The 115,343-nt window shown below is 70.6% G+C and carries 67 protein-coding genes and 2 pseudogenes (2 of these 69 running past the window's edge); 36 read left to right on the top strand and 33 right to left on the bottom strand.

Annotation, left to right across the window (positions count from 1 at the left end; translation table 11 throughout):
* From O7610_RS29840 to O7610_RS29855, 4 genes are all read right to left on the bottom strand, one after another.
* Positions 1–131, bottom strand: the 5' end (the start) of a protein-coding gene (locus O7610_RS29840; RefSeq protein WP_289212353.1) for a RiPP maturation radical SAM C-methyltransferase. It extends 1,783 nt beyond the left edge of the window; only the first 131 of its 1,914 coding nucleotides appear in the window; the start codon lies at positions 129–131; its stop codon lies off the left edge, out of view.
* 96 nt (positions 132–227) lie between these two features.
* Entirely contained in the window at positions 228–386 is a 159-nt protein-coding gene (locus O7610_RS29845) for a hypothetical protein (protein WP_281553645.1), read from the bottom strand.
* 28 nt (positions 387–414) lie between these two features.
* The gene (locus tag O7610_RS29850) at positions 415–2,256 is read right to left on the bottom strand and encodes a prolyl oligopeptidase family serine peptidase (RefSeq protein ID WP_353850405.1); all 1,842 of its coding nucleotides are present in this window, start codon (positions 2,254–2,256) and stop codon (positions 415–417) included.
* Between the two features lie 78 nt (positions 2,257–2,334).
* Positions 2,335–3,465 (bottom strand): LacI family DNA-binding transcriptional regulator, encoded by a 1,131-nt coding sequence (locus tag O7610_RS29855; protein WP_289212355.1) that lies wholly within the window; start codon positions 3,463–3,465, stop codon positions 2,335–2,337.
* A 218-nt stretch (positions 3,466–3,683) separates the two neighbouring features.
* Between O7610_RS29855 and O7610_RS29860 the strand changes: the two are divergent.
* From O7610_RS29860 to O7610_RS29870, 3 genes and pseudogenes are all read left to right on the top strand, one after another.
* Positions 3,684–4,548: pseudogene (locus O7610_RS29860) on the top strand (extracellular catalytic domain type 1 short-chain-length polyhydroxyalkanoate depolymerase); the annotation flags it as partial.
* 55 nt (positions 4,549–4,603) lie between these two features.
* The gene (locus O7610_RS29865; protein WP_289212356.1) at positions 4,604–5,782 is read left to right on the top strand and encodes a Gfo/Idh/MocA family protein; all 1,179 of its coding nucleotides are present in this window, start codon (positions 4,604–4,606) and stop codon (positions 5,780–5,782) included.
* Positions 5,783–5,794: 12 nt separating this feature from the next.
* Entirely contained in the window at positions 5,795–6,883 is a 1,089-nt protein-coding gene (locus O7610_RS29870) for a Gfo/Idh/MocA family protein (protein WP_289212357.1), read from the top strand.
* A gap of 503 nt (positions 6,884–7,386) precedes the next feature.
* Here O7610_RS29870 and O7610_RS29875 read toward each other — a convergent pair.
* A complete protein-coding gene (locus O7610_RS29875; RefSeq protein WP_289212358.1) occupies positions 7,387–9,717 on the bottom strand; it encodes a DUF4573 domain-containing protein in 2,331 nt (776 codons plus the stop codon).
* A 522-nt stretch (positions 9,718–10,239) separates the two neighbouring features.
* Here O7610_RS29875 and O7610_RS29880 point away from each other — a divergent pair.
* On the top strand, positions 10,240–10,827 hold the full coding sequence (locus O7610_RS29880; protein WP_281553650.1) for a tetratricopeptide repeat protein: 588 nt from the start codon (positions 10,240–10,242) through the stop codon (positions 10,825–10,827).
* A 24-nt stretch (positions 10,828–10,851) separates the two neighbouring features.
* On the top strand, positions 10,852–12,099 hold the full coding sequence (locus O7610_RS29885; protein ID WP_281553651.1) for a glycosyltransferase: 1,248 nt from the start codon (positions 10,852–10,854) through the stop codon (positions 12,097–12,099).
* Here the strand turns inward: O7610_RS29885 and O7610_RS29890 are convergent.
* The 3 genes from O7610_RS29890 to O7610_RS29900 are packed head-to-tail and all read right to left on the bottom strand — an operon-like array spanning position 11,994 to position 15,359.
* Positions 11,994–12,812 carry a UvrD-helicase domain-containing protein gene (locus tag O7610_RS29890; RefSeq protein ID WP_281553652.1) on the bottom strand — a complete coding sequence of 273 codons (819 nt, stop codon included), beginning with the start codon at positions 12,810–12,812 and terminating at the stop codon, positions 11,994–11,996. The two genes, O7610_RS29885 and O7610_RS29890, sit on opposite strands and share 106 nt — an antisense overlap.
* 10 nt (positions 12,813–12,822) lie before the next feature.
* Positions 12,823–12,948: a hypothetical protein gene (locus tag O7610_RS29895; protein ID WP_289207429.1), complete on the bottom strand. Its 126-nt coding sequence runs from the start codon at positions 12,946–12,948 to the stop codon at positions 12,823–12,825.
* Positions 12,903–15,359, bottom strand: coding sequence for a GmrSD restriction endonuclease domain-containing protein (locus O7610_RS29900; protein ID WP_289212359.1), 2,457 nt, complete (start codon positions 15,357–15,359; stop codon positions 12,903–12,905). Before O7610_RS29900 ends, O7610_RS29895 begins: the two co-directional genes overlap by 46 nt.
* A 226-nt stretch (positions 15,360–15,585) precedes the next feature.
* Here O7610_RS29900 and O7610_RS29905 point away from each other — a divergent pair, with 226 nt between their 5' ends.
* Together O7610_RS29905 and O7610_RS29910 are read left to right on the top strand one after the other, a co-directional pair.
* On the top strand, positions 15,586–16,797 hold the full coding sequence (locus O7610_RS29905; RefSeq protein WP_289212360.1) for an AAA family ATPase: 1,212 nt from the start codon (positions 15,586–15,588) through the stop codon (positions 16,795–16,797).
* Complete coding sequence (locus O7610_RS29910) at positions 16,794–17,444, top strand: hypothetical protein (RefSeq protein WP_289212361.1); 651 nt, start codon at positions 16,794–16,796, stop codon at positions 17,442–17,444. The genes O7610_RS29905 and O7610_RS29910 overlap by 4 nt, the downstream gene beginning before the upstream one ends.
* Here O7610_RS29910 and O7610_RS29915 read toward each other — a convergent pair.
* Genes O7610_RS29915 through O7610_RS29940 form a run of 6 tightly spaced genes read right to left on the bottom strand, consistent with a single transcriptional unit; the run spans position 17,431 to position 19,518 of the window.
* A complete protein-coding gene (locus tag O7610_RS29915) occupies positions 17,431–18,294 on the bottom strand; it encodes a hypothetical protein (RefSeq protein ID WP_289212362.1) in 864 nt (287 codons plus the stop codon). The genes O7610_RS29910 and O7610_RS29915 overlap by 14 nt on opposite strands.
* 59 nt (positions 18,295–18,353) lie before the next feature.
* Positions 18,354–18,551 (bottom strand): hypothetical protein, encoded by a 198-nt coding sequence (locus O7610_RS29920; RefSeq protein WP_353850307.1) that lies wholly within the window; start codon positions 18,549–18,551, stop codon positions 18,354–18,356.
* Positions 18,551–18,766: a flavin reductase gene (locus tag O7610_RS29925; protein ID WP_289212363.1), complete on the bottom strand. Its 216-nt coding sequence runs from the start codon at positions 18,764–18,766 to the stop codon at positions 18,551–18,553. Before O7610_RS29925 ends, O7610_RS29920 begins: the two co-directional genes overlap by 1 nt.
* Entirely contained in the window at positions 18,763–18,966 is a 204-nt protein-coding gene (locus O7610_RS29930; protein ID WP_289212364.1) for a hypothetical protein, read from the bottom strand. Before O7610_RS29930 ends, O7610_RS29925 begins: the two co-directional genes overlap by 4 nt.
* The gene (locus O7610_RS29935) at positions 18,959–19,201 is read right to left on the bottom strand and encodes a hypothetical protein (RefSeq protein WP_289212365.1); all 243 of its coding nucleotides are present in this window, start codon (positions 19,199–19,201) and stop codon (positions 18,959–18,961) included. The genes O7610_RS29930 and O7610_RS29935 overlap by 8 nt, the downstream gene beginning before the upstream one ends.
* Positions 19,198–19,518, bottom strand: coding sequence for a DivIVA domain-containing protein (locus tag O7610_RS29940; protein WP_289212366.1), 321 nt, complete (start codon positions 19,516–19,518; stop codon positions 19,198–19,200). The genes O7610_RS29935 and O7610_RS29940 overlap by 4 nt, the downstream gene beginning before the upstream one ends.
* A gap of 116 nt (positions 19,519–19,634) precedes the next feature.
* Here O7610_RS29940 and O7610_RS29945 point away from each other — a divergent pair, with 116 nt between their 5' ends.
* Entirely contained in the window at positions 19,635–19,871 is a 237-nt protein-coding gene (locus tag O7610_RS29945) for a GntR family transcriptional regulator (protein ID WP_289213713.1), read from the top strand.
* Between the two features lie 161 nt (positions 19,872–20,032).
* Here the strand turns inward: O7610_RS29945 and O7610_RS29950 are convergent, their stop codons facing one another.
* From O7610_RS29950 to O7610_RS29965, 4 genes are all read right to left on the bottom strand, one after another.
* Entirely contained in the window at positions 20,033–22,321 is a 2,289-nt protein-coding gene (locus O7610_RS29950; protein ID WP_289212367.1) for an NACHT domain-containing protein, read from the bottom strand.
* 79 nt (positions 22,322–22,400) lie between these two features.
* A complete protein-coding gene (locus O7610_RS29955) occupies positions 22,401–26,462 on the bottom strand; it encodes an Eco57I restriction-modification methylase domain-containing protein (protein WP_289212368.1) in 4,062 nt (1,353 codons plus the stop codon).
* Positions 26,463–26,517: 55 nt separating this feature from the next.
* A complete protein-coding gene (locus O7610_RS29960) occupies positions 26,518–29,463 on the bottom strand; it encodes a DEAD/DEAH box helicase (RefSeq protein ID WP_289212369.1) in 2,946 nt (981 codons plus the stop codon).
* A gap of 60 nt (positions 29,464–29,523) precedes the next feature.
* On the bottom strand, positions 29,524–35,778 hold the full coding sequence (locus O7610_RS29965; protein ID WP_289212370.1) for a protein kinase domain-containing protein: 6,255 nt from the start codon (positions 35,776–35,778) through the stop codon (positions 29,524–29,526).
* Between the two features lie 331 nt (positions 35,779–36,109).
* Between O7610_RS29965 and O7610_RS29970 the strand changes: the two genes are divergently transcribed.
* The 6 genes from O7610_RS29970 to O7610_RS29995 all read left to right on the top strand — a co-directional run bounded on the left by O7610_RS29970 (position 36,110) and on the right by O7610_RS29995 (position 42,749).
* On the top strand, positions 36,110–36,475 hold the full coding sequence (locus O7610_RS29970) for a hypothetical protein (protein WP_289212371.1): 366 nt from the start codon (positions 36,110–36,112) through the stop codon (positions 36,473–36,475).
* A gap of 265 nt (positions 36,476–36,740) precedes the next feature.
* Positions 36,741–37,346: a DUF4956 domain-containing protein gene (locus O7610_RS29975; protein ID WP_289212372.1), complete on the top strand. Its 606-nt coding sequence runs from the start codon at positions 36,741–36,743 to the stop codon at positions 37,344–37,346.
* Positions 37,343–38,110: a VTC domain-containing protein gene (locus O7610_RS29980; protein WP_289212373.1), complete on the top strand. Its 768-nt coding sequence runs from the start codon at positions 37,343–37,345 to the stop codon at positions 38,108–38,110. Before O7610_RS29975 ends, O7610_RS29980 begins: the two co-directional genes overlap by 4 nt.
* A gap of 37 nt (positions 38,111–38,147) precedes the next feature.
* On the top strand, positions 38,148–38,771 hold the full coding sequence (locus O7610_RS30950; RefSeq protein ID WP_502959064.1) for a chitobiase/beta-hexosaminidase C-terminal domain-containing protein: 624 nt from the start codon (positions 38,148–38,150) through the stop codon (positions 38,769–38,771).
* A gap of 70 nt (positions 38,772–38,841) precedes the next feature.
* On the top strand, positions 38,842–39,024 hold the full coding sequence (locus O7610_RS29990) for a hypothetical protein (protein WP_289212374.1): 183 nt from the start codon (positions 38,842–38,844) through the stop codon (positions 39,022–39,024).
* 599 nt (positions 39,025–39,623) lie between these two features.
* Entirely contained in the window at positions 39,624–42,749 is a 3,126-nt protein-coding gene (locus tag O7610_RS29995; protein WP_281553662.1) for an AfsR/SARP family transcriptional regulator, read from the top strand.
* Positions 42,750–42,790: 41 nt separating this feature from the next.
* On the opposite strand, the gene O7610_RS30000 is transcribed toward O7610_RS29995, so the two are convergent.
* Positions 42,791–43,900, bottom strand: a complete 1,110-nt coding sequence (locus O7610_RS30000; RefSeq protein ID WP_289212375.1) for a ScyD/ScyE family protein — start codon at positions 43,898–43,900, stop codon at positions 42,791–42,793.
* Positions 43,901–44,428: 528 nt separating this feature from the next.
* On the opposite strand from O7610_RS30000, the gene O7610_RS30005 reads away from it, so the two are divergent.
* The gene (locus O7610_RS30005; protein WP_289212376.1) at positions 44,429–45,484 is read left to right on the top strand and encodes a hypothetical protein; all 1,056 of its coding nucleotides are present in this window, start codon (positions 44,429–44,431) and stop codon (positions 45,482–45,484) included.
* A gap of 69 nt (positions 45,485–45,553) precedes the next feature.
* Positions 45,554–48,376, top strand: a complete 2,823-nt coding sequence (locus O7610_RS30010; protein WP_281567401.1) for an AAA family ATPase — start codon at positions 45,554–45,556, stop codon at positions 48,374–48,376.
* 148 nt (positions 48,377–48,524) lie between these two features.
* Here the strand turns inward: O7610_RS30010 and rfbA are convergent, their stop codons facing one another.
* The 7 genes from rfbA to O7610_RS30045 form a co-directional block, all read right to left on the bottom strand.
* Positions 48,525–49,409 (bottom strand): glucose-1-phosphate thymidylyltransferase RfbA, encoded by an 885-nt coding sequence (gene rfbA / locus O7610_RS30015; protein WP_281553666.1) that lies wholly within the window; start codon positions 49,407–49,409, stop codon positions 48,525–48,527.
* A 30-nt stretch (positions 49,410–49,439) separates the two neighbouring features.
* Positions 49,440–50,660 carry a nucleotide disphospho-sugar-binding domain-containing protein gene (locus O7610_RS30020; protein WP_281553667.1) on the bottom strand — a complete coding sequence of 407 codons (1,221 nt, stop codon included), beginning with the start codon at positions 50,658–50,660 and terminating at the stop codon, positions 49,440–49,442.
* A gap of 2 nt (positions 50,661–50,662) precedes the next feature.
* Entirely contained in the window at positions 50,663–52,090 is a 1,428-nt protein-coding gene (locus O7610_RS30025; protein ID WP_281553668.1) for a glycoside hydrolase family protein, read from the bottom strand.
* Positions 52,087–53,391 carry an activator-dependent family glycosyltransferase gene (locus O7610_RS30030; protein ID WP_281567400.1) on the bottom strand — a complete coding sequence of 435 codons (1,305 nt, stop codon included), beginning with the start codon at positions 53,389–53,391 and terminating at the stop codon, positions 52,087–52,089. Before O7610_RS30030 ends, O7610_RS30025 begins: the two co-directional genes overlap by 4 nt.
* Positions 53,392–53,411: 20 nt before the next feature.
* Positions 53,412–54,683: an activator-dependent family glycosyltransferase gene (locus O7610_RS30035; RefSeq protein WP_289212377.1), complete on the bottom strand. Its 1,272-nt coding sequence runs from the start codon at positions 54,681–54,683 to the stop codon at positions 53,412–53,414.
* 6 nt (positions 54,684–54,689) lie between these two features.
* Positions 54,690–56,018 (bottom strand): activator-dependent family glycosyltransferase, encoded by a 1,329-nt coding sequence (locus O7610_RS30040; protein ID WP_289212378.1) that lies wholly within the window; start codon positions 56,016–56,018, stop codon positions 54,690–54,692.
* 151 nt (positions 56,019–56,169) lie between these two features.
* Positions 56,170–56,958: a TetR/AcrR family transcriptional regulator gene (locus O7610_RS30045; RefSeq protein WP_281553672.1), complete on the bottom strand. Its 789-nt coding sequence runs from the start codon at positions 56,956–56,958 to the stop codon at positions 56,170–56,172.
* A 192-nt stretch (positions 56,959–57,150) separates the two neighbouring features.
* On the opposite strand from O7610_RS30045, the gene O7610_RS30050 reads away from it, so the two are divergent.
* The gene (locus tag O7610_RS30050; RefSeq protein WP_281553673.1) at positions 57,151–58,113 is read left to right on the top strand and encodes an ATP-binding cassette domain-containing protein; all 963 of its coding nucleotides are present in this window, start codon (positions 57,151–57,153) and stop codon (positions 58,111–58,113) included.
* Positions 58,110–58,922, top strand: coding sequence for an ABC transporter permease (locus O7610_RS30055; protein ID WP_281553674.1), 813 nt, complete (start codon positions 58,110–58,112; stop codon positions 58,920–58,922). The genes O7610_RS30050 and O7610_RS30055 overlap by 4 nt, the downstream gene beginning before the upstream one ends.
* Before the next feature lie 182 nt (positions 58,923–59,104).
* Here the strand turns inward: O7610_RS30055 and O7610_RS30060 are convergent, their stop codons facing one another.
* The 5 genes from O7610_RS30060 to O7610_RS30080 are packed head-to-tail and all read right to left on the bottom strand — an operon-like array spanning position 59,105 to position 65,277.
* Positions 59,105–60,301 carry a class I SAM-dependent methyltransferase gene (locus tag O7610_RS30060; RefSeq protein ID WP_281553675.1) on the bottom strand — a complete coding sequence of 399 codons (1,197 nt, stop codon included), beginning with the start codon at positions 60,299–60,301 and terminating at the stop codon, positions 59,105–59,107.
* Between the two features lie 40 nt (positions 60,302–60,341).
* Complete coding sequence (locus tag O7610_RS30065) at positions 60,342–61,796, bottom strand: NDP-hexose 2,3-dehydratase family protein (RefSeq protein WP_289212379.1); 1,455 nt, start codon at positions 61,794–61,796, stop codon at positions 60,342–60,344.
* A 35-nt stretch (positions 61,797–61,831) separates the two neighbouring features.
* Entirely contained in the window at positions 61,832–62,941 is a 1,110-nt protein-coding gene (locus O7610_RS30070; RefSeq protein WP_289212380.1) for a DegT/DnrJ/EryC1/StrS family aminotransferase, read from the bottom strand.
* Positions 62,942–62,971: 30 nt separating this feature from the next.
* Entirely contained in the window at positions 62,972–64,297 is a 1,326-nt protein-coding gene (locus O7610_RS30075; protein ID WP_289212381.1) for a cytochrome P450 family protein, read from the bottom strand.
* A gap of 5 nt (positions 64,298–64,302) precedes the next feature.
* Entirely contained in the window at positions 64,303–65,277 is a 975-nt protein-coding gene (locus O7610_RS30080) for an aldo/keto reductase (protein WP_281553679.1), read from the bottom strand.
* A gap of 270 nt (positions 65,278–65,547) precedes the next feature.
* On the opposite strand from O7610_RS30080, the gene O7610_RS30085 reads away from it, so the two are divergent.
* The 9 genes and pseudogenes from O7610_RS30085 to O7610_RS30125 all read left to right on the top strand — a co-directional run bounded on the left by O7610_RS30085 (position 65,548) and on the right by O7610_RS30125 (position 98,571).
* Positions 65,548–66,753, top strand: a complete 1,206-nt coding sequence (locus O7610_RS30085; protein ID WP_289212382.1) for an FAD-dependent oxidoreductase — start codon at positions 65,548–65,550, stop codon at positions 66,751–66,753.
* 49 nt (positions 66,754–66,802) lie between these two features.
* Positions 66,803–68,200, top strand: a complete 1,398-nt coding sequence (locus O7610_RS30090; protein ID WP_281553681.1) for an activator-dependent family glycosyltransferase — start codon at positions 66,803–66,805, stop codon at positions 68,198–68,200.
* The gene (locus O7610_RS30095) at positions 68,143–69,123 is read left to right on the top strand and encodes an NAD-dependent epimerase/dehydratase family protein (RefSeq protein WP_281553682.1); all 981 of its coding nucleotides are present in this window, start codon (positions 68,143–68,145) and stop codon (positions 69,121–69,123) included. The genes O7610_RS30090 and O7610_RS30095 overlap by 58 nt, the downstream gene beginning before the upstream one ends.
* Positions 69,124–69,157: 34 nt before the next feature.
* Positions 69,158–70,426: an activator-dependent family glycosyltransferase gene (locus O7610_RS30100; RefSeq protein WP_281553683.1), complete on the top strand. Its 1,269-nt coding sequence runs from the start codon at positions 69,158–69,160 to the stop codon at positions 70,424–70,426.
* A pseudogene (locus O7610_RS30105) lies at positions 70,413–74,555 on the top strand (SDR family NAD(P)-dependent oxidoreductase); the annotation flags it as partial. The gene O7610_RS30100 and the pseudogene O7610_RS30105, both read left to right, overlap by 14 nt.
* Before the next feature lie 84 nt (positions 74,556–74,639).
* Complete coding sequence (locus O7610_RS30110; protein WP_475051078.1) at positions 74,640–79,403, top strand: type I polyketide synthase; 4,764 nt, start codon at positions 74,640–74,642, stop codon at positions 79,401–79,403.
* An 8-nt stretch (positions 79,404–79,411) separates the two neighbouring features.
* Positions 79,412–88,978: a type I polyketide synthase gene (locus O7610_RS30115; RefSeq protein WP_289213714.1), complete on the top strand. Its 9,567-nt coding sequence runs from the start codon at positions 79,412–79,414 to the stop codon at positions 88,976–88,978.
* A 21-nt stretch (positions 88,979–88,999) separates the two neighbouring features.
* The gene (locus O7610_RS30120) at positions 89,000–97,819 is read left to right on the top strand and encodes a type I polyketide synthase (protein WP_281553686.1); all 8,820 of its coding nucleotides are present in this window, start codon (positions 89,000–89,002) and stop codon (positions 97,817–97,819) included.
* Between the two features lie 8 nt (positions 97,820–97,827).
* Positions 97,828–98,571 (top strand): class I SAM-dependent methyltransferase, encoded by a 744-nt coding sequence (locus O7610_RS30125; RefSeq protein ID WP_281553687.1) that lies wholly within the window; start codon positions 97,828–97,830, stop codon positions 98,569–98,571.
* Between the two features lie 109 nt (positions 98,572–98,680).
* Here O7610_RS30125 and O7610_RS30130 read toward each other — a convergent pair whose 3' ends face one another.
* The gene (locus tag O7610_RS30130) at positions 98,681–99,418 is read right to left on the bottom strand and encodes a thioesterase II family protein (RefSeq protein ID WP_281553688.1); all 738 of its coding nucleotides are present in this window, start codon (positions 99,416–99,418) and stop codon (positions 98,681–98,683) included.
* 216 nt (positions 99,419–99,634) lie between these two features.
* Between O7610_RS30130 and O7610_RS30135 the strand changes: the two genes are divergently transcribed.
* Both O7610_RS30135 and O7610_RS30140 read left to right on the top strand, forming a co-directional pair.
* A complete protein-coding gene (locus O7610_RS30135) occupies positions 99,635–100,552 on the top strand; it encodes a proline iminopeptidase-family hydrolase (RefSeq protein WP_281553689.1) in 918 nt (305 codons plus the stop codon).
* Positions 100,545–101,477, top strand: a complete 933-nt coding sequence (locus O7610_RS30140) for an ACP S-malonyltransferase (protein WP_281553690.1) — start codon at positions 100,545–100,547, stop codon at positions 101,475–101,477. The genes O7610_RS30135 and O7610_RS30140 overlap by 8 nt, the downstream gene beginning before the upstream one ends.
* 112 nt (positions 101,478–101,589) lie before the next feature.
* Here O7610_RS30140 and O7610_RS30145 read toward each other — a convergent pair whose 3' ends face one another.
* Positions 101,590–101,838, bottom strand: a complete 249-nt coding sequence (locus O7610_RS30145; RefSeq protein WP_281553691.1) for an acyl carrier protein — start codon at positions 101,836–101,838, stop codon at positions 101,590–101,592.
* A gap of 114 nt (positions 101,839–101,952) precedes the next feature.
* On the opposite strand from O7610_RS30145, the gene O7610_RS30150 reads away from it, so the two are divergent.
* From O7610_RS30150 to O7610_RS30180, 7 genes are all read left to right on the top strand, one after another.
* Positions 101,953–103,500: an AMP-binding protein gene (locus O7610_RS30150; protein WP_348650101.1), complete on the top strand. Its 1,548-nt coding sequence runs from the start codon at positions 101,953–101,955 to the stop codon at positions 103,498–103,500.
* A gap of 157 nt (positions 103,501–103,657) precedes the next feature.
* Positions 103,658–105,154 (top strand): AMP-binding protein, encoded by a 1,497-nt coding sequence (locus tag O7610_RS30155; RefSeq protein ID WP_281553693.1) that lies wholly within the window; start codon positions 103,658–103,660, stop codon positions 105,152–105,154.
* A complete protein-coding gene (locus O7610_RS30160; RefSeq protein WP_281553694.1) occupies positions 105,151–106,377 on the top strand; it encodes a type III PLP-dependent enzyme domain-containing protein in 1,227 nt (408 codons plus the stop codon). The genes O7610_RS30155 and O7610_RS30160 overlap by 4 nt, the downstream gene beginning before the upstream one ends.
* Positions 106,374–106,835: a cobalamin B12-binding domain-containing protein gene (locus tag O7610_RS30165; protein ID WP_289213715.1), complete on the top strand. Its 462-nt coding sequence runs from the start codon at positions 106,374–106,376 to the stop codon at positions 106,833–106,835. Before O7610_RS30160 ends, O7610_RS30165 begins: the two co-directional genes overlap by 4 nt.
* Positions 106,836–106,912: 77 nt before the next feature.
* Positions 106,913–108,172, top strand: a complete 1,260-nt coding sequence (locus O7610_RS30170) for a methylaspartate mutase (protein WP_289213716.1) — start codon at positions 106,913–106,915, stop codon at positions 108,170–108,172.
* Positions 108,169–109,359, top strand: a complete 1,191-nt coding sequence (locus O7610_RS30175; RefSeq protein WP_281553695.1) for a cytochrome P450 — start codon at positions 108,169–108,171, stop codon at positions 109,357–109,359. The genes O7610_RS30170 and O7610_RS30175 overlap by 4 nt, the downstream gene beginning before the upstream one ends.
* Positions 109,360–109,452: 93 nt before the next feature.
* Positions 109,453–115,343 carry the beginning of a type I polyketide synthase gene (locus tag O7610_RS30180; protein WP_289212386.1) on the top strand. 9,304 nt of this gene lie beyond the right edge of the window, so the window shows 5,891 of its 15,195 coding nt (coding positions 1–5,891); the start codon lies at positions 109,453–109,455; the stop codon falls past the right edge of the window.

Here is a 115,343-nt window from a genome sequence, read left to right on the forward strand (position 1 = left end):
ACGAAGTCGATGTTGGCGTAGCGGACCTGTACGTCGTGACCGGCCCGGCCGGCCGCCGCGCGCAGGATGCCCAACGCGAGCGACGGCACGTCGATCGACCCCCACGGCATGTGCAGCAGGACGACTTTCACTTCGGCCCCTCTCCGACGGTGGTGGGCGTCGTTCCGGAGCGGCAGGCGCTCTCGCTCCGGAACGACGCCGTCGATCGTGCGGTCAGCACGGACCTGTCACTCGCCGGCGGGTGCCTTGTCGGCCGCCGCCTCGGTCACGTCGTGCCGCCTGGCCGGGACTGCCCGGTCCATGTCGAGGAGCATCTTGACGATGACCGCCCCGCGCTCCCGCTCGCTGGTGGTGATCGGGTCGTGACGTACGCTGCGTCGCTTCATGCCATTCACCTCCCTCCCTGGCTGGCTGTCAGGAACGGACAACCGTCCACTTCGGTCGTCCGGCTTCGGCCCGGTCGCGGCACCGTGTCGGCGTGAACACCGTGTCGGCGTACCGGAGCAGTTCGTCGAAGGTCCGGGTCTGCCCGGCGGCGTCGCCGTGGTGGCCGCCGGGCATCCAATGCAGCCGGTGCGGCACCCGCCGGTGCCGCAGCGCGGCGACGTAGCGGCGGATCTGGTCCGGCGGGCAGCGTTCGTCGTCGGTGGCGGCGGCGATGAACAGCGGTCCGCGGACCCGGTCCAGGTAGGTCGTCGGGTCTGCGGCGTGGTATCGCTGCGGTACGTCGTCGGGCCCGCCGCCGAACAGTTCGTCGTCGACGTCGCGCAGCGCCGCGGTGGCGCCCCGGTGCGCCGCTGGGTAGTCGGCGATCGGGCAGACAGCGAGTCCGATCGCCCAGTCGGCCGGCGCGACGCCCATCGCGAGCAGCACCAGGTAGCCGCCCCACGAGTAGCCGCACAGCCCGGTCCGGCCCGGCTCGGCCACGCCGAGGTCGAGCAGCTTGCGGCGTACGGCGGCCAGGTCCTCCAACTGCGCCAGACCGACCCGGTGGTTGAAGTTTCGCTGCCACCGTGGCCCGTATCCGGTTGATCCCCGGTAGTTGGTACGCGCCACCGCGTAGCCGGCGCGTACTAGCAGCTCCACCCTCGGGTCGTAGGCGTCCCGGTCGTGCAGGTACGGCCCGCCGTGCACCAGGAACAGGGTCGGCCATGGTCCGGTGCCGGTTGGGGTGGCCAGGAAACTGTGGATCCGCCCGTACGGCTGGTCGGTCCACAGTTCGGTGCGTCCGGCGGGGGTGGCGGGGTGGTTGGTGGGTCGGGGCCGGCGGGCCGGCTGCGCGGTGGCCGTACCGGGGTTGGCGACCAACCGGCGGGGTGGCACCGAGTCGCTGGTCCCGATGTAGTGGATCGCGCCGTCGGGGGCGACGGCCAGGTCGAGGATGGTGCCGGATGGGGTGGCGACGGTGATCTGCTCGCCGGTTTCGGGGTCGGCCAGTAGCAGCCGGCTGCGCCCGGCCCGGTCGTGCTGGACGAGGATCCGTCCGTCGTCGCCGTACCAGTGGGCGGTGATCTCCGACTCGTATGACAGGCCGCTGGACAGTTCGATGCCGCGGTCGCGCCGCCAGGTGCCGACCTGGTATCGGTTCGGCGTCTCGACGACGATCAGCAGTTCCGGATCGGGTCGGTCGCCGGGGCGGAACTCCAGGGCCCAGATCCGCTGCTGGTCGCTGCCGGCGACGGTGTCGGTCCGTCCGTCGGTGAGCCGCACGACGCTGACCGCCGTCGTGGCGTCGGCCCGGGCGGCGAGCGCGATGGTGTTTCCGTCGCCGGCCAGGTCGACCAGGGCGGTGTAGCTGGCGCTGACCGCCACCAGGTGACCCGGTCCGCCCGGTTCTCCCACATAGCAGCGGGTCTGCCGGCCGGTGCCGACGCAGACCGCAGCGCGGCGGCCGGTGGCGTCGAAGGCGATGCCGTGCTGCCGGCCGGGCGGTAACCCGGTCAATGCCAGCGGCGGCGGGCCGGCCGTGTCCCGACCGGCTGCGAGTCGACCAGTCTCCGTCTGACCGGGGTCGACCGGCTGGCGGCGCCAGACACCGACGTCGGTCCGGTCCGCGTCGAACCACCAGAAGTGCCGGCCGTCGGGCTCGATGTCACAGGCGGACACCCCGTTCGGTGCGGCGGTGCGAATTCGACGTCGGTCTGTCTCGACGTTCCAGGTCAGGACCTGGGTAAGGTCACCGTCGTCGTGCAACTCGACGGCCCTGGTCGGCTGGTGCGCAGCGAAGGCAGGTACGTGTGGTGTGTTCACAACCACCCCGATCGGGTCGCGTACCACACCGAGCGTAATTGATCTGCTTCTATTGGTAAAGAAGATGTTCGACTGTCGGCTGAATCACCTGGTCGCCGGCGTGGGTGCGGTGCTGCCCCGGACGACGAGAGTGGTGCCGATCTCCACCCGGTGTTGCGGCAACACGCCACCGTTGGCCAGCGCGAGTACCATCCCGGCGGCGGTCGACGCCATCTCGGTCAGCGGCTGGCGCACGGTGGTCAGCGGCGGGCAGCACCAGCGGGCGTTGTCGATGTCGTCGAAGCCGACCACACTCAGGTCGTCCGGGATGCGCAGGCCGAGCCGCCAAGCTGCGCTGTAGACGCCGAGGGCCTGTAGGTCGTTGCCGCAGAGCACCGCCGTCGGTCGGTTGGGTCGGTCGAGCAGGTCACGCCCGTGTGTCTCACCGTCCTCGAAGAAGAACCGGCCACTGCGGACCAGGTCGTCTTTCAGCTGTACGCCGACGGAGTCCATCGCCGCCCGGCAGCCCTCCAGGCGGGCGCGGGAACCGAGCATGTCCAGCGGGCCGCTGATCACGGCGATCCGGCGGTGCCCGAGGTCGAGCAGATGGCGGGTCGCGGTGATGCCGCCGTTCCAGTTGGTGGCGCCGACCGACGGGGTCGGGTGGGCCGGTTCGCCGACCGGGTCCAGGGCGACCAGGGGGATGGCGCTGGCGGCCAGTTGGGCGTGCTGCTCCGGCGTGAACGCGGAGTATACGGCGATCACCCCGACCGGTCGGCGGGCCAGCAACTGCTCGGCCCAGGACCGGCCCGGTTCGGTGCGGCCCTGCACCTCGGTGAATCCGACGGCGAGCTCGGCGGTCCGGGCGACCAGCTCCACCCCACGCAGGATCTCGATCGCCAGGTGGCTCTCGAGTTGATAGAAGACGACCTCGATGCCGGCGGTCGGGGAGGCCGAGCCGGGCCGCTGGTAGCCGTGCTCGCGAACCAGTGCCTCGATTCGACGGCGGGTCTCCAGCGCCACTCCGGACCGTCCGTTGAGCACCTTCGAGACGGTGGGTTTCGAGACGCCGGCGAGCTCGGCGATCGTCGCGACGGAAAGGTCGCCACGGCGGCGTCCGCGTCGCTGACCTTCCGGCGGCCTGCCGGTCGCCGGTGGGTGGTCCGGGTGGGTGGGGGCGTGGTCCACGACCGATTCGCCAACCTTCCGCTTGATCTGGGGTATCGCCCGGCTCATGCTACGGAGTGTCGAAGCGTTTCTATGCGCATGTCTCGATGTTGGTCCGACGCCGACCTTGAATCTCGAACCGTATCTATCGATACTAGTAACTGTTTCGAGCCGGAGTAAAGCGGGAGCCTGGGCAGCCCCGCGTCGAATCCCATCCTGCGTGCGTTACGCAGGAACCACATGAGACTCATAGCCAAGATGCTGGCCGCCGCCGCAGCATCCGTCACCGGGGCGGCGGCAGCGACCCGGTCGGCATCCGGTCGATGATCAGCTACGTGGAGCAGCGCTACAACACCGATCCGAACCGGATCTTCGCCACCGGCGTCTCGTCCGGCGCGATGATTACCAACGTGATGCTCGGCGTCTACCCGGACGTCTTCGCCGCCGGCGCGTCCTTCGCCGGGGTGCCGTTCACCTGCTTCGCCACCACCGGCGGTTCCGAGTGGAACAGCCAGTGCTCGGGCGGGCAGATCGTCCGTACCCCCCCAGCAGTGGGGCGACGCGGTCCGCAACAGCCTGCCCGGCTACTCGGGCCCGTGGCCCCGGATGCAGATCTGGCACGGCACCAACGACGACACGCTGCGCTACCCGAACTTCGCCGAGCACATCAAGCAGTGGACCAACGTGCACGGGCTGAGCCAGACCCCGACCTACACCGACAGCCCGCAGGGCAACTACACCCGCACCCGGTACGGCAGCTCAGGCGGGATGGCCCCGGTCGAGGCGATCAGCATGCAGGGCACCGGGCACAACCTGCCGGTCGACGCCGCCCAGGTGATCCGCTTCTTCGGCCTCGACGGCACTACTCCGCCCACCACCGCGCCACCGACGACGGCTCCGCCTACCACGCCGCCGCCGTCCGGGGCCTGCCGGGTCACCTACGGGGTGAACGCGTGGAACAACGGGCTGGTCGCCTCGGTGACCATCGCCAACACCGGCAGCGGCGCGGTCACCGCCCGCAACATGTCCTACAACGCCACCATCTCGCCGAACGGCTCGCAGAGCATCGGCTTCCAGGCCACCCACTCCGGCAACAGTGGTAGGCCCAGCTCGTTCACCCTGAACGGCACCCCCCCCTGCGCCGTCGCCTGATGTGCGCCACGGTGGTGGGGGGCCGACCGGACGGACGCCCCACCACCCGTACGCGATGGAGGACAGCATGCTCAAGGTGGGAATTATCGGTGCGGGCGGCATAGCCGGTACGCACATCGCCGGTTACCAGGAGTTCGGGGAGGACTGCCGGATCACCGCCGTCTGCGACGTGACCCTGGCGAAGGCGCAGGAGCGCAGAACGACCTTCGATCTCACCGACGCCCGCGTCTACGACGATGCCGGGGCCCTGCTCACCGCCGAAGAGTTGGACCTGGTCAGCATCGCGACACCGCCGTCGACGCACGCCGACATCACCATCGCGGCCCTGCGCGCGGGTGTCAACGTCCTGGTGGAGAAGCCGATGGCTCCGTCGTTGCAGGAGTGCGACGCGATGATCTCCGCCGCCACGGAGTCGGGCAAGCTTCTGTCGGTCGTCGCGCAAAATCGGTTCCGCGACGACATGGCCACCTTGAAGGCGGTGCTGGACTCTGGTTTCATCGGGCCTGTGTCACACGTGCAGGTCAACTCGTCGTGGTGGCGGGGGCGGCCGTACTACGACCTGTGGTGGCGGGGGACCTGGGCGTCCGAGGGCGGCGGCTGCACCCTCAACCACGCCATCCACCACATCGACCTGACCATGTGGATGCTCGGTCGGCCCTCGGCGGTCACCGCGATGCTGGTCAACTCGCAGCACGACAACGCCGAGGTCGAGGACCTGTCCGTCGCGATCCTGCAGTACGACCGGGCGCTGGCCCAGCTCACCAGCTCGGTGGTGCACCACGGCGAAGAACAGGAGATCGTCATTCAGGGCGCGTACGCTCGGGTTTCCCAGCCATGGCGGGCAGCGGCCGAGACCAGTGCACCGAACGGGTTCCCCACCCCGGGTGGCAACCCGGACCTGCTCGCCGACCTCAATGCTCTTGCGCAGGCGCGCCGCCCGTTGGCACATGTCGGGCACACCGGCCAGATCGGCGACGTCCTGCGTGCGGTCCGCGACGGGGTGGCACCTGCGGTGAGCGGCACCGACGGACGCAACGCGGTCGAGCTGGTCACCGCGATCTACGAATCGGGGATCGAACGCCGGCCGGTGGCCCTCCCGCTGTCCCCGGACGATCCCTACTATCAGCGCGGCACCCTGGTACGGCGCGCGCCGCGGTTCTTCGAGAAGACCGCTGCGGTGCGGAACCTGCCCGGTGCCATCACCGTCGGCGGCACGGCCGACCACGACAACTGAGGAGACGAACACGTGGCGAAGGTCAGTGGGGCGACGTACGCTCCGGATCCCGTACCGGCCCCGGTGGTGGCACCGGGGGAGTTCGTCTTCGCCGCGGTCGGCCTCAACCACGGGCACATCTACGGCATGAGTTCCGGTCTGCTCGGTGCCGGCGCCACCCTCAAATGGGTGTACGACCCCGACCCGGTTAAGGTCGACGCGTACCGTCAGCGGTTCCCGCAGGCGCGGGTGGCGCGTGACGAGGCGGAGATCCTTGACGACGACGCGGTCCACCTGGTGGCTGGTGCCGCCGTCACCTCGCAACGGTGCGCTCTCGGCCTGCGGGTCATCGCGGCCGGCAAGGACTACTTCACCGACAAGGCCCCGCTCACCACCCTGGAACAGCTGGCCGAGGCGCGCGAAGCGACCGCGCGCACCGGACGCAAGTACGCGGTCTACTACTCGGAGCGGATCCACGTCGAGGCGGCGGTGCTGGCGGGTCAGCTCGTCCAGCGGGGTGCCATCGGTCGGGTGGTGCAGGTCATGGGCCTGGGGCCGCACCGCCTGTCCGCCGCCGGCCGCCCGGACTGGTTCTTCGTCAAGGAGAAGTACGGCGGCATTCTCTGCGACATCGGCAGCCACAACGTCGAACAGATGCTGTACTTCACCGGCTCGACCGACGCCGAGATCAGCCACTCCACCGTCGGCAACTTCAACCACCCCCAGTACCCGGAGCTCGACGACTTCGGCGAGCTCAGCCTGGTGCTGAACAGCACCGCGACCGGCTACTGCCGGGTGGACTGGTTCACGCCCGATGGGCTGCGTACCTGGGGTGACGGGCGCACCTTCATCCTCGGCACCGACGGCTACATCGAACTGCGCAAGTACATCAACGTGGCGACCGACGCCGGCCCCGGGCACGTCTTCCTCGTCGACGGCACGGGCGAGCACCACCTGGTCGCCGCCGGTCAGGTCGGCTATCCGTACTTCGGCCAGCTGATCCTCGACTGCCTGCACCGGACCGAGAACGCCATGACCCAGGCCCACGCGTTCAAAGCGGCGGAGCTCAGCATCCGTGCCCAGCAGCAGGCACGGGTGCTCCGGCACGCCGTGGACCGCTGACTTCTTCGGCGCGGTGTATCGCTCTGGGAGCCCTTGACCGGTTCCCGAGCGATGCATCAAGGCGAGGAAGCCTCATAACAGATATTTCTCAATAATGAGTACATATAGGCTTCTGCGCGCTTATGGTCTTGGCTAGTGCGGGACCCCCCCCAACGCCCGTCGAGGAACTTCTACTGACCTTTCGGGACGCTGCGGGAGTAGCTGTGACCAGTGAGCGACGCCTACGTCGACGACTGAAACAAGCCCAAACCCCGGCCAAGGTGGGCTATCTCCTGCTGCTCGCCGCGACGACCGGTAGCTTGACGCCGGTGGTGCAGCCGGCCGCTGCGGCAGAGGTCCGGCAGTTGGGGGATGTGCGTCCCAGCGCGGAGTCATCGCTCGTCACACCTGGGCCGCATGGGCACCGTGCCGTCTGGTATCCCGCAGCGCCGCTGCGCGACGACCCGGCGATTGGCGATCGCGAACGCTGGCAGCCGGGCCTTGGGCCGCAGGGTTGGCAGCGCTCAGAAGACGAATGGCGTCGACACAAGCCGAGCCGTGGCCCTCAAGGACCGCAGGGCGCTCAGGGAGCTCAGGGAGCGCAGGGTGCGCAGGGCTTCCAGGGTGCGCAGGGCGTGCAGGGTGCGCAGGGAGCTCAGGGCGTTCAGGGCGTTCAAGGTGCGCAGGGAGCTCAGGGCGTTCAAGGTGCGCAGGGCTTCCAGGGTGCGCAGGGAGCTCAAGGTGCGCAGGGTGCGCAGGGCGCTCAAGGTGCGCAGGGTGCGCAGGGTGCGCAGGGAGCTCAAGGCGTGCAGGGTGCGCAGGGTGCGCAAGGTGCGCAAGGTGCGCAGGGCGCTCAAGGTGCGCAGGGTGCGCAGGGTGCGCAGGGCGTTCAAGGGGCACAGGGCTTCCAGGGTGCGCAGGGTGCGCAGGGCTTCCAGGGCGTGCAAGGAGCTCAAGGAGCTCAAGGGGCGCAGGGTGCTCAAGGTGCGCAGGGTGCGCAGGGTGTTCAGGGTGTGCAGGGTTTCCAGGGTGCGCAGGGTGCGCAGGGTGCGCAGGGAGCTCAAGGTGCGCAGGGAGCTCAAGGTGCGCAAGGTGCGCAAGGCGTGCAGGGCGCTCAAGGTGCGCAAGGTGCGCAGGGCGTTCAAGGGGCACAGGGCTTCCAGGGTGCGCAGGGTGCGCAGGGCTTCCAGGGCGTGCAAGGAGCTCAAGGAGCTCAAGGGGCGCAGGGTGCTCAAGGTGCGCAGGGTGCGCAGGGCTTCCAGGGCGTGCAAGGAGCTCAAGGAGCTCAAGGGGCGCAGGGAGCTCAAGGGGCGCAGGGTGCTCAAGGCGTGCAGGGTGCGCAGGGCTTCCAGGGCGCTCAGGGCGCGCAGGGTGCGCAGGGAGCTCAAGGCGTGCAGGGTGCGCAGGGTGCGCAGGGAGCTCAAGGCGTGCAGGGCGCGCAGGGCTTCCAGGGTGCGCAGGGTGTGCAGGGAGCTCAGGGAGCTCAGGGAGCTCAAGGTGCGCAGGGCTTCCAGGGCGCTCAGGGCGCGCAGGGCGCTCAAGGCGTGCAGGGTGCGCAGGGTGCGCAAGGTGCGCAAGGCGTGCAGGGCGCTCAAGGTGCGCAGGGTGTGCAGGGCGCTCAAGGTGCGCAGGGTGCGCAGGGTGCGCAGGGCGTTCAAGGGGCACAGGGCTTCCAGGGTGCGCAGGGTGCGCAGGGCTTCCAGGGCGTGCAAGGAGCTCAAGGAGCTCAAGGAGCGCAGGGTGCTCAAGGTGCGCAGGGTGCGCAGGGTGCGCAGGGAGCTCAAGGTGCGCAAGGTGCGCAAGGCGTGCAGGGCGCTCAAGGTGCGCAAGGTGCGCAGGGCGTTCAAGGGGCACAGGGCTTCCAGGGTGCGCAGGGTGCGCAGGGCTTCCAGGGCGTGCAAGGAGCTCAAGGAGCTCAAGGGGCGCAGGGTGCGCAGGGCTTCCAGGGCGTGCAAGGAGCTCAAGGAGCTCAAGGTGCGCAGGGAGCTCAAGGGGCGCAGGGTGCTCAAGGCGTGCAGGGTGCGCAGGGCTTCCAGGGCGCTCAGGGCGCGCAGGGTGCGCAGGGAGCTCAAGGCGTGCAGGGTGCGCAGGGAGCTCAAGGTGCGCAAGGTGCGCAAGGCGTGCAGGGAGCTCAAGGTGCGCAGGGAGCTCAAGGTGCGCAAGGTGCGCAAGGCGTGCAGGGCGCTCAAGGTGCGCAGGGTGCGCAGGGTGTTCAGGGTGCGCAGGGCTTCCAGGGTGCGCAGGGTGTGCAGGGTGTGCAGGGAGCTCAGGGAGCTCAGGGAGCTCAAGGTGCGCAGGGCTTCCAGGGCGCTCAGGGCGCGCAGGGTGCGCAGGGAGCTCAAGGCGTGCAGGGTGCGCAGGGAGCTCAAGGCGTGCAGGGTGCGCAGGGTGCGCAGGGTGCTGATGGCGCTCAGGGCGTGCAGGGTGCGCAGGGCTTCCAGGGTGCGCAGGGTTTCCAGGGTGTGCAGGGTGTGCAGGGAGCTCAGGGAGCTCAGGGAGCTCAAGGTGCGCAGGGCTTCCAGGGCGCTCAGGGCGCGCAGGGTGCGCAGGGAGCTCAAGGCGTGCAGGGCGCGCAGGGCTTCCAGGGTGCGCAGGGTTTCCAGGGTGTGCAGGGTGTGCAGGGAGCTCAGGGAGCTCAGGGAGCTCAAGGTGCGCAGGGCTTCCAGGGCGCTCAGGGCGCGCAGGGTGCGCAGGGAGCTCAAGGCGTGCAGGGCGCGCAGGGCTTCCAGGGTGCGCAGGGTGCTGATGGCGCCCAGGGGGCCCAGGGGGCCCAGGGCGACACCGGTGCTCAGGGCTTCCAAGGTGCCCAAGGCGGACCTGGTGTGCAAGGTGCCCAGGGCGACACCGGCGCTCAAGGCGCGCAGGGGGCCCAGGGTGTTCAGGGCTTCCAGGGCCCGCAGGGTGAGACCGGGGCACAGGGCGCTCAGGGGGATACCGGCCCGCAAGGCTTCCAGGGCGTGCAGGGTCCGCAGGGTCCGCAGGGTCCGCAGGGTCCGCAGGGTCCGCCCGGCGATGATGACCTAGCAGGCCCTCAGGGCGAGCGGGGCGAGGCCGGTCTCCAGGGTCCCCAAGGTCCCCAAGGTGCTTCCGGTGCAGGACTGACCAGTGTCTACGTCAACTCTGTGACGGCCGCCGGGGCCGGTCTCGTGACAGCCCGGTGCGCTGCGGGCGATGTTGCCACCGGCGGAGGCTTCAGCTCACAAGCAGGTGTTGAGACCAGTCGGCCTGTTCCTGCGGTTGGAACACCAAGCGGCTGGCAGGCCGAGCTGGGTGACGGTGGCGGGATGGTCTATGTCGTTTGTGTTGATGTCGAGTAGTACACGTCCGAGTGGACGTCGTGCCAATTCTTAGTATTCGAGTTGCAGGAAGGTTGTCTCATGAAGATGAAGACGATGTTTAGCTCACTCGCGTGTGGTGCCGTGTTGCTTGCAGGGCTGCCGGCGTGTACTGCGGACCAGGGTGGAGGCAAAAAACCCGTCGGTGCAATCGGTGAGGATCCTGTTGCCCTCGTCGAGAAGGGCGTCGAGGAAGGTCAGGCCGGGGATATCGAGAAGGCTAAACAAACGTTCGAGCAGGTTCTTGCTGTCGACGAAAACAACATGTTGGCCTGGTATAATCTGGGCTACATCGCGCAGTCGCAGGACAGGATCGCCCAGGCAATCGATAGCTACGATCAAGCATTGGAAGCTGATCCTTTCTACAAGCCGGCCCTTTTCAACAAGGCCATCGCGCTCGAGAGTCACGATCGATCATCTGCAATTGATCTATATCGACAGATCGTCGAGCTTGATGGCGAAGCTTCCACCGCATACCTGCGGTTGGGGCTGTTGTTGGTGAGCGAGGGTGACGAAGTCGAGGCTCGTGAGGCGTTCGGAGAGGCGGTGCGGCTCGACGGGGCGCTGCTGGAGGGTGTCCCTGAAGAGTACCGCGACGACGCTGATGAGGCTACCCGGGTCAGTGAGTGAGTGAGTGGAATGAGAAAGCCATCTGTGACGGTCTTTACTGGTAGTAATCGGACCCGGTTTCTGGATGAGTGCCATCAGTCGCTGCAAGCGCAGACGTTCGACGACTGGGAGTGGGTCATCGTTCTGAACCAAGGGAACCGCTGGCGGCCCGAGGTGCCGGATCAGCGAATTCGCCTGGTGGTGCAGGATGAGGTGTCGGGCGTTGGTGCGGTCAAGAAGCGGGCCTGTGCGGAGGCGTCGGGCGACATACTCGTCGAGTTGGACCACGACGATCTTCTTGCTAGCGACTGCCTCGAAAAGGTGGTTGATGCCTTCGACGAGAATCCGGAGGTCGGCCTGGTCTACAGCGACACCGCCCAGATCGCTGAGGACGGTAGTCGCGACGACAGTCGTTTCTCTGCTGATCATGGTTGGCGATATCGGGACGTCCGGGTTGATGGCTGCGAAGTGCTGGCCTGCATGGCGCTGCCGCCGACGCCGCACAATGTGAGCTACATCTGGTACGCGCCGAATCACGTGCGAGCATTTCGCCGCGACATCTACGAGAAGTCCGGCGGGTACGACGAGTCGCTTGACGTTGCTGACGATGCCGACCTCATGTGTCGCATGTATCAGCTGGCGGATTTTCATCACATCCCGGAGTGTCTCTACCTTCAACGGATGCATGCAGGAAATACGCAGCGCGTGCCGGAGATGAACGCCCGGATTCAGCAACGGACAGTGGAGGTATATGATCGCAACGTGCAGTTGAATGCGCTGGCGTGGGCCAAGCGGCAGGGTCTGCTTGCGCTCGACCTGGGTGCGGCACACAACAAGGTCGAAGGTTACCAAGGTGTCGATGTCCACGCCGGACCTGAGGTGGACATGATCTGTGACATCACCAAGGGCCTGGATCTGCCGGACAGCAGCGTTGGAGTGATCCGGGCGAGTGACTTTCTGGAGCACATCCCGGACAAGATCGCGTTGTTCAACGAGCTGTACCGCTTGTTGGCGCCTGGCGGGATGCTGTTGTCGTTGACGCCGAGCAGCGACGGCAGGGGCGCGTTCCAGGACCCGACGCATGTTGCCTTCTACAACGAGAACTCGTTCTGGTACTTCACGGACCAGCAGTACGCCAAGTACGTACCGGAGATTACGTGCCGTTTTCAGGTGTCCAGGTTGGTTACCTACTTCCCGACCGACTGGCACCGCGCGCACCACATTCCGTACGTGGCGGCCAACCTGATCGCGATCAAGGACGAGGTGCGAAACGGGGGGCTGTTGGCGGTCTGACGTGGCGGTTGCCGGAGAAGCCGGCCCTGCCCAAGGCGGCCGCGCGAACCCCGGACACAAGCTATCGCGGGAGGAATTGACTCGGTTGGCCCGTCCACGACACATGCAGCGCTTCGCGGGCGCGGGTGCATGCCGGCCTCGGCCAACGCCGCCTGCACCGGGTCCAGCCTGGCCTTGAACCGGGTGCAGCCGGCGACCTCTGCCGGCCGTACGCCCCGGTCGAGCCACTCGCGGGCCCGCTGCACCAGCGCCGCCGCCTCGGCCGGCTCGTCCGGAAACCCGGCTACCGTCGGCCGCCGACCTCGCAGCAGCGACCGGTAGCCGGTCAGGTTGTCGCGGCCGTCCCCGTCGAGCAGCCCGGTCGACCAGGTGAGGATCTCCGCCGTACTGCGGTAGTTGATTCGCAGCCGGAAGCTGCGCCCGGCGGTACGGATCCCGAGCGCGGCCAGCGACACTTTCGCGTCGTTGATCCGCTGATGCGGATCGCCGGTGAGGAAGGTGTCGTCCGGACCGGCCGGCACCGCTGCCCACAGCACCCGCCACTCCGCTGGGTGCAGATCCTGCGCCTCGTCAACCACCACGTGGTCGAACCGCAGAGACGCGTCCTCGGCGGCGCCGGTGTCGCCATCGGCGAGCAGCCGCGCCGCGTCGGCGCACAACTGCAGGTGGGTGGTGGCACCAGCGGCGGCCAACTCGGCGCGCAGCGCCTCCACAGCCTGGCGGTCAGCTCAACTGTTCACCCTCGTCGGCGTCGTCCTCGGCCGGCGGTTGCGCCTGCTGGTAGAACCAGTCGAGCTGCTCGATCAGCAGCTCTCGGGCCGCCGGGTCGGCGAGTACCGACAGCCGCAAACCCGGCCGTAGCCCGATCCGGGCCGCCGCGATGGACACCCCGGGGATCTTGTTGAGCCGCTGCCGGAACTCCTCACGCAGCGCCATGTCGTCGAACGGCATCCGGTTCTTGAGATGCTGGAAGACGATCTCGAACTTGCCACTCGGGTAGATCGTCGCCGGCCAGATGCTGCCGAGCCGATGGTCCTTGCCGCGTGCGATGAGAAAGCACGACGTTTCGTCGCCGGTGCCGTAGAGCAGGCGGCCGCCGAGCGCGGTCCAGCCGTCGCGAACAGCCTGCACGGCGGCGACCACCGGCGGGTCCTGCAGCTGGGCCAGCTGAGTGTTGAAGCGTTCGGCGTGCGCCGCGCTGGATCGCGGTGACCGGGGCGCGGCAGATCATCGGTGCTGAGCCCGGCGAGCTGGGCCAGCTCGTCCAGCGGGATCCGCTGCTCCGGGGCGGCGCGCCCACTGCCATCGAACTCGACCCCTTCGGCCCGCAACAGGTCGAGCGGGTCGTCGGTACGGGCCGGATCGGGCCAGCGGAAGCCCGGTGAGACGGTGCCGCCGGTCTGCAGCACCCGGTGTGCGTTCGGCACCGGATGGTTCGCCAGCCGCGTCCCGACCGGCACCGGGTGGCTGCCGATCAGCGCGGCCACGTCGCCGTACGTGGTCCACGAACCGGCGGGCAGCTCGGCCAGGGCCCGGTTCATCACGTCCCACGGCACGTCGGAGTCGTTGTCGCGGGAGGCCTCGACCGGACCCGGCCAGAGCGAGATGATCTGCTCGGCGAGCGCCTCGCTGCGGGCCTGGATTTCCGGCCGCCCCCACCGCTCCTGCTGGGCGATGTCCCGGTTGAGCACGATCGGGCTCTTCGCCAACGCGGCCTTCTTGGCGTCGAACGGTTTGTTGCCCAGCTCGGAGTTGTATCCGGTGAGGGTCAGGTTGCCGATCGTGTGCACCAGCGACTCGTGCACGTCGGTGAAGTTCTCGTCGGGCCCGAGGTCGTCGTTGAGCATCTGCCGCCACTGCGCGGTCGGCGTCTGCGGCAGCACATGCTCGATGGTGAGCGTGTCGGCTGCCACCGGCTCCTTGCTGCGGTGCGCCTCCTCCAACCACTGAAGTACGAGGTTGCGCTGATGCGCGCGTCCGTTGAGATAGAAGGGGATGGTCCTGGTCGACGAGCGGATCTGCGCGTCGGTTGCGTAGTGCTTACGGCCAGTCGACAAGTACGCCCGGACCGCTTCGTCGACCGGGAGCTTCGCGTCCATCTCGGTGACGATCGACATCAGGATCCGGTTGACGTTGGCGGTCGCCCGACCGATCACCAGGCGGCGGACGAAGAAGCTCTCCACGTACCGCATGGCCGCGATGACCTGCCCGGCGGTGGCGGTGCCCTGCGCACGGCGGTCCAGCAGGTGCAGCAGCAGCGGGTAGACGGTGGTGGCGCCCCAGGCATGCAGCCGGGTCAGCCGCCGCCGGACCTCGGGGTCGGGCTCGCTCTCCGGGTGCAGGATGATCTTCAGCAGCGCGCCGAGGTGGCTGAACCGGCGTATCTCCGCTTCGCCGCGCATCGCGTTGAGCCGCAGCTGGTGCGCGGCGTAGATGTCGGTCTGCTTGGCACGGCCGTTGCGCTGCACCAGGTCGAGCCAAAAGAGCAGCTCGAGGTCCTCCCGGTTGAGGGTATCCTGCAGCGGGAACCACAGCGACTTGTAGACGGTCTCGCCCCGGGTCGGCAGCCGCATGAAAAGGTAGTTGCGCAGCAGGTCGGCCTGGGTCAACTGCAGGCCGGTATTGTTCAGCGACTCGAAGATCCGGTAGACGTTGTCGCCGGCCTGCGCGGTGACCGCCACCAGCGCCAACCCGGTGATGACGGCGTTCTCGATCCGCGCGATGTCGAACGGGTCCTCGACGTCGTCGTATTCCATCAGCCGGCTGGCGAAGAAGCGGTACGCCGAACCGACGTGGTCGCTGCCGCCGACCTGCGGAGTCGACTCCACACAGGCCAGGTACGCGTCCCGGTCAGCCTGGGTGGGCACGAGTTTGAGCCGGTGCGGATCGGACTCGAACTGGTTGATCAGGTACAGCTGTTCGATGCGCCCCCGGTGCTTCGGATCCTCGGTCTTCGCCCGGTGGTCCCGGATCGCGCAGAGCAGGATCGACAGGGTGGTGAGGCGCTGCTGCCCGTCGACGACCAGGAACTCCTGCACCCCGACCGGGCCGATCTCCGGGCTGGGTGCCAGCACCACCGAGCCGATGAAGTGGGTGGCTGCGGGGTCCGCGCGGCGGTCCTCGGCGAGCTTCTTGATGTCCTCCCAGAGCCGCTTGCACTGATGCTCGGACCACGAGTACGTCCGCTGGTACAACGGCACCTGGTACTGCTTGGTGCCTTCGAGCAACTTTTGCAGCGTCGTCTCCTGCGCCGCGACCATCGGCGACTCCCGTCTAGTGTGCACACTCCTCGAACCCGGGCAATGCAACCAGAGCGCGCGTGAATGGACAACGGCCAGCTGGACGAGTTGTCGGGTGTTCGTTCGGGCCGCCGGAGGCGGTCATCGGACACTCCCCGAAGGCGACTGGTTGTGTCCTCGGGAATTCGAAGCGGGCAACTTGCTGCGCCTGGCTGGCGGCGCTGCGCGGAGCGGGTAGCCTGCTGCCGTGGCCGTCCGACATCCCCCGTACCTGCTCAGGCTCAAGGTGAGCAACTTTCGCAGCCTCCGGGCGGTGGAGGTGCGGCTCGCCGCACTCAACGTACTCGTCGGACCCAACGGCGCCGGTAAGTCCAACCTACTCGACGTGATCGCCTTCCTCGGCGACGCCACCCGGGAGGACCTCGGGCCCGCGCTGGAGCGACGCGGTGGTTTCGACCGGGTGCTGTTCCGGGGCGGTGGCGACCAGCGGCCCAGCATCACCATCGAGGTGGAGGCCGCTGTCACCAAGAACAGCAATTTGCGGGCCACCGACAACTACCAGCTCGGTGTGTCCCGGGGGAAGCTACGCGGCCAGACCGACCGCTACTACCTGCGGCGGTCCGAGACATTCGCGTTCAAACGGACCGCCGGACCAGGCCGGCGTATCGCGGTCTCCGGCAACCAGGTCACCTTCCATGGCCCCGAGGGTGGGGAGCGGAAAGCCAGTCTGCGCGAGGGTTCGCTGGGTTTGTCGACGTTGCCCAAACTCAGTGCCGAGGAGGGCGGCGAGCAGGTCGAAGCGCTCGCTGACATGTTCGCCAGTTTCCGGGTGTTCGACATCGACGTGGCTGCGGCCCGCCTGCCATCGACGGAGCAGCGCAGCCGGCAGCTGGCCAACGACGCCAGCAACCTGGCGTCGTTCCTCGCCTACCTGGCCGATGAGCACAGCGACCAGTTCGCCGCGCTGCAGCGCGACGCGCGAGCCTTCATCCCGGGCTCGGAAGCCCTGCAGTTCCGGCCGATCGGTGGTGCCGGTGAGGGGACCGTACTCACCCTGGTGGAGCGTGGGCTTCCGGGTGCGACGACCTTGCAGGAGGCATCGTACGGCTCGATCCGGGCTCTTGCGCTGCTCGCTCTGCTCTACGACCCGGCGCCGCCGCGTCTCACTTGTATCGAGGAGATCGACCACGGACTGCATCCCCACATCCTCGACCGGTTGGTCGAGTTGCTGCGCGAGGCGTCCGAACGCACCCAGTTCCTGATTGCGACACACTCGCCGCCGCTGGTAAACCGGCTGACCCCCGACGAGTTGATCGTCTGTGAACGTGGCGAGGACGCCGCGTCGCGGATCCCGGCGATCGACCCGGACACGGTGCGGGCCATGGAACGGGAACTGCATGGCGAGATTGGGCTCGGCGAGCTGTGGTTCACCGGTGCGCTGGGTGGTTGCCCGGAGTGAGCAGAGCACGCGGCCAGCAGCAGCCGATTGTCGTCGTGCTGGGCGAGGATGACAACGACCGCCAGGTGGTCTGCATCCTCGTCTCGGCGTTGCGTCCTGACCTGTCGAAAGGCAGCCTGAAGCCGCTACGTAAGCCGATGGCGTTGGTGCGCAAGGTTCCGCCGGACCGGATCCCGAGCCAGACGACCCGCGTCAGCGCGGTCCTGCGGGCACAGGCCGTACGGTCTCCGATCCGTGCGGTGCTGATGCACGAGGACGCCGATGACGTGGAGCCGGCGCACCAGGCTTTGATCAAGAAGGTTGAGGGTGCGTTCCGCCCGTTGCCCTGGCCGGTCCTTGCCGTGGTGCCGGCCTGGGAGACCGAGGCGTGGTGGTTTCTCTTCCCGGCGGCGGTGCGGGCGGTTCACCGGTCGTGGCGGCTGCCCGACCAGTACACGGGCAAGGATGTCGGCAAGATCCGGAACGCGAAGGAACAACTGAGGAAAGCGGTCCGGCCTGCGGGCGCCAGGGCCAACTTCCGATCGTACGAGGTCTCCGACAGCCCACGGGTCGCAGAGGAGATCGTTGTCCATCGGCTGCTGTTCCAGCCACCGGCCGCCCGCAGCGCGAGTTGGCAGGTCTTTCTCGACAAGGTCAAGATGATCTGAAGTGATCTCGCGGGCTGTGGTCCAGGGCTGCTGACCCTTCTCGCAGGCGCACCGCGAGTGTGCCGAGCGTCAGCACCACGGTCGCTGCCACGGCAGCCAGCACCAACGCCATGGCTGGCTGGTCACGCAGAACCGGGTAGTCGAGCATTGACATGAACGCCTCGTCATAGCCGCTTTGCGTCGTCGCCAGCAACGCCGCCACGGCCGCCAGCAGCACCACCGCCCGGCGGCGTACGGCAACCGGCAGGGCCGACACCGCGACGACACTGAACAGCACCACCAGGGCCAGAGCGCCGAACCCGATGCGCGCCACCGGAATGTTGCTGATGAGCACGAGGCCGTCGGACTGCTCCGCTACCAGCGGCGTACCGGCGGCGCTGAGCGATGCACACAGCCCCATCGCGGCCGCTGCGGCCCAGAACCGACCCGGAAGCGGTCGTTGCTCGCGGCCATCACGGGCGGCAAGCAGCAGTGACCCGCCCAGCGGTACGGCGACGACCACGGCGAGCAGGAGGTGCCAACCGGGCGCCGCATGGTCGCGTACCCCGGTGACCAGCACCACCAGCTCGGCCAGTACGGCGGCGCATGCACCGAGCGCGGCGGACGTACGCCAGCCGGCGACCAGTACCGCGACCAGCAGCGCCCAGCCGGCCAGCCGGGCGGTGCCGATCGGGCCGATGATGGTGGTCGGGGCCTGCTCGGCGAAGCGCCACGACCAGGCGGCGGCCTCGACGACGGGGCGGGCCTGGCGGGCCAGCACCAGCACAGCGGCCAGGGTGCCGACAGCGGCCGCTGCCGCCGGCCACGCTCCAGCGAAGCTCGCGGCGCGGGCGGCGGACACTCGTCGCACGATCGCAGCCTGGGCCACGTCGACCACCTTCTTTCCGCTGGGCGTGCGGCCGGGCCGCCTCACCTGGCGGCGGCTCTCCGGATGAGACGGTAGCGGGGCAGGGGCGGATCGGGGCGCTCGCGATGCTCGCGTTGGTGTTCGCGTACCTGGTTTTCCCAGGTCGCCTGGTCATGATCCGGGTCAGGCGGGATCCAGCGGTGGGAGCCGTCGTCGTAGTGCATCGGTTCGTCGCCGGGGCGCAGGATCGACATCGACATCACAGCCAGCCGAGGAAACGCCAGCGGAGGTCGCCGCCTTGCCCGGCCGGCAGGTCGGTCATCGCTTCGACCATGTTGGTGGCGAGGTAGATCGACAGGGAGACGCGGGCGTCGGCGTACTCGATTGTGAGCTGTTGCCGGCTGTCCAGGCACGGCCAGGCGTGGCCGCAGCCGGCGCAGGCCCAGCTGGGGCGGACCGGGACGTGCATGCTCATCGAGCATCCTCCGGCTGGTCGACGGCGGCGACGTGGACGCCGAGGTCGCGGAGCCGGGTGAGTGCGACATCGGTGCGCCAGCAGCGGCCGGCGGCGGTGAGCGGGTCGCCGCAGGCGCAGCCGTCGGTGCGCGGTGCGTGCCGGTCGACCAGCTCCGTCAGGTGGTCGATCTCGACGGGTCGGGGGACGGGGTCAGTCATCGCCGGACGCGGTGCGCTCGTTGGTGGGGTCGCCGCCGGCCGGGTCCGGGCCGAGGTCACCCCATACCCGGGTACGCAGCGACGGTCGGTCGGTGGCGGACAGCGTGGTGTCGGCGAAGTCGACGACGTCCAGGTGGCTCAGCGAGTCCCGCAGCGCGGCGGCGAACCGGGCGGCGGCCTCGATGTCAGTGAGCCGGGTCGGCAGGTGGATGGTCCAGCGCGGTTCGTCGCTCACCAGTGGCCTCCGTTGCCGGTCTGCCGCTGGTGCTCCGAGCGGTAGACGTCGGCGGGCGGGTCGTTGAACCGGCAGCCGACGTGGCGTTGCCGCCACTGCCGCAGTCCTTCGCGCAGTCGGTCGGCCTCAGCGCGGTCGACGGCGGCCTGCCGGGTGAGCCGATCCAGCTCGTCGGCGACCTGTCGCAGGTACGCGTACACCGCCGCCGGGTCCAGCCCACGCCACCGGGTGTCGAACTGCACCGCCCTGACCTGCCACGGCTCCACGAGTACGCCCCGCCGAGGCACCACCCGCCCCCGCCTGCTCCGCTGCTCCACGACTTCCTCCCCGAACGTCGATGACAACGCCGACGAGCCTACCAGACCTATAAAGCCTGTAAAGACAGCAAGGGGATGCTGGGGACAGAAGGCAGGGTGGTTGCTTGGCTGTACCTATGCCGTACGCCCAGCCGCTTTGGCGCCAGATCAGGGATGATCTGCGGGCGAAGATCAAGGCCGGGATCTACCCGCCGGGCAGCAAGCTTCCGTCGGTCCGGCTGCTGGCCGACGAGTACGACACCAGTCACATGACCGTCCGCCGTGCCGTCGACTCCATGATCGAACTGGATGAGCTTGTCGGGCGAACGGGCATCGGTGTCTTCGTGGCTGAGCAGCCCGAACAGGACTCGTAGCCAGACACGCCTTTGTAGTAATGAGGGTTCGCCGTGACTGGCACTGCCTGCTGCTGCGTCGTCGGGTGAGATGGGGGCAGGCTGCGCGAAAGCCCTCTCCTGCTGTCTACCGGGAATGACTACCCTGAATCAATGTAGTCATTCCCGGCTGCGCGTTCCAACTATTGCTTCAGTGCGCTGAGCGAAAATGAGCCTGGGTTAGAAAGAACCGCAACTACATCCTTGCGTCGGGCTTTTAGTGGTAGAATAATGTCGTTCCCCTTTGCCGTAGCACGCGATAGGTATCCCATGGAAACAAGCTCCTGAACGACGTCTGGAACCCTTGACCTCTCGGATAGTGGAAGTCCGCGCGCGAGGGCATGGAATTTTCTCCCGCTTCCGGCTTGTGCGTAAACCTTTTTCAGTACAACCAACGCTACCTTGTCGTTTTCGGCAATCGGTAGTTGTAGTAGGCCGGACGTCGTCTGACTTGTCGACGAGAATTCCTCGATATCACATTCTACAAAGCGATCCTGATAGCTTGCGGGCAGTTGGGACCAGCCGTCAATCTTTCCAATCAGGCAGGAGTGAAAGGTCGGGAAGGTGTTGCTGTTGTCAAATTCGGTAACATCAAGCGTCTCTATGACGCAGTCCTTGAAAGTAGCGTGACTAAGGTATCCGTCGTCTCCAGAGAGCGTGATTCGGGGTACTAATATTTCATCGAAGAATGGAAATAATCCATTGGATGGTTTGGTGCCTAGATGGGAGGAAACGGCTACCGTGTCAAAGAGGATGGAGTCGAAGAATTGATCGTCTAGCCGCTTCTTGATCGCCCCGCTGGTGATATTCGAGTCGAACCCAATCCGCGTCAATTCCGCAGCGCATACATCAGCTGAAATGGTCCCAGTGGAGGTATTCCACGATACGCTGGAGCTGAGTGGATGCCTGCTGTATGGCGCTGAGATGTAGCTGGCGAGATCAATGCCGTACGCTGCATCCGCAAGGTCGGAGTCGATGAAGTATCGTTCCTCTTCGTCGCCCTGTTTAGGGTTCGTGGCCCCAAGACCAGGAAGGCGTAGCAGTAACTGGATCCCCTCCTCCTCGGCCTCATAGCCGCAAACCTCGTGGAACGCGGACCTCATATCTTTGATTGCAACAGGACCAAGTTGTCCCCGGCCACCTCGGGCCAGGCTTGATATCCTTGCGATCAGCTTGCGAACGTTGTCGGGGGTAACGGTGCTGATGCGGTCGGCCTCGCGTCTGGCTACAACGTCAATTATATCGAGCCAGGCTTCTGCTCCGCTGTAAGCAAGATTTGGCAGGTCCTCAAAAAACTCGTTCTGAAGTAGGAACTTGAGCAAAAGTGGTCTTGGTGGAATCCAGCTTGGAAGGGTTGCGTCTAAACCCGTAAATTGTTGTACTTGCTCCGTGTTGAAGTCATGAATAGTAAGCACTCGGCCGCCTGTCAGGGCCAAGGTCTCTAGTAGCTCCGAATTGCTCGCAAAGTACTGCGGCCTACCTGCTATTATTACTCCGCACTCGGGGGAGCTGTCCGCGATCAGTCGTCGCACGGGTTCAAGTGCTGATCGGCGGACCTGTCGTAGATCCCTTGCACCTCCAACCCAGCGATATGGAACTAGTTCATCAAATCCGTCGAGCAATAGGATGCAGGCGTCAGACCTCCATGCTGCTACAAGGCTGTCCTGGCCGGGGAATCCGATATCCTCCGAGTGTCGTCGAATTACCTCGGCTGGGGACCTGAGTCCGAAGCAATCATTTAAGTTGATGTGCAGCGGAATACGCTGAGTCGCCGCATCCTTGAAGTGCCTCTTGCGGAGGCGTTCGAATGCTTGCCTTAATGCCTCGCTCTTTCCGGAACCGAAGTCTGCTATGAGTACAAAACGATCCCCGTTGCTGGCTGCCTCAACCACCTCCTCTAAAGATAGGGTGCCACCAGAGGTGATATCTTCTAGGATTGGCTCGATATACTGGGCATTCCTTGTTTTGGGGTTTGTGGTTGTCAGTTTGAATCCAGTACTTCCGAAGGGGGCCTTCCTGCGTAGAGCAATGTAGTTTTCTGAATCGATTAGTTGTCGACGTAAGGTTAGGAGGCTCATGCATACTATATGCATATTCGATGATTTTGCAACAGCCTCGACCGCTTTTCTTTGTTCTGCATCTGGTTCGTCTGCGGTGACGAAGTAGCCCTGCGCCATCTTGAAGCGATTGTCTGGAATGCCCTGTAGGTGGCGAAGTAGGTCACTGATTTTTGTTGCATCTTTAATGGCTTTCTGTTTTGTGCGTGATGTGGTGAACTCGAAAACGGCTATCGACCGATCGTTGACAAAGGCGCCGTCGTGCTCTCGGCCCTGGTAAATTACCGGACCCTGTGTTCCTGATGGGTCGTATATTGCTCGAGCGACCGCCAGTGCGCGTTTTTCGAATTCCTTGCCGGAATCTTGGATGTGCATAATCTTCCTTTTGGTCTGGGTGATGGGGGGGTGTGTTGTCGGGTAAGGACTGAGTGACTGGCTAAGCCTGATCGCGTTGCTAGATCGCCATCGCTCCGGGTCTGCTCGTGATATATATACGATCGTATTCAGTGAGTACTAGCTCCTTTGTGCGGTAGGTGCCGTACTTGGCGATCTCGTTGTTCTTGAGCCCGCCGGTGTCGGACTGGAAGGATTCCAGGATGTAGTCAACGTCGTCGCGGGTAATCCCATAGAGGTGAAAGAAGTAGGCGTCCAGCTCCGCACGGAGCTGCGCGCGTCGGTCCTCGTCCCAAGGGAAGGGCTCGCCGTGGTATCCGAGATCGCGGGCGAGTCCGGCCATATCGTGCGCCGTGTAGACAAGCTCCAGCACTCGCGGAACGATGAAGGAAAGGTGAGGCTCGAGCATTTTCGGCGTGGGTACAGGTAGTTGCTTCCAGGTCATCAGCGCCATATGGAGCCCGCCGACCTTCTGGCGGGCAACGAAGTCGAATACTAGTGAACTCTGGACCGCGAGTAGTGCGCTGACAAGCTCGGTCGACCTCCGGGGAAACATCAGCGGAAGGGTGTGCCCAGCCGCTGTGCGCGGGATGAAAGCCGGAATTGCGGTGCGTGCGTTGGTGGCTGATGTGACGTCGCACCAACCGCAGAGCCAGTCCGCGTCCCACTTGACCTCGTTGAGCCGCGCGGCGGTGGCTGGCACCTTCACCTTCTTGCCGTTTCGGACCGTCGCTACGTGTCCAGTCTCCGCGACCCAGGTCAAGGGAATTGACAAGCGGTTGGGGTCTTGGAGCTCGGCTTGACTGAGGTAGCGAGGCTGATTTTGCCGGTTGACCGCAGTTTCGCTTTTCACGACGTCGGCTGCGCGATGATTGAAGAAGTCGACCATCTTCGCCTCGTAGAGGGGGAGCATGCGTTCGTCGTCGCGGGTGAAGACGTTGCCGTGTAGCTCCCAGCCGTCGGCCTCCAACTGCTCACGGGTGCGGAATAGGTCGGAGTCGTCGGTCATGTGGAAGAGGGTCGGCTTGAAGGCGATCTTCCAGGGGTTGCCGTCCAATTTGGTTTCGTTCCAGAAAACGGGGATGCGGCGGTAAATAGAGAGGGTCAGGTCGGCGTCGCGGCGGGTGCGGAAGATGGGCAGGTTGCCGGTGTTCGGGTTGATCAGCGCGATCTCTTCCGGGCTGAGGGTAAAGGTGCGCTCGGGGTCGTCGAGGTCGACCGGGTCCTCCAGGAAGAACGCGTAGCGTGCCTGCGGCTCGCCGGCGGCCCGGCCGGTCAGCGCCAGCAGGCAGAACTTGTAGCTGGAGTGGACGCCCAGGAAGAGCGGCTTGCGGTTTTCGAAGTCGAGCAATGTGGCGATCGCGCCGCGTCGGGTGAGGTCGCTGAACAGGTGCTGCGCGCCAGCGCTGGTCGCGATCGCGGTCGGCACGATGGCCCCGAGCCGCCCGTGAGGCGCGGCCAAGGTGGTGAACCTTTCGGTGAAGAGCTGATCGGTCTGCAGCATCGTGACGCCCTTGACGCTGAGCCCCTTCGCGCACAGCGGGAAGGTGCCCGAGCCGCTGGCGAAGTGGAACGTCCCCTTTACCCGGCGGCGAGCGGCGTGGTAGCGCTCACCCGCCTCCGGATACTCCTCGACCCACTCGACGATCCGCGCCCGGCGGGTCGCGCCGGCCAGCTGCGCGATCGACGGGTCGACCACACTGAAGTACTTCGGGTCCTCGAAGTCGACCTTGTCCCACGGTGGGTTGCCGAGCACGCAGGAGAAGCCTCCGGACCAGCCGGTCGCCGGGTCCACGTCGGGCAGGGTGGCGGCGCTGTCCGAGGTGCGGAAGATCTCGGGGAACTCCAGATCCCAGTGGAAGAAGCGGAACTCGTCGGCCAGCCGTTCGATCTCGTCGTGCGTTGCCTGGGACGCCGCTGCGGTGTCCGGGTCCTGCATGGCCCGCAAGACGCGGTCGGTGACCGGCGGTGGTGCGTCGGCCGCCTTGCGCCACACGAATGCCGCGCACCAGGCGTCCGCTAGGTGCCTGCGTCGGGTGTAGTCGGCCGAGCTGACCAGCTCCTGGTAGGCGGCGGCCTGCCGGCGTACGTCGGAAAGGTCGCCGGCCGGGGCGTTGGTGATCCGCTCGACCCGCTCAGCGAGGTCGGCATTGGCGACCTTGACCTCGGCGACCAGGTCGAACAGCCCGAACTGACCGGCGCGTTCCTCGTCGTTGAGCCGCTGCAGCAGCCGGGCGTGCCTCGGATCGTCACCTTCGATCGCCTTGAACGCCCTGGTCGGGATGCCGTCGCGGCGCAACGCCGGCAGCGCGCCGATCAGGCCGTTGCCGTGCTTGATGTGCGCGTCGAGGAAGCTCAGCGGCGTGCCCGGCTCCAGGGCCTCCAGCCACAGCGACACCTTGGCCAGCTCGACCGCCATCGGGTTGAGATCCACGCCGTAGACGCAGCGGGCGATCACCTCGTGCAGCGCGTGCCCGACCGCCTCGACGGTCGGCTCCGGGTTGCGTTCCCGCACCGCCGCGACCCGTTTCGCGATCCGCCGGGCCGCCGCCACCAGGAAATGCCCGGAGCCGCACGCCGGGTCGCAGACCGTGATCGACAGCAGCTCGTCGACGATCGACTGGGTGGCGTCCGGCTGCCCGGCGGCTGTCGCGGCGACCTCGCCGCGTTTCTGCGCGTCGTCGATCACCGGGTCGAGGGTGGAGTCGAGCAGCCGTTCGATCAGCGACGACGGCGTGTAGTAGGAGCCGGTCTTCTTGCGGTTGTTGCCGGCCCGGTCGACCAGGGTGAAGCTGCTGTCCAGCGCGCTGTGCTTGGGCACCAGCTCCAGCAGCGACTCGTAGATCGACCCCAGCTCCTCGGAGCCCATGTTGCGGTAGTCCGTGGCCCGCCAGCGACCAGACTTCGGATCCCACACCCGGCTGAGCTGGCGCACCGCCGTCAGCAGGTCCGCGTTGGCCAGGGCGCAGCCGCGCAGCGGCGCGTCCGCGTCGCCGTCGTCGAAGATGCCGCCCAGGCCGGGCAGGCCCAGCTCAGGGCGGCCCTGCTCGTCGCCGAGCGCGTCCAGGACGATCCGCAGCGCCTGATAGAGGTCGGTGTGCGCGGTGCCCCGGCGGCGGTTCGCGTGCCGGCGCAGCCGCGCCGACGAGAAGTAGGCCGCGTAGCGTTCCCGGATCACCTCACTGGTGCGCTTCGGGTGCAGCGCGTCGCGGTCCTCGGCGACGAACAGGAAGATCAGCCGGTAGACCAGGCGCAGCAGTGCCGCGTGCAGGGCGTCCACGTCCAACTCGCCGCGCAGCTGCCCGTTGGCCGGGTGCTTGAGGAAGCCCGTACCGAGAGTCTGCAGGGCCTTCTTGACCGCCTCCCGGTGGTATTCCAACGCGCGGACGCCGGTGGTGATCGCGTCGGTGCGCCAGCGTTCCAGCCAGCAGGTCGACGGCGCGGCACCCTCGGCGACGTCGAAGCGGGAGACGTGCAGCAGCCGGTACAGCAGCACGAACTCGCTGAACAGCTCACCGTCGAAGATCGCCTCCAGATCGAATTCGACGTACGCGGCGGTGGCCAGGGCGCTGGAGTCGCGCAGCAGCCGCAGCTGCCGGCCGTTGCTGAGCACCCCCCACAGGTGCGCGTCGGAGCGGTTCAGACACTCCTGCACCATCGACTGCGCCCGGACCCCGCCGGCCGCCGCCGGTTTGTCCAGGTCCGCGTTCCAGGCGATCAGATGCACCGGTACGTGCTGCCAGCGGTGCGACACCGGGAACGTCTTGCCGCCGTCGTCGGCGGTGATGCCGCTGGCCCCGATCGGGGTGAGCCGGCCGAAGCCCAACTCGTCGAGCAGCGGCTCCAACCACTGGCTCACCGCGTACCCGGTGGGGTCTGCGGGGGTAGCCGCCGCCGGTGCCACCGGAAGCCGACCGCGCAGCTCAGCCCAGACGGAGCGCAGGTAGTCCCAGTGCCGTTCGGCGTCGTCGCGCACCGACCGGGCACCGACCACCCGGTAGTCGGCCGGTTTGCTGCCGGGCACGTCGCGGCCTTCGGAGATCCGGATGAGCATGTCGGCGGGGATCAGCCCGCCGATCGTGTGGACGGCGGAGAAGACCTGGTTGCGGGTGATCGCGGACACTGCAGCCTCCGGCGGGGGAACGAAGGGCGGACGGGCGGGGGCGAGAGGGGAGTGATCAGCCGAGCGGCAGATAGACGTACGCGCCGAGCACGTCGGCACCGTCCTGGGCGGTGACGGTCAACCCGCGCACGATCTCGCCAGCGGCGCTGCGCACCCGGCGGTGCGCGGCCAGCAGTTCGGCGGCCAGCTCCCGGCCGTACGCGGTGAGCCGGTCCTCGACCGCCGGCAGGTCGTCGATCACCCGCCGCATGGTGTTCTCGGCGAGCGTCGGGTCGGTGTTGGCGTCGGCCCCGGCGTCCAGCAGCCGCAGCGCCTCGTCGGCCGGCAGCCAGTCGGCGTTGCCCGGCGCGCCCCGGAACGCCAGCAGCCGGGCGTCCTCGGCGACCAGCTCCCGGGTGCCGGTCCGGGACGGCAACGTCAGGTGGAAGCGGTAGCGGACCAGCAGCAGCGTGGTCCGGGTCGACACCGACCGGCTACGGACCACCCCGCAGCGGCGGGCCGGACGCGGACCGGGCACGTCGGCGTCGAGCGCCGCGTTGAGCAGATACCCGGCGAGTGCGACGACCGCCGGGTCGGTGCGTACCAGCGCCACCTCGCCCCGGGCGACGGCGGCGGTGTCCCGCACCGGCACCTGCCGGGTGCCGTCGACGGCGTCGCCGCCCAGCACCGGGGCGAGCGCGTCCCGCAGCCCGGCCGGGGTGCCGCCCAGCTCGGCGGTGAAATCGCCAGGGCTGGTCGGGTCGTCGCGCAGCACCCCGTCGAGGGACCGCAGCGCGGAGCGGACGAAGCCTCGGATCTCGTCGGCCCGGCCCAGGGTGTCGCGGATCGCGGTCACCTCCCGGGCCACCTCTTCGGCGTGGATGGCGTGCTGGGCGAACCGGGACCGGGACGTCTTCTCCCGTTCGATTGCCGACTGCCACTGCTTGTCCAGCTCGGCGGCCTGCTCGTCGATCGGCTGGTAGTCGGTGATCTCGAACAGGCTGCCCTGCTCGCTGCGCCGGTCGCGCAGCACCAGCCATTCGATGATCGCGTTGGTGACGCCGGTCGACGCCTCGTCCGGCACCGACACCGAGATGCCCAGGTCCTTGCGGATCTGCCGGTGCTTGCGGATCAGCACGTCGAGGACCTTGCCGTCGATGCCGTTGTCGCTGCCGTACAGGGTGATCACCCGGACCACGGACCGCTGCTGGCCGAAGCGGTCGACCCGGCCCTCCCGCTGGTCGTGCCGGGTCGGGTTCCAGGCCAGGTCATAGTGGACGACCGCGTCGAAGTGATGTTGGAGATTGACCCCTTCGGACAGACAGTCGGTCGCTACCAGTACCCGGCGGGCGGCTGGGTCGTCTCCGGCTGCTGCGGCCAGCTCCTCGATGCGCTGCAGCCGCTGCTGCGGCGACAACGTCCCGGTCACCGCCCGGATGATCGTCTTGCGGCCGAGTTTGCCGTCGAGCTGCTCGGCGACGTACTCGGCGGTCGGGATGTAGCGGCAGAACACGATCGGGTGGTAGCCCTCGGCGAGCAGCTTCTTCAACTGCCGCACCAGCAGGGCGAGCTTGCGGTCGCCGTCGGAGCCTTCCAGCTGCTCGGCCCGCGCCGCCAGGTCGGCCAGCCGCCCGGCCGGATCACCCGACACGACCCGGTCGACGTCGTCGGCGGTCGCCCCCGGTGCCACGTCCAGCCCTTCCAGGGCGTCGTCCTCACCGGAATCCTGCAGCAGCGGGGCACCGAGCCGGTCGGCCTCGGCGGCCGTCGCGGCCACCGCCGTCGCCGACCGGGTACGCAGCGTCTGCGCCGCCGCCCGTGGCGACGACACCAGGGACCGCAGCAGCGCGATCGCCGACCACCAGGCGATCCGGGTCTCCCGTTTGCCGCGCTGGCTGGCCGCGTCGACCCGTTCGCTGGCGTAGTCGAGGGCGTCGTAGAGAAGCGACCGGTACGCCGGGCTCAACGCGTACGTCTCGTCCTTGAACTCGCGGTCGGCGGGGAACGCGGTCTGCTCGACCATGCTGTCGTCGCGTAGGCCGTCCTCTTTGGTGAGGTACTTCCGTACGTCGGCGCGTTTGCGCTGCACGAAGTACGGGGCCAGGGCCCGTCGGCCGGCATCGGTGGTCAGATCGAGGTTGGCCAGCTCCGGCTTCACCAGCCCCAGCAGGTGGTGGAACGCCGTCGGCTTGCCGCTGTGCGGGGTGGCGGTGACCAGCAGCAGATGCCGGTCGGCGTCGGCGGCGATGCGTTGCAGCAGCTCGAAGCGCAGCTGCGTCTGCGTCGACGTGGTGTCGTCGGCGACGACGCACGCGTGTGCCTCGTCGCAGATCACCAAATCCGGGCAATGTCGGACGAAGTCGTCACGGTGCCGGGGCGACTTGATGAAGTCGGTCGACACGATCACGTTCGGGTGCCGGTCGAACAGCGACTGGCCCAGGTCCAGGTTGCGTTCCAGCCGCGACACCGTCGACGCCAGCACCAACTCGGCGTCGATGCCGAACTTCGTGCGCAGCTCGACCTGCCACTGCTCGGCCAGCGCCGGCGAGCACAGCACCGCCAGCCCGCGTGCGCTGCCCTGGGCCAGCAACTCCGAGGCAATCAGTCCAGCTTCGACGGTCTTGCCGATGCCGACGTCGTCGCACAACAGCATCCGTACGGTCGGCTGCCGCAACGCCATCATCAGCGGCACCAGTTGGTAGGCGCGCGGCTCCACGGCGATGCCGGCCAGCGACCGGAACGGCCCCGCTCCGGCCCGGAAGCCGATCCGCAGCGCCGACCGCAGCAGCCCGGCCGCCTGCGCGTTGCCCAGGTCCGCCGGGGTCGGTGCGGCGAACTCGGCGCTGTGGACCGGCTCGAACGTGGGAAACACGGCGGCGATGTCATCGTCGCTGCCGCCCAACGGGCGCAGCACCAGCATGTCCGGCGCGCTGTCCGGCAGCACGACCCAGTCACGGCCACGGGCATGGACCAAAGAACCAGGGGCGTACGGGACGGCGGTGGCGGCGGTGGCGGTGGTCATCGGGGCGAGTCCTGTCGTCGGCGAGGGGAGGAGACGGGGTGGCACGGACAACGGGAGGCGTCAGCCGTCCATCGCGGACCCGAAGTAGCTGCGGTGCTTGTCGACGATGGCTGCCCAGTCGGCGTCGTGCGGGAAGCGGACCACCTCCCAGCCGGCGTTGATCAGCCGACCCTCGGCGTCGCGGTCCCGGTCGGCGACCGCCGGATAGTCGTGCACCGGCCCGTCGACGAACACCGCCACGTTTGCCCCTGCCAGCCGGTAGACGAAGTCCGGCTTGGCCAACGCCTCGGTGAGGAACGCCTGTCCCTCGTCGGGCAGCCGCAATCCGCGTTCCTTCAGCCAGGTGACGAAGCGCTTCTCCAGGGTGGTGTCGGACTGGTCGGCCAGCTTGGTCAGCTGCTCCGACCGGGATACGCCCGCGCCGGTGGTCCGGGCTCGGCCGACGGCGAACCGCAGCAGCAGATCCCGGGCCGCGTGCCGGTCGATCTGCGGGTGGTAGCCCTGGTTACCGTAGGTGAGCAGGCATTCGTAGCAGCCCCGGGCGCACGGCCGGTCCGGGTGCGGGCCGCCCAGGTCGGTGCCGTCCGGCGCGAAATGGCAGATTTCCAGCGCTTTCCGCGCCGCCCTGGCCAGCGCGTCGGGCTCCGACTGCAGCAGCCGCAGCACCCCGGCACCGCCCTCGGCCGCCTCGATGAACAACATCCGGTCGCGGGTTGACTCTTCGGGTGGCAGCAGTTCGCTGGCCAGCTCCACGTCCTCCAACTCGAACGCGGCCTCGACACCGCGCTCCAGGGCGTACATCAGCGACACCGCCGCTGGCAGCGGCAGCGGTTCGTCGAGGGTGAGCACCGCGATGTTGCGCCGGTCCTCGACGTACGGGATGACCCGCTTGCGGCGACCCCGTTCCTGGCCGTCCGCCTCGATCAGCGGCAGTTCGTGGGAATCGCCGGTGGCCTTGGCGGCGTCCCGCTCGTTGAGCCACCGCCCGTCGGTCGGGTCCAGCCAGAAGCCGTCCGAGTCGGTCGGCTTCGACCGCATCCGGCGCAGGTTGGTGATCCGTACCGTGGCCGAGTCGCCGTACGAGACCCGGCCCAGCCGGCCGCCGGGGTCGGCGACGATCGCGTCCTGCCGACCCTGCCGTGGTCCGTGGTCCTGGAACCGGTACGAGGTGACCAGCCGGAACCCGGCCCGCCGCCGTTCCTCCTCGTCGGAGGAGATCCGCTCCCGCCGGATCGTGTACACCGTGCGCAGGTGCAGCAGGCCGACGAGCTTCGCGCTGTCGGTCAGCGGCGCGTCGCACATCTCGCACCGGTCGGCGTTGTGCCGCTCCTCATGGTGGTAGCCGCAGTGGCTGCACCGGTACGCCGTTGCGGTGGCCACGTCGCCGGAGGCGTCCGGCGGCAGCTGGACCCGGTGCACCTGGTAGCGGGCACCCTCGTGGTAGATCAGCGCGCCCGGCCCGAACTCGTTGATCGCCAGGAACCGGGGTCGTTGCAGGTAGTCGCCGTCGTGGAACCGTCGACCTGACACCGGCACGTACGCGGCCAGCGGCAGCCGGGGGAACGAGTAGCCCGGCAGGAAACCCTCACTGGCCAGATATCTGTACGGGTTGAAGTCCGACAGGATCGACTTGCTGTCCACCGACTCGTTCTTCAACAGGTTGAGCTGGGTCTCCGCCTCCCGGCGGCGCCGGATCGCATGGTTGCGGTCCGGCTGGGTGAGGGTGTGGTCCAGCACCCGGCGGTTCTGCTCGGCCTGGTCCAGCAGCGCCGCCCGGAACAGGTCCCGCCACCGGTCGAAGCTGCGGTCGAACTGCCGGGGTGCGAGCCGGATCCGGTCTTCGAACCAGGTCTCGTACCACCACGTGGTCTGCCGCAGGTCGGTGATCAGCCCGGCGAACACCTGATTGGCGGCGACCACCGCGCGGCGCTGCGCGGCAGGGTCGTGCAGGGCGGCCGAGACGTGCTCGTGCAGCGCGAGCCGGGGTGCCGGGTTACGGGTGCCCTCCGGGTAGCTGATGTCGACGATCTCCGGTACGGCCTGCCCCAGCTTGATCCCGACCTCGGCGAGCCAGATCGCCTGGGCATGGGAGCAGACCAGGTCCTCGTTGGCCAGATCGAGCCGGGGCGGGCTGACAACGCCAGCGACCATCTGCTGGGAGCGGCGGAAGTAGTACCGGTCGTGGCTGTTGCCGGTGGCGCAGTAGGTGGTGACCAGCGCCGGCTGCCCGGACCGGCCGGCCCGACCGCTGCGCTGCGCGTAGTTCGCCGGCGTCGGCGGCACGTTGCGCATCATCACCGCGTTGAGCTCGGCGATGTCGACACCCAACTCCAGCGTGGGGGAGCAGTAGAGCAGCTTCAGCTCCGCGGACCGGAACGCCTCCTCGCGTCGTTCCCGCTCCTCCGGGGCGACCTGGGCGGTGTGCTCCCGGGCGACGAGGCCGCTCAGCGATGATGCCGTCGACCGGTAGAGGTCCCGGAAGAACGGGTTGACCCGTGGGCCGTCGCCGCTGGCGTAGGTGCGGGTCAGCGGGTCGTGGGCGCCGGTCTCGCCGGTGCCGGCCTGCCAGACCAGGCAGGCCGCCGCGACCTGGTATCCGGTGATCGTGGGGCCCGACGGGGCCCGGAACCGGCCGGCCCGGTGCGGGCGCGCCTCGATCCGGGTCACCAGCCCGGCACCGGTGAGCACCGTCAACAGGTGGGTGATGATCTGCTGCGTGTCGTCGACCGACACGGTCCGGAAGTGGACGCGGCGCAGGTACTTGCCGACCTTTCCCCGCCCGGAGATGAACAGCGCCGACCGGTCCATGCCCGGCACGGAGCTCTGCGGGTACGCCGTACCGACCCGGGGTTTATCGCCGGAGCTGAGCACCCACGGGTCGACCAGGCGTTCCTCGCTTGCCCGCTGCAGCGAGTCGAAGCTGTCGTCGCGGAAGTGCTGCACGTCGATCGCCAGCGCCCGGCGCATCTCGTCGAGCAGCACCCGCATGATCTCCGCACGGACGCCAGGTGTCGCCTCACGCAGCTCCCGGTGCGTGTCCGACCAGCGGTCCTGCTGTCCGGCTAGCCAGTCGAGGCCGTCGTAGCCGATGCGCAGCAGCCCGGTCTGTTCCAGGTTCGGCATGGTGACCCGCCAGCCGCGTTCCAGATCGACGTACAACCGGAACGCCACCACGTCGCGTAGCGTCCGGGCGGCGCTGCGGGCCAGCGGCGGGGCGAGGTCGGCGGAGCCGGCGTAGTCGGCCAGCTCCAGATTCAGCGCGTTGGCGACCCGACCGGCCAGATCCTCGTGGCCGATGCCGTCGTCACCGGAATCGACCACGGCCCGGTACAGCGCGCCACGCAGCTGCACGACCTGGGCGAAGTCGTTGAAATGGCCGGCCTGCAGCGAGGCGTCCTGCCGGTTGTCGACAAAGGTCAGCAGCTTGCGGGCCCGGCGGTCCAGCGCGTCGGCCGGGATCTCCCGCAGCGAACGAACGATCGACGCGGAGACCAACGACGTCGCCGACGACCGGCCTTCGTGGTCGAGAGTCGCCAACCGGGCGAAGTCGCGCGCCTTCTTCTGCTCGTAGGCGACGCCGCAGTGCAGGCAGAACAGAAACGGCGCCGGGATGAACGCGGCCGGCACACCGGTGTCGCCCTCCACCCCGTACGCGTCGACGGTCACCGGTCGGGGCAGCCGGGGCCGGAAGCTCTCCCGTACCGTCTCCTGCCCGTGCTCGTCGACCAGCCACGACTCCGGCAGCCGGCGGCTGCCGAGCAGCTCTGCGAGGGTCGCCGGCCACGGCCGGTCGGGGGCGATGTATAGGTAGCCGTCGGTGTCGGTGCCCGCCGACCCGTCGGTGTCGCGGCGTTGGCCATAGCGCACCCGGCCGGCGGAGTCCTCGGTGCGCGACACCGTCAGGTACTCCTGGCCGCATTCCCGGCAGAACGCCAGCGGCAGCAGGATCTTGCCGTCCGTGCCGGGCTGGACCAACTGGTAGTCGCGGGTCCGATGCCGGGTCTGCGGGTCCTCGATGGTGACGTAGACGGTGTCGCCCTTGGACAGGAACTGGTGCAGGCGGAAGGCGAACAACGGTCGGCCGGTCTTCGGGTGCCGCGCCTGCGAGCCGGCCTGCAGAGTGCGGCGGATGGCCTGCGCGCATTCGTCGTCGGTCCGGCCGCTGTCGCGGGCCAGCTCCTGGGCCGCGTCCTCGATCCGGGTCGGCGGACGTCGGACCAACTGGCTCTCGTCGTCGGGTGCTGGCTCCAGGCCGAACCGGGCCTCGATCCACCGGGCGAGCGGGTCCCGTACCAGGTCGGCGTAGTCGTGGGGCGAGTCGGCGGTGATCCGTTGCGGCGGCACCGTGGCCGGAGCCGGTCCGGTGGCCCGCTGCAGGGTCTCGCCGATCACGTCACCCGGTGCCACCTCGGCTCCGAACAGCGTGCTCGCCACCGAGGCGATCACCGACCGGCGGTCGACCGGACTGCCCTCGCTGGACATCGTCGCCGAGGTGCCGATGCACTGCAGCCGGTCGGCCTGGCAGGCCTGCCGTACCCGACGGATCAGCAGCGCCACGTCCGCGCCCTGCCGGCCACGGTAGGTGTGCAGCTCGTCGAAGACGAGGAACTCCAACCCGGTCGCCATGCTGATCAGCGAGCTTCGGTCAGCTGGCCGGGTCAGCATCAGCTCCAGCATCACGTAGTTGGTGAGCAGGATGTCCGGTGGGTTGCGGCGGATCTGCTGACGGCGCTCGTCGCTCTCCTGACCGGTGTATCGGGCATATCGGACCGGCTCGCGACCCTCGCCGTACCCGTCCCGCAGGAACTTGTCGAGCTCCTTGATCTGGCTGTTGGCCAGCGCGTTCATTGGGTAGACGATGATCGCCCGGACTCGGCGGCGGGCGTTGGGCGGCTCGGCGGCGCGGGCCCGCAGGACCCGGTCGACGATCGGCACGATGTAACCGAGCGACTTTCCCGACCCCGTGCCGGTCGTGATCACGTACGAGGCACCGGAACGGGCGACGTCGACTGCGTCCCGCTGATGCCGGTGCAGGACGAGTCCCCTGCCGTCGCAGGCGGTCCCGCCGGGGGTCTTGTCGATCTGGAAGATCCGCGCGCATTCAGGGTGCAGCGTGCCGGACGCGGCAAGCTCCTCGACCGACCCGCCGGAGGCAAAGGACGGATTCAACGAGACCCAGGGGACCGGCCACTGTGACTTGGCGTCCAGGTCGGCGGCGACGAAGTCGGCGATCCGTTCGTCACGGATGACCGTGCCGCCCTCGGTGAACGCCCGGTAGTCGGCGATCAGCCGCTGGTGCACAGCGAACACGTCCATCGCCGAACCCGGCTGCGGCGCGTCGGCGGCCTTCTGCTGACCTGTCTGCCCGACACCGGTGGGTGGTCCGTCGACCGCAGGCGTGGTCAGCCAGAGCCCAGGGTCGAAGCCGTCCCAACCGGCGACGGCGACCCGGCCGACGGCGAACCGCATCAGCTCGTTCCGGACGGTGACCGCGTCGACGGGTCGCTCCGCCGGGTCCTTGGCAAGCAGCCGTTCGACCAGCTGGGCCAGATCGGTATCGACCTCGGAGCGCAGCAGTCGCAGTGCCGGCGGCGGGTCGTTGCGGTGGTGCTCGCCCAGCTCGTAGGCGGATGAACTGTCGAACGGAGGCACTCCACTGAGGAGCTCGAACAGCACGCAGCCGAGGGCGTACAGGTCAGCTGCCCGGGTGACCGCAGCCGAGGTGAACTGTTCCGGTGCCATGTATCGGGCGGTGCCGAGGGTGATGCCGCTGCTGGTCAGCCGGCTGACGTCGGTGTCGTCGACGATGCGGCTCATCCCGAAATCGAGCACCTTGACCTGGCCGCCGCGCAGCAGCATCACATTCGCGGGTTTGAGATCGCGGTGTACGACGTTCACCGCGTGCGCGGCGGCGAGTCCGTCGGCGATCTGGGCGGCCAACGCGGCTGCCCAGGAGATCGGCAGCTGCGGCACCTCCGCGATCAGATCCTGCACTGTCCGTCCGTCGAGCAGCTCCATGGCGAGGTACGGAACGCCCTGGTCGTCGAGGCCGCCGTCGATGATCCGGGGCAGGTTCGGGTGGCTGAGCCGGCGCATGATCGCGACCTCACGGACGAACCGGCCGATCGCGTTACGGGAGGCCGCCGAGTCGAGCGCCGCACCGCCTCGGGTGCGCAACAGAAGTTTGACGGCGACGAGCCGGCTCGGGTCGGTCTCGGCTACCTGCTGGTCGCGGGCCCGGTGGACCTCTCCCATGCTGCCGGAGCCGATGCAGCCGTCCAGGCGGAAGCGGCCGGCCACGGTATCATGATCCACAGCGAGCTCCTCGCGTCCGAACGGGCGGTGGACGCTGACGCAAAGGGCGCAAGATCATGACCGTCCATGATCGAACTGTTGCCGGTGCCGCAAGAGGCGTTTGGCGTCAAGCGAAACCGAATGTTCCTATATGCACGCTTGGCCGTCAACGGCAGGCGGAGGTCGCCAAGCTGACAGCAAACTCGTCGATGCCAGATTCGATCGGCGGATTCGCCCAGTTCAGCGCGTGATCATCTGACCACTGCGTGGCCTGCGCCCGGTCGCCGGAAAGACCTGATCGGGCGACGGGGCCCAGCCGTACGCCCGGTCGTCGGTCGGCACGAGGTGCCACGTGAACCAGCGGTCCGGTGGATGCCGGCTCTGGCGCTACTTCGGTAGGTGGGTGATCGGGTTGCTGACGGAGCCGGTGCTGGTCGCGGCGGGCCGCTACGGGTACGGCGAGTGTCGCATGGTCTACGGGCGGCGCGGGGCGGTCGGCGGAAACCTGTTCGGCGTGCGCCTGCGCGGCTTCTGCCCAGTGTCGTGGCCGGGTCGGCGGTACCTGTTCCAGTTGAGGCAGTGCCCGTATCGAGGTCTGCTCGATGGTCGCAGCCGCGACGGCAAGGCATTCTCCGCCACGCTGCGGCACGCCCGACCCGGGGCTGAAAGTTACGACCCCCGGCCCGGGCGCGGTACCACCCGGCCGGGCTCCCACTGACCGGCCCGCACCAGGGGTTTCGTACCCGCCGTTCAGGCGATGGATGTCGGAGTCCGAATCGGGCAGTGGCGACACCCCTACGCAGACCGCACCGAACAAGCATTGAACTAGATCGATGGAATGGCTACCGTTTCGAGAGAGTTCCCGAAAGTTTACCGGAAGTTCCGGCGCTGTTCGTCTGCCGTCCACGCCTGCCCAGCCGGGCGGTGTGGCCGGCCGGCAGGACGCGTCGGCGTCCGACAGCGACCCAGGAGGAACGAACGAGATGACGCAGCTCGTCCTGTTCGCGATCGACATCGGCGCCGTGGCGCTGCTCGTCTTCGGGCTCTACTTCCCGCGCCACCGCCGTCGGGACCTCGTCGTGGCCTACCTCGGGGTCAACGTCGGCGTCCTGGCGGTGGCGAGTGCGTTGAGCGCCAGCAACGTCGGCGCCGGGCTCGGCCTCGGGCTCGCGCTGTTCGGCGTACTGTCGATCATCCGCCTGCGCTCGACGGAGCTGGACCAGCACGAGGTGGCCTACTACTTCTCCGCCCTGGCGCTGGGCATCCTCGGCGCGTTGAGCACCACCTCGGTCTGGCTCAGCGCCGGACTGATGGCCCTCATCCTGGCGGTGATGTTCCTCGGCGACCACCCACGGCTGCTGCGGCACTACCGCCACCAGATCATGGTGCTCGACTCGGCGGTCACCGACCAGGTCGCTCTGGTCGCGCAGCTGGAGCAACTGCTCGGCGCCCGAGTGCACGGCGCCACCATCCAGCGGCTCGACCTGGTCAATGAGACGACCATCGTGGACGTACGGTACTCGCTGGCCGGGCGGCGGGCCGCTCCAGCCACGGCGGGTGCTCCGGCTGCGGCGGGAGCGGGCCGATGACGACGCTCGCGATCGCCGCCGCGCTCGGCGAGATGCCTCCGGTCGAGCTGGCCGAGCTGATCGAGTGTGCCGCGTTGCAGACCAGGGTGGACCGCAAGTACGTCGTGCCGCTGACCGCACTGCCGTCGTTGCTGAGTCAACTGCCTGCCGGCACCCGGGTACTGGACATCGACGCGGAGCGGTCGTTCCGCTACGAGTCGATCTACTTCGACACCCCCTGGCTGGCCAGCTACCACTGTGCCGCCTACCGCCGTCGGCGGCGGTTCAAGGTACGCACCCGCACCTACCTCGACTCCGGCGACTGCTGGCTCGAAGTCAAAATCAACGGCGCCCGGGACAGCATCACCAAGCACCGGCTGCCGTACCGACCCCAGGACCGCAGCACGGTCGGTCCCGGCCGCGAGTTCGTCGACGAGGTGCTCTGCCGGGAAGCTATCCCGGCGGACGGCGAGTTCGCCCCGACCCTGGTCACCAGCTACCGACGCAGCACGCTGCTGCTGCCGGCCACCGCCAGCCTGCGTTCCAGCCGGGTCACCATCGACACCGAGCTGCGCTGGCAGTGCGGGTCGGCGAGCCTGACGCTGCCGCCGACCGGTTGCTGTGGCGCGGCTGCATCCGACCGATGCGCATCTCCAAGTACGCGACCGGCCTGGCCGCGCTGCGGCCGGACCTGCCGGACGGCCCGTGGCGACGCGCCCTGCGTCGGCACTTCTGCGGCATCCCTGTGCCGTCGAATCGGCCGTCGGGCCCGGCGACGCACCTGACGCCGACCGTCGTACGCCACATCGAACAGGAGGCATCGTGCGTCTAACCGTCCCTAGTACCGGGGCCGCGCCGGCGGCCGTCCGCGCCGTGGGAGTCGCGTTCGCGGCCACTCTGGTCGCCGGGCTGCTCGTCTCCCACTCACCGCCGGCCGGCGCCGAACCCGTCGCCGGCAGCGACCGGGGTACCGGCGTCGACCAAACCGGCGTTGACAAGACCGGTAGCGGCCAGTCTGGCAGCGGTCCGCTCGCTGCGGCCGACCAGATCGCGGCCGCTGACGCGGCCGAGGACCTGGTCGGCGACATCCAGTTCTCGGTGCACAGTGGCACCTTCCAGGGCGAGGTCGCAGTGTCGCTGAGTACCACGGTCAGCGGCGCACAGATCCGCTACACCACCAACGGTCAGCTGCCGACAGCACAGGCCACGCTCTACTCCGGGGCCTGCGCTGCGCTTCACCCGCTCCACCCAGCTGCGGGCCCGGGCGTTTGTCGGCGGGTCGGCGGCCGGGGCGCCCGGTACCGCGATGTACTTCGCCCGACCGTCACGGCGCGCAACGTCGACTACAACGGTCGGCTCGCTGCCGGTGCCAGCACCAGTTTCGGCTTCATCGCCACCTGGAACGGCACGAGCACTTCGTCGGCGGTGACCTGCACCGCGTACTGATCGGGTCAGTCCATCGTGTCCCCGGTTTCGGCCTTCGACGACAGTTGTGGCCGGATCCGGGGACGCCTGCTTGTCGCGTCTGTTCGCCTCGTCGGGCGATGAAGGCGATTCAGGTACGCGCGACGCCGCAGGCCAGGCGTCTGCTCGACGTCAGCCGGAACATCCATCGATGGGCAAGCCGGTCACGTCTGCGATCCGCCGGCTGACATTCAGTTACTGGTCGATTCCCGAGGCTGGTGTCGATCGGCGCTGATGATATCGATGTCATTCAGGTGTTCGCGACGCCGCCGGTCAGGCGGGTGTGACATGTCCGTCTGAATTCTCCCCGTCGGTGCCCAGGTTTGCGGGTGGCGGGCTGAGTCGGCAGGCCTCGCCCACGGCGCGGCACGGTCCCTCCTGCAGGGGTCGACGGGGACCGGGGGCTGGTTCGCGCTGTTCGCCGGCTGGGCGGCGGACCGTGGCCCGGCCGTGGCCCGGGCCGGCGCCGGACGTCGACATATACAGTTTAGCTGCACCTAGCGGATAAACCAGGCATCAACTTTCGCAGTGCGGTCGGTGATTTGTCAGATGCGCCGACCCTGCCGTTGTTCACTTACTGTGGGTGACGATTCTTGTGCTGATCGGAGTTGTGACGCGGCTTGTCGGTGACTCAGGCTATTCCCTGTGTGGGGTTGCGGCGGCATTTGTCGAATCTGACCGGTGGCAAACCCCTCGGTCGGCGGCGTCGTGGGTGGGGTATTCGATCTGGGACATATGCGGATATGCGGCCGTAATAGGGTGCTGGTGCCTGAAAGGTAGCGCGTGTATGGTGTGATGTGCGAAGGGTGCTCGACTGCGGGGGTTCGTCGCGATATGCATGTCAAACTTCTCGGCACACTGGAGTTGATAGGCGGCCGTCGATCACTGGATATTGGTGGGCCGCGGCAGCGTGCCATTCTGGCAATGCTGGCGCTCAGCGTGAACCGTGTGACCACCGTCGAGCAACTTGTCGAGGCAGTGTGGGATACCGACCCGCCGTCGACCGCCCGCGGCCAGGTGCAGACCTGCATTTCCTTGTTGCGGAAGTTGTTCGGTACCGCCGGGCGGCCGGACGTCATCCGGACCCATCCGCACGGCTACCTGCTCACCCTGTCCGGGGACGAACTGGACAGCGAGCTGTTCGCCGACCTCGTCGCGCAGGCGCGCCAGCAGACCGAACACGGACGGATCGCCGCCGCGGCCACGACGTTGCGTAAGGCACTCGATCTGTGGCGGGGGCCGGCGCTCGCCGACATCCACAGCGGGCTGGTTCGCCGGGGGGCCGTGCTGCTGGACGACCAGCGGCTGTCCACCCTTGAGGAGCGGGTCCGGCTCGACCTCGCCCTTGGCCGCCACGGGGAGGTCGTCAACGAGTTGACCGCGCTGGTGCACGAGTATCCGCTCCGGGAACGGCTGTACGGCTACCTGATGCTCGCCAAGTACCGCTCGGGGCGCCCCGCTGAGGCGCTGGAGGTCCGCCGGCACGCGCGCGCCGTGCTTGTGAAGGAACTCGGCATCGAGCCGGGGCAGGAACTGCAGGACCTGGAACGGGCGATTCTGAATCGTGACCCGGCGCTGGATCAACAGCCCATCGTGCCCCGGCCGGTGATAGATGCCGGAGTCGACGGGAAATCGTCGTCGATTCAGCCGATCGTGCCGCACGAGGTGCCATTCAGCATCGCCGACTTCACTGGGCGTGATTCGCTGATAGGACGGATAAAGGAGGCGCTGACCGGCGAGTCGTCGAATGAGTTGGCGCCGTACTCGATGCGGATCGTCGCTATCTCCGGTGTGGGCGGTGTGGGAAAGTCGAGTCTCGCTTTCCGGGTGGCACACGAGATTGCCGATCAGTTTCCCGACGGCCATCTGTACGGCGAGTTCCAGAACCCGCAGGGCAGCGACGCGGGTGCGGTGCTGGCCAGGTTCCTCCGGGCGATGGGGGTGAGTGGTTCCACGATCCCCGACGATCTCCAGGAACGCGCGACGCTGTACCGCAGCACGCTGGCGGGCAGCCGGGTGCTGGTCGTGCTCGACGACGTCACCTGCGAAGAGCAGATCCTTCCGCTGCTCCCCGGCAGCCCCACCTGCGCGGTCATCGTGACCAGCCGCCGACGGCTGGCCTGGCTTCCCGGGGCGCTGCGCGTCGATGTCGCACCCTTCGACGCCGCCCGGTCGATGGAACTGTTACACAAGATCGTCGGTGATGACCGGGCCCGCGCCGAGGAGCCGGCGGCGCTGGAGCTGATCCGCTTCTGCAACGGCCTGCCCCTGGCGCTGCGGATCGCCGGCGCACGGCTGGCGTCACGCCCGCACTGGCGGATCGCCGATCTGGTCCGCCGGCTGGGCAACGAGGCGCGCCGGCTGGACGAGTTCTCGCACGGAGGACTGGAGCTGCGGGCCAGCATCGCCCTCACCTACCGGAGCCTGGCGGCGCGGGCGCAGCGGCTGTTCCGCCTCGTCGCCCTGGTCCAGGTACGCGACTTTCCGGCCTGGATGGCGGCGGCGTTGCTGGACACCGACCTGCTGGACGCGGTCGACCTGCTGGAGAGCCTGGTCGACGCCCGCATGCTCGACACCGTCGAGTACGCCGGCAACCGGGTCCGCTACAGCTGCCACGACCTGATCCGGGTCTACGCCCAGGAGATGCTCAGCGCCACCGATAGTCCGGCGCAGCGGGACGCCGCCGTCGCCCGCGTTCTCGGTGCCTGGCTCACCCTCTCCGACGAGGCGCACCGCAAGGAGTACGGCGGCGACTTCACCCTGCTGCACGGAGGCGCCCCTCGGTGGCGTCCGTCGTGCCAGGGTCCGTCGTCCAGGTCCGCACTGGACTGGTGGGGCGCCGAGCGGGACTGGTGGGACAACGAGCGGTTCGCGATCGTCGCGGCCATCCGACAGGCCGCCGCGTACGGGATGCACGACCACTGCTGGGATCTGGCCCTCACCTCGGTGACCCTGTTCGAGAGCAAGGGCTACTACGAGTTGTGGCGGGAGAGCGCGGAGATCGGGCTGGCGGCGACCACCCAGGCCGGCAACCGCAACGGGCAGGCAGCCATGCTCTACTCGTTGGGCACGCTGCACATGTTCCAGAAGCGGCTCGCCACCGCCGGGGAGTACTTCGCCGCGGCGCTGTCGATCTTCCGAAGTGAGCAGAACACCCACGGCTGCGGGCTGGTGCTGCGCAACGTGGCGTTGATCGAAGGGCTGCGCGGGGACACCTCGGCGATGCTGAGCAACTACGAGCGATCTCTCACCGCGCTGCGCGCCGTCGGTGACGAGATGGGCGAGGCGCAGATCCTGCGCAGCGTCGCCAAGTTCTGGATCGACGAGGGGGAGACCGAGCGTGGCCGGTCACTGCTGGAGGAGGCGCTGACCATCTGCCTCAAGGTGCGGTGTCTGCGCGGCGAGGCCCAGGTGGTGCACCAGTTCGCCCATCTTCATCTGAGCACCGGGCAGATCAAGCTGAGCCGGCAGGCGCTGCACCGGGTCCTGCTGATCGTACGCAACATCGGTGATCGGATCGGCGAGGTGTACGCGCTCTACGGCCTCGGTATCGTCGACACCCGCGACGGACGGCCGGAGCGGGCCGAGCAGACCCTGCTGCACGCTCTGGACCTGGCCCGGCGGGTCGGGGAACGGCTCGTCGAAGGGGAGGCGCTGTACGCGTTGGGCGAGCTGTGCCTGGCCGCCGGGAGGACCGTCGCCGCGGCGAAGTACCTGGCCGGCGCGAGCCGGCTGTTCGAGGACCTCGGCTCGGTGCTCTGGCAGGCGCGGACATTGAGCGTGCTCAGTGACCTGCACGCGATGAACGACAACCTCTCCGAGGCGGCGGACAGTCTGGAACGGGCCGCGCGACTGCTGGCCGAGCTGGACTCCAAACAGGCCGCGCGCTGGTTGGACCAGATCCGGTCCAGCCGGTCGGCCTTGGAACTCGCCGCACCGCAGCGGGCCGGCCGCCGGTGACGGTGCGGTTGTCCCGGCGCCGGGACAACCGCACCGGTCGGTCACGGCAGGCGCAGCTTTACGATCTCGCCGATGCCGGGAGACACGCCCTGGCTCGTGGCGTAGACGTCGTCACCGGAGACCGCGATGCCGGTCGGCGCGATCAGCCCTTCCGGCGAGAAGCGGGTCTTGCTTCCGTCGTGCTCGACGCGGACGATCTCGCCGTGACTCGGCGGGAAGATCGCGCCGTCCTTGGCCATCGAGAGCGTCAGCAGCCGCCCCTGACGGTCGAAGGCGAGGTCGGTGAGCAGGGTGAACCCGTCAGCGAAGACGGTCGGCTCCTGGCCGGGCACCACCCGGTAGACCCGGGCGGTTCCCGCGACGACGCTCAGCTCGGCCACGTACAGCGCCCCATCCGGGCCGACCTCGACAGCGGTGGGCGCGCTCTGTAGCTGCCAGCCGCCGCCGACGTCCTTGGTCGGGAACACCGCCAGCGTCTTGATCCGGCCGCCCCGGGTGGCCCAGAGCAGATCGTTGCCGCCGGCGTCGGTTACCGCGAAACCGCCCCGGAACGGAACCATCCCGTACGGGTTGGACTCGATCTCGGCGCCCGCGGGTGCCCCGGCACCGCCGTCGGGGTTGTGCCGCGCCTCGTGGACGCCGAAGTCGGCGCCGAGCCGCACGTGCCCGGCGCCCGGGCAGATGAAGTGCAGCAGCCGGCCCATCTCGGGACCGTTGGCGCCGAACGGGTTCTCTCCGGTGACCGGGTCGATCCCCGAGGTGGACATGAGTACCGTCAGCCGGCCGTTGCGCAGCGACAGGTCGGCCGGCCCGGTGGCGTACGAGCCGTCGGTGGGTGCGCCGAGCGACGGCAGGCCCTCGATGACCCGGGTCACGACTCCGTTCCGGACGGTGGTGATGGCTCCACTGTGCCCCAGGCACTGCTCACCCTCAGGGGTGATGATGCACTGCAGGTCACCGCCGACGCCGGCCTCCGCGACCCAGATCGTGCCCCGGTCGACGACCAGGTGCCGAGGGTTGTTCAACCCGCTGGCGACGACCTGCAGGGTGGGCTGGGAACTGCCGGCCTGGGCGGCGGTCGCCGCGCCTGGTGACAGCACGACGGCGAGGCCCGCTGTCACCGCCAAGGTACGTCTGGCCAGTTCTCTCATCAGGATCCTCTCTGGAAACGATCACCTCGGGCACGCCGAGGGCCAGGTGTGACAAATGGAGCCGATGGTCGGATCCCCATCGAAGTGGTCCAGCAGCGGGTCTGGCCGGCTCGCCACCTGTCCTCGTCACCAGTGCATGTCGCTGGGATCGCTGGTCGCTTCGGCCGGGACGGAACCGGCCTGCGTCTGCGGCCCGGCGGCCGCTGTCGTCACGGCCCCCACGAGCATGGCGGCGGCCGCGAGCAACCCGAGCAGCTGCGGTGTGTACGGGGTCCTCGGCGAACGTGCGCGGGTTGACGTCGGGCTCAACTCCCGGTGGAATCGCATGTCCTGTCGCCTCCGTGTTGTTTCTCGACGCATCCGTTGGTGGACCGACCGCAGCATGTCGCGTCCCGCTCTCGATGGACTCTCGGTCCGCTGAGAGCACATCGAGAGCGTTCGGAAAGCCGCCGTGGCTAGCCTGCCGCCCAGACCGCCGCGTCACGTTGAGCGGCCTCCTGGTCACCGGCTGGAGGGAGCCACTGTCGAATGAGCGGCCGCGTCCTTCAGCTCAACACCGACGAGCTGGTCAGCGCGCTGTACGCGGTTGACGCGGTCGACCTGCTCGCCGAGGAGCTACGCGACGGGGTGACCGGGAAGGTGGGGGACGACATGCCGGACGGACGCATCATCCAGCTGCCGGGGCCGGATGATCTCGTCCTGCTGGAGGACCAACGGGTCGGCCGGCGCTGCGTGCTGCCGGCCCGGGCGCTTGCCGCCTCCCGGATGGCGGCGCTCGCCACCATCGCCGTCCGGGCGTTGGTGACCCCGGGCGCGGTGACCGCCGCCGTGCTCGGTCCGGGATCCGCGACCAGCCTGCTGCTCCCACTGATCCTCGGCCGGGCCGGTGGGCTCAGCCACGTGGCGATCTTTCACGGTGCCGGAGCGTCCTCGCAGGAGCGCGTCCAACCGCAGCTGCTGGCTGAGCTCGACCGAGCCGGCGTCGGCTGGACGGTGACCGAGGCGGCGGCCGACGCGGTCTTCGGCGCCACCCTGGTGGTCGGTCTGGTGCCACGACCGGACCGACTGGACATCGGTGTCCCGGCGAGTGGTGCGTTGCTGATCAACACCGCCAGGGTGGGCTTCGCCGGCGGGGTGGTCGACCAGGCACGGCAAATCTATGTAGACGACGCGTCGTTGAGCCGGCCGGGAGGTTCCGGCCGCGCCGCCTGCGGGCACACCGTCGACGGCGACACCACCTACGAGCCGTCGCCCTGGTGTGTCGAGTCGTCGCCTGAGGACACGTGGCCGACGCCGCACGGCGGGCAACCGTCGCCGGCAGCCGCTGGAGCTCGCCGGTCCGGCGGCCTGCGGCCGCGCCGACGTCGAACGGGTCGACCGGGCAGGTCGAGCCGTGACGTCCGGCCGATCGAAGCCGAGTTGGGACAGCTGCTGACCGGTGAGCACGCCGGTCGCACCGGCGCCGACGACATCCTGCTGGTCGACCTGCTCGGGGCGTGGGCGCTCGACGTACGGCTCGCCTGCACGTTGCATCGCGCGGCGCTGTCCCGTGGATTCGGGGTGCAGCGTGACGAGTGGCCGTGACCGGTGCGACGACCATATCGACCGCGCGGATGGGGGAATCCGCGCGACCAAGAAGGATCGGGGAAAGCCATGCTGGTAGAACGAAACGGAGAACTGTCGTCACTGACCGATCTGCTGGCCGAGAGCGCTGCGGGACGCGGCAGGGTCGCCCTGGTCCGGGGCGGTCCGGCCACCGGTAAGACCGAACTGCTGCACGCGTTCGCCGAGCGCGCCGCGGCAACCGGGGCGCTGGTGCTGAGCGCGACAGGCGCCAGGGCCGAGCGTGAACTGCCGTTGGGGGTCGTCTGGCAGCTGATCCGCAGCGCGCCGCTGGCACCCGAGATTGCCGGTCGGATGACGGAACTGACGCTTCCGGCGGCGCTGCCCGGACCTGGCGGTACGCCGCACGGCGGCGGACTGGACGCGCGGGCGGTGCACGGCTTGTGCGCACTGCTGCTGGAGCTCGCGGCCGACCGGCCGGTGGTGATCGCCATCGACGACATTCAGTTCGCCGACCGACCGTCCCTGCAGGTACTGGTCAGCCTCCGGCGGCGGATCCGGCCGGCCCGCGTACTGCTGGCGATGACCGAATGGGAGTGGCCCAGCCTGCCGCGTACCCAACTGCACGCCGAGGTGGCCCGGCAGCCGCACGCCCGGATCACGGTTGCCCCGCTGACCTGCGCCGGCACCGCCGACCTGGTGGCTCGCCGGCTGGGCGGTTCCGGGACACCCGCCGGGCTCGCCGCCCGGATGCACGCCATCACCGGCGGGAACCCGCTCCTGACCCATGCGCTGATCGAGGACCAGCTCCGGGCCGCGAACGCCGCCAGAGCCGCAGACCCGGCCGGCGTCGCAGACGCCTCAGGCGCGGCGAACCTGGCGGGTGCGGCGTGCGTCGCGCCGGTCGCCGGGCCGGTGTTCCACCAGGACGTCTGGGACTGCGTGACCCGCTGGGACGAGGAGATCCTGGTGGTGGCGCGGGGTATCGCGTTGTTCGGTGAGTGCGCCACCCAGGAGCTCACCGCACAGCTGCTCCGACTGGCCGACCGGCCTCTCGGACCCGCCTTCGACGTGCTGCGGGCCGCCGGGCTGGTGGTCAGCGACTGCATCCGCCATCCGGTGATCCGCGACATCCTGCTGGCGGGCATCGCCCCGGAGAAGCTCGCCGGGTGGCACCTGCGGGCGGCCGAACTGCTGTACGGGCGGTCGGCGGAGACGGTCGAGGTCGCCCGGCACCTGGTGGCCGCCAACGCGGTCCCGGGGCCATGGGCGGTACGCCTGCTGCGACACGCAGCGGAACAGGTGATCGCCGAGGACGACCGGTTCGCGGTCGGCTGCCTCGACCTGGCGTTGCGCAACTGCGACGACGACGAGCGGCTGGCGTTGCGGGCCGTCCTGGCCCGGCTGGCCTGGCGGGCGAATCCGTCCGCACTCGCCCCCCACCTGCCCCAGCTACGTACCGCGCTGAGCGCAGGGACCCTGCCCTGGCGGGACGCCGCACCGGTGATCCGCCACCTGCTCTGGCAGGGAGAGCTGACGGCAGCCCTCGACGCCGTCGACGCCGTCGGCGGACGCCACGGTCCGGCGGACGCCACCAGTCTCACCGAGCTGCGCCTGACCTTGGAATGGGTGTACGGGCCGATCTGGCAACGGCTGGCCGAGCCGGTCCAGGGCTGGCTCGTGACCCCGGCCCCGACACCCGGCGGGCCGCTGGCCGGGGCGGCGCAGCTCACGCTGGCCCGATCCGCGACACCACCGGTGGGCAGCGCCGAGCACGCGTTGCAGAGCTGCGCGGGTGAGGCGCCACCGGAAGTCGCCGCCCTGGCGTTGCTGGTGCTGGAGTACGCCGGACGCCCCGAGCACGCCCGCCACTGGGCGCAGACCCTGCTCGACAGCACCGAGCGGCGCCGCACCGGGGCCGGGCGCGCGTTGCTGAGCTGGGTCCGGGCCGACCTCGCCTGGCGGCGTGGTGATCTGGCCGGTGCGGACGTGGCGGCGGCGGAGGCGCTGGCGATCCTGCCGGCGCGTGACTGGGGGGTGCTCGTCGGGCTGCCGCTGGCGACGATGGTCCTGGCCCGCACCGCCATGGGACGCCTCGACGAGGCGGCCGCGTTGCTGGACGCCGCCGTCCCCGAGGCGATGTTCGATACCGTCGCTGGTGCCCACTACCTGTACGCCAGCGGCAGTCACAGTCTGGCCGCCGGTCGGCCACTGGCCGCGGTGGACGAACTGGAACGCTGTGGTGAGCTGCTCAAGCGGCTGGCTGTCGACGTACCGGCGATGATCCCGTGGCGTTGCCCGCTCGCCCAGGCGTATCTGCGGGTCGGCCTGCGGGGCAAGGGCCGGCACCTGGTCTCCGACCGGATGGAGCGGGCGGGGGACCGGGCGCGTGGCGCGGCACTGCGGGTCCTCGCCGCCGTGGGCGCGGCGCGGGACCGGACCGAACTGTTGCATCAGGCCATCGAGCTGCTGGAACGCTGCGGCGACCGGCTCGAGTTGGCGTACGCGCTGGCCGACCTGAGCCAGGCGCACCGGGAAGCCGGCGACCTCGGGCAGGCCCGGTTGGTGCTGCGCCGCGCCGAACAGGAACTCAAGGTCTGTCAGGCGGCGGGTGGACCGGTCGAGGTAGGGGCGGCGGTCGAGCCGCCGGCGGCGGACAACGTCGGCCCGACCGGCGTCGCCGCGTTGAGCGAGGCGGAACGCAACGTGGCCGCGCTGGCCGCCCTGGGGCACACCAACCGGGAGATCGGTCGCACGTTGTACATCACCGTCAGCACCGTCGAGCAGCATCTCACCCGGGTCTACCGGAAGCTGAAGGTGACCCGCCGCGCCGATCTGCCGTCGGAGCTGTCGCAGTACGAGGTCTCCGGGCAGTCACCGATGTCTCCGGCCCGTACTCTCGTGGCCCGCTGATCCGGCTGCGCCCCGTCAAGGGGCGCGGTCCGTCCGGGGTGGTGCCCCCGTCCGGGGGTGGTGCCCCGCCCGACACGTCGACGCGCCGGGCGGGGCACTTCGGCGGGTACAACGTACCGCCGCCCGGATCGCACGTCTCCCCGGGCTGTCAGCCGTTCCTCGATCGGTGCTCGGCCGCCACGGTCATCAGGTACTGGCCGTACCCGGTCTTCGCCAGACCGGCCCCGGCCGCGTGACACGCCTCGGCGCTGATGAACCCCATCCGCAGTGCGATCTCCTCGACACAGGCGATCCGCAGCCCCTGGCGCTGCTCCAGCGCCTGCACGTACTGCCCGGCCTGCAGCAGCGAGTCGTGGGTGCCGGTGTCCAGCCAGGCGAAGCCGCGGCCGAGCTCGACCAGCCGGGCCCTGCCCCGGTCGAGATACACCTGGTTGACGTCGGTGATCTCCAGCTCGCCGCGCGCCGACGGGCGGACGTTCTTGGCGATGTCGATGACGTCGTTGTCGTACAGGTACAGCCCGGTGATCGCGGTGTTGCTCCGCGGCCGCTCCGGCTTCTCCTCCAACGAGATCAGGTTGCCCGCCTGGTCGGTCTCGCCCACGCCGTAACGCCACGGGTCGGTCACCGGGTAGCCGAACAGGACGCAACCGCCGAGCTGACGGGCGCTGCTCTGCAACACCTCGGGCAGGCCGGGCCCGTAGAAGATGTTGTCACCCAGGATCAGCGCGACCGAGTCGTCCCCGATGTGGTCCGCCCCGATGATGAAAGCCTCGGCCAGCCCGCGTGGGCTGGGCTGCTCCGCGTAGCTGATGCTGATGCCCAGCGCCGACCCGTCACCGAGCAGCCGCTGGAACTGCGGCAGGTCACGCGGGGTGCTGATCAGCAGGATCTCGGTGATGTCGGCGAGCATGAGGACCGACAGCGGATAGTAGATCATTGGTTTGTCGTAGACCGGCAGTAGCTGCTTGGACATCGGCAATGTCACCGGATGCAGACGGGTCCCCGACCCGCCAGCGAGGATGATGCCCTTCACCTGTCACTCCCTACCGAACGAGCAGGCGGTTCAACCGCCCGCCAACTTCTCCAGGTTCGTCACCAGGTCGACCGGGGTCGGCCTGAGCCGGATCTCGTCCCGCACCTCACCGGCACGGGCCCGGTAGCCGGGGTCGGACACCAGCGCCAGCACCGCGTCGCGCACCCGCTGCCGGTCGGCGAGGTCGCCCTGCAGGTGGATGCCGACACCGGCGGTGTGCAGCCGCTCCGCGGTGACCGTGGTCTCGGTGGTGAAGGTGATCGGCAGCTGCGGTGTGCCGGACACGAGCGCGGTCATCGTGTTACCGCTGCCGCCGTGGTGGACGATCGCGGCGCAACCGGGCAGCAGCAGCCGCAGCGGCATTCGTTCCAGCACCCGGACCCCCGCCGGCACCGCGCCGAGCGCCGCCACGTCCGCCGCCGTGGCGGTGACGACCACCTCGAGGTCGAGACCGTCGAGGCTGGAGATCAGCTCGGGCAGCAGGTAGGAGTTCGGTCCCGACATCGTGGACAGCGCCGTCGACCAGGCGATGCAGACCCGGGGCCGGGCCGGAGTGTCGTGCAGCCAGGCCGGCTCCGGCGCGCAACCGTTGTACGGCACGTACCGCAGCGGCACCCGCTCGCCACCGACCGGCGGGGCGACCGCCGCCGGACACGGGTCGACCACATGGGTGATCAGGTCGAGGCTGAACTCGCCGACACCGTGCCGGGCGAACGAACCGCTGATGTCGGTCGGCACGATCCGCCGGTGCTCCGGCTCGTGGGTGCCCACCGGACCCCACAGGCACAGCAGCGCCGGAACGCCGACCACCCGGGCGGCCAGCAGGCCCTCGAGGCTCGTGGGGTCGTGCAGCACCACGTCCGGTCGCCAGCGGCGGGCGTACTCGACCGCCGCGTCGAAGCCGCGCGCCGCGCGGGCGGCCAGCTCCGGTTCCACGGTACGGCGGTACCCGGCGAGGTCGAACTCGTCCAGGCCGCGCAGCGGCTCGCCGGTCAGCGGATGCAGCGGCAGCCACGGGTAGCGCCACCGGCCCTCGGCGGCTTCCCGGTAGTACTCCAACCGGTTGCTGGTGACGATGTCGACGCCGTCGAGCACCGGCACCGGGATCAGCCCGGTGTTCGACACCGCGGTGGTCTCCGACGCGGGGCACAGCACCCGGACCTCGTGTCCCATGGCCTGCGCGGCCCAACCGACGGCGATCATCGTCGAGTAGTGGGTCGACCACGACGAGACGGTGAACAGCACTCGCATCCTCAGTGACCTCCGGACTTCGCGGGGATCGCCTCGGCGGAGACGAACACCGGGGTGCAGCCGACCGGCAGGTGCACCCGACCGTCGCGGGATGTCACCGGCACCGCACGGCCCAGCGCGTCGACCGCGTACGCCCGCTCCGCCGTCCAGGACCAGTCGAACTGCACGTCGGGCTCGTCCTCGCCGTGGAACGGGTCCCGGTCGATCCAGGTGACCAGCAGCGGTCCACGTCCCGGCCGCCGCACGTCGAACAGGTACTGCTGCGGCCGATCCGCGACCGGGACCCGTTCGACCTGCTCGGCCCCGTCGAGCTGGCCGGCCACCAGGGCGAGTGCCTCGGCGTTGGGATGACGGACCGCGAGCTCGTCGCCGGCGTAGTCCATCAGCGCGAACGTCCGGAACATCACGTCCATCAGCGAGTACGGGTTGGCGAAGCCGGCGGCCTCCGGTGCGAGGTTCCAGCAGGCGGTACGCCGGATACCGACGGAGAACGCCAGCAGGTTGCGCATGACGATCTCCCGGCACGCGATCCGGTAGCGTTTGTCTTCGAGGTCGGGTGGGCAGTCGAGCAGGAACATCTGCAGCGTCGGCGGCAACGTCTCGCGTCGGGCGTACAGCTTGGCGATGGCGTCGTGCTCGGCCTGGCGGCCGTGCCCGCCGGCCGCCTCGGCCGGCTCCTTGAGGATCGCCATCGCCTCCGGGAACAGCGCCGGCCAGGGCCCGTTGTACTCGCCGGCCACCACCGGCTTCTCGTAGCCGAACTTGCGCATCTGGTCGCGGACCGATTCCACGTGCTCGGGGATCATCGTCGTCGGTCCGTACAGATGCAGGTCGAACAGGTCGAAGTGGTCCCGGCCCTGGTCGAGCAGCAGATCGAAGAACCGGCGCTCATGACTGTCCGGTGCCGACAACGGAAGCATGAACGGTGCGCCGCCGAGGACGACGGACGCCTGCGGGTCCACCTTCTTGACCGCCTTGTGCAGCACCTTGAGCTGGGCGAGGTACTCCGGCGCGCTGCCGGCCCACAACAACGCGTTGTCGGTCGGCTCGTTGTCGCACTGCCAGTAGTGCACCCGGCCGGCGCAGTGCCGGACCAGCCGCTCGACGAACTTGCCGTACCGCCGCAGGCTCTTGGCCGGTGACGGCGGCAGCAGCCGGGTCGGTACCCGGGTGGCCCAGGGCGAGCTGGAGCAGACCGTCACCCAGATCTCCTCGGTGCCGTCGAGCTGATCGAACAGGGCGTCGACGACGTCGAAGTCGAACCGGCCGGACACCGGCTCGATCTGCGACCAGTAGACGTACACCCGGATCAGGCCGGCGTTCATGGCGCGGACCTGGGGCACGAAGCGCTCCGGGCGGCCGTACATGCCGTAGCTGATGCCACGGACGACCCCCAGGCGGACTCCGGAGTTGGGCGGCGAAGTGGTCACGATCGCAGGCTCCATGGATCGGCGGCGAGTTGTTCGAGTTGGGTGGTGACGTCGTTGGGGGTGGGGGTGGTGAGTATGTCGTGTTGGACGTTGGTGGCGTGGTGTTGGTAGGTGGGGTCGGTGAGGAGTTGGTGCAGGGCGGTCTTGACGGTGTCGGGGGTGAGGGTGTGTGGGTCGAGGTGGATGCCGGCGTGGCGGTTGTGCAGGTGGGTGCCGAGGTCTTTCTCGTCCCACCAGGGGGCGGGGACGGTGAGGCTGGGGATGCCGTGGACGAGGACGTTGCCGAGGGTGCCGAAGCCGCCGTGGTGGATGATGGCGGTGCAGGTGGGGGCGAGTTCGTTGAGGGGGACGAAGTCGACGGCGCGGACGTTGTCGGGCAGGGTGGTGACGGCGGCGAGTTGGTCGGCGTTGAGGGTGGCGACGAGTTCGATGTCGAGTTCGGCCAGTGCGGTGAGCAGGTCGGCCACGGAGACCAGGTCACCGCCGAGCAGCTCCCGGCCGGACACACCCAGGGACAGGCAGACCCGTGGCCGTCGTGGCGGATCGTAGATCCACCGCGGGATCGCACTCGGTCCGTTGAACGGCACGTACCGCACGGCCAGCCGGTTCACCGACAGCGCCAGCTGCATCCACGCCGGGGTGGGGTCGACCGTGACCTGCCCGGTCATCAGCTCCCTGGCCAGTTCCGGGGTGACCACGGCGTCGACGCCGGCGCGGGCCAGCCGGCCGGTGAGCCAGTCGGCCACCGGGTCGTCGCGCCGGTCGGCGGGCTGCTCGTCGAGCAGCGTCCGGTAGTTGTCGTACATCCGGGATATGTAGTCGATGCCGAACAGCATGCGGGCGTGCGCGGCGCCGCAGGCGCGGGCGGCGACCGCCCCGGCGAAGGTCAACGCGTCCCAGATCACCAGGTCGGGCTGCCAGCCACGGGCGAACTCCACCAGGTCGTCCAGCATCACCTGGTCGGTCAGGTACTCGTAGTCCGCCGAGCAACCCATCGTGAAGGCACCGAGCACGTAGTTCCAGGTGAGGCGCTCCGACCGGGTCTCGGTCATGCCGGAGGTCAGGCTCTCCCAGGTGGCGCCGGTTCCGGCGCTGTCGTCCCCCTTCTCCTGCAACGATCCCATCATGTTGAGCTCGTTGCCGACCGGCACCCCGGTCAGGCCGGTCCGTCCGATGGTCTCCATCAGGTCGGGGTGGCTGGCGACGCAGACCTCGTGGCCGGCGGCGCGCATCGCCCACAGCACCGGCACCAGGTTGTACAGGTGGGGCTTTGTCGCGAACACGGTGGCGAGCACGCGCATGGCGGAATCTCCCGGACGGACTAGGCCCGCGGACCGGCCGCGAGTTGTTCGAGTTGGGTGGTGACGTCGTTGGGGGTGGGGGTGGTGAGTATGTCGTGTTGGACGTTGGTGGCGTGGTGTTGGTAGGTGGGGTCGGTGAGGAGTTGGTGCAGGGCGGTCTTGACGGTGTCGGGGGTGAGGGTGTGTGGGTCGAGGTGGATGCCGGCGTGGCGGTTGTGCAGGTGGGTGCCGAGGTCTTTCTCGTCCCACCAGGGGGCGGGGACGGTGAGGCTGGGGATGCCGTGGACGAGGACGTTGCCGAGGGTGCCGAAGCCGCCGTGGTGGATGATGGCGGTGCAGGTGGGGGCGAGTTCGTTGAGGGGGACGAAGTCGACGGCGCGGACGTTGTCGGGCAGGGTGGTGACGGCGGCGAGTTGGTCGGCGTTGAGGGTGGCGACGAGTTCGATGTCGAGTTCGGCCAGTGCGGTGAGCAGGTCGGCCACGGAGACCAGGTCACCGCCGAACAGGTCCCGTCCCGACATGCCCAGGGACAGGCAGACCCGTGGCCGGCGTGGCGGATCGTAGATCCACTGCGGAACGCTGGCCGCACCGTTGAACGGGACGAACCGTACCGGCAGGACCGGCAGGCCGAGCGGTAGCTGCATCCACGCCGGGGTGGGGTCGATCGTGACCTGCCCGGTCATCAGCTCCAGCGCGTCCGACGGGTCGAATTCGCAGCCGTAGCGGCCGAGTCGGCCGGTGAGCCAGTCGGCCACCGGGTCGTCGCGCCGGTCGGCGGGCTGCTCGTCGCGCAGCGCCACGAAGTGTCCGTACATCTGGGTGATGTAGTCGATGCCGAACAGCATGCGGGCGTGCGCGGCGCCGCAGGCGCGGGCGGCGACCGCCCCGGAGAAGGTCAACGCGTCCCACACCACCAGGTCGGGCTGCCAGCCACGGGCGAACTCCACCAGGTCGTCCAGCACCGTCTGACCGGCGAAGAACTCGTACTCGACCGCGCACGCGACAGTGAGCGCGCCGAGGGCGTGCTCCCAGGTCGGCTCCTCGCCCGCGGCGACGAGCATGCCACCGCCGTGTGCCCGGAACGTCTGCCCGCGGGGGCCGTGCTCCGACCGGCCCATGCCGAGCGGGTCACCGACCGCCACCGCGGTCAGCCCGGCGTTGGTGATCGCCTCGACCAGGTCCGGTTGGCTGGCCACCCGCACCTCGTGCCCGGCGGCCTGCAGTGCCCACGCCATGGGAACCACGTTGTACAGGTGGGTCTTGACGGCGATGACGGTGACCAGGACACGCATTGCGGTTCACCTGCTTCCGACTGGCTGGGGATCGGCGGCGCGGTGCCGCGCCGCCAGCCGCTCCAGCTGCGGGACCAGCTCGTGCGGGCTCGGCGTGTCCAGAAGCTCGGCGCGGACCTGGGCGGCGTGGTCGGCGATCTGCGGATCGGTGAGCAGGCGGGCGAGCCGGTCGCGCAGCGCGGCCCGGGACAGTTCGTCGTGGTCCAGCAGGAATCCGGCGCCGCGCCCCTGCAGGTGCTGGGCCAGCCGGGCGGCGTCCCACCAGGGCGCCGGGATCACGATCCCGGGTACGCCGTGCGCCAGCACGTTGCCGGTGGTGCCGAACCCGCCGTGGTGGATCACCGCCGAGCAGCTGGGCAGCAACTCGTTGAGCGGGACGAAGTCCACCACCCGGACGTTGTCCGGTAGCCGGTCCACCGAGGCGAGTTGTTCGGCGTTGAGCGTCGCCACCACCTCGACGTCGAAGTCAGCGAGCGCGTCCAGCAGGTCGGACACGGTGGTGAGGTCGCCGCGGGACAGCTGGTCGCCACCGAACAGTTCCCTGCCGGACACCCCGAGTGACAGGCAGACGCGGGGGCGTGCCGGGGGAGCGAGCACCCACCCGGGCACGCTGGTCGGACCGTTGAACGGCACGTAGCGCATGGGCAGGTACGGCAGGTCGAGGGGGAGCCGCATCCAGGCCGGGGTGGGGTCGATCGTCCACTGGCCGGTCATCAGCTCCAGGTCCTGGTGCTGCTCGTAGGAGCAGCCGTAGCGGGCCAGGCGTCCGGCCAGCCAGTCGGAGACCGGGTCGTCCCGGCACTCCGGTGGCTGCCGGTCGAGCATCGCGCGGTAGTCGGCGTACATCCGGAACACGTAGTCCTGCCCGAAGAGGATGCGGGCGTGGGCGGCCCCGCTGGCGCGGGCGGCGATCGCCCCGGCGAAGGTCAGCGCGTCCCAGACAACCAGGTCGGGCTGCCAGCCACGGGCGAACTCGACCAGGTCGTCCGTCACGGCCTGGCCGGCCAGGTACTCGTACTCCATGGAGCAGCCGACGGTGAACACGCCGAGGACGTAGTTCCAGGTGAGCTTGACCGGGTCGAGCTCGCTGAGCCCGGTCAGGCGCTGCCACGGTGCGCCGCCGGAGCCGTCGTCCGTACCGCCCTGGAAGGCTGTGACCATGTCGAGTTCGCTGCCGACCGGGACCGCGGTGAGGCCGGTCGCGGCGATGATCTCCGCGAGGTCCGGTTGACTCGCGATCCGAACCTCGTGCCCGGCCGCTTGCAGCGACCAGGCCAACGGGACCAGATTGTAAAAGTGTGGTTTGGCGGCGAACACCGTGAACAGTACGCGCATGAACTGCTCCGCAGCATGTCGAGGGTTGTTCGTGCGTGACGCGTCGGTTCAGGTGCCTGTTCGACGTCGGCCTGAATAACCCTCATTGTTGGGTGCGCTCACCCCGTATCGGGTATTACGGACCGAGCCTAACCGTGAAATGCGATTCTGGTTAACCCCTATCTGCCCCTAGCTGCGTGCGTCGGGTCACGTAGACGTGGATGCCTTCCAGGAGTTGTCGGAGACCGAACTCGAGGTTGGGAATGACGTCGCTGTCCGGGCCGGTGGGTGCGGCCGGGGTGGCGAACGTCCCGGCGGCGAGCAGGCGGGCGAGGGTCGGGAACCGCTCGGCGTCGACGACCGTCGCCAGGGCTTGTTCGTAGCCGAGCCCACCGCCGGTGGGCTCGGCGCCGGCCGGGGCCATGTCGAGGGAGATCCGGGCCATACCCTGGGTGGCGCCGCTGAGGAACAGACTGACCGAGACCATCTCGTCGTAGCCGAGTCCGCTGTCGGCGATCGCGCCGAGCAGGCTCTCGAACCAGGCCAGCTGGTTGGGCCCGATCGGGTAGCTGACCCGGACCTGCAGCATCCACGGATGATGCTGGTACCGGCCCCAGATGGCCTTGACCCAGGTCTCGACCTTCGCCTGCCAACCGCCCGCCACCGCGTCGAGGTCCGGCGGATCACCGGAGGCGACGTCGGTCATCGCGTCGACCAGGTGGGACTTGCTGGGTACGTAGCGGTACAGCGACATCGCGGTGAAGTCCAGCCGCTTGGCGACCTGCTGCATCGAGACCGCGTCGAGCCCTTCCTCGTCGGCGATCTCGATCGCGGTCAGCACGATCTTGTCGACACTCAGCGCCGGCTTGGGGCCGGGGCCGGACCGGGGGGCCCGCGTGTCGCGCCAGAGAAACTCGAAGGAGGGGGCGGCCGCGCCGCCTCTGTTCTGCCCAGATGCCATGCCCACCGCCCGCTCGTTGACGTCCTGTCGGAACCATGTATACCATAAACGCATCAGTTTGACCCCCATACTGTTAGCGTAGACGCTGTCAGCGTCGATCGACCCGCCGGTGGTGCGCGTCCGTCGCGTCCTGCCGGGCGTTCAACCATTCCTGCCAGCCGTGCCTGACCAAGCAGCAACAGAAGGAGTTCGATGAGCGAGTCAGGAATCCGGATACGTGATCTCCGGAAGAAGTACCAGAAGGTCGAGGTGCTCAAGGGGGTCGACCTCGACGTGCGGCGGGGCACCATGCTCGCGCTGCTCGGCCCGAACGGGGCAGGCAAGACCACCGTCGTCAAGGTGCTGAGCACGCTCAGCCGGCCCACCAGCGGTGAGGTCCTCGTCAACGGCTACGACGTGGTCAAGCAGCGCAACGGCGTACGCAGCTCCATCGGCCTGGTCAGCCAGTTCGTGTCACTGGACTGGATGCACACCGGGCGGGAAAACCTGATCATGATGGGCCGCCTGCACCGGCTGAGCACGGCCAACGCGACGCTCCGCGCCCAGCAGTTGCTGGAGCAGTTCGACCTGGTCGACGCCGCGGACAACCGGGTGAAGACCTACTCCGGCGGGATGAAGCGGCGGCTCGACCTGGCGGCGAGTCTGATCGTCCCGCCGTCGGTGCTGTTCCTCGACGAGCCCACCACCGGCCTCGACCCGCGCAGCCGGGCGACGATGTGGGAGGCGATCAAGCAACTGCTCGCCGGCGGCATCACCATTCTCCTCACCACGCAGTACCTCGAGGAGGCCGACCAGTTGGCGGACCGGATCGCGGTCATCGACGACGGGCGGATCATCGCCGAGGGCACCGCGGCCGAGCTCAAGCAGGGAGTCGGCAAGGAACGGGTGGAACTCGTCCTGGCGAGCATCGACGACTACGCCCGGGCCGTGGAACTGATCGACGGCGAGGGCATCCAGCGCGACGAGGTGACCCGGAGCATCAGCATCTTCATCGACGGTGCCGCGCACGTCAAGCGGTTGCTCGACCTGCTGGAGCAGCACGGTTTGGAGATCGACTCGTTGTCGCTGACCAAGCCGACCCTCGACGACGTGTTCTTCGCGCTCACCCACCGCGAGGACGCCACCACCACCGACCACGCAGGAGCGATGCAGTGACGACCGTACCGGCCACCGAAGGCGTGGTCCTGCCGGAGAAGCGATCCAAGCTGTACTGGGCGGTCAGCGACACCCGCGTCCTGATCGGACGGCACGTGCACCACCTGACGCGCAGCCCGGACCAGATCTTCACCGCGATCATGTTGCCGGCGGTGATGCTGTTGATGTTCCGCTTCATGTTCGGCGGAGCCATCGACGTCGGCGCCACCACCTACATCAACTACCTGGTGCCGGGCATCCTCGTCATCGCCGTGACGATGATCTCCGTCTCCACGACGTTGGCCGTACAGTCCGACATGCAGGAAGGCGTGGTCGACCGGTTCCGGGCGATCGCGATGCTGGACTCAGCGGTCCTGACCGGGCACATCGTGGCCGCTGTCATCCGGGGCATGATCGCCCTGGTGGTCATGGTCGGTCTCGGCCTGCTGGTCGGCTTCCGGCCGTCCGCGTCGGTCATCGAGTGGCTGCTGGCGGCGGCCATGCTGCTGCTGTTCGCCTTCTCGTTGGCGTGGGTGTCGGCGGTGCTGGGACTGGTCGCCAAGAGCGTCGACGGTGCCAGCGGACTCGGCCTCATCCTGATGTTCAGCCCGTACGCCAGCACGGCGTTCGTACAGGCCGAGACGCTGCCGGACGGGCTGCGCGCCTTCGTCGAACACCAGCCGGTGACGTTGGTCGTGGACACCGTACGCCAGCTGCTGCTGGGCCGCCCGGTCGGGGACACCGGCTGGCAGGCGGTCCTCTGGTGGGTGGCCATCCTCTGCGTGGCGGCGCCCCTGGCCACCCGGATCTACCGTAAGCGTTTCGCCTGACGGCTTTACCCCCCACGGCGTCGCCCGCCGGCGTTTCCCCCGACGCCGGCGGGCGACGCCCCCTTGTCCGCCGGGTGCGACAACCGGTGCGGCGCACGGTGCCGGGCCCGACCAGCCCGGTGCGGTGCACGGTGCCGGGCCCGACCAGGTCAGGTCGGGCCCGGCGTTCGACGCGGTGGGCGCTAGACGATGTGCACCTGTGGCACGTACAGAATCCACTGGCCGCCGGCCTCGCGGAAGGCCCTCTCCTTCGCCATGATCTCCTCGGCGTGGTTCCAGGCGAACAGCAGCGCGAAGTCCGGGTACGGGTCGGCGAAGGCCTCCACCGGACGGACCGGGATGTGCGAGCCGGGTGTCAACCTGCCCTGCTTGGCCGGGGTCGTGTCACAGACGAACGGGATCAGATCCGGCCCGATCCCGCAGTAGTTCGCCATCGTGGAGCTCTTGGCGGTGGCTCCGTACCCGACGATCCGCGCCCCGCCGGCGCGCAACTCGTGCAGCAGCGCGACCAGGTCGTCGCGGATACGTTGCACGCGGGCCGCGAACCGCTCCAGGGTGGCCAACTCGGCTAGGCCGCGGGCCTGCTCCGTGCGCAGCGCGTCGGCGACAGCCGGCGACGGCGCACGTCGGCCCGGTCGGGCGATTGTGTACCGGATCTGTCCGCCGTGCACCGGCAGCCGCTCGATGTCGACCAGCTCGAACCCGTACCGGGTGGCGAGCGCGCCGACCGCCCGGACAGTGAAGAAGAAGACGTGTTCGTCGTAGATCTGGTCGAAGCTGGTCCGATCGATGATCTCCCCGAGGTACGGGTCCTCGAAGACGAAGACCCCGTCCGGGGCGAGCAGCAGGCCCAACCCTTCGAAGACCGGTCGCAGGTCGGTGACCCCGCAGATGGTGTTGGCCGCGTACACCACGTCGGCGGTTCCGTCGGTGTCGCGGATCCGTGTCGCGGAGTCCACGTCGAAGAACGCCCGGTGTGCCCGTACGCCGGCCGCTCCCGACGGCTCGACCGCGAGATGCCGTACGCCGGCGTCCCCACAGGTCCGCAGCATCACCCCGTCGTTTGCGCCGATCTCCACGACGAACGGGTCCGCGCCGGTCAGCTCGGTCTCCAGGAACCGGCGGGCGGTCTGCTCGAAGTGCTTGCACATCACCGACGATGCCGCCGAATGGTACGGGTAGCCCTGGTGATGGGCGCGCTCCGGCGGTACCGCGTCGATGAGCTGCACCAGTGTGCACGATTCGCACATGCCGACCGCGAGGCGGAAGAAGTACTCCTGGTCGAGCTCGCCCGGTCGGGGAAAGGCCGACGACAGCGGCTGCCGCTCGAAATCGAAGAACTCCCGGATGGGATGGCTGCAGACCCGACAAGGTGACATACCGCACAGCTCTCCGTGATCGTGGTTGGGGGAACCCGGCTCATCCGCCGGACAGGCTGTGCAGACAAGCGATCAGACTGCGTGCCTCGACGTTGACGTAGTGGCTGTGTTGTAGCAGGTCGACGAGCTGGTGCAGTGGCATCCACCGGAAGTTGGGTTCGTCGAACTGCGGGTCGGCCGGCACCTCCACCACCAGGTAGCGGTTGCGGGCGTGGTAGAACCGGCCGCCCTCCTCGGAGAGCGTGACGTCGTAGCGCACCTGGTCCGGGTGGGCGTCGAGCACGACGTCGAGGAACCGTGGCCGGGCGGCCACCGGGAGGTCCCGGTAGTTGCCGGGGGCGCACTGCACCGTTGGCGCCAACTCGGCCACGTCCTTGTAGCCGGGCTGGACCATCGCCCTGACCAGGGCGTGCAGCACCCCGTCGATGCGGGCGACCAGGAACGCGGCGATCCCCTCCTCACACGGCCTGATCATCGGCTGGCTCCACTGGTCCACCTCCCGCCCCCTGGCGCGGACGTGCACTCCGATGACCTCGAAGAAGCGTCGGCTCTCGTGGCTGATCAGGCCATCCTGGCGGGACCAGCCCGGCAGCCCGCGCAGTGGTACGTCGGTGGTCCACACCTCGGCCCTGGTCCGGACATCGGTCAGCCAGTTGAGGATCTCGCTGGTGGTGTGCCGGCTGCCGTGTTCGACACTGCACGAGCGGACCAGCGACGCGCGGAAGTTGTCGGCCGTGTCCGGGAAGGCGGTCAGCAGGCCGTTGCCGGAGAACGGCAGACAGGCCAGCACCGTGCGGGCGTCCATGTTGATGACGTCGTCGACGGCGAGCAGTTCGTGGACCTGCCCCAGGGTCAGCCAGCAGAACCCGGGAAGCAGCTCGACGTCCTCGGTCACCTCGATGACCATGTTGCGGTTGCGCTTGTGGTAGAACCAGGAGCCCTGCTCGGACTGCCGTACGTCAGCCAGGATGTGGTGCCGTGCCGGTTCGCGGAAGTAGTCCAGGTAGGGCACGGACCGGCCCTGGTGGACGCCGGTGTAGTTGCTCCGGGTCGCCTGGACGGTGGGGGAGAGCTGCAGCCCGTTGCAGTTGCCCGGCTCCACCTTCGCCTGCATCAGGCAGTGCAGCACCCCCCCGAACTTCTTGACCAGGATGCCGAGAATGCCGACCTCCGGCTGGTGGATGATCGGCTGGCTCCACTGTGGCACGGGCCCGTCCGGGACCTGGATGTCCAGCCCGCGGATGGTGTAGAACTTGCCACTGCGGTGGCCGATGTCACCGCTGTCCGGATCGGTGTTCCAGCCCTGCATCTCGTCCAGGGGTATCCGTTCGACGTCGGTGTAGGAGTGCTCCCGCAGCGCCGAGAACCAGCTGAAGAAGCCTTCCAGCTGGCCGAACGGGCTGACTCTGGAAAGCACCGACTCGGCGATCTGCGCGGGTGTCGCGGGGTTGTCCCGACCGCGCAGGTCGACAGGATACGTTCGGGGGACGGTCATGGGCTGCTCCTCCAACCGGGGAACCAGGCCGCGGATCAGAGCGTGCGCAGGACCTCGCGCAGCGCGTCGATCACCTTGTCCTGGATGTCCAGGGACAGTGAGGCGTACATCGGTAGTGAGAAGATCTGGTGTGCCAGTTCCTCGGTGACCGGCAACGAGCCGGTCTGGTAGCCGAGGTGGGCGAAGCCGGTCATCGTGTGCACCGGCCACGGGTAGCTGATGTTGAGGTGGATGTCGTACGCCTTGAGCGCCTCGATTATCTGGTCGCGCCGGGGATGCCGGACCACGTACACGTAGTAGACGTGGTCGTTGCCCTGCGCCAACGACGGCAGCACCAGATCGGTGTCGGTGAGCCCTTCGGCGTACCGGCGGGCGACCGCCCGCCGCCGGGCGATGTAGTCGTCGAGACGGCCCAGCTTGCGCCGCAGGATCTCGGCCTGCACCTCGTCGAGGCGACTGTTGTGGCCGGGGACCTGCACGACGTAGTAGCGCTCCCGCATGCCGTAGTAGCGCAGCCGCCGCAGGTTGCCCATCACCTCGTCGTCGGAGGTGATCGTGGCACCACCGTCGCCGTACGCGCCGAGCACCTTCGTCGGGTAGAAGGAGAACGCCGCCGCGTTGCCCATGCTGCCGGCGAGCCGGCCATGGTGCCGGGCACCGTGCGACTGGGCGCAGTCCTCCAGGATCGCCAACCCGTGGCGGGCCGCCAGATCCTCCAGCGGCGCCATGTCGACACACTGGCCGTACAGGTGGACCGGCAGCAGACACTTGGTCCGCGGCGTGATGGCGGCGGCCACCTGATCGACGTTCATCAGGTAGTCCTCGCGACGGACATCGACGAAGACCGGGGTGGCCCCGGTGCCGTCGATCGCCACCACCGTCGGGGCGGCCGTGTTGGACACCGTGATCACCTCGTCGCCGGGACCGACGCCGAGCGCCTGCAACCCGAGCTTGAGGGCATTGGTGCCGTTGTCGACCCCGACGCAGTGCGCCGCCCCGTGATAAGCGGCGAACTCCGATTCGAAACCGAGCACGCTCTTGCCGAGGACGAGTTTGCCCGATCGGAACACCTGGTCGACCGCGTCGAGGATGTCCTCGCGCTCGTTCTCGTACTCCGCCAGGTAGTCCCACACCAACGTGGACATAGGGCGCTCCACCCACCTTTGCTTGTCTGGTCAGACCTCAACCGGGCAGCGCGCGATGCCGCGCACGACCGGAGACCTCATACGACGCACGACCTCGCCCGCCGGGCGGAGCCCGGCAGCGTGGGTGGCGAGGGTGCGCAACGCCACCTCGGCGAGTAGCCGTGCGGGTGCGGCGACGAGCGCGCTGCTGGTGCCCGCCGAAAGGGACAGATGGCCCGACGACGCCGGCGGCCGGTCGATGGCGAACCGGTCGGGTTCGGTGAACACGTCGGGGTCGCGGTTGGCGCCATCGACCAGGACGACGACCTGGTCACCAGCCGGCACGGACTGCCCGGCGATCTCGACGGCCTCGGCCGCGATCCGGCTCTCGATCCGTACCGGCGGGTCGTGGCGCAGCGTCTCCTCGACGGCGGCGACGGCCCGGTCGGGGTCGTCACACAGCATCCGCCACTGCCCCGGATCGTCGAGCAGGGCGCACGCCGCCGCGCCGATCAGGTTCGCGGTGATCTCCGCACCCACGACGGCGGTGATCAGCCCGGCGGCCACCGCGTCGTCGGGCGTACCGCCGGCGGTCAGCACGGTACCGATCACGTCGCCATCGGCCGTACCGTCCGGGACACCGCCGCCGGCCCCGGCGGCGCTGCGGACCTCCACCAGCGCGGTGATCAGGTCCCGCAGCGCGTCGAACGACTCGACCAGCGTGCGGGTCATGCCCAGCGTCGGCGGGCACAGCGCGGCGTCCAACGCGAACCCGGCACCGGTCAGCGCGGCGGCGAACCGGTCCCGCTGCGCCTCGGGCACGCCGAGCAGGTCACCGAGGACGTCGGCGACCGCCACCCGGGCGAAGTCCCGCATCAGGTCGAACCGGTCGCCGGACCGCTTGACCGCGTCACGGAACACCCGGGTCACGTCGTCACGTCGCCGCTGCATGGCCTGCGGCCCGATCGCCGCGGCGGTGAGGGCGGCCAGCCGGTCCTGGTCGGCGCGTTCCGGGCTGCAGACGCCGTCGTCGACCGAGAGCACATGCTTGAGGCTAGTGCGCGAGTCGATCGAGAAGATCCGCTTGCGGCGTCGGTCGGCCGACCGGTCGCGCAGCTTCAGCCGCGCGTCGGCCAGGACCGACGCGCCGGCGGCGTGGTCGACGGTGACCCAGACGTCTGTCTCGCTCTGGCGTAGCGCCGGGGCGCCGCGCAACGCCGGGAACAGCCGACGCGGATCGATTCCCTGGGCGCGCAGGATCAGCGCGTACGGGTCGCCGCGGTTGCCGCGCATCCACTGGATGCCACGGGCGGCGAGCAGGTGGCGGGCGAGATCGCTCTCGCTGACCTTCCGGGGGTCGATCTGGTGTCTGGTCACAGTGGTCACCACGCCTGGGGGATCTGGCTGACCATCGGCGGGAAGATCCGGTCCAGCTCGGCGAGCAGGTTGTCGTCGAGTTCGAGTTTCAGCGCGTGGATGGCCGCGTCCAGATGGGCCATCGTGCGTGGCCCGGTGACCACCGCGGTGACTCCGGGTCGGTGCAGCAACCACGCCTGGGCCAGCTCCGCCGGGTCGAATCCGGCTCGTGCACAGATACTTTCGTACGCGGCGATGTCCGCCCGCCGTGTTTCGATCGCGACCATCGCCCGGCCCTGTGCCGTCTTGACCGCGGTGCCGTCGGCGAGCTTGCGCAGCCCGCCGCCGAGCAGCCCGCCGTGCAGCGGGGAACAGGCCAGCACCCCGATCTGGTACGCCTGGGCGGCCGGCACGATCTCCAGCTCGGGTTGCCGATTCACCAGGTTGTACAGGCACTGCTCGGACACCAGGCCGAGGTTGTTCCGGGCCCGGGCACGTTCCTGCCCGGCGGCCAGGCTCCATCCGGTGAAGTTCGACGAGCCGACGTAGCGGACCTTGCCCTGCTGGACGAGCAGCTCCATCGCCTGCCACACCTCTTCCCAGGAGGCGTGCGGATCGGCGTGGTGCATCTGGTACACGTCGATCCAGTCGGTCCTCAGCCGCCGTAGCGAGTCGTCGCAGGCGGCGATGATGTGGCGCATCGACAGGCCGCGGTCGTTGGGCCAGTCGCTCATCGAGTTGCACACCTTGCTGCCGAGCACCACCTTCTCGCGCCGCCCGCCGCCCTTGGCGAACCAGTCGCCGATGATCTCCTCGGTCAGTCCCCGGTGTACCTGCCAGCCGTAGTGGTTCGCGGTGTCGAAGAAGTTGATTCCCTGACTCAGCGCCGCGTCCATGAGGTCGTACGCCTCGTCGACACTGGTGCGGACACCGAAGTTGAGTGTGCCGAGGCACAACGGGCTCACCGACAACGCGGTCCGGCCGAGCCTTACGTAGTCCATCCCACACCTCTGTCGTCGGGCTTGCGCGAGCATCACCGTCGCCGAATCCGCCGGCGCTGTCGTGGACAGCACCATCAAGGCGACATCTGTCTACGTCGCCGCACACCCCTACCGTCAACCCCTTACGGGTCGCACCGGTGACCGGGGCGGCTAGGGGCTGTGCCGTCGCCGGGTGGTCGACACACTGGCGACGCAGCCTTCTCGTCTTACTGAGCCGCTGCACGGACAGCGTCCTGGCTGTCCACCGAGAACCGCAGGACGGAGACCGTGATGACCACTGCACTGATCATCGGCGGCGGTGTGGCAGGACCGATCAGCGCGATCGCGCTGGCGAAGGCCGGTATCAAACCGGTCGTGTACGAGGCGTACGACCGGACCGCCGACGGCATCGGGGCGAACCTCGTGCTCGCCGTCAACGGGTACCACGCTCTGCTGCAACTTGGAGTCGACCACCTCGCCGCCGGGTTCGACATCCCCATGTACCGCTACCACCTGGGAAGCGGCCGGGTACTGGCCGAGGTGCCCAACGGCAACCCGCTGCCGGACGGCACCGTGGCCCGGGCCATCACCCGGTCCGATCTGTACAACGCGCTGCGCGGCGAGGCGATCGGGCGCGGCATCCAGATCGAGTTCGGCAGGCGACTGACCGACGCCAAGGTCACCGCCGACGGTGTCGTCGCGTACTTCTCCGACGGCAGTGAGGCCCGGGGCGACCTGCTGATCGGCGCGGACGGCGCGAACTCGGTGGTCCGCCGCCTGATCAACGGCGGCGACGTGCCGCTGCGGTTCGGCGGCATGGTCACCACCAGCGGGTACGCCCGAGGTGTCGACGTCCCCGGCGAACCGGGCACCGAGTTCATGTACCTCGGCAAGCGCAGCTTCTTCTGCTACATCCACCACACCAACGGCGACATCTGGTGGTACGCCGCGCCGACCTGGCCGGAGGAGCCCACCAAGGAGACGCTGTCGGCGCTCGCCCCGCAGCAGTGGCGTGCCCAGCTGCTCGACATGTTCGCCGCCGACGACAGCGCCGCGATCGACATCATCAACGCCACCGAGGAGATCACCCCACCCCGGCCGATCTACGACCTGCCGACCGTGCCGACCTGGCGCAACGAGCGGATGGTGATCATCGGCGACGCCTGCCACGCGGTGTCGCCGTCCGGCGGGCAGGGCGTGTCGATGGCAATCGAGGACGCGGTCGAACTCGGCCGCTGCCTGCGCGACGTGCCGAACACCGCCGACGCGCTCGCGCGCTACGAGCAGATCCGCCGGCCCCGGGTGGAGAAGGTCGTCGAGTTCGGTCGGGAGGCGAGCCGGTCCATCGCGGTCAACGGACGCGTCGGGCGGGTCTTCCGGGACCTGTTCCTGCCGATCGCGTTCAACCAGAAGGCCGCGGAGAAGGACCTGGAACACATGAGCTGGCTGTACGGGCACCGGATCGACTGGGACGCCCCGGTCGGCGCCGGCAGCTAGACCGACCACCTACCTCCACGATCGACCACCGTACCGGTTGGGAACCTCGATGCGCGTGATGTTCGCGGTCTATGGGGCGAAGACGCACTTCTACAACATGGTGCCGCTGGCGTGGGCGTTGCGGGCGGCCGGCCATGAGGTGTGTGTCGCGACCCAGCCGGAGATCCTGGACGCCGTCGCCCGTACCGGGTTGCCGGTGGCGGCGGTGGGTGACGAGACCGTCGAGGTCGAGCCGGCCGAGGCGGCCGCCCGCGGCGACCACGTCACCAGCGCCGGTACCTGGCAGAGCATCAACGCGGGCATGACCGAGACCCGGGCCGACCAGCTCACCTGGGAGTACGTCCTCGGTGCCTTCACCGTCGGCTGCTCCCTGCACTACGAACACCTCACCGGGAACCGGTCGATGCTCGACGGGCTGGTCGACTTCGCCCGCCACTGGCAGCCCGACCTGGTGATCTGGGACGCGCTCAGCTACGTCGGCCCGATCGCGGCCCGGGCGTGCGGCGCGGCGCACGCCCGGATGCTCTTCGGCCTGGACCACATCGGCCGGATGTATCTGCGCTACGCCGAGCTGCTCGCCCAGCAGCCGCCGGAACGCCGGGACGACCTGGTCGGCGACTGGCTGGTCAGCCGGCTGTCCCGGTTCGGCTGCGAGCTGGAGCCGGGTACCGCCGGTGAGCTGATGACCGGCCAGTGGACGATCGATCCGACGCCGTCGTGGATGCGGTTCCCGGTCGATCTGCCCTATCTGCCGGTGCGCTACGTGCCGTACAACGGTCCGACCACGGCCCCGTCGTGGGTGTACGAGCCGCCACGACGGCCCCGGGTGTGCCTGACCCTCGGCATGACCGCCCGGGAGAGCCTGGGTGGTGATCTGTTCGCCATCGACGAGCTGATCGAGGCGGTCGCGAGCCTCGACGTCGAGCTGATCGCCACGCTGGACACCGCCCAGCTGGACTCGGTCGGCACCCTGCCGGACAACGTGCGGGTGGTCGACTTCGTCCCGCTGAACGAACTGCTACCGACCTGCTCGGTCATCATCCACCACGGAGGATTCGGCACCCTGGGCAACGCCCTGGTGCACGGCGTCCGGAACCTCATCGTGCCGGGCCGCTACTGGGACGAGATGGGGTTCGGCGAGCACCTGGAAACCCAGGGTGCCGGCCTGTACGTGGACCCCTACCGGCTCGCCGGTGACGGGTTGAAAAGCAAGCTCTCGGTCGACGCGCTGCGTAACCGGGTCGACCGGCTACTCACCGACGTGACCTTCACCCGCAACGCCGGCCGGCTCCGCGACGACCTGCGGGCCACCCCCAGCCCGCACGACATCGTGCCGGAGCTGGAACGGCTGACCGCCCGGCACCGGCCGGATCGACGGAGAGGATTACCGTGGCAAGGAACTACTGGGCAGGCAAGAACGTCGTCGTCACCGGTGGGCTCGGCCTGATCGGCTCGCACTTCGCGGAGGAACTCGTCGCCGCCGGCGCCACTGTGACCCTGCCGTACCGGCGGGACAACCGGCGGGTGCTGCGTCAACTGCCGGCCGATGTGCGGCCGGTGCGACTCGATCTGCACGACGAGGCGCAACTGGCGGAGCTGTTCGCCGGGCTGTCCGGGCCGGTCGACGCGGTCGTCCACTGCGCGGTGGTGTCCGGGCCGATGGACGTCCGCCTGGACCGGCCCGCGCACATCCTCGACGCCAACATGCGCTCGGTGTCCAACGTGCTCAACTGTGCTCGCCGGAGCACCGTCGCCGATGTCGTGCTGATCAGCTCCAGCGACATCTACCTGTCGCCGACGAGGGACCCGATCCCTGAGGAGGACGACTTCCGGCAGCGGATGAACTACTCCCGCGACGGCTACTACCTGTCCAAGAACTACGCCGAGATCCTCGCCGAGGCGTACCGGGCGGAGTACGGAATGAACATCTTCCTGCCCCGGCTCACCAGCGTGTACGGCCCGCGGGACAACTTCGAGCCGGACACCGACCGGGTGGTACCCAGCATGTTCGCCAAGGTCCTCGCCGGTCAGGAGATCGAGATCTGGGGCGACGGCAGCCAGACCAGGACCTACATGTACGCCGCCGATCTGGTCCGGGCGATTCTCGGCATGGTCGAGGTGAACAAGTACCACACGATGAACATCGGCACGACCGAAACGGTCTCGGTGCTCGAACTCGCCCGGACGATCTGCGCCGCGCTCGGCCGGCCTGAACGGATCCGCACCGACCTGAGCCGCTCCGGCGGCCGGCCCAGCCGGACCCTCGACGTCACCAAGCTCAACGAGATCATCGACTTCACTCCGAGGTCGCTGCGGGAAGGGCTGGACCAGACGGTCGACTGGTACCGCACCGTGTACGCGGCCGCCTGACCGTCCGCTCAATCGAACGCAACAGGAGAAGGCAATGCGTGTCCTGGTGACCACCTCCGCCGTCAACTCGCACCTGTACAACCTCGTGCCGACCGCCTGGGCGCTGCGCGCGGCGGGCCACGAGGTGTGCGTCGCCACTCAGCCCAATCTCATCGAGGAGACCAAGCGGACCGGTCTGACCGCGGTGGCGGTGGGCGAGGAGCTGCCGACCGCCCGTGGCAACCTGGACACCTCGGACACCCCGTACGGGCTCGGCGTCGACATCACCGAGACCGACCCGGCCACGCTCACCCTGCCGTACGTGCGGGAGGTGTTCCGGGCGTACACCTCGGTGGTCTGTGAGTACATGGCGGGCGACTCGATGCTGTCCGACCTGGTGGACTTCGCCCGGGTCTGGCGGCCGGACCTGGTGTTGTGGGACGCCCACAACTACGCCGCGCCGGTGATGGCCCGGGCGGCGGACCTGCCGCACGTACGCATCATCCCCGCACCCGACCACTGGGCCCGAATGCGGGCGATCTTCCTCGACCTGGTCCGCGACGATCCGGCGGCGGCCGCCGACGACCCGCTGGCCGACTACCTCGGCGGCAAGCTGGCCCGCTACGGCCGCGAGTTCGACGAGGAGATGGTGGTCGGCCAGGCCACCCTGGAGCCGATTCCCACCTGCCTGCGGGTGCGCGCCGACGTCGACTACCGGCCAGTGCGGCACGTTCCCTACAGCGGGCCGAGTGTGATCCCCGCCTGGTTGCGCCGCAAGCCCAAGCGGCGGCGGGTGTGCCTCACGCTGGGCCAGACCCGGCGCGCGCTCGGCCCGGCCGAATCCGACGACAGCGGTGCCGCCGGTCTGCTCTCCGCGATCGCCGACCTCGATGTCGAGGTGATCGCCACCCTCAACGCCAGCCAGATCCCACCGGGCACGCCGATCCCGGACAACGTGCGGCTGTTCGACTACGTCCCGCTCAACGCGCTGCTGCCGACCTGCGCGGCGGTGGTTCATCTCGGTGGCATGGGTACGGTCAACGCCGCTGTCGTGCACGGCGTACCGCAGGTGGGAATGCCCGGGAACATCTGGGGCGAGGCCGGCATCATGCGCGAGATGGCGGCCCGGGGCGCGGCGCTGGTCGCCGAACCCGGCAATCTCGTGGCCCAGCTCGCCAGAGTGCTCGACGAGCCGTCGTTCACCGACGCCGCCACGCAGTTGCGCAAGGAGATGCTCGCCACGCCCAGCCCGCGCGACATCGTGCCCGACGTCGAGGAGATCGCCGGGGCACGGGCGAAGGGAGACGGCGATGGCCGCCGATGATTCGCGGTTGCTCGACTATCTGCGTCGCGCCACCGCCGAGCTCAAGGAGACGCGTCGGCGGCTGGACGCGGCCGAGCAGCGGGACCGGGAACCGATCGCGATCGTGGGGATGGCGTGCCGGTTCCCCGGTGGGGTGGTCTCGCCGGAGGGGTTGTGGGATCTGGTGGTGGGTGAGGGGGATGCGACTGGTGAGTTTCCGGTGGACCGGGGGTGGGACACGGAGGCGTTGTTCGATCCTCGGCCGGGTCGGGTGGGGCGGTCGTATGTGCGTCGTGGTGGGTTCCTGTATGACGCGGCGGGGTTCGATGCGGGGTTCTTCGGGGTGGGTCCGCGTGAGGCGCGGGAGATGGATCCGCAGCAGCGGTTGTTTCTTGAGGTGTCGTGGGAGGCGTTGCGGCGGGCGGGGGTGGAGCCGGCGTCGTTGGCGGGTAGTCGTACCGGTGTCTACGCCGGGGTGATGCACCACGACTACCCCGAAAGCAGCGGGCTGGGCAGCGCGGTCTCCGGTCGGGTGGCGTACCACCTGGGTCTGGAGGGGCCGGCGGTCGCGGTGGACACGGCGTGTTCGTCGTCGTTGGTGGCGTTGCATCTGGCGGTCAACGCGTTGCGTTCGGGTGAGTGCGAGCTGGCCCTGGCCGGCGGGGTGACGGTGATGTCCACCCCGGAGGTCTTCGTCGACTTCAGTCGGCAGCGTGGGTTGGCGCCGGACGGGCGGTGCAAACCGTTCTCCGACGACGCCGACGGCACCGGCTGGGCCGAGGGGGTCGGCGTCCTCGCCGTCGAACGGCTCTGCGACGCCCAGCGCAACGGTCGACGGATCCTCGCGGTGGTGCGCGGCAGCGCGACCGGTTCGGACGGTGCCAGCAGCGGGATGTCCGCGCCCAACGGTCCGGCGCAGCAGCGGGTGATCCGGCAGGCGTTGACGGCGGCGGGGTTGTCGACGGTGGACGTCGATGTGGTGGAGGCGCACGGTACGGGCACCCGGTTGGGGGATCCGATCGAGGCGCAGGCGTTGTTGGCGACGTACGGGCGGGGTCGGGACGCGGATCGTCCGTTGTGGTTGGGGTCGTTGAAGTCGAACATCGGTCATGCGCAGGCGGCGGCGGGTGTGGGCGGTGTGATCAAGATGGTGATGGCGTTGCGGGCGGGGGTGCTGCCGCGGTCGTTGCATGTGTCGGAGCCGTCATCGCATGTGGACTGGTCGTCGGGTGGGGTGCGGCTGTTGACCATGGCGCGGCCGTGGCCGGACAGGGGTGGGCCGCGTCGGGCCGGGGTGTCGTCGTTCGGCTTCAGCGGCACCAACGCCCACGTGATCCTGGAACAGGCGCCCGACAGCCCCGCCGACACCGCTGCGGTGGCCACCCGCGAGTTCCAGCATGAACGCTTCTGGCGGCTCCCGCTGACCGACACCCTCGCCGCGGCCGGCCTCACCGGCGCCGGACATCCCATGATCGGGGCACTCGTCGAATCCCCCGACTCCGGCGAGATCCATCTCACCGGCCGCCTCAGCGTCGACGCGCAACCCTGGCTGGCCGACCACGTGGTGCACGGTCGGGTCCTGGTGCCCGGCACCGCCTTCGTCGAGCTCGCCATCCGGGCCGGTGACCAGGCGGGAACCAGCGGAATCGACGAGCTGATCTGCGAACGTCCGCTGGTGCTGCCTGAGCACGGCACGGTCGCCGTCCACGTCGTCGTCCGGGCCCTCGACGAGTCCGGCCGGCGCCCCGTCGCGGTGTACTCCCGTACCGACGCGGCCGACCAGCCATGGCAGCGCCACGCCAGCGGCCTGCTCGGCGCTGCCAACCTGGCCGCAACCGGGCCGCGGGCTCCGTGGCCGCCGGCCGGCGCCAGCACCGTGCCCGTCGACGAGCTGTACGACGAACTCGCCGACCTCGGCTACGAGTACGGGCCGGCGTTCCGCGCGACACGTGCCGCGTGGCGTCGTGACGACGAGGTGTTCGCCGAGGTCGCCGTGCCCGAACACGAGCACACCGACGCGACCCGGTTCGGGATCCACCCCGCCCTGCTCGACAGCGCCCTGCACGCGGCGATAGCCGGTGAGCGGGGTGCGCCCGGCGACGGCCACGCCTGGCTGCCGTTCGCCTGGACCAACGTCGCGTTGCACACGGCGGGGGCGGCCGCAGCGCAGGCCCGGGTACGGCACCTGGCCGACGGTTCCCTGTCCGTCACCCTCACCGCCGCCGACGGCGAACCGGTGCTCACCGTCGGCTCGCTGCTCGCCCGGCCCACGTCGGTCGACACCGCCGAAGTGGACTCCACGACCGGGGCCCTGTACCGCATCGGCTGGGACCGTCTCACGCTCGACGCCGCGACCGCACCGCCCGCGGTGACCGTCGGAGGGCCCGCGACCGGACCGGTCGACGCGTCCGGGACGGCGGTGCACGTCACCGACCTGGCGGCGCTGTCGGCCGCACTGGACGACGGTCGACCGGTACCACAGGTCGTGCTGCGCTACGCCGATGCGCCGGCGGTGCCCGACGTGCCAGCCGCTGTCCGCGAGCTGATCCACCAGGTGCTCACCGACCTGCGCACCTGGCTCGCCGACGAGCGGTTCGCCGCCTCCCGGCTCGCGGTCGTGACCCGCGAAGCGGCCATGGTCGAACCGGCAACGGCAACGGCTGCTGCTGCGGCCGCCGACACGGACCTGGACATGGTGGCCGCTCCACTCTGGGGCCTGGTCCGGGCCGCCGCCGCCGAACATCCCGGACGGTTCTGCCTGGTCGACGTCGACGACACCACGACCATGGCGGAGGTCGCCGCCGCAGCGAGCGCCGGCGAACCCGAGGTGGCGCTGCGCTCCGGTGCGGCGTGGGTACCTCGCCTGCGCCGGGTGGAAGTGCCCACCGGGCACGGGCGCCAGCCGGCGTTCGGCGCCGGCACCGTCCTGGTCACCGGAGGTACCGGAGGGCTCGGCGCCCTGCTGGCCCGGCACCTGGTCACCGAACATGGCGTACGCCGGTTGCTGCTGGCCAGTCGACGCGGACCTGCGGCCGCGGGTGCCCAGCAGCTGCGGGCCGACCTCACCGCGCTCGGCGCGCAGGTACGGCTGGTCGCCTGTGACACCGCCGATCGGGATGAGCTCGCCACCCTGCTCGCCAGTGTTCCCGACGCGCACCCGCTGAGCGCGGTGGTGCACGCCGCCGGAGTCGCCGACGGCGGGCTGATCGTCACCCAACGACCCGACCAGGTCGACGTGGTCCTACGCCCCAAAGTAGATGCCGCGTGGCACCTGCACGAACTGACCCGTGACCGCGAGCTGGCCGCGTTCGTCCTGTTCTCCTCCGCCGGCGGCCTGGTCCTGCCGGCGGGGCAGAGCGGCTATGCCGCCGCCAACGTCTTCCTCGACGCCCTCGCCGCCCACCGGCGGGCCACCGGCCTTTCCGCGTTGGCGTTGGCCTGGGGAGCCTGGGCGGGTCCGGCCGGCATGGCGGGCGGCCTCGACGAGCCGGCCCGCCAACGGCTGGACCGACTCGGGGTGCCCGCGTTGCCAGTGGACCGGGCGCTCGCCCTGTTCGACGCCGCGCTGCGCGGTGCCGAGCCGTGCCTGGCGCCGCTGCGGATCGATCCGGTCGCGCTGCGCGAGCGGGCAGCCGACGACCTGCCCGCCCTGCTGCGCGGCGTCGCCGGCCCGACCCGGCGGGTCAGTCGCAGCACGACTCCCGCAGCCGGATCCGGGCCGACGCTACGGCTGCACCACCTGCCGCCCGCGCAACGCGACGAGCAATTGCTCGCTCTGGTCACCCGGCACGTCGCCACCGCACTCGGGCACGATCGGCCGGACGCGGTGGACCCGCACCGCGCCTTCCAGGACATGGGCTTCGACTCGCTCGCCGCGGTCGAACTGCGCAACGCCCTGGCGGCGGCGACCGGGCTGTCACTGGCGGCGTCACTGGTCTTCGACCAGCCGACCGCCGTCGCCGTCGCCCGGCACCTGGCCCAGCAGTTGGAGACGTCCACGGACCCGGTGAAACCACTGCTGGACGAGGTCGACCGGCTGGCGACCACGCTGACGGCGGCCAGCGGGACCGTCAGCGACCGGGAGGCGGTCACCGACCGGTTGGAGGCGCTGCTGCGCAGTTGGCGTGCCAGCGGGGCGGCCGGCCAGCCGGCGGCACCGGACCTGGGTACCGCCAGCGACGAGGAGCTGTTCGCCGCGCTCGACACCGAGTTCGGCGTGACTGGACGGGGGTGAGTGACCATGGCGACCGCCGACGAGCTGCGTGACTACCTGCGGCGCGCCACCAGCGAGCTACAGCAGACCCGACAGCAGTTGCGCGCGGCCGAGGCACGTGACCAGGAACCGATCGCCATCGTGGCGATGGGCTGCCGCTATCCCGGTGGGGTGCGTTCACCTGAGGGCCTGTGGCGGCTGGTCGCCGACGAGGTGGACGCGATCGGGGAGTTCCCCACGGACCGGGGCTGGGACGTCGAGCAGCTGTACCACCCGCAGCCGGGTCAGCCGGGTCGCAGCTACGTACGCCACGGCGGGTTCCTCTACGACGCGGCCGAGTTCGACGCGGCGTTCTTCGGCATCAGCCCTCGGGAAGCGATGCGAGCCGACCCTCAGCGGCGGCTGCTGCTGGAGGTGGCCTGGGAGACGGCGGAGCGGGCCGGCGTCGACCCGACCTCGCTCGCCGGCACGTCCACCGGCGTCTTCGTCGGAGTGATGTACCACGACTACGCCGGTGGCGGCCCCACCGGCAGCCTCGTGTCCGGTCAGATCGCCTACAACCTGGGGTTGGAGGGACCGGCGGTCACCGTGGACACCGCCTGCTCGTCCTCGCTGGTCGCGGTGCACCAGGCGATGGGGTCGCTACGCCGGGGCGAGTGCACCCTCGCGTACGCCGGCGGTGTCACGGTGATGGGCACCCCGGAGCTGTTCGTCGACTTCAGCCGGCAGCGGGCACTCGCGCCGGACGGGCGGTGCAAGTCCTTCGCCGCCGCGGCCGACGGCGCGGCGTGGTCCGAAGGGGCCGGGTTGCTGCTGCTGGAGCGGTTGTCCGACGCCCGGCGCAACCGGCACCCGGTGCTGGCGGTGCTGCGTGGCAGCGCGGTCAACTCCGACGGGGCCTCCAACGGCATGTCCGCGCCGAACGGTCCCGCGCAGCAGCGGGTGATCCGCCGGGCGCTGCGTGACGCCGGGCTGCGGGAGTCCGACGTCGCCGTGGTCGAAGCCCACGGCACCGGCACCACGCTCGGTGACCCGATCGAGGCGCAGGCCCTGCTCGCCACCTACGGCCAGCACCGCGAACAACCGTTGTGGCTCGGCTCCATCAAGTCCAACCTCGGGCATCCTCAGGCGGCCGCCGGGGTGGCCGGGATCATCAAGATGGTACAGGCGATGCGGCACTCGATGCTGCCGCGGACCCTGCACGTCGACCGCCCGACCCCGCAGGTGGACTGGTCGGCCGGCAACGTCGAACTGCTCACCGAGGCCCGCAAGTGGCCGGTGAACGGCCAACCGCGTCGGGCAGGCGTGTCGTCGTTCGGCTTCGGCGGCACCAACGCCCACCTGATCATCGAGGAAGCACCGTCGGCGTCACCAGCGGCACCGCCGAGCACCGCCGGCCCGCTGCTGCCCCTGGTCCTGTCCGCCCGGACCGCCGCCGCGCTGCGCAGCCAGGCCCGGCGGCTGCTGCCGGTGGTCGCTGGCGACGAAGCGCTGTCCGACATCTGCGGCACGCTCGCCACCGGTCGCGCCGCCCTGCCACACCGGGCGGTGGTGCTCGCCGCCGACCGGGCGGCGGCGGTCGACGGGCTGACCGCTGTGGCCCGCGCGTCAACGGCGGCCTCGGTGGCCACCGGGTCCGCCGCGCCGGGCAAGCTCGCGTTCGTCTGTACCGGCCAGGGCGCGCAGCGGCTGGCGATGGGGCGCGAGTTGGCCGCCGCCTACCCGCCCTTCGCGCAGGCATGGGACGACGTCTGCGACCGGCTGGACACCCAGCTGCCCCGGCCGCTGCGTCAGGTCGTCGACGGCGGCGACGAGCAGGCGCTCAACCAGACGGTGTACGCCCAGGCCGGGCTCTTCGCCGTCGAGGTGGCGCTGATCCGGCTGCTCGCCGCCTGGGGGATCCGGCCCCAACTGCTGGCCGGCCACTCCGTCGGCGAGATCAGCGCGGCGTACACCGCCGGGGTCCTCTCCCTCGACGACGCGTGCCGGCTGGTGGTCACCCGGGGAACGCTGATGCAGAAGCTGCCTGCCGGTGGCGCGATGGCGGTGGTCCAGGCGCCGGAATCCGAGGTGACCCCGCTGCTCACCGGCGGGGCGGCGATCGCCGCGGTGAACACCCCCGACTCGGCGGTCGTGTCCGGCCCACGCGAGGCGGTGACCGCCGTGACCGAGCGGCTCGCCGCCGACGGCCGGCAGGTCATCTGGCTGCGGGTGTCGCACGCGTTCCATTCGCCGTTGATGGACCCGGTGCTCGACGAGTTCCAGGCCGCCGTGGCCACTCTCGACCTCCGTCCGCCCCAACTGCCGGTCGTGTCCACCGCCACCGGTCGGCCGGCGTCGGCACAGCTGGCGACCGCGCAGTACTGGGCGAGTCAGATCCGTCAGCCGGTGCGGTTCGCCGACGCCGTGACCGCGCTGCGTGAGCTGGGCGCGACCACCTTCGTCGAGATCGGGCCGGACGCGGCGCTGACCGGTCCGATGCGCGGCTGCCTGGGCGCCAGTCCTGACGTCCGGGTGGTGCCGCTGCTGCGCCGGGGCCGGCCCGAGCCGGAAACCCTGCAGCGGGCCGTGGCCGAACTGCACGTGCGGGGCATCACCCCGGACTGGTCGGCGGTGCTGGGGGGTACGCCGGAGCCGGTCGAACTGCCGACGTATCCGTTCGAACGGCAACGTTTCTGGTGGGTGCCGGCCCCGTACACGCCGCAGACGGAGCCACCGGCAGGGCCGGCGGCCGGGAAACAGTCGACGGACACCGCACCGACGGCCGGCACCGCACAGCCGGCCGACGCCGCACAGCCGGGCGGCAGCGGGGATCAGCCGACCCCGGTCGACTCCTGGCGCTACCGGGTGCGCTGGCAGCCGGTGGCGGACCCGCCGGGCCGGCTCGACCCGCCCGGACCGGGTCAGGAGAACTGGCTGGTCGCCGTACCGGCCGGGTATCCCTGGTCCGACGCGCTCGTCGCCGAACTCGCCACCGACGGCGTCAGAGTCCGTACCGTCGAGGTCGGTGACGGTGACCGGGAGAGCCTGGCCGCACGGCTCACCACACTCGCCGCCGCCGCCCCGCCGCACGGCGTGCTCAGCCTGCTCGCGTCGCACAACGACCCCGATCCGGCACACCCCACCCTGACCGGTGGCAGCCGGGGAACCGTCCTGCTCTGCCAGGCACTGGCCGACGCCGGGATCGAGGCACGCCTGTGGTGTGTCACCCGTCAGGCGGTAGCGGTGGACCGGTTCGACCTCCCGGCCGACCCGCACCAGGCGGCGATCTGGGGTCTGGGTGTCGGACTGGCGATCGACCAGCCGGACACCTGGGGCGGTCTGATCGACCTGCCCGCCCAGCCCGACCGGGAAGCGGTCGCCCGGTGCGTGGCGGTGCTGCGGGCCGGCGGCCCGGAGGATCAGCTCGCGATCCGGCCGGCGGCCACCTTCGCCCGTCGGATGGTGCGTGCCGGGCGTGACCCCGGCACCGCCGAATGGCGACCACGCGGCACGGTCCTGGTCACCGGCGGCACCGGGGGCGTCGGCCGGCACGTGGCACGGTGGCTCGCCGAGCACGGCGCCGAGCACCTGGTGTTGACCAGTCGGCGTGGACCGGAGGCGGCCGGCGCTGCGGACCTGGCCGCCGAGATCCGCGCACTCGGCGTCGAGGTGAGCATCGTGGCCTGCGACGTCACCGACCGGGCGGCACTGCGGCGGCTGCTCGACGGGCTGCCGGCCGTACCGCCGCTGACCGCGGTGGTCCACGCGGCCGGCACGCTGCACGGGCAGCGGCCGCTCACCCAGCTCACCGTCGCCGATTTCGCCGCCGCCGGAGCGGCGAAGATCTCCGGCGCGGTGCATCTGGACGAGCTGACCGCACACCTGCCGCTGGACGCCTTCGTGCTGTTCACCTCCGGCGCGGCGATCTGGGGCAGCGCCCAACAGCCCGGGTACGCCGCCGCGAACGCCTTCCTCGACGCGTTCGCGGTACGCCGCAGGGCTGCCGGTAGACCGGCCACTGCCATCGCCTGGGGGCCCTGGGCCGGTGGCGGCATGGTGGACGAGACGGCCAGCGCCCATCTGCGGCAACTCGGCATCCGTGAGCTCGACCCACGGTTGGCCGCCGGTCGGCTCGTCGAAGCCGGCGGGGAGGAGGCCGCACTGGTGGTGGCCGACGTCGACTGGGCGAGGTTCGGACCGATCCACACGCTTGCCCGGCCCCGACCGCTGGTCGCCGGACTGCTGCCGCCGACCGCCGGATTGGGGCAGCCGGTCGACCCGGCCGAGGCCGGCACGCTCGTGGTCCAGCTCGCCGGACTCGACGACGGCGACCAGTTGCAGGTCCTGTCGAATCTGGTACGGGCACAGGCAGCCGCGGTCCTCGGCCACGGCGACGCCACCGACGTCGCCCCTGGCACCAACTTCAAGGACCTCGGCTTCGACTCGGTCAGCGCCGTCGACTTCCGCGACCGGCTCGGCGTGGCCGCCGGCCTGCGGCTGCCGGCGACCGTCGTGTTCGACCACGCGACCCCGGCGGCGCTGGCCAGCTACCTGCGTGACGAACTGTGCGGACCGGGTTCCGAGGCGGAGCCGGTGCTGGCCACGCTGGACCGGCTGGAAGCCCTGGCCGGACCCCTCACACCGGACGAGATCGCGCGCACCCGCATCACCGGCAGGCTGCAGTCGCTGGTGAGCAGATTGACCGAAGTCGTCGACGGACCCGCCGTCACCACGGTCGTTGATCGGCTCGCGGAAGCGAGTGCCGATGACGTCTTCGACTTCATCGACAAGGAGCTGGGCTGATGGCCACTATGGACGACGACGGTAAGCTGCTGCAGTACCTCAAGCGGGTGACCGCGGAGCTCCATCAGACCCGCCGGCGACTGCACGAGGTGGAGTCGGCGGACCGGGACCCGATCGCGATCGTGGCGATGTCCTGCCGCTACCCGGGTGGCGTCACCAGTCCGGAGGAGCTGTGGCGGCTCGTCGTCGACGAGGTCGACGCGATCGGCCCGTTCCCCACCGACCGTGGCTGGACCACCGGTCCGCTGCCGACCGGTGACGAGGACGGTCCGGCCGACGGCCACGTCCGCGAGGGTGGCTTCCTCGCCGACCCGGCCGGCTTCGACGCCGAACTGTTTGAAATGTCGCCCCGGGAGGCCCTGGCCACCGATCCGCAGCAACGGATCATGCTGGAGCTGGCGTGGGAGACCTTCGAACGGGCCGGGCTCGCCCCGGATTCGCTCGACGGGGCGCAGGTCGGCGTGTTCGTCGGCAGCGGTGCCCAGGACTACTACGACGACTTGTCGGCGGCCGCGACGGAGGCCGTCTCCGCGTACTTCAGCACCGGCAACGCGGCCTCGGTCATCTCGAGCCGGATCTCGTACGCCTTCGGCCTGGCCGGCCCGGCGTTGACCATCGACACCGCCTGTTCGTCGTCGCTGGTGGCGCTGCACGTCGCCGCGCAGGCCCTGCGGCAGCGGGAATGCTCGATGGCGCTCGCCGGGGGCGTGATGGTCATGGCGACTCCGGGCCCGTTCGTCGCCTTCAGCAAGCAACGTGGTCTGGCATCGGACGGGCGGTGCAAACCGTTCTCCGACGACGCCGACGGCACCGGCTGGGCCGAGGGCGCCGGTGTCCTGCTGCTGGAACGGCTCTCCGACGCCCAGCGCAACGGGCATCCCGTTCTGGCCGTCATCCGGGGATCGGCGGTCAACCAGGACGGCGCCTCCAACGGCCTGACCGCGCCGAACGGGCTGGCGCAGCAGCGGGTGATCCGGCAGGCGTTGACGGCGGCGGGGTTGTCGACGGTGGACGTCGATGTGGTGGAGGCGCACGGTACCGGTACCCGGTTGGGGGATCCGATCGAGGCGCAGGCGTTGCTGGCGACGTACGGGCGGGGTCGGGACGCGGATCGTCCGTTGTGGTTGGGGTCGTTGAAGTCGAACATCGGTCATGCGCAGGCGGCGGCGGGTGTGGGTGGTGTGATCAAGATGGTGATGGCGTTGCGGGCGGGGGTGTTGCCGCGGTCGTTGCATGTGTCGGAGCCGTCGTCGCATGTGGACTGGTCGTCGGGTGGGGTGCGGCTGTTGACCCGGGCGCGGCCGTGGCCGGGTACCGACGAACCACGTCGGGCCGGGGTGTCGTCGTTCGGCGTCAGCGGCACCAACGCCCACCTGATCCTGGAACAGGCCGAGCCGGCCGGGGAAAGCGGCACCGGCGACACCGACCTGCCGCAGCCGACCCGCCGGTTCCACCGCAAACGCTACTGGTTGGACGATCGGGCACCGGCCGGAGATCTGGCGACCGTCGGGCTGGACCCCGCCGACCATCCCCTCCTCGCCGCCGTCACCGTCGTGGCCGACACCCAGGGCGCGGTGCTCACCGGGCGCTTGTCCACCGCCACCCACCCGTGGCTGGCCGAACACCGGGTCCACGGCGAGGTGATCCTGCCGGGCACCGCCTTCGTCGAGCTCGCCGTCCGGGCCGCCGACCAGCTCGGTTGCGCCCACATCGCCGAACTCACCCTGCACGCTCCGATGCGGCTGCCGGCCCACGGCGGCGTACGGATCCAGGTCGTCGTCGGTGAACCCGACCAGGCCGGTGCCCGGCGGATCAGCATCCACTCCCGGGCCGAGCAGGCCGTCGCGGCGCGGTCGTGGACCAGCCACGCCACCGGTCACCTCACCACCGCCCCGATCCCGTCCGGGGCCGATCAGCCGGAGGCCGAGCCCAGCTGGCCACCGGCCGGCGCGGAGCCGGTCCCGATCGACACCCTCGACGACACGCTGGCCGGTGCCGGTCTCGACTACGGGCCAGCCTTCCGCGGGTTGCGCGCCGTGTGGCGTCAGGGTGTCCGGCTCTGGGCCGACGTACGGCTGCCCGACCCCGGCGACGCCGACCGCTTCGGCCTGCACCCTGCCGTACTCGACGCCGCCACCCAGGCACTCGCCGTCGACCTGGGCGACGGGCAGGGCCACGCCCGGTTGCCGTTTTCCTGGTCCGGCGTCACCCTGCACGCCACCGGCGCCGCCGAACTGCGGGTCAGGTTCACCCCGACCTCACCGGACACGTACGCCGTGGCGGCCTTCGACCATGCCGGCCACCTCGTCGCCACCGCGACAGCGGTCACCTTCCGGCCGCTCGCCGCCGTCGCGGCGGCACCGGCGCGGACCGCCGACCTGCACCGGCTCGACTGGGTCCCGATCGCGGACCCGGGCCGTGACCGCCCGGCCGAGGGTGTGCACCTGCTCCGCCTCGACGAGGTCTGCGGCGACGACCCGGACACGATCCGTGAGCACTGCCGGCAGTTGCTGGCGACGTTGCAGCACTGGCTCGGTGACGCCACCAACAACGGCACCCGGCTGGCCGTCGTGACCCGGGGCGCCGTACCGGTCGCCGGCACCGGCGGTGATCTCGCCGGCGCGGCCGTCTGGGGGCTGGTACGGTCCGCCCAGGCCGAACATCCGGACCGGTTCCTGCTGGTCGACGCGGACCCGGTGGACCGCACCGACCCGTCCGGCGTCAGCGGCGTGGCCGCCACCGGCGACACGCCGGCCGACGCCGACACCCCCGCCGACGCCGACACCGTCGCTGCGGCGGTCGCGGCGGCGCTCGCCGCAGGGGAACCACAGGTGGCCGTACGCGGTGGCACGGCACACGCGGCCCGGCTGGCCCACCTTCCGGCGGCGGGCAACGCTCGACCGGTGCTCGACCCGGCCGGCACCGTACTGATCACCGGCGGGCCGGGATCGCTGGGTGCCATCGTGGCCCGACACCTGGTCGACCGGTACGCGGTCCGGCACCTGGTGCTGCTGAGCCGCCAGGGTGACCAGACCCCCGGAGCCGCCGCGCTCGTCGCCGAACTCGCCGAACTCGGCGCCCGGGCCCGGGTGGTCGCCTGCGACGTGGCCGACCGCGCCGCACTGGCCCGCGTGCTGACAGAGACCACCGCCCGGCGGCCGCTGACCGCCGTCGTGCACGCCGCCGGGGTGGTCGCCGACGGCGTCGTCACCGCGATGACCCCGCACCGGCTCGACGCCGTACTCGCGCCCAAGGTCGCCGGGGCGCTGCACCTGCACGAGCTGACCGCCGGGATGGACCTGGCCGCGTTCGTGATGTTCTCCTCCCTGTCCGGGGTGCTCGGCGCGCCGGGGCAGGCCAACTACGCCGCCGCCAACTCGGTTCTGGACGCGCTGGCGGCCCGGCGGCACCGGGCGGGGCTGCCCGCCGTCTCCGTGGCCTGGGGCCAGTGGGACACCGACGGCGGTATGACCGGAACGCTCGCTGAGGCCGACCGTGCCCGAATGGCCCGCGGCGGGGTACTGCCGCTGTCCGTGCCCGCCGGGCTGGCGCTGTTCGACGCCGCCGTCGCCGCCACCGCGCCCGCCGTCGTCGCCGCGGCGCTGCAACCGGCCCGGCTGCGTGCCGGCGACGGCGTACCGCCGGTCTTCAGCTCGCTGGTGGGTCCGCTCACCCGGCCGGCAGCGGGCGGCGGCACCGGGGCACTCGCCGCGCGCCTCGCAGAGCTCGCCGAGCGGGAACGGGCGGACCTGCTCCTCGACCTGGTCCGTACCCACGTCGCGACCGTGCTGGGACACGAATCACCGGAGGCGGTCGCCGCCGACCGTGAATTCCATCAGCTCGGCTTCGATTCGCTCACCGCCGTCGAGTTGCGCAACGCGTTGACCGCGGCGACCGGGCTACGGCTGCCGGCCACCCTGGTGTTCGACCATCCCACGGCGAACGCGGTGGCCGAGTACCTGCGCGCCGAACTCGTCGTCGGCGAGAGCCGGCCGGGAGGCGCCCTTGCCGTCGCGTCTTCGGCAGGCACCGACGAGCCGATCGCGATCGTCGCGATGGCCTGCCGCTACCCGGGCGGCGTCAGCTCGCCGGAGCAGTTGTGGACCCTCGTCGCCGACGGGGTCGACGCCATCGGCGAGTTCCCCGCCGACCGTGGCTGGCAGATCGACCAGCTCTACGACGCCAGCGGGGAACGGCCTGGCAGCACGTACGTGCGTACCGGGGGATTCCTCTACGACGCCGCCGATTTCGACGCCGGCTTCTTCGGCATCTCACCTCGCGAGGCGCCGACCGTCGACCCGCAGCAGCGGCTGCTGCTGGAGACCTCGTGGGAGGCCGTCGAACGGGCCGGCATCGACCCGTTGTCCCTGCGGGGCAGCGCTACCGGCGTCTTCGTCGGTGTCCAGTACCACGACTACGTGGCCAGCAGCTCCACCGGCGCGGTGGTGTCCGGTCGGGTGGCCCACCACTTCGGATTCGAAGGCCCGGCGGTCAGTGTCGACACCGCCTGCTCCTCGTCGCTGGTCTCGATGCACTGGGCGGCGCAGTCGCTGCGTACCGGGGAGTGCACGCTGGCGCTGGCCGGCGGGGTCACGGTGATGGCGACCCCGGAGACGTTCGTCGAGTTCAGCCGCCAACGCGGGCTGGCCCGCGACGGTCGCTGCAAGGCCTTCTCCACCGACGCCGACGGCACCGCCTGGGCGGAGGGCGCCGGGGTCCTCGTCCTGGAACGACTCTCCGACGCCCGCCGGCACGGTCACCCGGTGCTCGCCGTGATCCGGGGCTCGGCGGTCAACTCCGACGGCCGGTCCAACGGGCTCACCGCTCCGAACGGACCCGCCCAGCAGCGGGTGATCCGCCAGGCGTTGGCCAACGCCGGTCTGCGGCCGGGCGACGTCGACGTGGTGGAGGCGCACGGCACCGGCACGGCGTTGGGCGACCCGATCGAGGCGCAGGCCCTGCTCGCCACCTACGGGCAGGACCGGGACGAACCGCTCTGGCTGGGCTCGCTCAAGTCGAACATCGGGCACACCCAGGCCGCCGCCGGGGTCGCCGGAGTGATCAAGATGGTGCAGGCGATGCGGTACGCGACGATGCCGCGGACGCTGCACGTGACCGAGCCGTCGACGCATGTCGACTGGGCTGCGGGGAAGGTTCGGCTGCTGACCACGGACCGGCCGTGGCGGCGGACCGGCCAGCCCCGCCGGGCCGCGGTCTCGTCCTTCGGCGTCAGCGGTACCAACGCCCATCTGGTGATCGAGGAGGCAGACCCGCAGGATGCCGCCGTCACCGCCGGTGGTGACGGCGGTAGTGCGGCCGGCAGTGAGTCCGGCGGTGGGGCCGATGGTGGGGCCGATGGTGGGGCCGGCGAGCCGCCGGTGGTGCCGTGGCTGCTGTCCGGCCGTACCCGCCAGGCACTGCAGGCACAGGCGGAGCGGCTGCTGAACCATGTCGACGACACCGACGACGAAGCGGCCGACATCGGCTACTCCACCGTGTTCCGGCCACAGTTGGAGCACCGGGCCGTGCTGCTCGGCGCGGAGCGGGGCGACTTCCTGCTCGGGCTCGTCGCACTCGTCGACGGCGTCGAGGAGGCCGAGTCGGTGACCGGCACGGTCAGCAGCGGCGGCCTCGCCTTCGTCTTCTCCGGCCAGGGCGCGCAGCACCCCCGGATGGGACGGCAGCTCGCGGCCCGGTTCCCGGTGTTCGCGGCGGCGCTGCACGAGGTGACCAGCGAGTTCGACACGCGTCTGGACCCGCCGCTGGGTACGGTGCTCGCCGCCGAGCCGGGCAGCGCCGAGGCCGCGCTGCTCGACCAGACCGCCTACACCCAGGCCGGGGTGTTCGCCGTCGAGGTCGCCATGCTGCGGTTGCTGGAGTCGGTCGGGGTCCGTCCGGACCGGCTCGCCGGACACTCGATCGGCGAGCTGGCCGCCGCGTACGCCGCCGGCATGCTCTCGCTGTCCGACGCGTGCGCCCTGGTCGCCGCCCGGGGCACCCTGATGCAGGCGCTGCCGGCCGGCGGTGCGATGCTCGCCGTGCAGGCCAGCGAGGACGAGGTACGCCCGCTGCTGACCGGCCGGCTGGACCTCGCCGCCGTCAACGCGGCGCAGTCGGTGGTGCTCTCCGGTGCCGAGCAGGAGATCCGGGCCGTCGCCGAAAGGTTCGCCGGGCAGGGCAGGGCGGTGACCCGGCTGCGCGTGTCGCACGCGTTCCACTCGGCGGCGATGGAGCCGATGCTGGCCGCGTACCGCGAGGTGGTCGAGTCGGTCACCTTCCGGCCGCCCAGGGTGCCGCTGGTCTCCACGCTCACCGGCGCGGCGGCGGACCCGGAGCAGTTGTGCTCGGCGGAGTACTGGGTACGGCAGGTGCGCGAGCCGGTGCGGTTCCACGACGCGGTCCGCTGCCTCGAACGCGCCGGCGTCACCCGGTTCGTCGAGGTCGGGCCGGACGCCGTGCTCGTCCCGCTGGTGTCGCGCGGCGTCGCCGCGACGGCCACGCCGCCGACGGTCGCGCCGACGATGCGTCGGGGCCGCGACGAGCCGCGCACGTTGCTGGACACGCTCGCCCGGCTGCACGTGTGCGGCGTCGCGGTGGACTGGTCGGCGGTCCTCGCCGACCTTCCGGTGCGCCGGGTACCCCTGCCCACCTACGCCTTCCAACGCCAGAGGTACTGGCTGGACAGTGTCGCGGGTGCCCTCGCTGACCCGTCTGCCGGTGCTCATCCGCTCGTCGACCGGACGGTAGAACTGCCCGGCTCGGGTGGGTTGATGCTGACCGGCCGGTTGTCCGCCGCGACCCACCCCTGGCTGGCCGACCACGTGGTACACGGACTGACCGTGCTGCCCGGCGCCGGCCTCGTCGAACTCGCCACCCGGGCCGGCGACCAGCTCGGCTGCGGGCGGATCGAACAGCTCGACTTCGAACGTCCGCTGGTCCTGCCGGCCGGCGACAGCGTCGCCGTGCAGGTGGAGGTCGGTGCCGCCGACGAACGTGGGGCACGGCGTGTCCTGGTGCACTCCCGGGCCGGATCCGCCGGAACCGACCCGCCCTGGCAGCGGCACGCCAGTGGGGTGCTGGTGCCGGACACCCCGGCCGCCGACCGGCTGGCACCAGACCCGGAGTTCACCCAGTGGCCGCCGCCGGGAGCCACCCCGGTGTCGCTGGACGGCTGGTACGACGAGCTCGCCGCGACCGCCGGAATCGCCTACGGCCCGGTCTTCCGCGGGGTGCGCGCGGTGTGGCGGCGGGCCGACGAGGTGTACGCCGACGTCGCCCTGCCGGCCGTGGCCGGCACTGACGCCGCCGACTTCAACCTGCACCCGGCGTTGCTGGACGCGGCCTGGCAGTTGGTGGCGCACAGCCCGGTGGCGGCGGCCGGCCCGCTGCTGCCGTTCGCGGTGACCGGGGTGAGCCTGTTCGCCACCGGCGCCGTCGAGGCGCGGGTGCGCGTACGGGTCGCCGCGCCGGCGACGGTGTCGGTCGAGATCGTCGACGGCGCCGGTGAACCGGTCGCCACCGTCGACGCGCTCGCGCTGCGCCCCGCCGGTGACCTGGCGCAGGACCTCGACGACGTGGAGGTGTCCGCCGGTGACGGGTCAGCGGCCAGCCGCGACGGCGGAGGTCCGGGCGACGGGCCAGCGGCGGCGCTGCTGCGGGTCCAGTGGCAGCCGATCGCCGCACCCGACGTGTCGCCGAGCGTCGCCTGGCAGCTGGTCGGCCCGGACCGCTGGACGCTGGCGGCGCCGCTCACCGCGACCGCCGTACCGGACTTCGACGCCGTCGTCGCGTCGGCGGCCGACGGCGACGGCGAGGACCGGCCGGTGTTCCTGCTCAGCTGTGGCGGCGGCCCGGACCCGGACGTCGTGCACGGCGAGACCCGGCGGGCGGTCGACGCGTTGCGTACCTGGCTGGCCGACAGCCGGTTCGACGGGTCGAGGCTGGTGGTGGTGACCGGCGGCGGCGTCCCGGCCGGTGCCGTCGCCGACGTGGACCCGGCCGGTGCCGCCGTCTGGGGCCTGGTACGCAGCGCGCAGGCCGAGCACCCCGATCGGATCGTGCTGGTCGACGTCGAGCCGGACCGGGTCTCGCCCGCGCTGCTGGCCTCGGCGGTGTCCACGGGGGAGCCCCAGGTGGCGGTCCGCGACGAAGCCCTGTACGTGCCCCGCCTGGTGCCGAGCGGTCCGCCGCCGCAGGACGCGCCCCCCACGCCCCCGGACTTCGGCTCGGGCACGGTCCTGGTGACCGGGGCGACCGGCGCCCTCGGCCGGGTGATCGCCCGGCACCTGGTGACCGGTCACGGCGTACGGCATCTGCTGCTGACCAGCCGGCGGGGCATGGCCGCGCCCGACATGACGCGGCTGCGTACCGACCTGCTCGACCTCGGCGCCCAGGTGACGGTCACGGCCTGCGACGTCACCGACCGCGACGAGGTGGCACGGTTGCTCGCCACGGTGCCGTCGGAGCATCCGCTCACCGGCGTCGTGCACGCGGCCGGCGTTCTCGACGACGCGGTGATCGGCTCGCTGACCGCCGACCGGATGTCGAACGTGCTGCGGCCCAAGGTGGACGCCGCGTGGCACCTGCACGAGCTGACCAGGGACACGCCGCTCGCCGCGTTCGTGACGTTCTCCTCCGCCGCCGGGGTCCTCGGCCCACCCGGTCAGGCCAACTACGCCGCGGCCAACGCCTACCTGGACGGGTTGGCCGCCCACCGGCGGGCGCACGACCTGCCGGCCAAGTCACTGGCCTGGGGCCTGTGGTCCACTGCCGACGAGGGGATGGGTGGCGCACTGACCGAAGCCGACCTGCGGCGGCTCGCCGAGACCGGTGTCCACCCGCTCGACGCCGAGACCGGTCTCGCCCTGTACGACCGGGCGGTGGCCCTGCCCGACGCCGTGCTGGTGCCGATCCGGCTCGATCCGGCGAAGCTGGGGCCGGACCGGCCGGCGTTGCTCGACGGCCTGGCCGCGCCCCCGCCGACGGACGATGGCGCGACCGGGACGCGTCGGCGCTCCGCGCGGGACGCGAACGGCGGCGCGCCGACCGGTGGTGGCGGCGGCCGGCTCCGCGAGCAGCTCGCCGGCAAGTCCCGCCCGCAGGCGCAGGAACTGCTGCTGGAGATGATCCGCAGTGAGGCGGCGAAGCTGCTCGGGCACCCGGGGCCGGAGGCGATCGAGCCGGAGCGGGCCTTCAGCGAGCTGGGCTTCGATTCGTTGGCCGCGATCGGGTTCCGTAACCGGTTGACCCTGCTCACCGGCCGGCAGCAGCCGGCGACGTTGATCTTCGACTATCCCAACGCCGCCGCGCTGGCCCGGCAGTTCGCCGCCGACCTCGTGCCGGACACCGTCGACGGCGGCGCTGCGCTGCCCGACGACGAGATCCGGGCGGTGCTGAGCAGCATCCCGCTGGGCCGGCTGCGTGCCGCCGGACTGCTGGAGAGCCTGCTCGCGCTGGCCGGCGCGCCGACGCACCCGGCCGGCACGCCCCACCCGGCGGGCGGCTCCGCGATTGACGAAATGGACACCGAGAACCTCATCAGCATGGCCCTGCAGACGGCCGACTTCGGCGAGTGACGCGAGAGGTGTGAGATAGACATGACGCAGGCGGACCAGAGGATCGTCGACGCTCTCCGCGCGTCGCTGAAGGAGAACGAGCGACTCCGCGAGCACAGCCGCCAGCTCACCGAGGCAGCACACGAGCCGATCGCCATCATCGGCATGGCGTGCCGGTTCCCCGGTGGGGTGACCAGTCCGGAAGGGCTGTGGCGGCTGCTGGTCGACGAGGTCGATCCGATGGGTGGGTTCCCCACCGACCGGGGCTGGGACCTGGACCGGCTCTACGACCCCGACGGCACCCGGCCCAACACGACCTACGTACGGCAGGCCGGGTTCCTCTACGACGCGGGCGACTTCGACGCCGACTGGTTCGGCATCGCCCCCCGCGACGCCCTGCTGATCGACCCCCAGCAGCGGTTGCTGCTGGAAAGCACCTGGGAGGCGTTCGAACGCGCCGGTATCGCCCCGGCGTCGGTACGCGGCAGCCAGACCGGCGTCTTCGCCGGGGTCATGTACCACAACTATCCCGGCAGTTACGGGTCGTCGGGGGTGGTGTCCGGGCGGGTCTCGTACCACTTCGGTTTCGAAGGACCGGCGATCACGCTCGACACCGCCTGCTCGTCGTCCCTGGTGGCGCTCGACCTCGCTGTACAGTCGCTGCGTCGGGGGGAGTGCTCCCTCGCTGTCGCCGGCGGGTCGTCGGTGATGGCCTCCCCGCAGACCTTCGTCGAGTTCAACCTCGAGGACACCCAGTCGCGTGACGGCCGGTGCCGTTCCTTCTCCGACGACGCCGACGGGCCGGCCTGGGCCGAGGGCGTCGGGGTGCTGCTCGTCGAGCGGCTGTCCGATGCGCGCCGCAACGGCCACCGCGTTCTCGCCGTGGTACGCGGCTCCGCGGCCAACTCCGACGGCGCGTCGAACGGGCTGACCGCGCCGAACGGTCCGGCTCAGCAGCGGCTGATCCGGCAGGCGTTGGCCAACGCCCGCATGTCCGCCGACCAGGTCGACGCGGTCGACGGCCACGGTACGGCCACCGAACTGGGCGACCCGATCGAGGTGCAGGCGCTGCTGGCGACGTACGGGCAGGGTCGGGACGCGGATCGTCCGTTGTGGTTGGGGTCGTTGAAGTCGAACATCGGTCACGCGCAGGCGGCGGCGGGTGTGGGTGGTGTGATCAAGATGGTGATGGCGTTGCGGGCGGGGTTGCTGCCCCGGTCGTTGCACGTGTCGGAGCCCTCGTCGCATGTGGACTGGTCGGCGGGTGGGGTGCGGCTGTTGACCATGGCGCGGCCGTGGCCGGGTACCGACGGACCGCGTCGGGCCGGGGTGTCGTCGTTCGGGTTGAGCGGGACGAACGCGCACGTGATCCTGGAGGAGGCGCCGGCGGATCTGGCGGCCGGCCCGGTGCCGGCCGACGGCTCGGTCGAGGATCCACCGGCTGTGCCGTTCCAGCGCAAGCGCTACTGGCTGACCGCCTCCCCGCTGACCGGTGACCCGGTCTCGATGGGGCTCGCCCCCGCCAACCACCCGCTGCTCGGCGCCGCCGTCATGCTCGCGGCCAACGACGGCATGGTGCTCACCGGGCGGCTGTCGGTGGCGAACCAGCCCTGGCTGGCCGACCACCGGGTGGGCGAGACCGTCCTGTTCCCCGGCGCGGGCTTCGTCGAACTCGCCACACACGCCGGGGAACGGGTCGGCTGCGGCCGGATCGCCGACCTCGTCCTGCAGGCCCCGCTGGTGCTGCCGGCCCGGGACGCGCAGCAGATCCAGATCACGCTCGGCGGGCCCGACGACTCCGGAGCCCGGTCGCTGGTCGTGCACAGCAGGACCGACGACGGTACGGACGACAGCCGTTGGACGCCGCACGCGACCGGCACCCTGGTGCCGCGTCGGCCGCCCACCGGTGCCGAGCTGACCTCCTGGCCGCCGGACGGCGCCGAGCCGGTCGACCTGGCCGGCGTCTACGACGAGTTCGCCGAACGTGGACTGGTCTACGGACCGACCTTCCAGGGGCTGCGGAACGCCTGGCGCCGCGACGACGACCTGTACGCCGAGATCAGCGTGCCGGATCAGGCACGGGGCAAGGTGAACCGGTTCGGGCTGCACCCGGCACTACTGGACGCGGCCCTGCAGGCGGTCGGCCGCAGCGGGTTGGCCGGGCAGGAGGCGGCCCTGCCGTTCCAGTGGCGCGACGTCGAGGTGTACGCCGCCGGCGCGGCCAGCGCCCGGATCCGGGTCAGCCGCTCGGCCGACGGCGGCGTGTCGATCCTGCTGGCCGACGGCACGGGTACGCCGGTCGCCTCGGTCGGTTCGCTGGTGCTGCGCCCGGTCGTGGCGGCGGAACTGGCCGCCGCCGACAGTGGGCCGTACCGCGACGCGCTGTTCACCGTCGACTGGACGCCGGTGGCGCTGCCGGCCGGTGCCCCGGTCACCGTCGCCGACCTGGCCGGCGTGACCGCCGGCGCCGAGGTCCCGGCGGTGGTGCTGCACCGTCACGCCGCCGTGTCCGGCGCCGGCGCCGGTACGCCCGAAGCGGTCCGCGCCGGCACCGTGGAGGCGTTCACCGCGCTGCGTACCTGGCTGGCCGAGCCCCGGTTCGCCGGCACCCGGCTGGTGGTGCTGACCCGGCGGGCCGTGGCGCTGCCCGGCGAGGACGTCACCGACCTGGCCGGCTCAGCCGTGTGGGGGCTGATCCGGTCCGCGCAGACCGAGCATCCGGGTCGGATCGTGCTGGTGGACACCGACGCCGAACAGGACGCGGTGACGCTGCTGCCGAAGGTGCTGGCGGCCGGGGAGTCCCAGGTCGTGGTCCGGGACGGGGCGGTACGGGTGGCCCGGCTGCGCAGAGCGGACGCGGCTGCGGCCGACGCGGTACCGGCCGACGTCGCCGCCGGCACGGTGCTGGTCACCGGGGCCACCGGTGGCCTCGGCCGGCTGATCGCCCGGCACCTGGTCACCACGCACGGCGTACGGGACCTGCTGCTGGTCAGCCGGCGCGGTGCGGCCGCCGAAGGCGCCGACGAACTCGTCGAGGAGCTGACCGGGCTGGGCGCCCAGGTCGAGCTGGTCGCCGGCGACGTCGCCGACCGGGACGCGGCAGCGGCGCTTGTCGCCGGACGCCGGCTCACTGCGGTCGTGCACGCCGCCGGGGTGCTGGACAACGGCACGATCGACACGCTGACGCCGCAGCGGATCGACGCCGTGCTGCGGCCGAAGGTCGACGCCGCGTGGCACCTGCACGAGCTGACCGCCGGGATGGACCTGGCCGCGTTCGTGCTGTTCTCCTCCGCCTCCGGCGTGCTCGGCGGGATGGGGCAGGGCAACTACGCCGCCGCGAACACCTTCCTGGACGGGCTGGCCGCCCATCGGCGGGCCAGCGGCCTGGCCGGGGTCTCCCTCGCCTGGGGCATGTGGGGCACCGGCACCGGGATGGCCGGTCACGTCACCGCCGCCGAACTGCCGCAGGTGGCCCGTACCGGGTTCGTCCCGATCAGCGGCGCGGAAGGGCTGGCGCTGTTCGACGCCACCTGGATGTCGCCGGAACCGTTCCTCGCCCCCATCCGGCTCGACCTCACGGTCCTTCGCCGGCAGGGGGACGCGCTGCCGGATCTGTTCCGGGCCCTCGTCCCAGCGCCGCGCCGCGCCGTCGCCGCCCCCGGCGACGCCACCGGCACGTTCAGTCAACGGTTGGCCGCGATGTCGGTCCAGGACCGGGGGAACACCCTGCGGGAGCTGGTTCGCGCGCAGGTGGCGCAGGCGCTCGGGCACAGTGCCCCGGAGAGCATCGAGCTGGACCGGGCGTTCCAGGACCTGGGATTCGACTCCCTCACCGCGGTCGAGCTGCGCAACGGGCTCAGTGTCGCCACCGGGGTCCAGCTGTCGGCGACCCTGGTGTTCGACAACCCGACCCCGATGGCGTTGGTCGACCACCTCGCCGAGGAACTCGTCGGTGACGCGGAGGAACCGTCCGTGGCAGAGCCCGACCAGGCCCCGGTGTCGGCGGACGAACCGATCGCCATCGTCGGCATGAGCTGCCGACTGCCCGGCGCGGTCAGCTCGCCCGAGGACCTGTGGCGGCTGCTGACCGCCGGCGACGACGGGATCTCGTCGTTCCCCACCGATCGGGGCTGGGACATCGAAGGATGGTTCAGCCACGACTCCGGCGCGGGTTCCCGCCAGGGCGGGTTCGTCGCCGACGCCACCCACTTCGACGCCGGCTTCTTCGGCATCAGTGACGACGAGGCGACCGTCATGGACCCGCAGCAGCGGCTGCTGCTGGAGGCTTCGTGGGAGGCGATCGAGCGGGCCGGCATCGATCCGCGTTCGCTGCGCGGCAGCACCACCGGTGTGTTCGCCGGAGTGATGCAGCCCGACTACGACCCCGGCATGTTCGGATCGGTGGAACACGCCGCCGCGTTCCGTGGGGTCGGCCTGTCGCAGAGCATCGTCTCCGGCCGGGTGGCCTACCTGCTGGGCCTGGAGGGCCCGGCGGTGTCGGTGGACACCGCCTGCTCGTCCTCCCTGGTCGCGCTGCACTGGGCTATCCAGGCGCTGCGCCAGGGTGACTGTTCGCTGGCGCTCGCCGGCGGGGTGACGGTGATCTCGACCCCGGCCACCTTCGTCGACTTCGACCAGCAGGGCGGGCTGGCCACCGACGGGCGCTGCAAGTCGTTCTCGGCGGCGGCCGACGGGATCGGCTGGGCCGAGGGCGTCGGTGTGCTCGTGGTGGAGCGGCTCTCCGACGCCCGACGCAACGGCCACCAGGTGCTGGCCGTGGTACGGGGCTCCGCCGTCAACTCCGACGGTGCCTCCAACGGGATGACCGCGCCCAACGGGCCGGCCCAGGAGAAGGTGATCCGGCGGGCGCTGGCGACCGCCGGGCTACGCGCGGACGAGGTCGACGCGGTCGAGGGCTTCGGCGCCGGCACCCGGCTCGGCGATCCGATCGAGGTGCGGGCCCTGCAGGGCACGTACGGGCAGGACCGCGACCGGCCGCTGTGGCTGGGATCGGTCAAGTCGAACATCGGCCACACCCAGTCGGCCTCCGGCGTCGCCGGGGTCGTCAAGATGGTGCTCGCCCTGCGGCACGGCGTGCTGCCGCGGACGCTGCACGCCGACGACCGGTCCCCACACGTGAACTGGGCCGACAGCCAGGTGCGGCTGCTCACCGAGTCGGTGCCCTGGCCGGCGGGCGAGCGTCCGCGCCGGGCCGCGGTGTCGTCCTTCGGGCGCAGCGGCACCAACGCGCACCTGATCCTGGAGGAGGCGGACCCCGCCGTGGCCGGGGCGCAGGCGCACGGTCAGCCGCCCCAACAGGCGCAGCGGCCGGCCGGGCCGATGCTGCCGCTGCTGGTGTCGGCGCGAACCCGGGAGGCGTTGCCGGACCAGGCTGCCGCGCTGGTCGCAGCGCTGCGTGCCGACCCCGACCTCGACCCGGTCGACGTCGGGTACTCCCTGGCGGCCACCCGGGTGCCCTTCGACCACCAGGCCGTTGTCGTCGGCGCCGACCGTGACGACCTGCTGGGGGCCCTGACCGACCTGGCCGCCGCGACGCTGTCGCCACGGGTGGTGACCGGCCACGTCCGGCCGACCGGCGGTACGGCGTACCTGTTCCCGGGTGCCGGGGCGCAGCGAGCCGGGATGGGCCGGCAGCTGTACGCCTCGTTCGGCGCCTTCGCCGCCGCGTTCGACGAGGTCTGCGCCAAGTTCGACCGGCATCTCGACCGGCCGTTGCGGGATCTGGTGTTCGCCGAGGAGGGCACGGTGGCCGCTGGCCTGCTCGACCAGACGAGCTACATGCAGGCCGCACTGTTCACGGTGGAGGTGGCGACGTACCGGCTGCTGGAGTCGTGGGGCCTGCGGCCCGACCACGTCGTCGGGCATTCGGCCGGGGCGCTCGCCGCCGCGCACGTCGCCGGGGTGCTGTCGCTGGCCGACGCGGTGAAGCTCTGCGCGACCGGTGGGGAACTGCTGCAGGAGCTGCCCGCCGGGGCGATGGTGGCGGTGCGGGCCAGCGAGGACGAGGTGCGGCCCGAACTGGACGGGGACGTCGAGATCGCGGCGGTGAACAGCCCTGACTGGGTGGTGGTGTCCGGGCCGGACGACGACGTCACCGAGCTGGCCGAGCGGTGGCGGGCAGCGGGACGGTCGGTCAGCCCGCTGCGGGTGCGCCGGGCGTTCCACTCCTCGGCGGTGGACGATGTCCTGGAGGAGTACTTCGACGTCGCGGACCGGCTCACCTACCACCCGCCGGCCGTCAGCCTGGTCGCGCACGTCGACGGCGAGCTGGTCGGTGCCGACGACCTGGCGACCGCCGAACACTGGGAGCGGCAGCTGCGCGCCGAGGTCCGGTTCGTCGACGACGTACGCCATCTGGCGGAACTGGGCGTGACCCGGTTCGTCGAGGTGGGTCCGGACGGTGGCCTGGCGCAGATGGTGGCGGCCTGCCTGCCCGACGCCGGCCAGGCGGTGGTGCCGACGGTGAGCGCGGACCCGGCGGAGGTCGGCGCGCTGTTCGCGGCGGTGGCCCGGCTGCAGGTGACCGGGCATGCCGTGGACTGGTCGCGGCTGTACGCCGGTCGGGGCGCGCGGCAGGTGGCGCTGCCCCCGTACTCGTTCCATCGGCAGCGGTACTGGGTCGAGATGGACGCGCTGGCGGTCGGCGAGGTGGTCGCCGCCGGGTTGGAGGAGACCGGGCATCCGCTGCTGGGTGCGGCGGTGCCGGTCGCCGGTACGCAGGACCTGGTGCTGACCGGCCGCCTGTCGCGGGCAGCCAGGTCCTGGCTGGACGACCACCGGATCGGGGATGCCACCGTGCTGCCGGCCCCGGCGCTGGTCGAGTTCGCGGTGCATGCCGGGGACCGGGTCGGCTGCAGCCGGATCGCCCGGCTGACGGAGCTGGCTCCGGTGCCGTTGGATCCGGCCACCGCGACGCAGATCCAGGTGGTGGTGCGCGACGCCGGGGCGGGACACGGCGAGCGGGAGTTCGCCGTGTACGCCCGGGCCGAGGACGGTTCCACGGCCTGGTCGCAGTGCGCCGCCGGCCGGCTGGCGGCCGGCCGGGGCGGGCCCTCGCCGCTGACGGTGGACGACGGGCAGTGGCCACCGGCCGGCGCCGAGCCGGTCGACCTGTCCGGCTGGTACGAGGAGCTGGCCGACCGAGGCCTGTCCTACGGGCCGGCGATGCGCGGCCTGCGCCGCGCCTGGCGGGCCGGACAGGACCTGTTCGCCGAGGTCGACCTGCCGAAGAGCGCCGGTACGGGGGCCTTCGCGATCCATCCCGTCCTGCTCGACGCGGCCCTGCACGCCACCGGGCTGGTTGACGGCGCCGATGGCCGGCCGGGGCGGCCGGTCTCCTGGTCCGGGGTCGAGCTGCACGCCACCGGCGCCGTCACGGTCCGGGTGCGGCTGCGCGCCGACGGTCGAAGGCTCTCGCTCGCTATGGTCGACCCGGCGGGCAGTCCCGTGCTCACGGCGGATTCGATCGAGCTGCGGTCGGGGTCCGAGCGCGACCCGTCGGGCTCGGACACCGAGCAGGTCCCGGCCACCTCGGCCGCCGTTCGGCCCGGCGACAACGGTCGGCCGCGTGCGAACGGTGCGCCGGGCCGCCCGGTGGCGGCCGTCGCGGCGACCGGCGACGCGGGGGCCGGCGACGCGGGAGCCGAGACGTGGCGCCGGCTCGCCGCGCTCGGCGGTGAGCAGCGGGAGCCCGCCGTGCGGGACCTGGTCGCCAGCGCGATCGCGGCCGTGGTGAACACGACTCCGGAGACGATCGACTTCGACGGGCACTTCGTCGAGGCCGGATTCACCTCACTGACCGTGACCGAGCTCGGGATCGACCTCGGTACCCGGACCGGTCTCGACCTCAGTGAGGTGATCTTCCAGTACCCGACACCCAACCATCTCACCCGTCACCTGCTCGACGAACTCGCCGCGAACGGCGCCGGTCAGCAACCGGTTCGTGAGGGCGACGAGGGCGGGGAGACGCTGCGCGATCTGTTCCGGGCGGCGGCGCTGGCCGGCCGGCTCGGCGACGGTATCGACGTGCTGAGCGCGGCGGCGCGCCTGCGTCCCACCTTCGACACGCCGGCCGGTGCGGACCAGCGGATCTCCCCGCTGCGCCTGGCGCAGGGCCCGGCCCGGCCCCGGCTGCTGTTCGTGGAGACCCCGATGGCGATGGGCAACCACTACCAGTACAGCCGGCTGGTCGCGCACTTCCAGCAGATCCGTGACGTCGTGTCGCTGCCGGTGCCCGGCTTCACCCGGGGCGCTCCGCTGCCGGCGACCGCCGAGCTGGTGGTCGAGTTGCTCGCCGACGCGGCGCTGAGCGCCGCCGACGGCGAGCCGTTCGTCCTGGTCGGGTACTCGGCCGGTGGCATCCTCGCCCAGGCGACTGCTAGCCACCTCGAACGGATGGGCACCGGCCCGCAGGGCGTCGTGTTGCTCGACACCCAGCCGGTGCAGCGGCCGGGCGACCCCGGCGGCGGCTCCGTCGAGGATGCTTCCGCCGGCGCGGTGATGACCGAGATGGTGCTCGGACTGTTCGAGCTGGAGGCGGCCGCGGGCAAGTTCGACAGCGCCCAGCTCACCGCGATGGCCTGGTACGTCGACCTGCTGCCCGAGTTCGAGCTGGGGGCCACCGGGGCCCCGGTGCTCTACCTGCGCGGGGCCGAGCCGATCGGTGCCGCCGTGCCGGCCACGACGGCCGTGTCGTGGCCGTACGCCGACAGCACCGAGACGGTTCCCGGCAATCATTTCACCATGGTCGATGCGGAGGCGGCGACCACGTCGAAGGCGATCGAGCAGTGGCTGGCGGCAACAGCCGAGCAGCGTGTTCCCGAGCCGACCGTGAAGGGCTGAGGTGTGACGTGTACGAATCCGAGGACGCCGAGATCTACGACCTGATTCACCAGGGGCGGGGCAAGGACTACGCCGCTGAGGCCGCCGAGGTCACCCGACTCGTGCTGGCCGACAAGCCGGACGCGGCCTCACTGCTGGACGTCGCCTGCGGCACCGGCGAGCATCTGCAGCACCTCTCGGCGTCCTTCCCGCACGTCGAGGGGGTCGACATATCCGCCGACATGCTGCTGAGCGCCAAGGCGCGGCTGCCGCTGGTGCCGTTGCACCAGAGCGACATGCGCTCCTTCGCCCTGGGACGTCGTTTCGACGCGGTGACCTGTCTGTTCAGCTCGATCGGTCACATGCGTACGACCGCCGAGCTCACCGCCGCGCTGCGCTGCTTCGCCGAGCACACCGTGCCCGGCGGCGTCGCGGTGGTGGACCCGTGGTGGTTCCCCGACACGTTCCTGCCCGGGTACGTCGCCAGCGACGTGGTCCGGGCGGACGGGCGCACCATCGCCCGGGTCTCCCACGCGTCGCAGGAGGGCAACGCAACCCGGATGGACGTGCAGTACCTGATCGCCGACGCGGACTCGGGCATCCGCCACCTCGCGGAAAGCACTCTGATCACCTTGTTCACCCGCGAGGAGTACGAGGCCGCGTTCCGGGCCGCCGGGTTCACGCCGACCTATCTGGACCAGGGGCCGGGTGCCAGGGGTCTGTTCGTCGCGGTCCGGCAGGGGCGGCCGGAGCAGGCGTCGGCGGGTACCTGACCGGTACGTGGCACCGGGCGGGCGGTGGAACCGGACGGTCCCACCGCCCGCCCGGACAGCACGGTGCGCCCGGCACCGGACCAGCCGCCGGTCAGACCAGTCGTCGGTCTCAGGTTAGCCGTCGGGTGATCAGTTCGAGCACGGTGGCCGCGTGTTCATTGAGGTAGAAGTGGCCGCCCGGGAAGACCCGTAGCTCGAAGGCGCCGGTGGTGTGGTCCCGCCATGCCTCGGCCTCCGTGACGGTCACCTCGGTGTCCTGGTCACCGACCAGGGCGAGTACCGGGCTGCGCAGCGGCGGCCCGGGCCGGTGCCGGTAGGACTCGACCGCACGGTAGTCGCAGCGGGTCGCCGGCAGGATCATGTTGAGCATGTCCACGTCGTCCAGCAGCTCGCTGCCGGTACCGCTGAGCCGGGCCAGTTCCGCGCGCAAGCCGTGGTCGTCGAGACGGTGCACACTGGTCTCCCGATGCCGCGACGGCGCGCGTCGACCGGAGGCGATCAGCGCGGCCGGTGTGGTGCCGTCGCGTTCCAACCGGCGCGCGACCTCGTAGCCGACCATCGCGCCCATGCTGTGCCCGAACAGGGCCAGGGGCCGGTCGCGCCAGTCGGCCAGCTCCGCGGTGACCAGATCGGCGAGTCGTTCGATGTCGTCGATGCCGGGCTCGTGCCGCCGGTCCTGGCGTCCCGGATACTGGATGGCCAGCACGTCCACCGAGGCTGGTACGCCTCGGGCGACCGGCAGGTAGTACGAAGCCGACCCTCCCGCGTGCGGGAAGCACACCAGTCGGGTGGCGGCGTCCGGCTTCGGCCGGAACCGGCGGACCCACGAGGTCGTGGCCGAGGTCAAGGGGACTCCGATCGCCGTACCAGCAAATGGTGTGACCATGACAGGCCGGCGGCGGGGGTGGCAACCCGTGCTCACCCCTAGCGGCGGTGCGGGGCTGATCTGGGGTTGTCCGGCGTTCTGGCCGCTGGCACCGTCGGAACCGACACCGTGGGTCCCGGCACCGGCCGGATCCGATGCGGTACGGGGCGGACACGGTGAGGTCGGCGAGGTGTGAACATGGCAGTGGCTGCGCACGACAAGGGACTCGTGCCGTTCGGGGAGTACCAGACGTGGTACCGGGTGACCAGACCGGCCGGCGCGGGCCGGCCGGCGCTGGTCGTGGTGCACGGCGGTCCGGGCAGCACCCACGACTACCTGCTGAACCTGGCCGGGCTGGCCGAACACGGCTGGCCGGTGGTGCACTACGACCAGATCGGCAACGGCGGCTCCACCCGCCTGCCCGACCGGGGCGCCGACTTCTGGACCGTCGAGCTGTTCCTCGCCGAGCTGGACAACCTGCTGCGCTCGCTCGGTGTCGCCGACGACTACGTGTTGTTCGGCCATTCGTGGGGTGGCCCGCTGGTGGCCCGGCACGCGGCGACCCGTCCGGCCGGGCTGCGCGGCCTGGTCGTCGCCAACGCGCCGGCTTCGTATCCACTGTGGCTGCAGGAGGCGCGACGGCTGCGCCAGGCGTTGCCGGCCGGGGTGAACGAGACCCTGCTCCGCCACGAGCAGGCGGGGACCACCGACAGCCAGGAGTACTTCACCGCCATGCGGGTGTTCTACGACCGGCACGTCTGCCGGGTCACGCCGTGGCCACGGGACTATCTGGCGTCGTTCATGGAGATCGCGAACGACCCGACGGTGTACCTGACCATGAACGGCCCGAGCGAGTTCCACGTCATCGGTACGCTGCGGGACTGGTCCGTCGTCGACTGCCTGGCCGACATCCGGGTGCCCACCCTGGTGCTGTCCGGCCGGCACGACGAGGCGACCCCGGCGACGTTGCAGCCGTACCTGGACCGGGTGCCCGGTGCCCGGTGGGTGGTCTTCGAGGAGTCCAGTCACCTGCCGCACCTGGAGGAGCCGGAGCGCTTCGCCGAGGTGCTGCTGGAGTTCCTCACCGAACTGAAGGGGGAGGGCACGCATGGCTGAGGGGCGTACCGCGCTGGTGTTCCCGGGCATGGGACCCACCGGCTTCGCCGAGGTCGGCCGGTTCATGCTGGCCAACCCGTACGCGCGGGAGCTGACCGCGACCGCCGACGAGGTCCTCGGATACCCGTTGCTGGAGCGCTACCGCACCGGCGGCGACTACTCGGAGGCCGCGCAGGTGGCCTTCTTTGTCAACTGCCTGGCGCTGGCCCGCTGGAGCGAGCAGGGCGGGACGGTGCCGGACTTCTGCGTCGGGCCGAGCTTCGGTGAGAAGCCGCTGATCGCCTACGTCGGCGCGTTGCCGGTACCGCAGGCCATCTGGCTTACCGCGCAGCTGGCCCGTCGGATGGAGGAGTACTTCGCCACCGAGCACCGTGACGTGGTGACACACTCGTTCACCCGTACACCGGAGCCGCTGCTGCGGGAGGTGCTCGACGAGCTCGCCGGGCAAGGGGAGTGGCACGAGATCTCCTGCTACGTGGATCATGACTTCCACATGCTGTCGCTGCGGGAACACATGCTCGACTGGCTGGCGGCGAGGCTGCGGTCGGCGGGCGGACTCCCGCTCTACACGATGCGTCCGCCGATGCACTGCGCCGCCTTCGCGCCGTTGCGCGACATCGTGGCGCGGGAGGTGCTCGACGGGCTTGAGTTCGCCGACCCGGCGGTGCCGGTCGTCGCCGATCAGGACGGCACGCTGGTCACCACCGGAGCGGGGGTGCGCCAGATGCTGCTGGACAGCTTCGTCCGGCCGCTGCGTTGGCCCGACGTGGTCGCATCGCTTCGTACGCGGGGCGTGCGTGAGGTGCGCGTCTGCGGGCCCGACCGGTTGTTCGGCCGGGTGCGGGCGACCACTGCGGCGTTCGAGGTGGTCGCTGTCACGCCCCGGCTTGCCCTGCAGCCGAGACGGTCCACCGCGGCGGTCTGAAACGGCCGGGCCGGCGGTCACCGGTGACCGGGGCGGAGAACCGTCGGCGCTTCGCCGGATCCCGGCCGGATCCGGTGCGGACCGCAACCCGGATCCGGCCGGACCTGGCAGCTCAGGCGGCCTGCATCCGGACCGCCGACAGCGTCGTCCAGAGCACCTCCGGGGTAGCGAACGACTCCATCGCCAACGCCTCGTCGGTGAACCGCACCGTGTACGCCGACTCGATCGCGGCGAGCAGTTCGACGGTCCCGAGTGAATCGAGACCGAAATCACGCAGCGAGCTTTCCGGCGACAGCTTCTCGTCGTCGCCGATGAATGGCAGGTGTTGGCGGAGCAGTGTCTCGAACTGGTCGTCCCACATGATGGCGACTCCGATTGAAGAAATCCTGCTGGTCTGATTGATCCTACCATTTCGCATCGACGATGCGAGCTGAAAAGATGGGGGTAAAAAATGGACGAAGCTGCCATTGGCGTCTTGTCGGCACGATTCATGCGAGGGCTGGAGACCGCCCCGGACCAGCCGGCGATCCGGATCAATTCCGACACGCTCAGTTATGCCGAGGCGCACCGGACGGCACTGCGCTGGGCGGCGGTGCTGACCGAGCACGCCGGGGGGCGACCCGCTCCGGTCGGGGTCCTGGCGGCGGGCAGCATTCCGGCGTACGTCGGGATCCTCGCCGCCCTGTACGCCGGCGCCACGGTCGTTCCGCTGCATCCCGACTTCCCGCCGGCCCGTACCCGGGCCATGCTCGACGCCGCCGGCGTCACCGTCGTGGTGACCGACGAGCCGGCGGTGGCCGGCCTGCCCGCGTCGCTACCGGCCGGTCGGGACGTCGCGGTCCTGGTCGCCGGGCAGGACCCGCAGCCCCGGTCGCCGCTGCGGATGCTGCCCGGCCGGTCCGGGCGGCCGCTGCCCGCGCCGCGACCGGTGCTGCCCGGCGACGCCGCGTACATGCTGTTCACCTCCGGGTCGACCGGGCGACCGAAGGGGGTGCCGATCACCCATGCCAGTCTGGCCCACTACTTCCGCCTGCTGGACCAGCGCTACGACTTCGACAGCGCCGACGTGTTCTCGCAGACGTTCGACCTGAACTTCGACTGCGCCATGTTCGACCTGTTCTGCGCCTGGGGAGCCGGAGCACAGCTGCTGCGGGTACCCGGGCAGGCCTACCGGGACCTGCCCGGCTTCCTCGCCGCTCACCAGGTGTCCGTCTGGTTCTCCACCCCCAGCAGCATCGGGCTGGTTCGTCGCCTGGGCGGCCTCGGCGCGGGCTCGCTGCCGACGCTGCGGCGCAGCTTCTTCGCCGGTGAGGCACTGCGCTGCCGGGACGCGGCACACTGGCAGGACGCGGCGGTCAACTCCACCGTGGAGAATCTGTACGGGCCGACCGAACTGACCATCACCGTCACCCGGCACCGCTACGGGGCCGGGTCGCATCAGCTGGCCGTCAACGGTGTCGTGCCGATCGGGCCACTGCACGACGGGCACCAGCAGTTGCTGGTGGACGAGGCCGGACAGCCGGTTGCCGACGAGGGGGAGCTGTGGGTGAGCGGGCCGCAACTGGCTCCCGGCTACCTCGATCCGGCCGACGGCGACGGACGCTTCGTCGTCCGCGACGGGCGGACCTGGTACCGCACCGGCGACCGGGTACGCCGCACCTCCGGCGGCGAACTGCTCTACCTCGGTCGACTCGACGCCCAGGTGCAGGTGCACGGGTGGCGGGTCGAACTCGCCGAGATCGAACACGCGGTACGCGGCTGCGTCGGCGTCGACGACGCGGCCGTCCTCGACGTCACGGTGGACGACACGACCGAGCTGGTCGTGTTCTACACCGGGCGACCGGCCGCGGTGGTCGAACTGACCCGGCAGCTGCGGCAGAGCCTGCCGCAGCGACTGGTGCCCCGGAGCTACGAACACCGCGACGAGCTGCCGCTGAATGCCAACCGCAAGGTGGACCGACCGGCGCTCCGGGCCCGGGCGAGGGAAATGGTGACCGGATTCCCCAAGCTGGCACCCGCCTGAGTAGGGGCTGGTAGGGGATCCCGAAGTCGTCCACCGGGGGTTATCTTTCTGTCGGCTGATCCCGGTCGGCGGATCCGATCGGCTGATTCGGTCCGGGTGCTGGACAGCAATTCCGCGACGGCGCCTCCAGTCTTTTCCAGGCGGCAGGAGTGCGGTTTTGGACGACGATCTGGTTCACTCGTTGCTGGACGTGGCCGAGGCGGTCGCCCCGACCCGGCCCGCCGTACGCGACGCGGTCGGTGCCTGGACCTACGCCGAGCTGCACGAGCACAGCCACGCGGTCGACGCCTGGCTGCACGACCGGGGGGTGGGCCCCGGTGACCGGGTGCTGGTGCAGGCCCAGACCACCCGCGAGCTGGTCGCGATGTTCTTCGGGGTCTCCCGGCGCGGCGCGACCTTCGTTCCGATCAATCCCGCGACGAAGGCGTTCCACCTCGCGGCGGTGGTCGCCAACGCCGAACCCCGCCTGGTGGTCGCCGACCGGGCCAACGCCGAGACGCTGCGCTCGCTCACCCGGCTGCCGGTGCACGAGACCGGGACGGTGTGGCCACAGGTGCACGCAGGTGCCGGGCGACGGCTCACCCGTACGGCGACGCCGGCGGCCACCGACGCGGCCGCCCTGATCTACACCTCCGGCAGCACCGCCGCGCCCAAGGCAGTCGTCACCCCGCATGCCCAGACCACGTTCGCCGTACGGGCGTTGCGCGACGCGCTCGGCTACCGCCCGGACGACGTGGTGTTCTGCCGCTTCCCGATGTCCTGGGACTACGGGCTGCACAAGGTGCTGATGACCTGTGCGGCGCAGGCCGAGGTGGTGCTCGCCGGCACCGAGTCGGACCTGGCGTTGCTCGACCGGATGCGGCAGACCGCCACGACCGTGGTTCCGGTGGTGCCGTCACTCGCCGCCATGATCGTCACGCTGGCCCGGCGCGCCGCCGGACCGCTGCCGCCGGTGCGGATGTTCACCAACACCGGCGCCGCGCTGCCGCAGCCGACGATCGAGCAGCTCCGCGCGGCCTTCCCCGGTGCCCGGGTGGTCCGCCAGTTCGGCCAGACCGAGTGCAAGCGCATCTCGGTGATGCCCCCGGAACAGGACCGGGAACGCCCCGACTCGGTGGGGCGCCCGCTCGCCGGCACCGAGGTGCTGATCCTCGACCCGGACGGGCGGAGCGTGCCGCCCGGTGAGACCGGCGAGATCGTGGTCACCGGCCCGCACGTCATGGCCGGCTACTGGCGGTCGCCGGAGCAGACTGCCCGGACGTTCCGGCCGGACCCGCGCACTGGGCAAATCCGGCTGCACACCGGCGACTACGGCCGTCTCGACGAGGACGGCTACCTCTACTTCGCCGGCCGGCGCGACGAGATGTTCAAGCGCAAGGGGATTCGGATGAGCACAGTGGAGATCGAAGCCGCCGCGATGGACGTTCCGGGCGTGCGGGCGGCCGTCGCGGTGCCGCCCACCCCGCACCGCGACCTCGCCCTCTGCGTGGTCTCCGATCTGGCCCCGCACGTGGTGCTCCGGGAACTGGCCCGGCGGCTGGAGCCGGCGAAGGTGCCGGCGACCTGCCGGGTGCTCGACGAACTGCCGCTGAACCACCACGGCAAGAACGAGAGAGGGAAGCTCGCCATGATCCTGGACGAGGCGCTGTCGTGAGCACGGCCACCTGGTACGTGGAACTTGCCGAGCGGTACGGCACCCCGCTGTACCTCTACGACCTGGACCGGATCGAGTCCGCCCGGCGGGACCTGCTGGCCAGCCTGCCCGAACCGATCGAGCTGTTCTACGCGGTCAAGGCCAACCCGCACCCGCAGGTGGCCGCAGCGGTCGCCGCGGACCGGGTCCGCGCGGAGATCAGCTCCACCGGCGAGCTGGCGGTCGCCCTCGCCGCCGGCTTCAACGCCGGGCACTGCCTCTACACCGGACCGGGCAAGACCACCGGTGAGCTGACCGAGGCTATCGGCCGGGGCGTGCGGACGTTCTCGGTGGAATCTCCCGGCGACCTCCGGCGCATCGGTACGGTGGCCAGCCGGCACGGCGTGGTCGCCCGGTGCCTGCTACGCATCAACAGCGTCACCGCGCGGGCGTCGACGAGTATCCGGATGACCGGGGCGCCGTCGCAGTTCGGTATCGACAGCGAGACCCTGCCCGACCTGCTGCCCGAGCTGCGCGAGGTGGCCGGCACCGACATCGTCGGTGCCCACTTCTTCCCGCTGAGCAACGCCCGTGACGAGGCGAGCCTGATCAGCGAGTTCCAGCACACCGTCACCCTCGCGGCGCAACTGCACGACGAACTCGGCCTGCCGGTGCGGCTGCTGGACATCGGTGGCGGCTTCGCCGCGCCGTACGCGGTGCCGGGCAGCCGCCCGAGGTACGACAAGGTGCGCGTCGAGCTGGAGAACGCGCTCGATGCCAGCTTCGCCGGCTGGCGCCACGGTACGCCGGGCGTCGCCTGCGAGTCCGGGCGCTACCTCGTCGGGGACAGTGGCACCCTGCTCTGCTCGGTGGTCAACCTCAAGACGAGCCGGGGCCGGCGGTTCGTGATCCTCGACGGCGGAATCAACACCTTCGGCGGCATGTCCGGGCTGGGCCGGCTGCTACCGGTGGCGGTCCAGCTCGACGAGGACGCCCCGGCCGGTACCGCGAGTCTGGTCGGGCCGCTGTGCACCCCGGGCGACGTGCTCGGCCGCGACGTCGACGTGCCGGAGCTCGCCCCCGGCGACGTGGTGGCGATCCCGAACGCGGGTGCGTACGGGCCGACAGCCAGCCTGCTGGCCTTCCTGGGCCGACCGGCCCCGGTCGAGGTGGTCGTCCGGGGCCGCCGGGTCGTTTCCGTGTCGCGCCTGGAATACCACCGTGACCACGGCCCGTGGACATGAACCCGGCCGGCCGGGTACGCCAGGCCACCCGGCCCGGACCTCCGACGGTGCTCGTCAGCGGGCTCTCCTCGGACGCGCACACCTGGAATCTGGTCTTCCTGGAGCTGCTGCTCGCCGAGCTCGGGTACCGGGTGACCAACCTCGGGGCGTGCGTGCCCGACGAACTTCTCGTCCGCGAGTGCCTGGACCGGGCACCCGAGCTGCTCGTGCTGAGCAGCGTCAACGGGCACGGCCACCTCGACGGGGCGCGGGTGGTCCGCCGGCTGCGCGGTCTGCCGTCACTGGCGGGCCTGCCGATCGTGATCGGCGGCAAGCTCGGGGTGGCCGGCGGGCTGACCGCCGCGCAGCGCGACGAGCTGGTCCGGGCCGGCTGCGACGGGGTGTTCGAGGAGAACGCCGAGACCGTCACCGCGTTCCGCCGGTTCCTCGACACGCTGCCCGTCCGGGCGATCCGGTGACCTCGACCGGTTCACCGGTGACGCCGGTGACCACGACCGGTCCACCGGTCGCGGCGACGGCCGGCGACCGGGTCCGGATCGGCCTCGGCGAGTTCGTCCGCGCCGCGTGGGCCGCCGGGAACCTGGTGGTGCAGCCGAGGATGGGCTTCGGTAGCCCGGAGTCGATGCGCAGCGGGTTGCGGGCCACCAAGGCCGTGCCGGCGACCACCGTGGGCACGATCACCCTGGACAGTTACACCCGGGTCGGTGACCTCGCCGCCGCCGAGCGGGCCGTCCTCGCCGGCGCGGATCTCAACGGCTACCCCATCGTCAGTCATCCGGTGCACGTGACCCGGGCCGTTCTCGACGGGGTACGCGACAGCGGGTTCCCGGTCCAGCTGCGCCACGGCTCGGCGACTCCGCAGCACATCTTCGCCGCGCTGATCGCCGCCGGCCTGGACGCCACCGAAGGCGGACCGGTCTCATACTGTCTGCCGTACGGACGGGTGCCGCTGGAAGAGTCCGTGCGTAGTTGGGCACAGTGCTGTGAGTTCTTCGCCCACCTGCGCGAGCACGCGCCGGTCGAGCCCAACCTGGAGACGTTCGGCGGTTGCATGCTCGGTCAGCTGTGCCCACCCAGCCAACTGGTGGCGCTCAGCGTGCTGGAGGCGATGTTCTTCCGCCAGTACGGGGTACGCAGCGTGGCGGTCAGCTACGCCCAGCAGACGAACCCGCGCCAGGACGAGGAGGCAATCTTCGCGTTGCGCCGGCTCTGCGCCGAGCTGCTCGACGACATCGACTGGCACGTGGTCGTCTACACGTACATGGGGGTGTACCCGACCACGCCGTGGGGTGCGCGGCGGCTGCTCGCCGAAGCCGTGGCGCTGGCCCGGGCCACCGGGTCCGAGCGGCTGATCGTCAAGACGGTCGTGGAGTCGCAGCGGATCCCGACCATCGCCGAGAACGTCGACGCGCTCGAATTCGCCGGTGCCGCCGCCCGCACCCGACCCGCACCGCGGCCGGGTGTCGACCCGGCCGCCGACTCGCAGACCTACCAGGAGGCGCGCGCCATGGTGGAGGCGATCAGCGACCTCGACGGCGACCTCGGTCGTGCGTTGCTGCACAGCTTCAAACGCGGCTACCTGGACATCCCGTACTGCCTGCATCCGGACAACCTCGGCCGGACCCGCAGCTACCTGGACGTGGACGGGGCCCTGAGGTGGGCGGACACCGGGCTGCTTCCGATCGGTCATCTGGTGCCACGCCGGCAGCGGCGGCAGGTGAGCTCGGCCGGGCTGCTGGACGCGCTCGGCTACGTGCGACGCAAGTACGACACGGCAGGAAGTGAGTTGCGATGACGGCAGTCGACCGGCAGGTCCGCCGGTATCCGTTCCCGATGCAGCGCACCGAGGTGTCGCCGATGTACGCGACACTGCGCCGCAGCGAACCCGTCAGCCGGGTGCAGCTGCCCTACGGTGAGCCGGCCTGGTTGGCCACCCGGCACCGGGACGTCAGGACCGTACTGTCCGATCCGCGGTTCAGCCGTGCCGTCGCACAGGGCCTCGACCAGCCACGGATGCGGGTCGAGAACATGAACGACGGCATCATGGGGATGGACCCGCCGGACCACACGCGACTGCGCCGGCTGGCGATGAAGGCGTTCACCGCCCGGCGGGTCGAGAAGATGCGCGTCACTGTCGAGCGGATCACCACCGAGCTGCTGGACGCGATGGTGGCCGGCGGCCAGCCGGCCGACCTGGTGACGCACTTCGCGCGGCCGTTGCCGGTGACCGTCATCTGCGGGTTGCTCGGGGTGCCCTTCGAGGACTATCCGAAGTTCACCCGTTGGACCGAGGCGTTCACCAACGACGAGTCGGCGTCGACCGGTGTTCTCGCCACGGTCGGCCCGGAGATGGACGCCTACTTCGCCGAGCTGGTCGCCCAGCGTCGTCGGCGGCCTACCGACGACCTGCTGGGCGCCCTGGTCCGGGCCCGCGACGACGGTGACAAGCTGACCGAGACCGAGCTGATCGACCTGGCCGGTGCCGGCCTGCTCACCGCCGGCACCGAGACGGTCTCCTGCGGACTGCCGAGCTTCGTCTACACGCTGCTGCGGCATCCGCAGGCGCTGGCGCGGCTGCGCGCCGAGCCGGACCTGATGCCGTCGGCGGTCGAGGAGCTGCTGCGGTTCGTGCCGATCAACACGGCGGCGATGTTCGCCCGCTACGCGCTGGAGGACGTGGAGCTGTCCGGTGTCACGGTACGCGCCGGTGAACCCGTCCTGCCGTCGTTGGCGGCGGCCAACCGTGACCCGGACGTGTTCACGGATCCGGACCGCCTCGACCTGACCCGGGCGACGAACCCGCACGTGACATTCGGCTACGGGCCACATCTGTGCATCGGGGCGCAACTGGCCCGGTTGGAGTTGCAGGTCGCCCTGCGTGCCCTGCTCGACCGGTTCCCACGACTCGACGTCACCGACGATCTGGAGTGGAAGTTCGGCGTGATCGTACGCGGTCCGGCCACTCTGCCGATCACCTGGTGAGGGGTCGCTAGGGGTCCTGCGGTGGACTGCCCGTCACTAGCATCGAGCCAAGTCCTCGCATTCGCTTTGCCGCTTCAGTTGTGGAGTGCCCGGATGAACATCCAGCCCGAGAGCGTCGTCGACGACACCACCGGCAGCTCGGGCGGTGTCGCCGGGTTCCGTACCCGGTTGGCCGGGTTGCCCCCGGTGGAGCAGCACCGCCTGGTGCTCGAGCTGGTGTGCGTCGCGACCACCCAGGTCATCTCGCAGGTCCAGCCCGATGCGCCGGCCGAGGTGGACCCGGTGCTGCCCTTCCAGGACCTCGGGTTCGACTCGCTCGCCGCGGTCGAGCTGCACGAGCGGCTGACCGCCGCCACCGGCCTGGCGCTGCCGGTGACCCTGGCGTTCGACCACCCGACCCCGCAGGCCGTCGCCGATCTCGTGGTGCGGCAGCTGGTCGGCGCGCCCGTCGACGCCCGGCCGGTACGCCCCCGACGCGACGGCGCGGACGAACCGATCGCGATCGTCGGCATCGGCTGCCGCTACCCCGGCGGGGTGTTCTCCGCTGCCGACCTGTGGCAGCTTGTCGCCGACGGCCGGCACGTGATCGGGGAGTTCCCGACCGACCGGGGCTGGGACCTGGCCGGACTGTTCGACCCGGACCCCGACCGGCCGGGTACCAGCTACGTGCGCCACGGCGCCTTCCTCGACACCGCCGCCGAGTTCGACGCCGACTTCTTCGGCATCGGCCCGCGCGAGGCGTCGGCGATGGATCCGCAGCAGCGGCTGGTGCTGGAGACGTCGTGGATCGCGCTGGAACATGCCGGGATCGACCCCATGTCACTGCGCGGCAGCCGGACCGGGGTGTTCGTCGGCGCCGAGCCGCAGGAGTACGGACCACGACTGTACGAGGCCCCGGCCGGGCTGGACGGCTACCTGCTCGCCGGCAACGCGCCGAGCGTGGTCGCCGGGCGGGTGGCGTACACCCTGGGGTTGCACGGCCCCACCCTGACCGTGGACACCGCCTGCTCAGGGTCCCTGGTCGCGCTGCACCTGGCCAGCCAGGCCCTGCGCACCGGCGAGGCGTCGCTGGCGCTGGCCGGCGGGGTCGCGGTGATGGGCAGCCCCGGCACCTTCACCGCGTTCAGCCGCCAACGCGGCCTGGCCCCCGACGGCCGCTGCAAACCGTTCGCCGACGCCGCCGACGGCACCGGGTTCGCCGAGGGCGTCGGGATCCTCGTCCTGGAACGGCTCGGTGAGGCGCGCCGCCGTGGACACCGGGTTCTCGCCGTGCTGCGCGGCTCGGCGGTCAACTCCGACGGGGCGAGCAACGGGCTGACCGCCCCCAGCGGGCCCGCGCAGCAACAGGTGATCGCGGCGGCGCTGGCCGACGCCGGACTCGTCCCGGGTGACGTCAACGCCGTCGAGGCGCACGGCACCGGCACCAGGCTCGGCGACCCGATCGAGGCCCAGGCGCTGCTCGCGGCGTACGGTCAGGAGCGGGACGAACCACTGTGGATCGGTTCGCTCAAGTCCAACATCGGCCACACCCAGGCGGCGGCCGGGGTGGCGGGCGTGATCAAGATGATCATGGCCCTGCGGCACTCGCTGCTGCCCGCGACCCTGCACGTCGACCGCCCTACGCCGCGGGTGGACTGGACCGCCGGCGCGGTCGCGCTGCTGACCGACGCCCGCCCCTGGCCGGCACTGCCCCGTCCGCGCCGCGCCGGGATCTCCTCGTTCGGTGTGAGCGGCACCAACGCCCACGTCATCGTCGAAGAGGCCGACGCCGAGACCGCCGAGGCCGGTGAGGCCGGCGAGACCGGCGAGACCGGTGAGGCCGGCGAGACCGGTGAGGCCGGCGAGACCGGTGAGGCCGGCGAGACCGCCGGGGCGGGCGAACCGGCGGGCCAGGAAGCGCCCACGGTGCTGCCCCTGGTGCTATCGGCCCGCAGCGCGCCGGCGTTGCGGGCGCAGGCCGGTCAGCTGCTGCCGTTGCTGCGGGCCGGGACATCGCTGCCCGACACCGCGTACGCGCTGGCCACCACCCGCGCCGCGCTGGAACACCGGGCCGTGGTGCTCGCCGCCGACGCGCCCGAGGCGGTACGGGGCCTGGAAGCGTTGGCCACCGGCGAGACGACCGGCTCCGGAGTCTATGTCGGACGGACGATCGGCGGCCGGGTCGCGTACCTGTTCACCGGTCAGGGTGCCCAGCGCCTCGCCGCCGGGCAGGCCCTCGCCCGGCGGTTCCCCGCGTTCGCGCGGGCCTTCGCCGACGCGGCCGACCAGGTCGACGTCCACCTGGACCGACCGCTGCGCTCCATCCTGACCGGCGACGACCGGGCCCTCCTCGACCAGACCCGGTACGCCCAGGCCGCGATCTTCGTCACCGAGGTGGCGTTGTACCGGCTGCTGGAGTCGTGGGGGCTCCGCCCCGACTACGTACTGGGCCACTCGGTCGGCGAGCTGGCCGCCGCCCACGTCGCCGGGGTGCTCACCCTGGCCGACGCGGCGCTGCTGGTGACCGCCCGGGGCGAGCTCATGCAGGCGTTGCCCGTCGGCGGAGCGATGGTCGCCATCGAGGCGGCACCCGACGAACTGCCCGAGCGGCTGCCCGCCGACGTGAGCGTCGCGGCCGTCAACGGTCCGCGCTCGCTGGTCATCTCCGGCGACGAACGGACGGTCACCCAGGTTGCCGAAACCTTCGCCGCACAGGGCCGCCGGATCCACCCGCTGCGGGTGTCACACGCCTTCCACTCCGCCCGGATGGACCCGATGCTCGCGCCGTACCGCCAGTTCGCCCAGGTGGTCGACTTCGCGCCGGCCCGGATCCCGATGGTGTCGACGGTGACCGGCGCGCTGATCGGCGACGACGAACTGGCCGACCCCGAGTACTGGGTACGGCAGGTGCGTCAGAGCGTCCAGTTCGCCGATGGCATGGCCGCGCTGGCCGCCGCCGGGGTGCGCACCTTCGTCGAACTCGGCCCGGACGCGGTGCTCAGCGCGCTCGGCCCGGCCTGCCTGCCCGACGGCCGCGACGACGTCTCCCTCGTCGCCACCCTGCGGCCGGGCCGCGACGAGGTCCGAGACCTGGTCGGGGTGCTCGCCCACCTGCACCAGCGCGGTGCGTCGGTGGAGTGGCCGGCCGTGTTCGGTGGGCAGGTGAACCACCGGGTCGAGCTGCCCACGTATCCGTTCCAGCGTCGCCGGCACTGGCTCACGCCACCCGGCCCGCGCCGTGACGCGGCCGCACTCGGCCAGGCCGACGCCGAACATCCGCTGCTCGGCGCGGCGGTCCGGCTCGCCGACAGCGACCGTACGCTGCTCACCGGCCGGATCTCGGCGCAGACCCATCCCTGGTTGGCCGACCACGTCGTCGCCGGTGCGACCCTGCTGCCCGCCACCGCCTTCGTCGAACTCGCCGGACACGCCGGCGCGCTGCTGGGCAGCCCGACGGTGGCCGAACTGACCCTGCACGCGCCGCTGGTCCTGGCCGACGGGGCGGCAACCGCACTGCAGATCATGGTCGGTCCCGACCAGGGTGACGGCCGGCGTAGCGTCACGATCCACTCCTGCGGCGAAGCCGTGACCAGCGGCAGCCGCTGGCTGCAGCACGTCAGTGGCACCCTGGCGGCGGCCGCGCCGGACGCACCCACCGAAGCCGACTGGGCGGTGACGTGGCCACCGCCCGGTGCCGAACCGGTCGACCTGTCCGACTGGTACGAGCGGCTCGCCGCCCAGGGCTACCAGTACGGCGACAGCTTCCGTGGGCTGCGGGCCGCCTGGCACGCGGCAGGCGAGGCGTTCCTGCACGTCGAGCTTCCCGAGCCGGTCCACGCCGAGGGCTACCGGCTGCATCCGGCCCTGCTCGACGCGGTGCTGCAGGCCACCGAGCTGGCGACCGAGCCGCCTACCAGATCGCCCAACGAACCGGCGACCGAGCCGCAGGCGGCCCAGCCGGGCGGTGCCGGGCAGATCCGGTTGCCGTTCGCCTGGCGCCACGTGTCCGCCCTGACCACCGGCGCGCGCGCCCTGCGGGTGCGGGTCACCTCGGCCGGCGAGCACGGCGTGTCGATCGAGGCCGTCGACGCCACCGGCGCGCCCGTGGCGAACGTCGGGTCCTTCGTCACCCGTCCCGCCGACCCCGCCCGGCTGGCCGTACCGACCGGCGGCGGCCAGCTCTACCGGGTGAACTGGATTCCGGTCGGCCCGGCGCAGCGGCCGCTCTCGTACGTGGTGCTCGACCAGGTCCGGCAACTGCCCGACGTGCTGCCGCAGGTCGTGGTGCTGCCGGTGCGCGCCGCCGGCATCGGAGCCGAGGCGGTCCGCACCGCCTGCGACGAGACGCTGGCGGTGATCCGGTCGTGGCTGGCCGACCCCCGTACGGCCGGATGCCGGCTGGCCATCGTGACCGCCGGCGGAAACAGCCTCGACGGTGATCCCACCGGCACCGTCGACCCTGCCCACGGTGGCGTGCACGGCCTGGTCCGTGCGGCCCAGGCCGAACACCCCGGCAGGTTCCTGCTGCTCGACGTCGTCGCCACCGACGCCAGCGGCCTGGCCGCCGCGCTCGCCGCCGCCGTCGCCGCGGACGAACCTCAGGTCGCGGTTCGCGCCGGCGCGGTGCTGGCGCCCCGGCTGGCCCTCGCTCCACCGGCGGAACCACTCCCGTCCGTTCCGACCGTCGGAGCCGCCCCCGCTGACGGCGCCGTCCGCAACGGTCGGTCGGGCCGGCTCGATCCGGCCGGCACGGTGCTGATCACCGGTGGCACCGGCGGTGTCGGGGCCGTCCTCGCCGAGCATCTGGTCCGTGCGCACGGGGTACGGCACCTGCTGCTGGTCAGCCGGAGCGGCCCACAGGCCGCCGGAGCCGGGGACCTGACCGCCAGGCTGGCCGAGTTGGGCGCCAGCGCGCACGTCGCCGCCTGCGACGTGTCCGACCGGTCCGCCCTCGCCGCGCTGCTCGACGGCATCGCCCCCGAGCACCCACTGACCGCGGTGGTGCACGCCGCCGGCGTGCTCGACGACGGGCTCGTCGACACCCTCACCGGGCAGCGGATGGAGGCCGTCGCCGCCGCGAAGGCGTACGCCGGCTGGCATCTGCACGAGCTGACCCGGGAGCTGCCGCTGGCCTGGTTCGTGCTCTGCTCGTCGGCCGCCGGTCACCTTGACGGTGCCGGCCAGGCGAACTACGCGGCCGCGAACGCCGCGCTGGACGCCCTCGCCGCCTACCGTCGTGACGCCGGCCTGCCCGCGCTCAGTCTGGCGTGGGGGCTGTGGGCACAGGCCGGTGGCATGGGGGACCGGCTGGACGACGCCGCCCGGCGACGTATCGAACGGTCCGGTCTGCCCGGCATGTCCATCCAGGACAATCTAGAGCTGTTCGACGCGGCGTTGCGCGTACCGGCGGCGACGCTGCTGCCGCTGCGGCTCGACCCGGCCGCGCTGCGGGCCAGGCCGGACGGTGTGCCGCCGCTGCTGCGTCAGATCGTCCCGGTGGTCCTCCCAGGCGGGAACCGGTCGACAGCCGCGACCGGCGCCGTGGCGTCCGGCACCGCGACGCCGGACGGGCGTCCGGCACCGAACGGAGTCGCGGCCGACTGGGCACGGCTCGCCCCGGCCGAGCGGCAGCGCGCCGTACTCACCCTGGTCCGACGCCTCGCGGCCGCCGTCCTCGGGCACAGCGGTGCCGAGGCCGTCGAGCCCGACCGGCCGTTCAGCGAGGTCGGGTTCGACTCGCTGGCCGCCGTGGAGCTGCGCAACCTGCTCACCACCGAGACCGGGTTCACCCTGCCGGCCACGCTCGTCTTCGACTACCCGACCCCTCAGGCGCTGGCCGTCTACCTGGTCGACAAGGCGGTGCCGGTCGCCGACGCGCCGGCAGCCGCGCCGGACACCGTCACCGCCGCCACCGACGAGCCGATCGCGATCGTCGCGATGGCGTGCCGGTATCCGGGCGACGTGGCGTCACCGGAGCAGCTGTGGCGCCTGGTCGCCGACGGGGT

It is taken from the genome of Solwaraspora sp. WMMA2065 (assembly GCF_030345075.1).
Taxonomy (GTDB): domain Bacteria; phylum Actinomycetota; class Actinomycetes; order Mycobacteriales; family Micromonosporaceae; genus Micromonospora_E.

Coding starts and splice junctions, on each gene's coding strand:
- O7610_RS29920 (WP_353850307.1), bottom strand. CDS start 18,551: ATGTCGATGTCGATCCTGCGCCCCGGCGACGAACCGATGCACTACGAC.
- O7610_RS30120 (WP_281553686.1), top strand. CDS start 89,000: ATGACGCAGGCGGACCAGAGGATCGTCGACGCTCTCCGCGCGTCGCTG.
- O7610_RS30090 (WP_281553681.1), top strand. CDS start 66,803: ATGCGCGTGATGTTCGCGGTCTATGGGGCGAAGACGCACTTCTACAAC.
- O7610_RS30165 (WP_289213715.1), top strand. CDS start 106,374: ATGAACCCGGCCGGCCGGGTACGCCAGGCCACCCGGCCCGGACCTCCG.
- O7610_RS30000 (WP_289212375.1), bottom strand. CDS start 43,900: ATGAGAGAACTGGCCAGACGTACCTTGGCGGTGACAGCGGGCCTCGCC.
- O7610_RS29880 (WP_281553650.1), top strand. CDS start 10,240: ATGAAGATGAAGACGATGTTTAGCTCACTCGCGTGTGGTGCCGTGTTG.
- O7610_RS30035 (WP_289212377.1), bottom strand. CDS start 54,683: ATGCGTGTCCTGGTCACCGTCATCGCCGTCAAGACCCACCTGTACAAC.
- O7610_RS30085 (WP_289212382.1), top strand. CDS start 65,548: ATGACCACTGCACTGATCATCGGCGGCGGTGTGGCAGGACCGATCAGC.
- O7610_RS29945 (WP_289213713.1), top strand. CDS start 19,635: ATGCCGTACGCCCAGCCGCTTTGGCGCCAGATCAGGGATGATCTGCGG.
- O7610_RS30045 (WP_281553672.1), bottom strand. CDS start 56,958: ATGGCATCTGGGCAGAACAGAGGCGGCGCGGCCGCCCCCTCCTTCGAG.
- O7610_RS30020 (WP_281553667.1), bottom strand. CDS start 50,660: ATGCGAGTGCTGTTCACCGTCTCGTCGTGGTCGACCCACTACTCGACG.
- O7610_RS30070 (WP_289212380.1), bottom strand. CDS start 62,941: ATGTCCACGTTGGTGTGGGACTACCTGGCGGAGTACGAGAACGAGCGC.
- O7610_RS29845 (WP_281553645.1), bottom strand. CDS start 386: ATGAAGCGACGCAGCGTACGTCACGACCCGATCACCACCAGCGAGCGG.
- O7610_RS30100 (WP_281553683.1), top strand. CDS start 69,158: ATGCGTGTCCTGGTGACCACCTCCGCCGTCAACTCGCACCTGTACAAC.
- O7610_RS30010 (WP_281567401.1), top strand. CDS start 45,554: ATGCTGGTAGAACGAAACGGAGAACTGTCGTCACTGACCGATCTGCTG.
- O7610_RS29855 (WP_289212355.1), bottom strand. CDS start 3,465: ATGAGCCGGGCGATACCCCAGATCAAGCGGAAGGTTGGCGAATCGGTC.
- O7610_RS29900 (WP_289212359.1), bottom strand. CDS start 15,359: ATGGTCGCGGCGCAGGAGACGACGCTGCAAAAGTTGCTCGAAGGCACC.
- O7610_RS29960 (WP_289212369.1), bottom strand. CDS start 29,463: ATGACCACCGCCACCGCCGCCACCGCCGTCCCGTACGCCCCTGGTTCT.
- O7610_RS30175 (WP_281553695.1), top strand. CDS start 108,169: ATGACGGCAGTCGACCGGCAGGTCCGCCGGTATCCGTTCCCGATGCAG.
- O7610_RS29980 (WP_289212373.1), top strand. CDS start 37,343: ATGACGACGCTCGCGATCGCCGCCGCGCTCGGCGAGATGCCTCCGGTC.
- O7610_RS30005 (WP_289212376.1), top strand. CDS start 44,429: ATGAGCGGCCGCGTCCTTCAGCTCAACACCGACGAGCTGGTCAGCGCG.
- O7610_RS29950 (WP_289212367.1), bottom strand. CDS start 22,321: ATGCACATCCAAGATTCCGGCAAGGAATTCGAAAAACGCGCACTGGCG.
- O7610_RS30145 (WP_281553691.1), bottom strand. CDS start 101,838: ATGTGGGACGACCAGTTCGAGACACTGCTCCGCCAACACCTGCCATTC.
- O7610_RS30050 (WP_281553673.1), top strand. CDS start 57,151: ATGAGCGAGTCAGGAATCCGGATACGTGATCTCCGGAAGAAGTACCAG.
- O7610_RS30030 (WP_281567400.1), bottom strand. CDS start 53,391: ATGCGCGTGCTCGCCACCGTGTTCGCGACAAAGCCCCACCTGTACAAC.
- O7610_RS30140 (WP_281553690.1), top strand. CDS start 100,545: ATGGCTGAGGGGCGTACCGCGCTGGTGTTCCCGGGCATGGGACCCACC.
- O7610_RS29975 (WP_289212372.1), top strand. CDS start 36,741: ATGACGCAGCTCGTCCTGTTCGCGATCGACATCGGCGCCGTGGCGCTG.
- O7610_RS29930 (WP_289212364.1), bottom strand. CDS start 18,966: ATGACTGACCCCGTCCCCCGACCCGTCGAGATCGACCACCTGACGGAG.
- O7610_RS29925 (WP_289212363.1), bottom strand. CDS start 18,766: ATGAGCATGCACGTCCCGGTCCGCCCCAGCTGGGCCTGCGCCGGCTGC.
- O7610_RS30135 (WP_281553689.1), top strand. CDS start 99,635: ATGGCAGTGGCTGCGCACGACAAGGGACTCGTGCCGTTCGGGGAGTAC.
- O7610_RS30080 (WP_281553679.1), bottom strand. CDS start 65,277: ATGGACTACGTAAGGCTCGGCCGGACCGCGTTGTCGGTGAGCCCGTTG.
- O7610_RS30065 (WP_289212379.1), bottom strand. CDS start 61,796: ATGACCGTCCCCCGAACGTATCCTGTCGACCTGCGCGGTCGGGACAAC.
- O7610_RS30060 (WP_281553675.1), bottom strand. CDS start 60,301: ATGTCACCTTGTCGGGTCTGCAGCCATCCCATCCGGGAGTTCTTCGAT.
- O7610_RS29865 (WP_289212356.1), top strand. CDS start 4,604: ATGGAGGACAGCATGCTCAAGGTGGGAATTATCGGTGCGGGCGGCATA.
- O7610_RS30115 (WP_289213714.1), top strand. CDS start 79,412: ATGGACGACGACGGTAAGCTGCTGCAGTACCTCAAGCGGGTGACCGCG.
- O7610_RS30040 (WP_289212378.1), bottom strand. CDS start 56,018: ATGCGCGTACTGTTCACGGTGTTCGCCGCCAAACCACACTTTTACAAT.
- O7610_RS29995 (WP_281553662.1), top strand. CDS start 39,624: ATGCATGTCAAACTTCTCGGCACACTGGAGTTGATAGGCGGCCGTCGA.